Annotated in this window: 71 protein-coding genes, 1 tRNA gene and 1 rRNA gene (1 of these 73 only partly in view); 39 read left to right on the forward strand and 34 right to left on the reverse strand. The window is 33.3% G+C overall.

The window, feature by feature from the left end; genetic code table 11:
* From fusA to H601_RS16585, 4 genes are all read right to left on the reverse strand, one after another.
* Window positions 1-602 carry the 5' end (the start) of an elongation factor G gene (fusA, locus tag H601_RS0104080; RefSeq protein ID WP_026710317.1) on the reverse strand. The gene continues 1,555 nt to the left of window position 1, outside the view, so 602 of the gene's 2,157 nt are visible here — the first part of the coding sequence; the start codon lies at window positions 600-602; the stop codon falls past the left edge of the window.
* 11 nt (window positions 603-613) lie between these two features.
* The gene (gene rpsG, locus H601_RS0104085; protein WP_026710318.1) at window positions 614-1,090 is read right to left on the reverse strand and encodes a 30S ribosomal protein S7; all 477 of its coding nucleotides are present in this window, start codon (window positions 1,088-1,090) and stop codon (window positions 614-616) included.
* A gap of 23 nt (window positions 1,091-1,113) precedes the next feature.
* Window positions 1,114-1,518: a 30S ribosomal protein S12 gene (gene rpsL, locus H601_RS0104090; RefSeq protein ID WP_026710319.1), complete on the reverse strand. Its 405-nt coding sequence runs from the start codon at window positions 1,516-1,518 to the stop codon at window positions 1,114-1,116.
* Between the two features lie 92 nt (window positions 1,519-1,610).
* Entirely contained in the window at window positions 1,611-1,883 is a 273-nt protein-coding gene (locus tag H601_RS16585; protein WP_026710320.1) for a hypothetical protein, read from the reverse strand.
* Here H601_RS16585 and H601_RS0104100 point away from each other — a divergent pair.
* Both H601_RS0104100 and rlmB read left to right on the forward strand, forming a co-directional pair.
* On the forward strand, window positions 1,882-3,516 hold the full coding sequence (locus tag H601_RS0104100; protein ID WP_245571609.1) for a BamA/TamA family outer membrane protein: 1,635 nt from the start codon (window positions 1,882-1,884) through the stop codon (window positions 3,514-3,516). The two genes, H601_RS16585 and H601_RS0104100, sit on opposite strands and share 2 nt — an antisense overlap.
* 27 nt (window positions 3,517-3,543) lie before the next feature.
* A complete protein-coding gene (rlmB, locus tag H601_RS0104105) occupies window positions 3,544-4,278 on the forward strand; it encodes a 23S rRNA (guanosine(2251)-2'-O)-methyltransferase RlmB (protein WP_026710322.1) in 735 nt (244 codons plus the stop codon).
* Window positions 4,279-4,299: 21 nt separating this feature from the next.
* On the opposite strand, the gene H601_RS15200 is transcribed toward rlmB, so the two are convergent.
* On the reverse strand, window positions 4,300-5,055 hold the full coding sequence (locus tag H601_RS15200; RefSeq protein ID WP_035655516.1) for a rhomboid family intramembrane serine protease: 756 nt from the start codon (window positions 5,053-5,055) through the stop codon (window positions 4,300-4,302).
* A 73-nt stretch (window positions 5,056-5,128) separates the two neighbouring features.
* Between H601_RS15200 and H601_RS0104115 the strand changes: the two genes are divergently transcribed.
* The gene (locus H601_RS0104115; protein ID WP_026710323.1) at window positions 5,129-6,406 is read left to right on the forward strand and encodes a replication-associated recombination protein A; all 1,278 of its coding nucleotides are present in this window, start codon (window positions 5,129-5,131) and stop codon (window positions 6,404-6,406) included.
* Here H601_RS0104115 and H601_RS0104120 read toward each other — a convergent pair.
* The 7 genes from H601_RS0104120 to radC form a co-directional block, all read right to left on the reverse strand.
* A complete protein-coding gene (locus H601_RS0104120) occupies window positions 6,403-7,110 on the reverse strand; it encodes a hypothetical protein (RefSeq protein ID WP_026710324.1) in 708 nt (235 codons plus the stop codon). The two genes, H601_RS0104115 and H601_RS0104120, sit on opposite strands and share 4 nt — an antisense overlap.
* A 15-nt stretch (window positions 7,111-7,125) precedes the next feature.
* Window positions 7,126-7,818: a YjjG family noncanonical pyrimidine nucleotidase gene (locus H601_RS0104125; protein WP_026710325.1), complete on the reverse strand. Its 693-nt coding sequence runs from the start codon at window positions 7,816-7,818 to the stop codon at window positions 7,126-7,128.
* A 49-nt stretch (window positions 7,819-7,867) separates the two neighbouring features.
* Entirely contained in the window at window positions 7,868-8,437 is a 570-nt protein-coding gene (locus H601_RS0104130) for a hypothetical protein (protein ID WP_245571610.1), read from the reverse strand.
* The gene (locus tag H601_RS16775) at window positions 8,430-9,815 is read right to left on the reverse strand and encodes an ABC transporter permease (protein WP_026710327.1); all 1,386 of its coding nucleotides are present in this window, start codon (window positions 9,813-9,815) and stop codon (window positions 8,430-8,432) included. Before H601_RS16775 ends, H601_RS0104130 begins: the two co-directional genes overlap by 8 nt.
* Window positions 9,816-10,445: an ABC transporter ATP-binding protein gene (locus H601_RS0104140; RefSeq protein WP_026710328.1), complete on the reverse strand. Its 630-nt coding sequence runs from the start codon at window positions 10,443-10,445 to the stop codon at window positions 9,816-9,818.
* 70 nt (window positions 10,446-10,515) lie between these two features.
* Window positions 10,516-11,097, reverse strand: coding sequence for a PepSY-associated TM helix domain-containing protein (locus H601_RS0104145; protein ID WP_245571611.1), 582 nt, complete (start codon window positions 11,095-11,097; stop codon window positions 10,516-10,518).
* A complete protein-coding gene (gene radC, locus H601_RS0104150; RefSeq protein ID WP_026710330.1) occupies window positions 11,084-11,779 on the reverse strand; it encodes a RadC family protein in 696 nt (231 codons plus the stop codon). The genes H601_RS0104145 and radC overlap by 14 nt, the downstream gene beginning before the upstream one ends.
* A 90-nt stretch (window positions 11,780-11,869) precedes the next feature.
* Here radC and H601_RS0104155 point away from each other — a divergent pair, with 90 nt between their 5' ends.
* From H601_RS0104155 to H601_RS0104165, 3 genes are all read left to right on the forward strand, one after another.
* A complete protein-coding gene (locus H601_RS0104155; RefSeq protein WP_026710331.1) occupies window positions 11,870-12,604 on the forward strand; it encodes a hypothetical protein in 735 nt (244 codons plus the stop codon).
* A 58-nt stretch (window positions 12,605-12,662) separates the two neighbouring features.
* Complete coding sequence (locus H601_RS0104160; RefSeq protein ID WP_026710332.1) at window positions 12,663-15,746, forward strand: WD40/YVTN/BNR-like repeat-containing protein; 3,084 nt, start codon at window positions 12,663-12,665, stop codon at window positions 15,744-15,746.
* 85 nt (window positions 15,747-15,831) lie between these two features.
* Window positions 15,832-16,413, forward strand: a complete 582-nt coding sequence (locus H601_RS0104165) for a DUF1287 domain-containing protein (protein ID WP_026710333.1) — start codon at window positions 15,832-15,834, stop codon at window positions 16,411-16,413.
* Window positions 16,414-16,497: 84 nt separating this feature from the next.
* Here H601_RS0104165 and H601_RS0104170 read toward each other — a convergent pair whose 3' ends face one another.
* Together H601_RS0104170 and H601_RS0104175 are read right to left on the reverse strand one after the other, a co-directional pair.
* Complete coding sequence (locus H601_RS0104170; RefSeq protein ID WP_026710334.1) at window positions 16,498-17,853, reverse strand: UDP-N-acetylmuramate--L-alanine ligase; 1,356 nt, start codon at window positions 17,851-17,853, stop codon at window positions 16,498-16,500.
* Between the two features lie 52 nt (window positions 17,854-17,905).
* Window positions 17,906-18,595, reverse strand: coding sequence for a tetratricopeptide repeat protein (locus H601_RS0104175; RefSeq protein ID WP_026710335.1), 690 nt, complete (start codon window positions 18,593-18,595; stop codon window positions 17,906-17,908).
* Between the two features lie 128 nt (window positions 18,596-18,723).
* Here H601_RS0104175 and H601_RS16035 point away from each other — a divergent pair, with 128 nt between their 5' ends.
* On the forward strand, window positions 18,724-25,221 hold the full coding sequence (locus H601_RS16035) for an alpha-2-macroglobulin family protein (protein ID WP_026710336.1): 6,498 nt from the start codon (window positions 18,724-18,726) through the stop codon (window positions 25,219-25,221).
* A 52-nt stretch (window positions 25,222-25,273) separates the two neighbouring features.
* On the opposite strand, the gene H601_RS0104185 is transcribed toward H601_RS16035, so the two are convergent.
* From H601_RS0104185 to hpt, 5 genes are all read right to left on the reverse strand, one after another.
* Window positions 25,274-27,421: a S46 family peptidase gene (locus H601_RS0104185; protein ID WP_026710337.1), complete on the reverse strand. Its 2,148-nt coding sequence runs from the start codon at window positions 27,419-27,421 to the stop codon at window positions 25,274-25,276.
* A 172-nt stretch (window positions 27,422-27,593) separates the two neighbouring features.
* Window positions 27,594-28,595, reverse strand: a complete 1,002-nt coding sequence (gene obgE, locus H601_RS0104190) for a GTPase ObgE (RefSeq protein ID WP_026710338.1) — start codon at window positions 28,593-28,595, stop codon at window positions 27,594-27,596.
* A gap of 96 nt (window positions 28,596-28,691) precedes the next feature.
* A complete protein-coding gene (locus H601_RS0104195; RefSeq protein ID WP_026710339.1) occupies window positions 28,692-29,915 on the reverse strand; it encodes a hemolysin family protein in 1,224 nt (407 codons plus the stop codon).
* 169 nt (window positions 29,916-30,084) lie between these two features.
* Window positions 30,085-30,660 carry an adenylate kinase gene (locus H601_RS16780; RefSeq protein WP_026710340.1) on the reverse strand — a complete coding sequence of 192 codons (576 nt, stop codon included), beginning with the start codon at window positions 30,658-30,660 and terminating at the stop codon, window positions 30,085-30,087.
* A 54-nt stretch (window positions 30,661-30,714) separates the two neighbouring features.
* Window positions 30,715-31,245 (reverse strand): hypoxanthine phosphoribosyltransferase, encoded by a 531-nt coding sequence (gene hpt, locus H601_RS16785; protein ID WP_026710341.1) that lies wholly within the window; start codon window positions 31,243-31,245, stop codon window positions 30,715-30,717.
* 93 nt (window positions 31,246-31,338) lie between these two features.
* Here hpt and H601_RS0104210 point away from each other — a divergent pair, with 93 nt between their 5' ends.
* From H601_RS0104210 to H601_RS0104240, 7 genes are all read left to right on the forward strand, one after another.
* The gene (locus H601_RS0104210) at window positions 31,339-31,896 is read left to right on the forward strand and encodes a hypothetical protein (RefSeq protein WP_026710342.1); all 558 of its coding nucleotides are present in this window, start codon (window positions 31,339-31,341) and stop codon (window positions 31,894-31,896) included.
* Between the two features lie 31 nt (window positions 31,897-31,927).
* Window positions 31,928-32,173, forward strand: a complete 246-nt coding sequence (locus H601_RS0104215; protein ID WP_026710343.1) for a DUF6364 family protein — start codon at window positions 31,928-31,930, stop codon at window positions 32,171-32,173.
* Window positions 32,163-32,585 carry a type II toxin-antitoxin system VapC family toxin gene (locus tag H601_RS0104220; RefSeq protein ID WP_026710344.1) on the forward strand — a complete coding sequence of 141 codons (423 nt, stop codon included), beginning with the start codon at window positions 32,163-32,165 and terminating at the stop codon, window positions 32,583-32,585. Before H601_RS0104215 ends, H601_RS0104220 begins: the two co-directional genes overlap by 11 nt.
* A 53-nt stretch (window positions 32,586-32,638) precedes the next feature.
* Entirely contained in the window at window positions 32,639-33,796 is a 1,158-nt protein-coding gene (locus tag H601_RS0104225) for a 5-(carboxyamino)imidazole ribonucleotide synthase (RefSeq protein WP_026710345.1), read from the forward strand.
* A 66-nt stretch (window positions 33,797-33,862) separates the two neighbouring features.
* A complete protein-coding gene (purE, locus tag H601_RS0104230; protein WP_026710346.1) occupies window positions 33,863-34,348 on the forward strand; it encodes a 5-(carboxyamino)imidazole ribonucleotide mutase in 486 nt (161 codons plus the stop codon).
* A 95-nt stretch (window positions 34,349-34,443) separates the two neighbouring features.
* A complete protein-coding gene (locus tag H601_RS0104235) occupies window positions 34,444-36,468 on the forward strand; it encodes a M3 family metallopeptidase (protein WP_026710347.1) in 2,025 nt (674 codons plus the stop codon).
* Window positions 36,469-36,560: 92 nt separating this feature from the next.
* Window positions 36,561-37,385 carry a KilA-N domain-containing protein gene (locus H601_RS0104240; protein WP_026710348.1) on the forward strand — a complete coding sequence of 275 codons (825 nt, stop codon included), beginning with the start codon at window positions 36,561-36,563 and terminating at the stop codon, window positions 37,383-37,385.
* A gap of 135 nt (window positions 37,386-37,520) precedes the next feature.
* Here H601_RS0104240 and H601_RS0104245 read toward each other — a convergent pair whose 3' ends face one another.
* The gene (locus H601_RS0104245) at window positions 37,521-38,288 is read right to left on the reverse strand and encodes a hypothetical protein (protein WP_026710349.1); all 768 of its coding nucleotides are present in this window, start codon (window positions 38,286-38,288) and stop codon (window positions 37,521-37,523) included.
* Between the two features lie 250 nt (window positions 38,289-38,538).
* On the opposite strand from H601_RS0104245, the gene H601_RS0104250 reads away from it, so the two are divergent.
* The 4 genes from H601_RS0104250 to H601_RS0104265 are packed head-to-tail and all read left to right on the forward strand — an operon-like array spanning window position 38,539 to window position 40,173.
* Window positions 38,539-39,042 (forward strand): GbsR/MarR family transcriptional regulator, encoded by a 504-nt coding sequence (locus H601_RS0104250; RefSeq protein ID WP_026710350.1) that lies wholly within the window; start codon window positions 38,539-38,541, stop codon window positions 39,040-39,042.
* Window positions 39,043-39,096: 54 nt separating this feature from the next.
* Window positions 39,097-39,432 carry a hypothetical protein gene (locus tag H601_RS0104255; RefSeq protein WP_026710351.1) on the forward strand — a complete coding sequence of 112 codons (336 nt, stop codon included), beginning with the start codon at window positions 39,097-39,099 and terminating at the stop codon, window positions 39,430-39,432.
* Window positions 39,429-39,776: a hypothetical protein gene (locus tag H601_RS0104260; protein ID WP_026710352.1), complete on the forward strand. Its 348-nt coding sequence runs from the start codon at window positions 39,429-39,431 to the stop codon at window positions 39,774-39,776. The genes H601_RS0104255 and H601_RS0104260 overlap by 4 nt, the downstream gene beginning before the upstream one ends.
* A gap of 10 nt (window positions 39,777-39,786) precedes the next feature.
* Window positions 39,787-40,173, forward strand: a complete 387-nt coding sequence (locus tag H601_RS0104265) for a hypothetical protein (protein ID WP_026710353.1) — start codon at window positions 39,787-39,789, stop codon at window positions 40,171-40,173.
* Window positions 40,174-40,204: 31 nt separating this feature from the next.
* Here H601_RS0104265 and H601_RS0104270 read toward each other — a convergent pair whose 3' ends face one another.
* Together H601_RS0104270 and H601_RS16040 are read right to left on the reverse strand one after the other, a co-directional pair.
* Complete coding sequence (locus H601_RS0104270; RefSeq protein ID WP_156900341.1) at window positions 40,205-40,975, reverse strand: hypothetical protein; 771 nt, start codon at window positions 40,973-40,975, stop codon at window positions 40,205-40,207.
* 106 nt (window positions 40,976-41,081) lie between these two features.
* Complete coding sequence (locus tag H601_RS16040; protein ID WP_051220651.1) at window positions 41,082-44,429, reverse strand: CotH kinase family protein; 3,348 nt, start codon at window positions 44,427-44,429, stop codon at window positions 41,082-41,084.
* Between the two features lie 300 nt (window positions 44,430-44,729).
* Between H601_RS16040 and gcvP the strand changes: the two genes are divergently transcribed.
* The 7 genes from gcvP (at window position 44,730) to H601_RS0104315 (ending at window position 52,452) form a co-directional block, all read left to right on the forward strand.
* On the forward strand, window positions 44,730-47,573 hold the full coding sequence (gcvP, locus tag H601_RS0104280) for an aminomethyl-transferring glycine dehydrogenase (RefSeq protein WP_026710355.1): 2,844 nt from the start codon (window positions 44,730-44,732) through the stop codon (window positions 47,571-47,573).
* A gap of 149 nt (window positions 47,574-47,722) precedes the next feature.
* A complete protein-coding gene (locus tag H601_RS0104285; protein WP_026710356.1) occupies window positions 47,723-48,103 on the forward strand; it encodes a group III truncated hemoglobin in 381 nt (126 codons plus the stop codon).
* Between the two features lie 124 nt (window positions 48,104-48,227).
* The gene (locus H601_RS0104290) at window positions 48,228-49,286 is read left to right on the forward strand and encodes a 3-oxoacyl-ACP synthase III family protein (protein WP_026710357.1); all 1,059 of its coding nucleotides are present in this window, start codon (window positions 48,228-48,230) and stop codon (window positions 49,284-49,286) included.
* A gap of 201 nt (window positions 49,287-49,487) precedes the next feature.
* Window positions 49,488-50,009 carry a class I SAM-dependent methyltransferase gene (locus tag H601_RS0104300; RefSeq protein ID WP_026710358.1) on the forward strand — a complete coding sequence of 174 codons (522 nt, stop codon included), beginning with the start codon at window positions 49,488-49,490 and terminating at the stop codon, window positions 50,007-50,009.
* A gap of 31 nt (window positions 50,010-50,040) precedes the next feature.
* Window positions 50,041-50,895, forward strand: coding sequence for a glycosyltransferase family 2 protein (locus H601_RS0104305; RefSeq protein WP_026710359.1), 855 nt, complete (start codon window positions 50,041-50,043; stop codon window positions 50,893-50,895).
* Window positions 50,896-50,947: 52 nt separating this feature from the next.
* Entirely contained in the window at window positions 50,948-51,691 is a 744-nt protein-coding gene (locus H601_RS0104310; protein WP_026710360.1) for an MlaE family ABC transporter permease, read from the forward strand.
* Entirely contained in the window at window positions 51,688-52,452 is a 765-nt protein-coding gene (locus H601_RS0104315) for an ABC transporter ATP-binding protein (protein ID WP_026710361.1), read from the forward strand. Before H601_RS0104310 ends, H601_RS0104315 begins: the two co-directional genes overlap by 4 nt.
* A 2-nt stretch (window positions 52,453-52,454) precedes the next feature.
* Here H601_RS0104315 and H601_RS0104320 read toward each other — a convergent pair whose 3' ends face one another.
* The 7 genes from H601_RS0104320 to H601_RS0104355 all read right to left on the reverse strand — a co-directional run bounded on the left by H601_RS0104320 (window position 52,455) and on the right by H601_RS0104355 (window position 63,620).
* Window positions 52,455-55,691, reverse strand: coding sequence for a T9SS type B sorting domain-containing protein (locus tag H601_RS0104320; protein WP_026710362.1), 3,237 nt, complete (start codon window positions 55,689-55,691; stop codon window positions 52,455-52,457).
* Between the two features lie 39 nt (window positions 55,692-55,730).
* A complete protein-coding gene (locus H601_RS0104325) occupies window positions 55,731-58,100 on the reverse strand; it encodes a cation:proton antiporter (protein ID WP_026710363.1) in 2,370 nt (789 codons plus the stop codon).
* A 1-nt stretch (window position 58,101) separates the two neighbouring features.
* Window positions 58,102-59,379, reverse strand: coding sequence for a DUF389 domain-containing protein (locus tag H601_RS15220; RefSeq protein WP_169628247.1), 1,278 nt, complete (start codon window positions 59,377-59,379; stop codon window positions 58,102-58,104).
* Window positions 59,380-59,498: 119 nt separating this feature from the next.
* Window positions 59,499-60,557, reverse strand: coding sequence for a mannose-1-phosphate guanylyltransferase (locus tag H601_RS0104335; RefSeq protein WP_026710364.1), 1,059 nt, complete (start codon window positions 60,555-60,557; stop codon window positions 59,499-59,501).
* Between the two features lie 543 nt (window positions 60,558-61,100).
* Window positions 61,101-61,703: a SprT-like domain-containing protein gene (locus tag H601_RS0104345; protein WP_026710366.1), complete on the reverse strand. Its 603-nt coding sequence runs from the start codon at window positions 61,701-61,703 to the stop codon at window positions 61,101-61,103.
* 16 nt (window positions 61,704-61,719) lie between these two features.
* Window positions 61,720-62,397: an SDR family NAD(P)-dependent oxidoreductase gene (locus H601_RS0104350; protein ID WP_026710367.1), complete on the reverse strand. Its 678-nt coding sequence runs from the start codon at window positions 62,395-62,397 to the stop codon at window positions 61,720-61,722.
* Window positions 62,398-62,483: 86 nt separating this feature from the next.
* Window positions 62,484-63,620, reverse strand: a complete 1,137-nt coding sequence (locus H601_RS0104355) for an acyl-CoA dehydrogenase family protein (protein ID WP_026710368.1) — start codon at window positions 63,618-63,620, stop codon at window positions 62,484-62,486.
* Between the two features lie 91 nt (window positions 63,621-63,711).
* On the opposite strand from H601_RS0104355, the gene H601_RS0104360 reads away from it, so the two are divergent.
* The 8 genes from H601_RS0104360 (at window position 63,712) to H601_RS0104400 (ending at window position 71,055) form a co-directional block, all read left to right on the forward strand.
* Complete coding sequence (locus tag H601_RS0104360; RefSeq protein WP_026710369.1) at window positions 63,712-64,779, forward strand: anhydro-N-acetylmuramic acid kinase; 1,068 nt, start codon at window positions 63,712-63,714, stop codon at window positions 64,777-64,779.
* 87 nt (window positions 64,780-64,866) lie between these two features.
* Window positions 64,867-66,093, forward strand: a complete 1,227-nt coding sequence (locus H601_RS0104365; RefSeq protein WP_026710370.1) for a Glu/Leu/Phe/Val dehydrogenase dimerization domain-containing protein — start codon at window positions 64,867-64,869, stop codon at window positions 66,091-66,093.
* Between the two features lie 13 nt (window positions 66,094-66,106).
* Complete coding sequence (gene nhaD / locus H601_RS0104370; RefSeq protein WP_026710371.1) at window positions 66,107-67,483, forward strand: sodium:proton antiporter NhaD; 1,377 nt, start codon at window positions 66,107-66,109, stop codon at window positions 67,481-67,483.
* Window positions 67,484-67,543: 60 nt separating this feature from the next.
* Window positions 67,544-68,242 carry a MotA/TolQ/ExbB proton channel family protein gene (locus H601_RS0104375; RefSeq protein ID WP_084139927.1) on the forward strand — a complete coding sequence of 233 codons (699 nt, stop codon included), beginning with the start codon at window positions 67,544-67,546 and terminating at the stop codon, window positions 68,240-68,242.
* Between the two features lies 1 nt (window position 68,243).
* Window positions 68,244-68,636: an ExbD/TolR family protein gene (locus H601_RS0104380; RefSeq protein WP_026710373.1), complete on the forward strand. Its 393-nt coding sequence runs from the start codon at window positions 68,244-68,246 to the stop codon at window positions 68,634-68,636.
* Window positions 68,637-68,795: 159 nt separating this feature from the next.
* On the forward strand, window positions 68,796-69,632 hold the full coding sequence (locus H601_RS0104390; RefSeq protein ID WP_026710374.1) for a hypothetical protein: 837 nt from the start codon (window positions 68,796-68,798) through the stop codon (window positions 69,630-69,632).
* A 57-nt stretch (window positions 69,633-69,689) separates the two neighbouring features.
* On the forward strand, window positions 69,690-70,910 hold the full coding sequence (locus tag H601_RS0104395; protein WP_026710375.1) for a bifunctional folylpolyglutamate synthase/dihydrofolate synthase: 1,221 nt from the start codon (window positions 69,690-69,692) through the stop codon (window positions 70,908-70,910).
* A gap of 70 nt (window positions 70,911-70,980) precedes the next feature.
* A tRNA-Val gene (locus H601_RS0104400) sits at window positions 70,981-71,055 on the forward strand.
* A 46-nt stretch (window positions 71,056-71,101) separates the two neighbouring features.
* Here the strand turns inward: H601_RS0104400 and H601_RS0104405 are convergent.
* Together H601_RS0104405 and gldJ are read right to left on the reverse strand one after the other, a co-directional pair.
* Complete coding sequence (locus tag H601_RS0104405) at window positions 71,102-72,385, reverse strand: UDP-N-acetylmuramoyl-tripeptide--D-alanyl-D-alanine ligase (protein ID WP_026710376.1); 1,284 nt, start codon at window positions 72,383-72,385, stop codon at window positions 71,102-71,104.
* Between the two features lie 56 nt (window positions 72,386-72,441).
* Window positions 72,442-74,157 carry a gliding motility lipoprotein GldJ gene (gene gldJ, locus H601_RS0104410; RefSeq protein WP_026710377.1) on the reverse strand — a complete coding sequence of 572 codons (1,716 nt, stop codon included), beginning with the start codon at window positions 74,155-74,157 and terminating at the stop codon, window positions 72,442-72,444.
* 203 nt (window positions 74,158-74,360) lie between these two features.
* Here gldJ and porU point away from each other — a divergent pair, with 203 nt between their 5' ends.
* The 5 genes from porU (at window position 74,361) to H601_RS0104435 (ending at window position 82,768) form a co-directional block, all read left to right on the forward strand.
* Entirely contained in the window at window positions 74,361-78,221 is a 3,861-nt protein-coding gene (gene porU, locus H601_RS0104415) for a type IX secretion system sortase PorU (protein ID WP_026710378.1), read from the forward strand.
* Window positions 78,222-78,263: 42 nt separating this feature from the next.
* A complete protein-coding gene (gene porV / locus H601_RS0104420; protein ID WP_026710379.1) occupies window positions 78,264-79,418 on the forward strand; it encodes a type IX secretion system outer membrane channel protein PorV in 1,155 nt (384 codons plus the stop codon).
* A gap of 69 nt (window positions 79,419-79,487) precedes the next feature.
* Window positions 79,488-79,970, forward strand: coding sequence for a cytidine deaminase (gene cdd, locus H601_RS0104425; RefSeq protein WP_026710380.1), 483 nt, complete (start codon window positions 79,488-79,490; stop codon window positions 79,968-79,970).
* 174 nt (window positions 79,971-80,144) lie between these two features.
* The gene (pdhA, locus tag H601_RS0104430) at window positions 80,145-81,143 is read left to right on the forward strand and encodes a pyruvate dehydrogenase (acetyl-transferring) E1 component subunit alpha (RefSeq protein WP_026710381.1); all 999 of its coding nucleotides are present in this window, start codon (window positions 80,145-80,147) and stop codon (window positions 81,141-81,143) included.
* Between the two features lie 5 nt (window positions 81,144-81,148).
* Window positions 81,149-82,768, forward strand: coding sequence for a pyruvate dehydrogenase complex dihydrolipoamide acetyltransferase (locus H601_RS0104435; RefSeq protein ID WP_026710382.1), 1,620 nt, complete (start codon window positions 81,149-81,151; stop codon window positions 82,766-82,768).
* 50 nt (window positions 82,769-82,818) lie between these two features.
* On the opposite strand, the gene H601_RS0104440 is transcribed toward H601_RS0104435, so the two are convergent.
* Entirely contained in the window at window positions 82,819-84,039 is a 1,221-nt protein-coding gene (locus H601_RS0104440) for a glycosyltransferase family 4 protein (protein WP_026710383.1), read from the reverse strand.
* 75 nt (window positions 84,040-84,114) lie between these two features.
* Between H601_RS0104440 and H601_RS0104450 the strand changes: the two genes are divergently transcribed.
* A complete protein-coding gene (locus H601_RS0104450) occupies window positions 84,115-84,696 on the forward strand; it encodes a MiaE family protein (RefSeq protein WP_026710384.1) in 582 nt (193 codons plus the stop codon).
* A 120-nt stretch (window positions 84,697-84,816) separates the two neighbouring features.
* Here the strand turns inward: H601_RS0104450 and H601_RS0104455 are convergent, their stop codons facing one another.
* Both H601_RS0104455 and rrf read right to left on the reverse strand, forming a co-directional pair.
* Complete coding sequence (locus H601_RS0104455) at window positions 84,817-86,682, reverse strand: OmpA family protein (protein WP_026710385.1); 1,866 nt, start codon at window positions 86,680-86,682, stop codon at window positions 84,817-84,819.
* A 127-nt stretch (window positions 86,683-86,809) separates the two neighbouring features.
* Window positions 86,810-86,918, reverse strand: a 5S ribosomal RNA gene (gene rrf / locus H601_RS0104460).
* Window positions 86,919-87,152: the final 234 nt, after the last annotated feature.

Raw genomic sequence — 87,152 nt, forward strand, 5'->3', positions numbered from 1 at the left:
GTTTCATCATGCCATACAATAGCTTGATTTTTCACTAAGTCAACTACTCCTTTGAAATCTTGTTCTTCACCAATTGGCAAAGTAATGGCAACTGCATTAGACTTCAACATATCTCTAACTTGTTGACAAACTCCTAAGAAGTTTGACCCCTGACGGTCCATTTTGTTTACGAATCCCATACGAGGAACTCTATATTGGTCAGCAAGTCTCCAGTTTGTTTCTGATTGAGGCTCAACACCATCAACAGCACTAAACAAGAACACTAAACCATCCAATACACGCAATGAACGGTTTACCTCAACGGTAAAGTCAACGTGTCCGGGAGTATCAATAATGTTAAAGTGATACGGTTTAGACTCAGGTAAAACTTTCCCTTGGCTGGTTGGAAAATTCCACTCACAAGTTGTAGCAGCAGAAGTAATGGTAATACCTCTTTCTTGCTCTTGTGCCATCCAGTCCATAGTAGCTGCACCATCGTGTACCTCACCTATTTTATGTGATTTACCAGTATAAAATAGAATACGTTCAGTTGTTGTTGTTTTACCAGCATCAATGTGAGCCGCAATTCCGATATTTCTTGTGTATTTTAAATCTCTAGCCATTTCTTTATGAATTAAAATCTAAAGTGAGAGAACGCTTTGTTAGCCTCAGCCATTTTGTGCGTATCCATTCTTTTCTTAACTGCTGCTCCTTCTTCTTTAGCTGCTGCTAAAATTTCTGAAGCTAATTTACCAGCCATTGATTTTTCGTTTCTTCTTCTTGCATAAAGAATCATCCATTTGATAGCATAAGAAATCTTTCTATCCGGACGAATTTGCATAGGAATTTGGAAAGTAGCTCCACCCACTCTACGTGAACGAACTTCTACGTGAGGCATAACATTTGTTAATGCATCTTTCCATACTTCTAAAGCAGATTTTTCAGCATCTTGCTTTTTTGTTTCCACTATTTCTAAAGCATCATAGAATACTTTGAAAGCGGTAGATTTTTTACCATCCCACATTAAGTTGTTTACAAAACGTGTTACCAATTGATCATTGAATTTTGGATCCGGTAAAAGAGGTCTTTTTTTGGCCTGTCTTTTTCTCATGTCTTTTCTTTAAAAGTTTCTAATTACTTTTTCTTTGCGGGTGCTGCTGGTTGACCTGGTTTTGGACGTTTTGCACCATATTTTGAACGACGTTGCGTACGACCTGCTACTCCAGCAGTATCTAAAGCACCACGTACAATATGGTATCTTACACCTGGTAAATCTTTTACCCTTCCGCCTCTCACTAATACTATCGAGTGCTCTTGTAGATTGTGTCCTTCTCCCGGAATGTATGCATTTACCTCGTTTCCGTTTGTTAAACGAACCCTTGCTACCTTTCTCATTGCTGAGTTTGGTTTTTTAGGCGTCGTTGTGTAAACACGAGTACACACACCTCTTCTTTGAGGACAAGAATCTAAAGCAGCCGATTTACTCTTCTTAGTTACTTGGGCTCTCCCTGTTCTTACTAATTGTTGAATTGTTGGCATAATTAATACTAAAAATTTCTATGTTTTTTAAATTTACCCTATTTTTAGGGGTTGCAAATGTAGTAATATTTTTTATCAAAACAAATCATAATTTATTTATTTTGTTTGAGTTGGATTTTTTTAGGTGCTGAGGGACTGAGGTGCTGAGGGACTGAGTTTTCAAATACAAGTATCAAGAGAAAATTTGAAATAGAAAATTGATTTTGCTTCACCCCTCCTCCTAATTGTCGCGAAGCTTCGAGAGAAAGCACGGCTTGGAATGAAAAGCAGAATAAAGCCCTATACCATATCTCCTTTTTTTGCGTTACTTTTATCGAAATTAAAACTGCGTTGAAAAAGTTTGCTCTACTATTAATATCACTCATGTTTTTCTTGAATGGAAAAGCACAACAAGTATATTTATCTATTGAAGGACAAAACAAATCTGAAACCAAAAAAATTGATTCCATTGGTTACACAAAACAATTTCAAAACGCAAAAGGAGTTGTTGATGAGACCCGTAATTTTTCAACAATCCTTTTTCAGTCCGGTTATTTGGAATCAGAAATTGTGAATAACCAAAAACAAAACGACTCTACTTTTTTATTTCAATTTAAACTCGGAAAAAAAACTTCACACCTACATATATATATAGGTGAGGAAAATCAATTTTATTTAAATGATGAATATAAACTGAAAAATGATACTTTAAAATTACCCATTTATCAGGTTCCGCAATTTATGAATGGAATTTTAAAGCGTATGGAAGCCACCGGTTATTCTCTAGCAAACTTAAAACTCATCAACTTTAAAAAAATAAATCAATCGTTGCATGCTGATTTAAACATTCAAGCAAACAAAAAAAGAATTGTAAATGATATCATTATAGAAGGTTTTCCAAAGTTTCCAGAAAATTACCGCAAGAACTTGAAGAAAATGTTCGCCAAACAAACTTTCAATCAATCCAATTTAGACAAGCTATTCCGAACTGTTGAAAGCTATCGATTTATTTCGCAAACCAAATATCCGGAGATTTTATTCACTCAAGATTCTACTAAAATTTATCTCTATTTAGAAAAAGCTAAAGCCAATCGGTTTGATGGATTCATAGGATTCAACAATGATGAAGGCGGAAAAGTGAATTTTAATGGCTACGTAGATTTACTTTTACACAATTTATTGCATTCCGGCGAGCATTTCTCCATTTTTTGGAAAAGTGACGGAAATGAACAAACTACTTTTAACGTAGGACTTCAACTTCCTTATATTTTTAAAAGTTCTTTCGGATTAAAAACTGAACTACAAATTTTTAAACAAGACAGCACTTTTCAAAACACAAGAACTTCAATTGATTTAGGCTATTTTTTTAACTACAACAAAAGAGTTTATGTGGGCTACCAATCCTCTGAATCGAGTGATATTCAAAATGTAAATTCTAATTTTATAAGTGATTTCAAAAATGCTTTTGTTACCAGTCAATTTGAATATATCGATTTTAAAATTGGTGATTTTCTTTTTCCCGAAAAAACGGTCATTCATTTAAAATCAGGAATTGGAAGCCGAAAATCTAAAATTGATGATCAAAATCAGTTTTTTGTTCAAGTTGAACTCAAACACAATTTTTATCTAAATGCTAAAAATATTTTTCATCTAAAATCGCAAAACTATTATTTAAAGAGTAATTCATATGTTGTGAACGAATTACATCGTTTTGGCGGAATTAATTCGATTCGAGGATTCAACGAGAACAGTTTACAGGGAAGTATTTTTTCATCACTTTTAACCGAATATCGCTATGTTTTATCTTCCGGCATGTATATTCATTCTATTATTGATTATGGTTACTTTCAAGACCAAACCAATGATGTGAAAGATTCACTTTTAGGATTAGGTTTTGGTTTTGGATTGTTGACTAAAAATGGCCTTTTTAATTTGGTTTATGCGAATGGAAGCATCGGCAATCAAGAGATTAAACTTTCCAATTCAATTGTACATATTAGTTTTAAGACGAGTTTTTAAATTCGTAAAAAACCTTACCTTTACCCCATGGAAAAAGACAATCAGATTTTTGGAATTAGAGCTATTATTGAAGCAATTCAAGCCGGAAAAGAAGTAGACAAAGTGTTTATTCAAAAAGATGCTCAAGGTGATTTGATGCGGGATTTGATGAAAACAATGAAAGCTAACAAAATCAATTTTACTTATGTTCCGGTAGAAAAACTAAATCGATTAACTTCAAAAAATCATCAAGGTGCAGTGGCTAGCATAGCACCTATTTCTTTTGTTGGCCTAGAAACATTAGTGACAAATGTTGTTGATAGCGGAAAAACTCCTTTGTTTCTAATTTTAGATCAACTTTCAGATGCTCGTAACTTTGGAGCCATCATTCGAACAGCTGAATGTACGGGTGTGGACGGAATAATCATTGGCAAACAAGGTGCAGCTCCTGTAAATGGCGACACTGTAAAAACTAGTGCCGGTGCCGTTTTTAATGTGCCTATTTGTAAAGTGGAACATATAAAGGATGCCATTTTTTATTTACAAGGTTCTGGAATCAAAACCATTGCTGCAACTGAAAAAACAGACGACTCCATTTATGATCTTTCATTAAGCGAACCTTTAGCCATTATTATGGGCAGTGAAGACAGAGGAGTAAATCCTTCTGTGTTGAAAATTGTAGATGAAAAAGCAAAACTTCCTATGTTTGGCACTATTTCATCTTTGAATGTTTCTGTTGCTTGCGGTGCTTTTTTATATGAAGTAGTTAGACAGAGACAGTAATAAATAAAAAAAAACAAACAATTACTCTTTCTCTTTTTCCGATTTATATTCATAAAACACATTTTTATCTATATTGAAAAATGTGAACTCCTCCTCTATTTCTTCCGGTTTTGGTGGATTTACAAAATTTCCATTTTCATCAAAACGTTTCATAAACGGATCATTTTCCGGATTAAAATCCGGTTTTTCCCATTCGTATCGAATTGGTCTTTTATATTTTTCTGCTTTATACACTAAAGAAAATAGAAACCCTGTGATGAATCCAGCCAAATGCCCTTCCCAAGAAATTTGATTATCAACTTCCGGAAAAATATACCAAACCATCCCGCCGTAAAGCATTACAATCAATAAAGACAAAGCTACCAAGCGGTAATATCCGGTTTGAATTCCTTTAAAGAAGATAAAGCTTACCAAAACATAAATCAATCCACTCGCACCTATATGATAACTTTCTCTGCCAATGATCCAGGTCCCCAAGCCGGAAAAAAGAATACCAAAAACCAGTACATGAAAGGAAACTTCTCTGTAAAAATAACGTATTGAAGCAATGAGAAATAATAATGGAATAGAATTGTTATACAAATGTTTGATATCGCCATGCAAAAAAGGACTTAAAACAACACCTCTCAAACCACTTAATGTTCGGGGCAATATTCCAAAAGTACTTAAATCAATTTTGAATCTGACTTCTACCCAAAATACAATCCACAGGGCCAATACAAAAAATAAAGGCCAAGCGATTACTGAAGTTGAAAAAACGAAGGATTTTTGTTTCATAAAAAGAATCGTATCAAAAATACAACCAAAACGAAAGTAGTGCTTTTTTGTCAGAAAACCGTATTTTTACACCATGGAAGCACCACTTGCCGAACGCATTCGGCCTCAACATTTATCGGAATACATCAGTCAGTTGCACTTGGTTGGCGAACAAGGTTCTTTGACGCATCAAATTGCAAAAGGAATCATTCCCAGTTTAATTCTTTGGGGACCGCCCGGAACAGGAAAAACGACATTAGCTCAAATTATGGCTCAAGAAAGCAAACGACCATTTTTTACGTTAAGTGCTATTAATTCTGGGGTAAAAGATATTCGAGAGGTCATTGACAAAGCCAAAACAAGTGGAGGTTTATTCACCGCCAAAAACCCGATATTATTTATTGATGAAATTCATCGCTTTAGCAAATCACAACAAGATTCTTTGTTGGCTGCAGTTGAAAAAGGTTGGGTTACGCTTATTGGTGCTACTACCGAAAACCCAAGTTTTGAAGTCATTCCAGCATTATTGTCAAGATGTCAGGTATATGTATTAAATGCTTTCTCCAAAGAAGATTTAGAGCAATTGTTATATCGAGCCATTGAGCATGATGAAATTTTAAAAACCAAAAATATAAACCTGAAAGAAACCGAAGCTCTTTTGAGACTTTCGGGTGGTGATGGAAGAAAATTGTTGAATATTTTTGAATTGATTATTAATGCAACCGAAGAAAATGCGATAGAAATTACGAATGAAAAAGTAATGCATTTGGTTCAAAAGAATACGGTCTTGTATGACAAAACGGGCGAACAACATTATGATATTGTTTCGGCTTTCATCAAATCTATTCGCGGAAGTGATCCAAATGGAGCAGTTTATTGGCTTGCAAGAATGATTGAAAGTGGCGAAGATGTAAAGTTTATTGCTCGAAGAATGCTCATTTTAGCCAGTGAAGATATTGGGAATGCCAATCCAACAGCGTTAATTTTGGCTAACAATACTTTTCAAGCCGTAACTACAATTGGCTACCCTGAAAGTCGGATTATTTTAAGTCAATGTGCGATTTACTTGGCTACTTCAGCTAAAAGTAATGCAAGTTATTTAGCCATAGGAAAAGCTCAACAAATCGTAAAACAAACCGGTAATTTACCCGTTCCTTTGCATTTACGAAATGCTCCAACCAAATTGATGAAAGAATTGGGTTATGGCGATGAATACAAATACGCTCATGATTTTGACAACAATTTTACTGAGCAAGAATTTTTACCGGATGAAATTCAAAACACCTATTTTTATGAACCTGGTAATAATGCCCGAGAAAAAGAATTACGCACTTTTTTAAAAAACCGTTGGAAAGACAAATACGGATACTAAAATTTCACTTTAACAATTTCTGTAAATAATTGGTCATTGTTGGTATATTCAAAAATCCAATTTTGGTCTTTCAGGTATAACATTCCGTTATTTTGACCTTTTTGAGCTAAGAATAAATCTGATTTGCCGGTTGAAGTAAGTTTATATACGGTTTGATTTTGATTGTTTTTTAATATAAACCCTGAAGTAGTTTTTTCAGCAATTAAATTATCATTTGTTGATTCTACTTGACTTACAGTAGATTTTACTTCCTCTTTTGTTGTTAAAGACTTATCTTGATTTCCTTGAAATTTATATTTTAAAGCAAACAATGATTCAAAAATTTGGTCTGTACATTCAGTATACGCTACTTTAAAATCCTTGTCTTTACTTTTTCCTTCATCACTTTCAAAAACAACTTTATTTTGACAATCTTTGAATACTAAATTCATTTTTGTCCAAACAAAAGTGCCACCTCTCACTAAATCTACTTTTAAAATTTCACACGCCTTTTGAGCTACTTCTAATGGAATATTATTTTCATAATAAGCAATAAAGCCCATTTTTTCTAACTTATTTTTTACTACAGTATTCAATCTATGTTCATTTTCAACTTTCATGAAATCAAACTTAGTAGGTACAACTACATATTGATATTTATTCAACACCTGAGAAAAACCTTGAATACAAAAACCCAAAACTAAAAATAAAACTATTTTTTTCATCTTATTAAATTTAAACTAAAGATACTGTTTTAAGGATAATAAATCAAATACTTGATGGATTTGTTGATTTACTTCTACCTTAAACTCGTTAAAAAAAATGGCATCCAAGCCAACATTTAATGCTCCTTCTATATCAGCTTCAATGCTGTCGCCAATCATTACACTTTTTTCAACACTAGTTTTAGCACTATTGATGGCGTAATGAAAAATCATCGGATTTGGCTTTTTTACTCCTGCAGATTCAGAGTTCGTAATTGTCTTGAAATATTTTTCAAGATTGGCGTTTTTTATTTTTCCGGCTTGAACGCTCTGAAAACCATTCGTAATGATATGCAAATTATACTTTGGAAATAAATAATTTAAAATTTCCTCTGCACCATGGTAAAGATGGTTAAATTGAGGCAAATAGACAATATATTCTTGTGATAGCAAGTGAATTAATTCATCATTTACTGCTTGATTCATCAAATCAAAAACTTCCTTTAATCTTTTATACCGAAGTTCTTCTTGTGAAATTTTTTCCTCTCTGTAAAGCTTCCAATATTTTAAGTTTGTAGGAATATAAAAATGAAGAAATGCATCCAATTCCAAATTCAGTTGGTGCTTTTTGAAGATTGTTTCAAAAGCCAATGCTGAATTTTTCTCAAAATCCCACAACGTGTGATCTAAATCAAAAAAGATATCGGATTTGTGGTGGAAAGATTTCATTTGGATGGAGGGTGAAAGGTAATTGGAAATGGGTTAAAGAGTTATAAATTTATTTTCCTCCTTTAACAATTACAGCATCTTCAATATGATAAATCCAATCGTTCACATCATTATCATTGTATCTAAAATTACCTTCTAAAGTAACATATTGATCTGTTTTCAATCTTGGTGTTGAACCTCTAAATTTGATTCCCATGATGGTTTCGGGACCTGCTTTTCCACAAAAAAAACAAGAAGCAAATACGTTTTTACTTAACGCATACGAAACATTATCGATGGGAACAATAAATCCGCTCATCACAATTTTCTTTTTGTTTTTGGCTTTCAATTCTGAATTTACAATTGGAAACATTACTCCGTCAGGATAATCTTTATCCGGTTTTTTAACGTATTTAATAATTCCGAGTAGTCGCCAAGTCAACGTATCAGGTGATGAAAGAAATAATTCTTCTTTTTCAAGCTTAACTTCACTAAAAATTGAGGGAACAAATCCTGCTTTTTGAATAGTTGTAACATTTTCGGAATCCATTTTTGAAAAAGGATATTTCACTTCTAATGAAGCGTCCAACAGTATAAAAACACCAAATAGTAGAATGAAAAAAATATAAATTTTACGCATTTGCTAAAGTTTTTGAAATATTTAATCGATACGCTTTTACTGCCGGAATGACAGCGGCTAAAATCCCAACAAAGATAGTAACCAAAAACAGAATTCCTTCTTTTTCCCAGATTATTGTCATTGGATTGAATGCCATTTTGAATTGTTCATCTGTTGTGCTAGAAATCATAACCAAAGCCAATCTGCCAAAAAGCGTACCAAAGATAAAGCCTACAATGCAAAGTAATAAACTTTCAATCAATACCAACCCTAACATTTGAATTCGCGATGCTCCCGAAACCCTCAACAAGGCAAACTCATATTTTCTTTCTTTCAATCGATTATATAAGGCAATGAAAATGCTTATACCTGAAATCAACATAATTCCGTAGGCTAAATATTGTAATGCTTGCAAACCAATTCCGAATAATGAAAATAATCTGTTGATTTCTAATGCAGGCATAGCCGCTTGCATTTTTGTGTTTTGAGCAATCATTCTTGGCCAAGAAATAATGCCCATCTTATTTTTAAATTTAATTAAAACTGCGGTAATCTCCTTTGCTTCTTCATGGTCATGGTTGTGTTCATCGCCATCTTCATGTATATGTCCCTCTTCACCATGTGGAGGATTTTCTGTAACTTCATGGTCATGATCGTGATTACAATTTTCATCGTGAACGTGTTCTTCATGGTCGTGTTCATCACCGTCAACATGAACATGACCTTCTTCACCATGTGGGGGATTTTCATCAGAAGATCGAACTTCTTCACCATGATCATGTCCGTGGTTTGCATGCATCGCCCAAACACTTTCAATTGTGCACAAAACCAAATTATCAATTACTTTGCCTGTTGGCGAAGCAATTCCGACAACCACATACGCATATTCTTCATGGACGTGACCTTCTTCTGCTGAACCGTGTGTTCCAAAAAATTTATCTCCAATTTTAATGTTTAATTTTTTGGCAATTTCACTTCCGATAACCACTTCAAAATTCTTTTCAAACACTTTTCCTTGAGAAATGGTTGCCGCATATTTTTTAATATAGTCTGGAGTGGTTCCGACAATTTTGAATCCGCGATAATTATCACCAAAAGCCAAGGGAATAGCAGTTTCAACAAAAGGATGTTTCATCCAAACTTCCGCTTCTTTGTAATCAATGTTTCCGGTAGGATCATCAACGTGATAAACAGATGAAAGTATCAATTGTAACGGACTACCTTGAGCTCCCAAAACCAAATCTACTCCGTCAATATTACTTGAAAACTGCTTTTCAAATTGCTCTTGCAATAAAATCAATAATGAAATTATCGCAACCGATGCGGTTAATAATACCAAACTCAACACCGTATTCAATGGCTTAAACCAAAGATTTTTCCAAGCTAATTTTGCTATCATTTAGTTTAAGTTTAATTGGTTAGGAAATTTATTTTTTAATCGTTGGTCATGCGTCACAATTATCAACGAAGCTTTATATTCTTTGGACAGCTTAGCCAATAAATCTGCCACTTTAAATGCATTTTCGTCATCTAAACTTGAGGTTGGCTCATCGGCTAAAAGTAGTTTTGGCTCATTTATCAGAGCTCTGGCAATGGAAACACGTTGTTGCTGTCCAACACTTAAATTGGAAGGCAATTTATACATCTGGTTTTCTAAATCCAATTGTTTTAAAAGTGATTTTGCTTTGTCAGTTGCTTTTTTTCCTGTTGCTAACCACGAGGCCAAAACAACATTTTCTAGCACATTTAAAGAAGCCACAAAATGCGATTGTTGCAAAACTAATCCAATGTTTTTTCCGCGAAAGTGATCTAATTCTTTTTCGGATAAAGAGGAAATAGTGGTATCTTGTATGGAAATTGAACCCGATTTAGGTCGTAATAATCCACCCAGAAGGTGTAATAAAGTAGTTTTTCCTTTTCCGGAATTTCCGGTGATTAATAACGCTTCTGAAACATTATTTTTGATATTTGGAAATGAAAAAACCGTATTTGAATTATATGAAAAAGAGAGGCTTTCTGTTTGAATCATTTTTACTTGATTTTTAGAGGTCTAAGGTATGTAATTTAAAAAAAATGAAATGTTAATCAATTCAAAAAAATCAGTTTCCTTTTCGCATTCTTTTAGGTCCATACCACAACCAAAAACCGGTTATAACAAAAAGTAATAATGCCATACTTAAAATTGAAGTGTAAATCAATTTAAAAAAACCCGATTCAAATCCTAAATAATAATCAATGATTGAACCGTCATGAATTTTTTCAATGATATCAGACCTTCGTAAATCAATTTGCAGTAAACTTCCGGTTGCACCATCAAGCTGTACTTCATAAAAATTAGATTTAAAAGTAAATTTAACTATTCCTTTTTCTGGTCGAATATCAATTCTATCAATTTGTGAAGGTTTCGATTCCTTTAAGAAAAGTGCAATTTCTTTTTGAGCAATTTGTTGCAAACTGTCCAACGCTATAAAATCAACTAATTTCGTTGAAGAACCCGTTTGCGTTTTTGGGAGTATTAATCCGCCACTATGTTTCTTGATGCCTAACAAAAAACCTGTTATGGCAATTATAAAATAGAATACAAACAAAAAAATTCCGGTTGTACGATGAATTTTTCTGAATATTCGAATTATTTTGGCTTGTTGAACTCTTTTTGAAGCTGTCATTTTATAATTTTCCATCTTCAGCAAAACTGTAATAACCCAATTCACAAACAATCATATGATCTACTAATAAAATATCCAATTGCTTTGCTGCAATTTTAATTTTATTGGTAATTTCCAAATCTGCATCGCTTGGGTATAATTTTCCAGAAGGATGATTATGGCACAAAATAAAGGAAAGTGCATGATATTCTAATGCGATTTTTAAAATAATTCGAACATCAACTACTGTTCCTGTGATTCCTCCTTTACTAATTTGTGCTTTATGAACTACTTGATTGGAATTATTAAGATAAATAACCCAAAATTCCTCATGAGGTAAATCACCTAATAAAGGATGCATCAATTCAAAGACAGTTTTGGTGGTTATAATTTTTGGCAATTCAACAACTGATTCTTCTTTTTTTCGTTTGGCTAATTCTAAAGCTGCAATAATACTGATGGCTTTTGCTGGACCAATTCCATTGAAACTACACAATTGTTGAAAGGATAATTTACTTAATGAATATAAACTATTGTCAGTAGTTTTTAGGATTCTTTTACTTAATCCAACAGCAGATTCATTTCGTGTTCCGGAACCTAAAATAATGGCTAATAATTCAGCGTCGCTAAGGGAAGATTTTCCTTTAAGTAGTAATTTTTCTCTGGGTTTGTCGTCTTCAGCCCAGTATTTAATGGGGAAAGGTGTTTGATTTTCCATCTGTTTGGCAAATAATAATTAAAAAATGTGCTTATAGTGTAACAAAAATACTATTTTTATAACTAATTTAAAAATCATAAAACAGAAATAATGAAAAAAATCAACCTTTTATTCAGCACAATGCTTTTTGCATTCATAAGTTTATCTGCACAAGCTCAAACAGCAGACCAAATTATTGATAACTATTTCAAAAACACAGGTGGATTTGAAAAATACAGAGCGTTAAACGGCACAAAAATGGAAATGACCGTAAATGCTCAAGGAATGGAAATTCCTGTAGAAATGGTTCAACTGAAAGGTGGAAAAATGTACCTTAAAATCAATTTCCAAGGTCAAGAAATTACTCAAATGGCTTTTGATGGAAATACAGCTTGGTCAACCAATTTTATGACTATGAAAGCTGAAAAAATGGAATCAGAAATGGTTGAAAACATTAAACAAGAGGCTGTTGATTATCCAGACCCATTATTAGACTATAAGTCAAAAGGATATTCAGTTGAATATTTAGGTAAGGAAACCAAAGAAGGTACAGAATGCTATAAACTTAAATTAACCAAAAAACCTCAAATGATTGACGGTCAAAAGGTGGACAATGTAGTTTTCTATTATTTTGATATTGAAAATAATGTTCCTATTATGACAGAAACAGAAATCAAACAAGGACCCGCAAAAGGTCAAATGTCTGTTTCAACCATGAGTGATTATCAAGAAGTGGACGGAATGTATTTCCCTTTTTCTATGAATCAAGGAGGTCAACCTTTGAAAATCAAAAAAATTGTTTTAAATCCTACTGTGGATGAAAAATCATTTATGTTTAAAGAATAATTAAAATCAATCATCATGAAATCCCCATCGTTTTGGGGATTTTTTAAATCATTTTTGTATGAAAAAAATAAATACGTCATTACTCATTTTGGGGTTTTGTTCCCTTTTTACAGCTCAAGCTCAAGATGAAATTGTTTTGAAAGGAAAAGAATTGTATGGTGATTTATCAGCCAGACAAATTGGACCGGCCATCATGAGCGGAAGGATTTCTGATATTGCAAATCATCCAACAAATAATAAAATTCTATACATTGGTGCTGCCGGTGGTGGAGTTTGGAAAAGTGCCGATGGAGGAGCTTCATTTTCTCCAATTTTTGACAAACATATACAATCTATTGGTTGTGTGACAATTGATCCAAATAATCCTGATAATGTAATTTGGGTAGGAACAGGTGAACCTTGGACCAGAAATAGTGTTTCAATAGGAAACGGAATTTATAAATCGGTTGATGGTGGTTTAAACTGGACCAACATGGGTTTACCAAAATCTGACCGAATTACTTCGATTGTGGTTGATCCAAGAAATAGTGATGTAGTTTGGGTTGGTGTTTTAGGAGCACTTTGGGGTGACAGTGAAGAAAGAGGAATTTACAAAACCACTGATGGTGGTAAAACTTGGGCTAAACAATTGTATGTTGATGCAAAATCGGGTTGTGCTGATTTAGTCATAGATCCTAAAAATCCCGATACGATGTATGCCAGTTTTTGGGAATTCAGAAGAACGGCCTGGTCTTTTAATTCAGGTGGAAATAATTCCGCTTTATTCAAGACAACCGATGGAGGTAAAACTTGGAATAAAATTCACAATGGATTTCCAAAGGGTCAGTTAGGTCGAATCGCCATTGCCGCTGCTCCTTCAAAACCGGAAATACTTTATGCTGTTTTAGAAACAGAAGAAGCTAAAGATAAAGGATTATACCGTTCTGAAGATGGTGGTAGTTCATGGAAACATTTAAATAGTGATTTCGAATTGGTAGTAAGGCCTTTCTATTTTTCAAGAATTACGGTTGACCCGAGAAATCATGATATTGTTTATAAAGCCGGTTTACGAGGTTCTATCAGTAGAGATGGTGGAAAATCTTTTAAGTCATTAGGAAGTATGCATGCTGATATACATGATATTACGGTTGATTTATTTGACAGTAACAGAATTTATGTAGCAACTGATGGTGGTTTATACCGCAGCTGGGATTCCGGAAACACTTTAGATATTGTAAAAAATCTTCCGCTTTCTCAATACTACCATTTAAGTTTGGATAATGAAGAACCCTATAATATTTATGGTGGATTGCAAGATAACGGTTCTTGGTATGGCCCAAGTAAAAGTGATGGTGGTATTGAAGCTAGAGATTGGCACAGTGTAGGATACGGAGATGGTTTCCGTGTTTTGAAACATCCAACCAAAAAAATCATTTACAGTGAAATGCAAGGTGCCGAAAACATTTGGCGATACAATTTGGAAACAAAAGAATTAAAAACAATTCAACCTTTAGCTGAAAAAGGTGACCCAAAATTGCGTTTTAATTGGAATACGCCTATTGTAACCGGACATCATAATCCGGATAGAATTTATGCAGGTAGTCAATTTGTGCATGTTTCCGATGACATGGGATTAACTTGGCGAAAAATTTCGGGAGATTTAACTACAAATGATCCTAACAAAACCAATACTGAAAAATCCGGTGGTTTATCAGTGGATAATTCAGGAGCAGAAAATCATTGTACTATTTTTACCATTGCAGAATCAACTTTGAATAAAGATGTAATTTGGGCAGGTACAGATGACGGTAATGTTCAAATCACCAGAGATGGCGGAAAAACGTGGACAAATGTAACGGTGAATGTAAAAGGTTTACCTAAAAACACTTGGTGTTACCATATAGAAGCAAGTGTCTTTAATGAAGGTACTGCATATGCTGTTTTTGATGGTCATTCTAAAAATGATTACGCCGCTTATGTTTATAAAACAAGTGATTTTGGAAAGACTTGGACATCCATTTCTACTGCTGATATTGATAGTTTTGCCAGAAATATTCAAGAAGATTATAAAAATCCAAATTTATTGTTTTTAGGAACAGAAACAGGACTTTTCATTACGGTTGATGGTGGAAAAAACTGGTCAAAATTTGAAAATAATATGCCGGCAGTTGCTGTACATTATATTGATTTACATCCAAAAACAAATGATTTGGTTTTAGCTACTCACGGAAGAGGAATCATTATTTTAGATGATATCAGTCCTTTAAGACAAATTAATCCGGAAGTTCTCAAAAAAGAGGTCCACTTTTTTATCTCAAAACCATTTGTAATGAGTGAAAAATCAAGTTTTGGCGGTACTGCATCCGAACTTGAATTTGTTGGACCAAATCCAAATGAATCTGCTCAATTCATTTATTATTTGAAAAAAAGACACACTTTTGGAAAAATGGAAATGGAAGTACAAGATTTACAAGGAAATAAAATTGTATCCTTAATTCCTGGCAAACAAAAAGGGATTAATATTGTAACTTGGAGTTTCAATACCAAGAATCCTAAAATTGCCGCTGCAAAAACATTAAGTTTCGGCGGATTTACATCTCCAAGAGTACAAGCCGGTAAATATAAAGTAGTTTTAACGAAAGGAAGTGAACGATTCGAACAAGAATTTGAGGTAATTTATGACCCGAAAAGTGTCATTTCATCGGAAGACAGAAAACAACAAGCAAAAATCACCCAAGAACTTTTTGATCGAAATGAAACATTAGCCTTCATGGTATATGAGCTTGATGAATTGATTGCTTTGAATGCTAAAATCATCGAGAAAAATCCTAAAGCTCAAAAAACAAACGGTAAAATCGATTCTGAATTTAATTCGCTAAAAAACACAATGGTGGTAACTACCGGAGATATGTATGTTGGTGCAGCAGAACCGCAGTTAAGAGAAAAATTAAGTACCATTTATGCAACTATTGCTTCACAGTTTGACGCTCCTTCGCCTTCACAAAAAGCAAATATTGAAAACGTGATGGATTTATACAAAACGGCTCAAACCGGTTTTGAAGCGTTAAAAGTGAAATATAAAAACAAATTGATTGAGCAAGCTACTCAACAAGGTATTCCTTTTGCTTTGAAAACAAAAGAAGAATTCTTGAAAGAACAATAATTAAATTGTTCCTTTACTATCAAAGCCCCGAAAGGGGCTTTTTTTATACTATTTAAAAAGCTTTTACGTTTTCAAATTAAAAAAGATGAAAACGACATTCCTATTTATTTGTCTCTTTTTAAGTAGTTCATTTTTGCATGAGACGTTTCAACTAAAACTTTCAAAAGCGGCTATTGAATTAACCAAAGACAAAGTAACCTATGATCCATCTTATGTAAGTATAAAATATCCAAATGGTGATGTACCAAAAGACAAAGGCGTTTGCACGGATGTCGTAATTCGAGCTTATCGAAAATTAGGAATCGATTTGCAAAAAGAAGTACATGAAGATTTGAAAGCCAATTTCTCCAACTATCCAAACTTAAAAAAATGGGGGTTAAAAAAACCGGATACAAATATCGACCATCGTAGAGTTCCAAATCTTGAAGTTTTTTTTGAACGAAAAGGAGAAAAATTAGCGGTCACTCAAAACCCATCAGACTACAAAACAGGCGATTTAGTAACTTGGATGATTAACAATAAATTGCCACATATTGGAATTGTGACACACAAAAAATCTGCCGATGGCAAACGCAATTTGATTGTTCACAATGTGGGTGGCGGACAAGTTTTGGAAGATTGTTTGTTTAGTTGGAAGATTGTGGGGCATTTTCGTTACGGAGGTTAATGTGGCAATGTGCCAATTAGTCAATGTGTCAATTAATTCAGCAAATTAATCCATCATTGACTAATTGACACATTGGCTAATTGTCTAATTGACTAATTGCTTCACCTCTTCAAAATCTAAACCACCATAATTCCCAGAACTCATTAATAATAAAGCAGAATTATCCAAATTAGCTGAAAATAAAAAGTCTTTAAACTCAGTTGGATTGGTATAAATAATCAAATCATTTCGTTTGAAAGATTGTGCGATTTGGTCGTAAGTCACTTCTTCTAACTGCTTTATTTTGACTGCATCGGGTGAATAAAAAACCACCGCAACATCGGCAGCATCCAAAGCTCCTTCATATTCTTTTAGAAATTCAGCATTCAAACTACTATACGTGTGCAACTCTAAACAAGCTACTAATTTTCTATCGGGATATTGATTTTTAACGGCTTTTGTGGTAGCTGAAACTTTACTGGGCGAATGAGCAAAATCTTTATAGGCTACTTTTCCTTTCCCATCTGCAATCTTTTCTAATCGTTTAGAGGCTCCTTTAAAACTGGCAATGGCTTCGTAAAAATCGGCTTCATCGACACCCATATTTTGGCAAATCCATTTGGCCCCAGCAAGATTGTTTAGATTATGAGCCCCAAATACTTCAATGGGCATGGGTCCTTCTGGAGTATCAAGATAGGTTGTACCATTTTCTACAGAATAATTGGGTGTTTGATAAGGCAATCTTCGTATAGTGTTGGTCGTTTCTTCGGCTACTTTTTTTACCGTTTCATCTTCTTCATTATAAACTAATATTCCTCCTTTGGTAATTTGATTGACAAATATTTCAAATTGTTCAACGTAATTTTCAAATGTCGGAAACACGTTTATATGATCCCAAGCGATACCTGAAAGCAAAGCAATATTGGGTTGATACAAATGAAATTTGGGTCGTCTATCAATTGGAGAGGATAAATATTCATCGCCTTCTAAAACGATAAAATCATTTTTCTCGGTAAGATGGACCATCGTATCAAAACCTTCCAACTGTGCTCCTACCATATAATCGACTTCAATATTGTGATAATGCATGACGTGCAAAATCATCGAAGTAATGGTCGTTTTCCCATGTGAACCACCTATTACCACACGGGTTTTATTTTTGGATTGTTCGTATAAAAATTCCGGATAGGAATAAATTTTTAACCCCAATTCTTTCGCTTTTAACAATTCAGGATTATCGGCTTTGGCATGCATCCCGAGAATAATTGATTCAATATCGGATGTGATTTTTTCAGGGAACCATCCCATCTCATCCGGCAACAATCCGAATTTTGATAAACGTGATTTGGAAGGTTCAAAAATAGCATCGTCACTTCCGGTAACGTGGTATCCTTTATGATGCAAGGCAAGTGCTAAATTGTGCATGGCGGCTCCGCCTATGGCGATAAAGTGGGTTCTCATTTTTATGGTAATGGGTTATTGGTAATGGGTAATTGGTCGCTTAACAACAAAATTATTTACTTTCAAACTTCTTTCTTAATTCTTCGGCTTTTTGAGGTTGTTTCATTTTGTTTTTATACAAGTTGAATAACCTTTGAAAGGTTGTTTTAGAGTTGCCAATTTCATGGGCTTTTTTAAAATTTACTTCCGCTTTTGTATATCGTTTAAAGTATTCATCAATATGACCTTTGGCTAAAAAACCATCTACTTTAGACAAATTCATCAATTCATCGGCATACTTTTGGGCTTTCGTTTCGCTACCACCCACAATTCCGGGTAATTCAATATACAACATCACGAGTGCCCAACGAGAATCGATGTGTTTTTCATCTAATTTAGCCGCAGTTAAAAAAGATTGTTCAATTTCGTCAATCATTCCTAGTGCCTTGAATTTATTAGATTCTTTGGCTTTCATTCCTAACGCACCGCCATATTTATAGAGATAATTGGCATTTTTTGGAAATTGTATTTTTATCTTTTTGTAATACAGAATCGCATCATCCCAATTTTTTTCTTTTCCTGAAATATCGCCTAAATATTCTAACGTCTTAGTATGATTTGGATTTGATTTTAAATAATTTTCAAACAACACTTTAGCTTCCAAAAATTTTTCTTTTTGGAATAATTGTTCTGCTTTTTCAAAATCATTGTGCTCTATTAAAAACACAGAAATAAATGAATATAAAATGAATATAATGTTCATGGCAAAATAAATTCAAAAATAAAGATTTGTTTGTGATTTTGAGAAAATTTAAGTTTTATTTAAAAAAATGTAGTATATTGTTGACTAAAAGGTTGTTAAACTGATTTGCTAACTTTACAGAACGTTATATGAAAAACTTCTTTAAAAAGATATTCCTGATTGTAATCATTTTTTTTACTTTAAATTCATATACTCAAAAATATGATGAAAAATGGAAAAAAGTTATTGAATTTGAGTCAGATGATCAAATAAAATCTGCTTTTAAAGAGGTAAATGATATTTATTTAAAGTCAAAAAAAAACAAAAATGAAACGGAATTAATTAAAACTTTTTTTTATCGAGCAAAATATATTCAACGTTTAGAAGAAGATGCTTTTTATAAAATAATTGAAGAAATAGAAAAAGACAGAAAAAATGTATCCAATACAAGTAAAACTATTTTAGATTATATTTATTGTATAGCGTTAACCCGATATGCTGAAAAAATTAGTTACGGAAGAAAACCAAATTTTAATTCCAAAAATAATTTTAACCATCCAATCATAAAATGGAATTCAGAAGAAGTTTTAATAGAAAGAAATAAAATTATTGAGGATTTTATTAAAAATAAAACCTTTCTAAAGAAAACACCACTTGATGTATTTGAAAAAATATTAGATTTTGAAAGAAAAAGTTATTTAGAGAATAAAAATCTACATGAGTTTTTGTCTGAAAAATATATTGAACTATTATCTAAAGACAATGATAACTATTTATATAGCAACACCTTTAAATTATTTGCCAATAAAAACGATTATAACATTAACTTTTTCAACTCTACGAATTTTAATGAAATAGAAAATCCTAATTTGTTACTACTTTTAAAATTGTACCAATTATTAGAAAATGAATATCCTAATCATAAAAGTTACACCGTAAAGCGAATAATATTTATTGAAAAAAAATTAAATTATTTAGACCCAAATTATTTAAGCAAACTTGATTCCATTCAAACATCTTCCAAAGATCCTGAACTTATTCAACAAATTTTGTTAGAAAAAGCCGATTACTATCATGAAAGAGCTTCAAAAAATTCAGAAATAAATTTTAATGAAATAGCACTTGAAAAGCTAGACAGCGTAATAAATTTGAAAAAAAACAACTATTATTATAACAAAGCAATTGAATATAAAAACACTATTACAAATAAACATCTTGCTTTTGAACATAAATCACTCCTTTATAGTAATGAAAACACGCGTGTTAAAGTAAATTACAAGAACATTGACAGTCTTCAAATAAAAATTTACAGAGCCCCTTTAGATTTGAGTTTTAAAAATAGGGATGTTGAATATACTGACGATTTAGTTTTAGATTATTGTAAAGACAAAGAATTAATAGCTCAAAAAAAATATACTTTAAAACAAGGCAAAAAACATTTTTTGTATTCCACTGAAATCGTTCTACCTCAATTAGAAACCGGTCATTATATCATTGTTTTCTCAGCCAATAAAAATGATTCAGAAAACAAAACAGTTATTAATCATAGCTTTATTACAGTTAGTAATCTTGCAATTATAACAGAAAACCATAATTTGTATGATAATTATCAAATTGTAAATAGAAAAACTGGTGAGCCACTAAAATCGATTCAAATCACAATAGATTCAACTCAATATCAATCAGATAAATTTGGTATTGTGAAAATAATTAAAAGCAAATCGAGCAAAAAATCTTACATCAATACCAAAATAATGGCAATTAATGAAAAAGACACCTTAATTCAGTTTGCTAATCGTCATAATAACTTTCAACATACAAGTCAAGATAAAAATAAGAAAACTGTTATTGTTAATTTTTTCTCTGATAGAGAAATTTATAGACCTGGACAAAAGATGTTTGTTAAAGGAATAGCAATAAAAAAAGAAATCAATGGAGATTCAATTGTACCAAACCAAACATTTTTAATTGAAATTGAAGATTCAAATACAACGATTAAAGAATTTGAAATTAAGACAAACGATTATGGTTCATTTGATTTTGAGTTTGAAATACCAAAAAATAGCTTGACCGGAACTTTTTATATTAATGTAGAAGAACCGGAAAAACTAAATGCGGAGGAATCTCTTTTTTTTGAAAATTACGATTTAAAAAATTCGAGTTTATCCTTTCAAGTTGAGGAGTATAAGAAGCCTACTTTTCAAATTAAAATTAACCCCGTAACGGAAAACTATTCATTAGAAGATAACATTACTATCAAAGGAAATGCATCAATGTTTTCCGGAGCTCCACTAACTAATGCAACTGTTTCCTACTCAATTTACCGATTTAGTAGTTATCATAACCAATTTAACAGAAAAAACGAAACTGAATTATTATCTAAAAATATAGAAACTGATGAAGAGGGAAACTTTAACATTTCATTTCATGCAACCATAGATGAAACAATTAAAAAAGAATTTCTTCCAATTTATAATTATGTAATTCAAATCAAGGTAACGGATATTAATGGAGAAACTCAAACAACCAAAACAAGTATTAAACTTGCCCATCATTCTCTAATATTAGATGCATCACTAAATGAAATTGTAAATACAAGTAAAAAAAACAATTTAAAATTAAGTAGCACCAATCTAAATTATGAAGATACTCCATGTAAAGGTAAAATTGATTTTTATTTGATTGAAGAATTCAGCAATAAATTTAAATCAGCTAATTATTTCCCTGAAATACCTTTAATTTCCAATGAAGAATTTGAACAACTTTTTCCTTATGAAAAAATAAATACAAATTCAGAAAACGAAGCTCAACTTCTCTATTCACAGACAGTTGATACTAAAATCAATAAAGAGATTGATTTAGATTTTTTAAAGAATTTAAAACCGGGAAACTATAAACTTCATTTTTATTGTACCGATAAAAATGGGTATCACATCGAAAAAACAAAAAACTTTAAAGTCATTCATGGAGAAAATCAAATTCAAAATAAACTTTTTACCTATAAAATTATAAATGAAGACTCCATGTTAATAGATAATTTTATCGAAGTAGAATTATATAGTGTTGTGGCTGAACTCTATTTTACCTTTCAAGTAGAATCTACAAATTCAATTATTAGTGAACATCATGAAAAAATAAACAATTATCAAAAAAAAATACGTATACCTCTTAATTACACCAAAGAAAAAAAACTTGCATTAAGAATGGACACCTATTTTGAAAGTAGTTTATTTTCTGAAAATTCGATTTTTGATTTTCAATTAAAAAATCAATTTTTGACTGTAGATGTTGGGACAATGAATTATAAATTTGAACCAAGTACGAAGGAAAAATGGAGTTTTACAATTAAAGATTCAAATAATTCTGCGATAGCAGAAGTATTGGCTACAATGTATGACCAATCATTAGACCAATTTATTAATAGTCAATGGAGTTACAGTAATTTTTATGATAGATTTTCCTATTTTAATCCAAATAAAAGAAATGCAATAGATGTAGAAAATCAATATGTAAATTTCGAATCTATTGCAACAAAACTTCCATATTTAAAATTGAAAAATAACTCTATTGATTTATTTTGGTTTGGTCTTACCTTCGAAATGTATAAAAATTATCTTTCTAATAGCTTTTACAACAAGAAAAAAGCAACATCTTCTAGACCAAAAAACACATTTCTTATATCAGGACAAGTTTTTGATATTTCAGGAATGCCACTTCCGGGAGCAACAATAAGAATCAAAAATAGTTCCCGTGAAACATCAACCGATTTTGACGGTTATTTTGAAATTGAGGGTTTAGTAAACGAAATAATTGAGATAAGTTTTGTTGGTTATAAAGATGCTGAATATAAAATTTTCACTTCTAATAATAAAAATGTTATTAAAATTGTATTAGAGGACGACAACAGCCTTTATGAAGTTACCGTAGCAAGTCAAGGAATAAAAAGAGAAAAAAAAGCTTTAGGATATGCTGTTTCAATGGTTACTGATGACGAAATAAATGAGAAATCTTATTCAAAAATAACTCAAGAACTTAAAGGAAAAGCACCAGGAGTAAATATTCAAGAAAAAATTAATTCAACTGAATCTGAAACAAAAAAAATTATAAGAGGATACTCTACTTTTGGCAAAGAAAATATTACTCTTTTTGTTGTAGATGGGGTGCTATATGATTTAAATTCCATTGAAAAAGTAGTAGAAATAATTTCTGAAAATGTTTTAAGTATAGAGGTTAAAAAAGATCCGGAAGTAATAAAAAAATATGGAAATGATGCAAAAAACGGAGTTGTTTTCATTACAACTAAAAAAAGCATAGCGGAATTAACTCAAGTTAAAACAAGGAAAAAATTCAATGAAACTGCCTTTTTTTATCCCAATCTTAGAACTGATAAAAATGGAAACATCTCATTTGAATTCGAAGCCCCAGAATCACTTTCGCAATGGAAATTTAGACTATTAGCTCATACAAAAGAGGCAAAACTTGGATATTTAGAAAAGATGGTGGTTACTCAAAAGGAATTTATGATTTCCACCAATTTACCTCGTTTTTTTAGAGAAAAAGATACTATCACCATTTCAACTAAAATTATTAATCTTACCAATGATCAAAAAGAAGGGTTAACTCAATTACAATTATATGATGCAGAATCAATGCAATTAATTGAAAATAGTACAATACAATCAAAATCGCTAAAAGAATTTTCAGTTAATCCTAAAAGTAGCACTAAAGTCGATTGGACAATTATCATCCCGAAAAATAGTAAAAGCATTCATTATAAAATTGTTGCAAAATCAGGTAATTTTTCAGATGGCGAAGAAAACATATTACCTGTTTTGACCAATAATCTTCTTGTAACAGAATCAATTCCAATTTGGGTAAAAGGTAATTCAAAAAAAGAATTTGTTTTAGAAAATTTAAAAAACAATACGTCAAATACTTTACAAAATCATCAATTAACATTAGAATATTGTACAAATCCAACGTGGTTGGCTATTCAAAGTTTACCGTATTTGATGGAATATCCTTTTGAATGTTCAGAACAAACTTTTTCAAGATTTTTCTCTAATTGTGTAGCAACAGAAATAATGAATCAAAACCCTAACATTAAACAGGTTTTTGATAAATGGAAAAACACAACTCAAAATACATCGAAATTAAATCAAAATGAAGAGTTAAAATCAATTTTAATTCACGAATCACCTTGGCTAAGAGATGCGGAAAATGAAGAAATAAAAAAGAAAAATCTGGCTACGCTTTTTGAATTAGAAAAATTGAGCAGTGAAATTACTGAAACGCTCGATAAAATAATTAAAAAACAAAATAAAGATGGAAGTTTTTCATGGTTTGAAGGAGGTCCCGAAAATTTCTACATTACTCGTTATCTTGTTTCAGGTTTTGGACAGTTAAAAAAGATTATCCCAACTTTAGACAATAAAACAGATAATGTAACAAAAAAAGCCATAATATACATGGATAAAAAAATAATGGAAGAGTATAAACAAAAGATAAAATCAAAAACAGATTGGTTTCCAATAAAAAATGATGAACTACATTATTTATATGCTAGAAGTTTCTATTTAAAAGATATTGAACTTTCGGATAGTTTAAAAATAATAACAGATACTTATTTGAAAGAATTAAAATCAAATTGGATAGAAAAAACATTATTTGAAAAAGGTCTATCTGCATTAGTCTTAAATAGATTTGGCGAAAAAACAACGGCAAAAAAAATAATAAATTCGCTTAAAGAAACTTCATCAACAAATGAGGATTGGGGTATGTATTGGATTGAGAATACATCCAGTTGGGAATGGCATAAATCACCTATTGAAACTCAATCTCTTCTTATTGAAGCTTTTCATGAAATTGAGAATGATGAAAAATCTATCAATGAAATGAAAACATGGCTGATAAAAAACAAACAAATTAATCACTGGTCAACAACCAAATCAACTACTCAAGCTATTTACGCTCTTTTATTACAAGGAAACACAAATTGGATATCAATTCGAAATAACACAAAAATTAAGATAGGTTCTGAAAAAATCTTGACAAAAAAAATTTCAGAATCTGAAATGGAATCTGAAACGGGTTATATAAAATTGAATTTTGGTAAAGATGAAATTAATTCCAATTTCTATGTTATTTCAATTGATAATAAATCCATAACACCCGGAATTGGTGGGATATATTGGCAATATTTTGAAGAATTGGAAAAAATCAAAGATGGACAAAATAATCCATTAAACGTAATAAAAGAAATGTATGTAAAAAAAGGTCAGACTTTAGAGAAAATAACAAATACTACTTCATTAAAAGTCGGTGATATTATTACTATTAAATTATTTATAAATGCTGATGAAAATATGGAGTTTGTGCATTTAAAAGACATGAGAACTTCTGCTTTTGAGCCAATTGATGTGCTCTCTGGCTATAGCTGGGAAAATAGTTTAGAATATTATAAATCAACTAAAGATGCTTCAACAAATTTCTTTTTTGACATTATACCAAAAGGACGTTATGAATTAGAATACGATGTCAAAATAAACAATAAAGGTAACGTTTCTTCAGGAATTACAACAATACAAAGTATGTATGCTCCTGAATTTAGCAATCATACAAAAGGGAATAGAATAAGTGTAGATTAAAAAAAAATCTGCTCCATGACTGAAGCAGATTTTTTATAGAATTAATAACAACTTATTTTACGATAGTTAATTCGTCAATTAAATGTTTCGCACCTGCATATTTTTCAATAATGAATAATACAAAGCGAATATCAACATTAATCGTTCTTTGCAAATCTTTGTCAAAAATAACATCTCCGGCCATTGCTTCAATGTTTCCGTCAAACGCTAATCCGATTAATTCACCTTTTCCGTTTAGTACCGGAGAACCTGAATTACCACCTGTAATGTCATTATCCGAAAGGAAATTCACCGGCATGTAACCTGCTTTGTCTGCATATTGACCAAAATCTTTTTTGTTATACAAATCAATTAAAGGCTGTGATAAATCAAATTCAGGATCACCTGGTTTGTGTTTTTTCACCATTCCTTCTAAGGTTGTATAATTATTGATTTTGGCGTCATTTCTTTTGTCAGCCGGTAAAGCACGAACTTTTCCATACGTTAAACGCAATGTAGAGTTAGCATCCGGATATAAAATAGGACTTAATTTAGATTCTTGTAAACCAGCGACTAATTTTCTAAAACCTGCTTGATATTTTTCCTCAGCAGCTTTCAACTCATCTGACTTTTTGTTGTAATGGTCTAATAAATCGGCAGACAATTTATATATAGGATCATTTTTTACCAATTCTTCACTTGGTAATTCTAAAAAGGCTAACAATCTGTCTTTAGAAGTAAACAAACTTAAATCAATTGCACTTGAAGCATATTTAGCAAAATCTACTTTGTCATTTACCATTGCTTGAACGCTTGGTGCAAGACCGTGAGCTTTCGCTTTTTCAGCATATAAACCAAGTTGTCCAGCTAATACATCTTTTTCAACTGGTAAATAAATAGTTTCAAATGTACCTTCAATCATTTCTACCAAACGAGGTTTCATTTGTGCTCTTTGAGCTGCTTCTGCTTTTGCGTATGTAACTAATTGGTTACCCAACCTTCCCGGCATTGAACCAAAAGCTGAACCACGTAACATTGTCATTAAATAATTGTCGTGTTTCGCTTTTTCATTTGTCAAAGCATAATAGGCGTTAATGTCTTTAATGACAGTACCATATTGTGCTTTATTTTTACTACTGTTTGCCCATGAATCAAATTTCTTTTCAACTTTTCTTTTGGCATCAGCCGTTTTGAATTTAGAAAGAGCATCTATCATACCTTGTCTATTTTTCCAATAATTGGCAATTTGAGCATATTTTGACGCATAATTTAAACGAACTGCATCATCTTTGTCCATGTGCACTTTCATTTTGTCCATCGACATTTTTGAACCTTCTACCCAAGCAGGATAAGCATATTTTACGTTTTGCTCAATTCCTTCTGCTGGCATCCAACGGTTTGTACGTCCTGGATAACCCAAAATCATCGCAAAATCATTTTCTTGAACACCTTTTAAACTGATTGGTAAATGGTGTTTAGGTTTCAAGGGCACATTGTTTTCAGAATATTCAGCCGGATTTCCGTTGGCATCAGCATACACTCTGAATAACGAAAAGTCTCCAGTATGACGAGGCCATTCCCAGTTGTCTGTATCTCCACCAAATTTACCAATGCTTTCAGTTGGAGTTCCTACCAAGCGAACATCTTTATAATCTTCATACACAAAATAGTAGTATTCATTCCCTTGAAAAAACGAACGTACAGAAACCGTATATTTTCCACCACCATCGTTTTCTTTTTGAATTTTAGCAATTTCTTTGTTGATAGCAGCTTCACGTTCCGCTTCTGTCATTTTATCGTTTACCAAACTTAAAATTCTTTTCGAAACATCGTCCATACGAACGAAAAAACGTACATATAAACTCTTTGGTTTTAATTCTGCTTTACGATTTTGAGCCCAAAATCCATCACGTAAATAGTTGCTTTCCGGTGAAGACAATTCGGCAATCGCATCATAACCACAGTGGTGATTGGTTAAAACCAAACCATCTTTGGAAATCATTTCTGCTGTACAACCTCCATTGAATTGAACGATTGCATCTTTTAAACTGGAATTGTTAACACTGTAAATTTCTTCTGCAGTTAATTGCAATCCCATTTTTTGCATATCACGTTGGTTTAGACGTTGAATATGCATTAAAAACCACATTCCTTCGTTAGCAAAAACTGTTGCCGGAGCAAAAGCAATTAATGCCACAAAACTTAAAATAATTTTTTTCATTTTTTGATTCATTTTTAATATTTGCGAATATACTTTAATTTGTATTCAGTAGTTCTTTTTTGTTTCAAAATTCAATTATTTTTTTCTGTTTTTTAACTTATTTTTTAGAATTCCATAAAAAAAGCACCCCGCTTAGGATGCTTTTGTAAGAAATATATAATTTTTGAGTTTTTTACTCATTCAACATTTTCCACAACATATCTTTTAATTCTTGCAAGCCTTGTTGAGCCACAGAAGAGATAAAATGATATTTGGTTCCTTTGAACTCTTTTTTCATTTGTTTTTCAAGTTCTGCTTTGAGTTCTTCATCTAACATATCGCATTTGGAAACCACCAAAATTCGGTCTTTATCCAACATTTCAGGATTATAACGACGAAGTTCGTCTAACAAAATTTCGTATTCTTTTTTGATGTCTGCAGCATCGGCAGGAACTAAAAACAGTAAAATTGAATTTCGTTCGATATGGCGTAGAAAGTAATGACCCAATCCTTTACCTTCAGCAGCACCTTCAATAATTCCGGGAATATCGGCCATTACAAACGATTGAAAATCTCTGTAAGCTACAATTCCTAAATTAGGTTTTAGGGTTGTAAATGGATAATCGGCAATTTTGGGTTTTGCAGATGTCATTACTGAAAGCAACGTTGATTTTCCCGCATTTGGAAAACCAACTAAACCAACATCGGCCAGCACTTTTAATTCTAAAATAATATCCACTTCTTTCACCGGCATACCGGGTTGAGCATAGCGTGGCGTTTGGTTGGTTGCCGAACGAAAATGCCAGTTCCCTAATCCACCTTTTCCACCTTCGGCTACGATTTTTACTTCATCGTGCTCGGTAATTTCAAAAAGAATTTCTCCGGTTTCTTGATCGCGAACTACTGTTCCTAGCGGCACTTCAACAAATTTATCTTCGCCATCGTGACCCGTACTTCTTGAACTACCACCATCACCACCATGTCCGGCACGAATATGTTTGACAAATTTCAAATGAAAAAGTGTCCACAAATTTTTATTTCCTTTTAAATAAACGTGACCACCACGACCTCCATCGCCTCCATCTGGCCCCCCTTTTTCAATGAATTTTTCGCGGTGAAGATGCGAAGAACCCTTTCCACCTTTTCCTGATGAAACATATATTTTTACGTAGTCTACGAAATTTCCCTCTGTCATTTTTTCTGTTTTCTGTTGTCGGTTGTCGGTTGTCGGTTGGCTGAAAATAAGTTAAATCAACTACTTACTAATTACTGCCAACTGATAATTGTTTTTTTATTCTTTTAAATTTTTGATTAGAATTTTATCAATTTTAACACCATCCATATCTATTACTTCAAACTCCAATTTATTCCAAATCAATTTTTGTCCGGTTTTTGGAATATCGCCTAATTCGGTGATGATAAAACCGCTAACCGTAGTCACTTCATAATCATTGATGTGCTCATCCATATCAAAATAAGTCAAGAAATCATGTAACGAATAATGACCATCTACCAACCATGAACCATCCTCTCTGGCTACTAATTGAATTTCCTCATCATAAAAATCAGATGCATTCCCAACCAAAGCTTCCAAGATATCATTTAAAGTAATAATTCCTTGAAAAACGCCGTGTTCATCAACCACCAAGGCATAATGAACTTTTGATTTTTTAAACACTTCCAATGCTTTGTAGGCCGAGGTATGCTCGATAAAATATACCGGGTCTTTTAGCATGGTTTTTAAATCAAAAAGGCCTTTATCAAAATTTATAAACAACTCTTTCAAAGAAACAATTCCAATTATTTCATCTAAATTTTCTTGACAAACCGGATAAAAGGAATGTAAGTCATTCAAAACTTTATTTTTCAATTCATCAGGTGAATCATCCAACGATAAATAATCAACTGATTTTCGGTGCGTCATAAGCGAATTTACTTTTCTATCTCCTATGTGAAAAACTCGCTCAACAATATCCTGCTCAATTTCTTGGACTTCTCCTACTTCAGTTCCTTCTTTGATGATGGCTTTGATTTCCTCTTCTGTTACTTTTCCGTCGGCGGTTGGTTTGATTCGGAAAACATCTAAAATAAATTCTGTAGAAATAGTCAAAAGCCAAATAAACGGAGCCGTAATTTTTGAAATGATTTTCATAGGTACGGCAACAGCTTTGGCAATTGTCTCAGGATAATTTAAACCTATTCGCTTGGGTACCAATTCGCCCAAAACAAGTGAAAAAAAAGTCAAAATCACCACTACAATACCCACAGCAACCGAATTAGCATAGGGTTTTAACATTTCAAAACCAGCAACAAAATTTTGAACATCGGTAGTAATTTTATCTCCGGAATAAATACCGGTTAAAATCCCAATTAAGGTAATTCCAATTTGAACAGTGGAAAGAAACTTATTAGGAGAATTGGCTAAATCTAAAGCAACTTTAGCTGCGGGATTTCCTTTCTTAGCTGCTGTTTCCAAACGATTTTTCCGTGCTGAAATTAATGCGATTTCCGACATCGAAAAAACGCCATTCAATACTATTAAAAATAAAATAATTACAATTTCCATGTATATTTTTTAGCAAAAAAAGAGCAACATTTCCGACAAACCGGATGAAGCTCCTTTTTAATTTTGCAAATATCTAAAAAAAACAGCACTAATTTGCCCTTTTTTAGATAAATAAGATTTATTTCAAATTATCGAAAACCAAATTCAATCGTTCTGTTACCTCAGCAATGGTTCCTATTCCGTTTACCGCATGAAATTTACCTTGTTGCTTGTAATATTCCATTAACGGAGCCGTTTTTTCGTTGTATTCTTGGTATCTATTTCTAATTTTTTCTTCGTCTTGATCGTCTGGTCTTCCGGAAGTTTTTCCTCTTTCTAATAAACGTTGAACTAATATCTCGTCATCCGCTTCTAAAGCAACAGTGGCAGTAATTTCTTGATTTTTGGATGCTAAAAAAGTATCCAAAGCTTTTGCTTGAGCAATTGTTCTTGGAAATCCGTCAAATAAAAATCCGGCAGAATCAGGATTTTTGTCCACTTCGCTTTGCAGCATTTGAATGGTTACTTCATCCGGCACTAAATCGCCTTTGTCCATGAATGTTTTGGCTAATTTACCTAAATCCGTATCATTTTTAATATTAAAACGAAAAATATCACCCGTTGATAAATGCGTTAAATTGTACTTTGCTTTTAAAAATTCTGCTTGTGTGCCTTTTCCCGCACCCGGTTTTCCGAAAAGAACGATGTTAATCATTTTTAATGTAGATTATTAGATTGTTGGATTGTTAGATTTTTGGATTGTTAGATTTTATTCTGCAAGTTGATAAACGTCAGGTAAATTTCTTCCTAAACCATCGTAATCAAGTCCATAGCCTACGATGAATTTATTTGGAATTCGAATGCCTACATAATCAATTTTGATGTCTTTTTTATAAGCATCAGGCTTTAGAAACAAGGTGGCAATTTTGAGATGTTTTACTTTTTTCTCTTTAAAAATTGCTTTTAGTTCTTCGATTGTATTTCCGGTATCAATAATATCTTCTACAATAACAACCGTTTTTCCTTCCAAACTTTCATTCAAACCAATCAATTGTTTCACTTGATTAGTACTTTGGGTTCCTTCATAAGAAGACATTTTTACAAAATTTACTTCGCACATGCCACGGTATTTTTTCATCAAATCAGACAATACCATAAAAGCACCATTCAAAACGCCAATAAAAACAGGCACTTCATCAAAAAAGTCATCATCCATTTGCTTGGCTAAATTAGAGATCGCAAAATCAATTTCTTCTGATGAAATGAAAGGTTCAAACGATTTATCGTGAAGATGTATCATGTTGTGTTTTTTAATAAGTTGCAAATTTAAGGAAGTATTGAGTATTAAGAAGTAAGAATCCTTACTTTTTTGCAAAATTGATATATTTACCAAATGAATTCGAAACTCTATGAAAAAATTGAAACAGGAACGGCTCATGTAAAAAGCAGAGTTGCAATTAGTAATTTAGCCATGAAGAGTAATGAAAATTTACAGGAACTCATTGAAATAGCTTTTGATATTCACCATGAATTGCACGTGAAAGCTTTTTGGAGTTTGGATTTGGTTGGTGAAAAAAAGTTGAAATTATTGATTCCTTACTTAGATGCGTTTTGTGAAGTTTTACCTAAAATTAAAAATGATTCCTCATTACGACCTGCCACTCGCATAGCGATGTTTTTAGCGAAAAGTAACCATCGTAAAAATGGCATAAAATTATCGCAAGAACAAGAACATATTTTGATTGAAGCTTTGATTGACCGATTAATTCAAGATGAAAAAGTGGCTTCTAAGGCTTATGCTATGAAAGCGTTGTTTATTTTTGGAAAAAAATACGACTGGATTCACGAGGAATTGAAGCCCATTTTGAGTCAGGATTATTCGAATCATTCTGCCGGTTATAAAGCGGCGGCGAAGAATATTTTGAAGAAAATTAACAAGATTAAAAAATAATTTTACGTACATTTGTAAAAATTGTACGTATATGAATACCAAGCTCACTTTATCACTCGACAAAGAAATCATTGAGAAAGCTAAAATCTACGCCAAAGGCACCGGCAGAAGCTTATCTGAAATGGTAGAGAATTATTTTAAGAATTTGGTGTCGAAACCGAAAGAGGAAGACATTCATCCAAAAGTTAAAAAATTAATCGGAAGAATTACACTTCCGGAAGATTTTGATGAAGAAAAAATTAAAGCAGAATATCACAAAGAAAAATATGGGTTATAAAAACATATTTTTAGACACCAATATTTTGGTAGATATTGTAACGAATAGGCTTCCTTTCTCAAAAAACGCAATTTCAATTTTCGATTATTGTCAAAAGTCTAATATCAAAATGTATTCTACTTCACATTCTATAGCAACTTTACATTATTTAGTAAAAAAGATAGTTGATGAAAAAGAACTACGGTTAATAATTGAAGACTTATTAGATACAATATCAATTATTGGAGTTACAGAATCCATTTTGAAAAAAAGCCTAAAATCAAATCATAAAGATTTTGAAGATGCCATTCAAATTGTGTCGGCACAATCGATAAATAATATGGATTGTATAGTAACTAGAGATTTAAAAGATTATAAATTTGCAGAAATAACCGTTTTAACACCGGATGATTTTTTGACAACGATTGAATAAAAACAAGTACGGACAAGTCGTGACTTGTCCCTACGAAACAACAACACAACACCATGAATTATTTTTCATCCGATTTTAAATTAGGCATTATAGGTGGCGGTCAATTGGGCAAGATGCTTTTGGCTGAAACCAGAAAATTTGACATTCAAACCTATGCGTTAGATCCAAGCAAAGATGCTCCTTGTCAGTTTGGAGCTCATTATTTTGAAGTTGGAAATTTGCTCGATTTTGACACTGTTTATCAATTTGGAAAAAAAGTAGATGTTCTCACCATTGAAATTGAAAATGTCAATTTAGATGCCTTGGATCAATTGGAAATAGAAGGCAAAAAAGTATTTCCTTCGCCGAAGACATTACGTAATATTCAGAGCAAAATCACACAGAAAAAATTATACCTCGAAAATGAAATTCCGACTGCAAACGCATTGCTTTTCATATCGAAAGGAGATTTAGAAGCTCAAAAAGAAAAATTGACATTTCCTTGTGTATGGAAACAAGATCGATTTGGTTATGATGGCTATGGTGTAAAGATCTTAAAATCGAAAAACGATATTGAAGATTTACCTGAAACACCTTGCCTTATCGAAGAAATGATTCCGTTTAAAAATGAATTGGCAGTTATTGTCGTTCGCTCCGTTTCAGGTGAAGTCAAAACCTATCCGGTAGTGGAAATGGAATTTCATCCCGAAGCCAATCAAGTGGAATACGTAATTTGTCCGGCTCGAATTGACGAAAAAGTAGCCCAAAAAGCCCAAGAAATTGCACTAAAAGTTTCAGAAGTTTTCAATCATGTAGGGTTATTAGCAGTGGAAATGTTTCAAACCGAAAATGATGACATTTTAGTGAATGAAGTCGCTCCACGGCCCCATAATTCAGGACATTACAGTATTGAAGCCAGTTATACTTCACAATTTGAAAATCATTTACGTGCCATTTTAGATTTACCTTTGGGAAATACCGCTAGTAAAGTTGCCGGAATTATGGTAAATTTGGTGGGTGAAGAGGGTTTTTCCGGTCCTGTGGTTTATGAAAACATTGAAAAAATCATGGCAATTGATGGTGTAACACCTCATGTTTATGGTAAAAGAGAAACCCGACCTTTTCGCAAAATGGGACATGTGACGATTGTGAATGAAAATATGACAGAAGCGAGAAAAGTGGCGGAAAAAGTGAAGAATAGCATTCGAGTGATCAGTAATCAGTCACAGTAAACAGAAGCAGTTGGCAATATTGAAACAGAAACTACTTGAAACCTTAAACCTGAAACAAAAAAACAAATGAGCAAAGTAGCTATCATCATGGGAAGTATCTCCGACATGCCGGTCATGCAGGAAGCCATCGACATCTTAAAAGAATTTGACATCGAAACCGAAGTGGATATTGTTTCGGCTCACCGAACACCGGAAAAATTGTTTGATTTTAGTAAAAATGCTCACACACGTGGTATTTCGGTGATTATTGCCGGAGCCGGTGGTGCAGCACATTTACCGGGAATGGTTGCATCGATGTCGCCGTTGCCTGTGATTGGCGTTCCTGTGAAATCAAGTAATTCAATTGATGGTTGGGATTCAGTTTTGTCGATTTTGCAAATGCCTGGTGGTGTTCCGGTAGCGACTGTCGCTTTGAATGGAGCCAAAAATGCAGGAATTTTAGCCGCACAAATTATTGGAAGTCATGATAAATGCGTGTTAGATAAAATTGTTTTTTATAAAGAAAGTTTGAAAGAGGCTGTGAATAAAGCGGCTTCTGAATTGAAAAAATAAATACAACATTAAGAAATTAAGGGTTTTCCATTAAGAGTAGTAAGCCTTAATGAAAAACCCTTAAATTTTCTTAACTCCTTAATGTTAAAAAAGAAATGAAAACACTTACCCAAAATTTCGAAACCAAGCACAACACAGCACCTTTTTCGCAAATACAATTAGCCGATTATAAGCCGGCTTTTGAAGCTACGATTGCTCAGGCAAAAGCTGAAATTGACGAAATCGTAAACAATCCTGAAGCTCCCACTTTTGAAAATACAATTGAAGCACTCGATTTTTCCGGTGAAACGTTAGACCGATTATCTTCTATTTTCTTTAATTTGAATTCAGCCGAAACCTGTGATGAAATGCAAAAAATCGCTCAGGAAGTTTCGCCGATGTTGACGGAATTTAGCAATGATATTGCGTTGAATGAAGATTTATTTAAACGTGTGAAAGCGGTGTATGATCAAAAAGACAAATTGACTTTATCTACTGAACAAGCCACTTTATTGGATAAAAAATTCAAAGGTTTTTCAAGAAATGGAGCTTTACTTTCGGATGAAGATAAATTAAAATTACGTGAAATTGACACCGAATTAGCCAAGTTAAAATTAACGTATGGCGAAAACGTGTTGGCCGAAACCAACAATTATCAATTACACATTACCAACGAAGCTGATTTAAAAGGTTTACCCGATGGTGCCAAAGAAATGGCCGCGAGTTTAGCTAAATCGAAAGGATTGGAAGGTTGGGTTTTTACGTTGGATTTTCCGAGTTATTTGCCGTTCGTAACCTATGTTGACAACCGTGAATTGCGAAAGGAAATCGCGATTGCGGCCGGGAAAAAAGCGTTTCAAAATAATGAATTTGACAACAAAGAAAATGTAAAACGCATTGTAGAATTGCGTCATAAACGAGCGAATTTGTTGGGTTATGAATCACATTCGCATTTTGTTTTGGAAGAACGAATGGCTCAAAATCCGGAAAAAGTGAAAGCCTTTTTAAATGATTTATTAGAAAAAGCCAAACCCGCTGCACAAAAAGAATTTGCTGAATTGACCGCTTTTGCGAAAGAATTAGATGGAATTGATCAGTTAGAAAAATGGGATGGTGCTTTTTATTCGGAAAAATTAAAACAGAAATTATTTAGTTTGGATGATGAATTGTTGAAACCCTTTTTCAAATTAGAAAATGTGTTGAACGGAGCTTTTACGATTGCCGAGAAATTATTTGGAATTAGGTTTAAAGAAGTTTTCGATATTGATACATACCACGAAGATGTGCAAACTTTTGAAGTGTTGGATTTTCAAGATGAATTGGTAGCCATTTTCTACGCTGATTTTTTCCCAAGAAAAGGAAAACGTAACGGTGCTTGGATGACTTCTTTTAAACCACAATACATTAAAAATGGTGTGAATGAACGACCGCATGTTTCGATTGTATGCAATTTTACGCCACCGACGGAAACCAAACCTTCACTCCTCACCTTTAATGAAGTGACAACTTTGTTTCACGAATTTGGTCACGCGTTGCATGGAATGCTAGCGAACACAACCTATCCGAGTTTGTCAGGAACATCGGTGTATTGGGATTTTGTAGAATTACCAAGTCAAGTGATGGAAAACTGGTGCTACGAACCGGAAGCTTTGGCGTTGTTTGCCAAACATTATTTAACCGGCGAAGTGATTCCGCAACACTATGTGGAAAAAATAAAGGAAAGTGCAAGTTTCTTGGAAGGAATGGCAACTTTACGCCAATTGAGTTTTGGACTTTTAGACATGGCTTATCATGGAAAATCGCAAACGATTGACGATGTAAAATCATTTGAAAAAGCCGCATTTGAAGGCACTTCTTTGTATCCGGATGTGGAAGAAAATTGCATGAGCACGTCGTTTTCGCATATTTTTCAGGGTGGTTATTCGTCGGGTTATTACAGTTATAAATGGGCGGAGGTTTTGGATGCCGATGCGTTTGCTTATTTTCAGGAAAAAGGCATTTTTAATCATGAAGTAGCTACGAAATTCAAAGACAACGTTCTATCAAAAGGCGGAACGGAGTTGCCGATGGAATTGTATAAAAAGTTTAGAGGTCAGGAACCGAAAGTGGAGGCGTTGTTGAAGAGAGCGGGGCTCGTTTAGCCTCAATAATCTACATTAACGAAGAACTTTTACCACTTTGTGAAAATCCTTAAAAAATTTCTATTTTTGAAATAATTTTAAAAGTAAAGTATATGCCAAAAAGTAAAAAAATAAATGTGCAAGGTGTTGAAATTGTTTTGTATCAAGAAAACGAAAATGACTATATTTCTTTAACTGATATTGCTCGACACAAAGATTCAGAACACACAGACTCAATCATTCAAAATTGGATGAGAAACAGAAATACAATTGAACTTTTAGGATTTTGGGAGACAATTTACAATACAAATTTTAAACCCCTCGAATTCGAGGGGTTTAGAAAACAAGCTGGACTTAACAGCTTTGTAATGACGCCTAAACGTTGGATTGAAGGAACGAACGCAATCGGAATTGTTTCCAAATCCGGAAGATATGGCGGAACTTTTGCTCATAAAGATATTGCTTTTGAATTCGCTTCTTGGATTTCGATTGAATTTAAGCTTTATGTAATCAAAGAATTTCAACGTTTAAAAGACGATGAAAACGACCGATTAAAATTGGAATGGAATTTTCAACGAACTTTAGCTAAAGTGAATTATCATATTCATACGGATGCTATCAAGGCCAATTTGATTCCGTTGGAGTTAGACAAAAGCAAAATAAATTTTATTTATGCCAACGAAGCCGATTTATTGAATGTGGCACTTTTTGGTAAAACAGCAAAACAATGGCGGGATGAAAATCTTGAAGCAGAAGGCAACATCAGAGACCAAGCAACAATTGAGCAATTGGTTGTTTTATCCAACTTAGAAAGTTTAAACTCGGTTTTTATTCACAAAGGGCAAACACAATCGGAACGATTGGTGCAATTGAATGCGATTGCGATTACACAAATGAAAGCGTTGTTGAATAGGCAGATGAAAAGTTTGAAGAAATAAAAATTTAGAGGTCAGGAAACCGAAAGTGGAGGCGTTGTTGAAGAGCGGGGTTGGGCTCCTAACCCCCGAAAAGGGCATTCCTAAATAGATGAAAAAAATCTTATATTTTTAAATTCTAGTATTTTTTGAAATAATTCAAATTCTTTTCAAAAATGAAAAAAACATATCTTTCCCATAATTATCTTTATGCATAATAACTTTCAATTTTGATTTACAATTTGGAACAAAATCTAATAACTTTTGATTAAATTCTATATTCTTACTCCCTATCATAAAAATTAAATCTATACCATTTATTACGAATCTATAATGTGTCATTTTTTCCATTTTAAATTTTGTAACTGGTAATATAATTTGATGTAAATCATTTTTTGTATTTAAAATTGAAGTAATAAAAGGATAATCACTTTCGTCTAATGGATTTCCTTTAAATAACATTTGACTAATTAATTCCTCATGAGGACCTAATTCGACATTATTAAAAAACGGCAAATCAGAAATAGAAGCTCTCCATAAAATCGATAGAAAACCTAATTTATATAACTTATAGTCAATGTTTTCAATTAGTAAAACACTCAATCCATTAATGTCTTTAATTTTCCCTACAAAACATGGTCTTGATACTGATTTTTTTGTATCGTGAAATGTTAGTTTTAAATAATCTTCATATTTTTTTAATAATACATTATCACATTTTTCACATAGTATATCTGATTGATGAAAAGCATCTCTTTGAAATTTAACGTGTTGTCTTCTTCCTTTTACAAATTTGTTTGTATCAATAAGAACAAAAGAGTTATTAATATCCTTCATATCTTTAAATAAAAATTGAGGTATTATATGTGATTTGGTTAATAATTCAACATTTTCAGTTAAACACAATTTACAAGTTCCTTTTTTCATACGTAATTTATTATTTAATCATGTTTGGTATAAATATAATACTTTGTGATTTTATTCATCTCAAATATTACTATTTCCTCCCCGCGTTAAGGATTGAAGTGGAAAGCCCACAGAGAGGAGGCACGACGAACGAGGACTTGCAACGAAAAGCCTGACCAGTAGCTTGCGGAGGGGAACGCCCAAGTTAAAAATTTTGAACAAACTTTCATTTTTTTTTGAAAGTTTAAAAACTTTTACATATCTTTGTTTCATGGATTTTAAAGAAGCAAAAAATAAATTTGTTCAAACCTGGGGAGCTTTAGGTTCGCAATGGGGAATTAACAAGACCATGGCTCAGATTCATGCGTTGTTGATGGTTTCGCACGAACCGATTTCGATGGAAGATATTATGGAGGAATTGCAGATTTCTCGCGGAAATGCTTCGATGAATTTACGGGCGTTGATGGATTGGGGAATTGTGTATAAAGAATACAAAGCCGGCGAACGCAAGGAGTTTTTTACTGCCGAAAAAGATTTGGATGAATTGGCCGTAAAAATTTCGAGAGAACGCAGCAAACGTGAAATTAAGCCAGCTTTGAAAGTGTTGAAAGAAGTTTCAGCCATTGAATCAGACGGAACAGCAGCCGAAAAACACTTTGTAGATCAAACGTCTAAATTGTATGATTTTGTGTTGAAAGCCGATAATGTTTTGGATAAAATGACTGAATACAAAGACAATTGGTTGGCGAAATTGGTGGTGAAAATAATGAGGTAAATTTTTTTAATAATAACTTTCATTTTTTTCTGAAAGTTTAAAATAATAGATAAGATGAAATATTTAAAAATTTTGAATACGGTAGCGATTGGAATACCAATAGTTTTAGCTTTTTTGGGAATTTTTGATGAAGGAATGTTGATGTATGCTTTTGTCTCAACAATGGCAACCGGATTTATTCAGGTGATTTTAGGGTTGGTTCTTTTGATAAAAAATCCGAAAAATTGGTACTTCATTAGTTATATAACTATTGTTATACTATTCTTTGGACTTTGGTATTACAATGTTACTATTTACTATTCTGATTATTTGACATTCTGTTTATTCCCAATTCCTTTGCTATTAGCAATTTATCTATCCATTTTAATCTATAAAAGGAAAAAACTATGAACCTCAACATCCTCTCCTACTCCATTTATCTAACCATCACCGCTATTATCATTTTTGTGGTAGGTCAAATTTTGTACAAAAACGGAAATGTGTTTGTTTCACAATTGGTTCCTAATCATGAAGAGTTGTGCAAAAAAGTGAATAAAAATTTACTGTTAGGTTATTATTTATTGAACCTTGGCTACTGTGCGATTACGATTTTGAGTTGGGAGAAAATTGAAAGCATAAATCAACTCATCGGAATTATCGCTTATAAAACATCAATCATCCTTTTTATTATTGGAATTCTGCATTACCTCAACATTTTTATGATTACCAACTACCTTAAAAAATTAATCAATTAATCTTTATATTATGGAAACTACAAAAACAATTCTCGCCTATGCAATTTATCTTCCGGTAACGATTGCCTTGACTATTTATGTTTCAAAAACATTATTTAAAAACAGTTTAATTTATATGACCGATATTTTTAAAGGTCGAGAAGAAATTGCCAAAGCTACCAACAAATTATTTGAAACGGGATTCTATTTGCTCAACATCGGATTTGCTTTAAAAATTATGGAAATAAGTTTATATAACAATTCGTATCAAGTGATGATTGAAGAATTGAGCAGCAAAATTGGTGGATTTTCTATTTATTTAGGAATTATGCTCTTCCTCAATTTGTATTTATTTTTTAGAGGAAAAAGAAAAGCGAGTCAGCCACAAGTGGAGGAACGAATTGTATTTAGAGGTTAGACTAATAAACCTGACAGGTTTTTGAAACCTGTCAGGTGTAAACCAAAATCAACCACCACAAAATCGGTACACTTTCTACCCAAAAAGAAGTGTAATACTTATCTCTTTTTAAGGTAGTAAATCCGATAAAAAGTGCCGTTATAATGGCTATTATAAAAGTTGCTATTTCAATTTTTTCTTTTAAAAACTCCAATAAAACAAACGGCAACAAAAGAACAATTCCGAACAGTTTAGTTTTAAAAATTCCAAATCGTTGCGGAAGGGTTTTCATTGAATCATCATCAGTTTGACTATCTAAAATTTCAAACGGAATCATTAAACTGATTACAATTAAAAACCTCTGTAGCAAAATGATTTTTTCATTGTTAGTTGGAAAAACTTGTTGTAAAGTAGGAGCATAAACTGTAATTGCTGTAACACAAAAGCTGACTAAAAACAACTTCCAAAAACCAAATTTTCGCAAAAAGGGATAAAGTGCAACCCATAATCCTATTTTGATTAAAAAGATTTGAGTTTCACTATTCAATTGCAGAAAAAAGAATATTACAGCAATAATAGAAAGAAAAGTCAATCCTATTACATAACGATTTTTTTTGAAATCGTACTTTCCTTTTTGAAAGGCTTCAAAATATTTTAAAAAATTATAGCCTACAATTGTTCCGAAAAAAATAATGCATTCAAGATTTTTATTTCTTGTAAGTTCAAGCGAAACTTCAGTCACATGGAGCAATGCAAAAATAGCAAATGCAACATGCAAAGAGGATTGAATATAGAAATCGAATATGTTTTTAAAAAATTTCAAAAATGAGATACTTATTTTTCTGCAAGAAACAGCTTTTTACTGAAAATGCCATAAAAAAAGGAGCTTGCCTAAACAAACTCCTTTTCTATTTTAAAATTCTAATGACTTAACGTTTCACAATTTTCTTAGTTTCTGATTTTCCATCAGAATTCAATTGTAACAAATAAATGCCGCTTTGCAAATCGCTTATGTTGATTTGTTGATTTTCGATACTTCCTGATTTGATGACTTTTCCATCAATGGTAATCAATTGATAAAACATTTCACCTTGTTGATGCATTACATTTAAGACCTCGTTTGCAGGATTTGGATAAACGATAAATCTTGAATTGTTTTGTTCAACAACTCCTAATGGCATTTCCACACCTTTAGCACTAAAATTATTAAACGTAACTCGATTACCATTATCAACGGTCATATTACTACCATAAAAGCGAATTCTAACTTTGAAATTAGCATTGTTGTTCGCTCCTACAATTCCGGAAAAATCGGTTTCAAACAATTGATAAGCCGTAGTTAACGGAAGATTTGAATTAGTCAAACCCGTAGTTATCCATGAAGTTCCATCGATAGAATAATCAAGTAACATTCCTTCTGCAGCACTTTCATCTTTCGCTGCAAAACCAAATACAATATCTTTATATCCAACGGTTGAAAAACTAAAAATTAATGCATTTTCATTTCCTTCATTTTGAAATGGTTGCTTGATTTGTAAACCTCGCATGTTTGATGATGCAAAAGGAAGATTATTGTTTGCCTCCGGAATATAATTGATATCGGTTGGACTGTTTCTTCTTTCCATTGAAGCTTTTCTCCAATTTGGATTTGAACTATCAAATGGATAGCCCACCAAACAAGATTGATAATTTAAAACACCATCATTTTGAATTTCAAAACTTGAATTTATGAATGTAAGTGGTGTATCATTAGCAATACTGCTATCCATCATCCAAAAATAAATAGGTTCTTCAGTAGCCGGTTGTTGTGAAGGAACAAAATTTGCCGTCACTGAAAAATTTCCTGTTGGAATATAAGTAATTTGTGCCTCAATACTTGATACATCTCCACTCCAATGGCTAAACACATAACCTTCTAATGCAATAGCCGTTAACGTTACCGGAATGTTATGGAAATAAATACCAGTCCATGGATAAGGATTTGCTGAAACTCCGGGAGTCTCTGAGGTAATATTTATAGTGTTTATTTTTACATATCCATTTGTATCATCATTTACGTTTAATGTTGCGTTAACATTTGATGAAATTCCAAACTTGGTACGAATGTGGTCGCGTTGAAAAGGAGCTCTTTGGTTAGCAAAGTTTTCCATTTCACTAACATAAAAATTCCAATCATCCATGTTGTCAATTGACTGCCATCTAGATATATGTCTTTGCATTTCAGGTTCAATAACAGACTTCATTTGATTAGACATTGCCACAATTCTTTGTGGTAAAAATGTCGTATTCATCATATCAGCAAAACGATTGATAAAATCAGTTTTGAAAGTTGAATTTTCCAATAACTTTCTTAACAAAAGGGTTGACCAAGCCGGATTCGGAAATTCTGGACCGTCTTCTTCCGTTGCAAATGCCAACATATCAAAACCAATATTTTCATAATAATAACCAAAAGCACCGTCAACGTCAAACAATAACCATCTCCATCGTCCATCTTGACCATAAGGAGCATTGGGTTCATAGGTTGCTGTTTTTTTTCTAAAATAGCTGACATTATTTCCAGGCCAATCTTGATTAGCCAAATACATTTCAGCTACATTATAATCGATAAAGTTATCGGTATCCATTTGCGTTTTGATATAATTGTAATTAGCTTCGTTTGCAAGTGAATTATTTGACACAAATGAAATCATATTATTGTAATGATCACTATCACCTTCTTGAATCTCTGCTTCATCTTCCAAAATATCAATTTCCAATTCTCCAATTCCATAAACTCTTTCAAAATAATGTTTATCAAAACGTTCTCTTATGTTTAAAATTCCCCAATACTCACCATTTAAAAAAGTAACAGTCGGTTGATAATCTTGAATATTAAATCGCATGTGCTTTACAATTTGTTGAGCTAAAGCATCTCTATACATTGTTCGATAAAAATCATTCCCTGAATTTCTTAGTATCAAACGTTTAAAGCTAGTATAACTATTACCTGCAAAAAACGGATAATTGAAAGTACTTACTCCATATTCAGATCGAGCATACAAGCGAATTGATTTTGATTCAAAAGTTCTGGTGAAATTTCCATGAAGTCTGAAACCAACATTTTGGTTTATAACTTGATTTCCATTCACAAAATAACTTAAATTACCTATTTGTTCTGTGTCATCACCTCTTCTACTATAATTGGCTGTATATAAAAAATCTTCTTCAATTGGCATAGTTGGATTTTCCGCTCTCCAATCATCAAAATCTTTTCCGGCAACATAAATTCCATTATTGTATTCAAAAAACTTATTTTCTGACAAACTAATTGAAACTACAGGAGTTGAAAAAGTATTTACTCCATTTGGAAAAACAAAATACGTTTGACTAACAATCGGACTCATTAAAGCTCCGGCTTTATAGGCTCTAGCTCTAACAACAGTTCCTTTCAAAACAGGAAAACTAGGGATATAAGTTGGATTATTGCTGTTAGTTGTAGAAATCTTAGCCAAGTCATTCGGTTGATTCGTTCTATCTGCAATAACTATTGGAGCAGTATAACTATTCGATTGGAAATTATTTTGTAAAAATGGTCCATCCGTTTGTCCGGGAATTTGAACATATTGATTTTTATAATTGTATGTTGTTCCGCTTACATTTATATTATCCGGATCTGAACCATCGAGTGTATAAACAATAGTTACAAGTGGATCTGGATGGCTAATTGATAAATTAAAACTTTGTGTAAAAAAACCACCATTAACTGAAAAAGTAGGTTGAGATAATATTTCATTATATCCTGTTTCAGTATTATTGGTAGCTCCCGGTGTAGGAATAGGAAAGTAAACCAAGGTTGAAGATCCATCTGTTTGTCTTCCATACGTGTAATTCTGAGGGATAATTATAGCAGGATAACTATCTTGTACCTCTCCATTTGGTTTGGTCAATGTTATCACTTCGCCACCGGAACTAATTTTGAAATTAGTATGTAAATCAAAATTAATATCTGTTCTATTCTTATCAGAACACCAAATTAGCAAATGTTGACCCGGTTCAATCCAATATTCAGGAAAAACCCACTTAAAAGGAACATTTACATCATCGCTTAATCCGTAACCTTCAAGATTGAAAGCTTCTGAACCGGTGTAATATAGTTCTACCCAATCTTCATAACTACCATCATCATCTGTGATAACACTAGAATTAGAAGTAATAATTTCATTTATGTAAAGACTTTGTGCTAGTGACCCTTCAAAATAAAGTAAAAATAAAAGGACAAAAATTATTTTTTTCATTATTAAAATTTTATTTACGGAACGAAATTATATAAGAATTCAAACCAAATTAACATTTATATAGTAAAATCGTTATAAAGCATTTTTTAAACGTCAAAAAATAATAAATAAAAGATTTTTCTTACTAATTAAGACAAACTCTTTTGTCAATTTGTTGATAAATTAAACTTTTAGTTGAAAAATTCTAAAAATATTAGTCCTTGTTTAACGAAAAATTACAATACTAATAATTACATTTGTTAGCTAAAATTGAACTTGTTTCAGTTTCAATAACAACACCTATTTACCTCAAGAAATTACATGAAAACAGATGCATTTGCTTTACGCCATTTAGGTCCACGTGAGAGCGACTTAAATTACATGTTTAAAACCATTGGCGTTGAAAATTTTGAACAACTCATCTATGAAACTATTCCGGATGATATTCGTTTAAAAAAAGACTTGGATTTAGAACCGGCTCTAACTGAATATGAATATTTGAATCACATTCAGGAATTAGGCAAAAAAAATAAAGTATTCAAAACTTACATCGGACTAGGTTACCACCCTACCATTGTTCCTGCAGTTATTCAACGAAATATTTTTGAAAATCCAGGATGGTACACGGCTTACACTCCTTATCAGGCTGAAATTGCCCAAGGACGTTTGGAAGCTATTTTAAATTTCCAAACCACTGTTATTGAGTTAACTGGAATGGAAATTGCCAATGCGTCTTTGCTTGACGAAGGAACGGCTGCCGCAGAGGCGATGGCTCTTCTTTTAGATGTTAGAACCCGTGACCAAAAGAAAAACAACGTAAATAAATTCTTCGTTTCAGAAGAAATTTTACCTCAAACACTCTCGGTTCTTCAAACAAGAGCCACTCCGTTAAAAATTGAATTAGTAGTTGGAAACCACGAAACATTCGATTTTTCAACCGAATTTTTTGGTGCTATTCTTCAATATCCAGGAAAATTTGGTCAAGTAAATGACTATTCGGCTTATATCGCAAAAGCAGCTGAAAAAGAAATTAAAGTTGCCGTTGCTGCCGATATTTTATCGTTAGCCAAATTAACTCCACCAGGAGAAATGGGAGCTTCTGTTGTAGTGGGAACCACGCAACGTTTCGGAATTCCGATGGGTTATGGAGGGCCACATGCTGCTTTCTTTGCCACTAAAGAAGAATACAAACGCTCAATGCCGGGAAGAATTATCGGGGTTTCCATTGATGTTAATGGAAACAGAGCTTTACGTATGGCTTTGGGTACACGTGAACAACACATCAAACGTGAAAAAGCGACATCCAATATTTGTACAGCTCAAGTATTATTAGCCGTTATGGCCGGAATGTATGCGGTATATCACGGTCCAAAAGGCTTAAAATATATTGCTAATAAAGTGCACGCCTCAGCTGTAACTTTAGCAGATGCCTTAAACAAATTAGGCGTTTATCAAATTAATACTTCATTCTTTGATACCATTTTGGTAAAAGCAAATGCTCAAAAAGTAAAAGCCATTGCCGAAAAAAATGAAGTAAATTTCTTCTATGTAGATGCCGAAACCATTTCAATTTCGTTAAACGAGACCACTTCAATCAAAGATATCAACCAAATCATCTCCATTTTTGCGGAAGCAGTTGGTAAAGAAAATGTGCCAATTAGTCAATTAGCCAATGAATCAATGGTACCTGAAAACTTAGTAAGAAAATCTACATTCTTGCAGCACGACGTTTTCAACAACCATCATTCAGAATCGCAATTAATGCGGTATATAAAAAAATTAGAACGCAAAGATTTATCGTTAAATCACTCCATGATTTCATTAGGTTCTTGTACCATGAAATTAAACGCTGCTGCCGAAATGTTGCCTTTATCTATGGCCAATTGGAACAGCATTCACCCTTTTGCTCCTATAGAACAAGCCGAAGGTTATCAAATTATGCTTAAAAAATTAGAGCAGCAATTGAATGTGGTAACCGGTTTTCAAGGTACAACTTTACAACCCAATTCAGGTGCTCAAGGAGAATATGCCGGTTTGATGGCCATTAGAGCTTATCATCTTTCCAGAGGCGATAATCACAGAAATGTATGTTTGATTCCGGCTTCGGCACACGGAACCAATCCGGCCTCGGCTGCCATGGCTGGTATGGAAATTATCGTAACCAAAACGATGGATAATGGAAATATTGATGTAGAAGATTTAAGAGCGAAAGCCATTCAACACGCAGCAAATTTATCTTGTTTGATGGTAACTTATCCTTCCACACATGGTGTTTTTGAAAGTGCGATTTGCGAAATCACCAAAATTATTCACGATAATGGCGGTTTGGTATATATGGATGGAGCCAACATGAATGCACAGGTAGGTTTAACCAATCCCGCCACAATTGGTGCGGATGTTTGCCACTTGAATCTACATAAAACCTTTGCTATTCCTCACGGTGGTGGTGGACCTGGAGTTGGTCCTATTTGTGTAAACGAAAAACTCGTACCCTTTTTACCTACCAATCCTATCATTCCAACCGGAGGAAGTCAAGCGATAACGGCTATTTCATCAGCTCCGTTTGGTTCTGCTTTAGTTTGTTTGATTTCGTATGGCTACATCACGATGTTGGGTGCCGAAGGCTTAAAAAATGCTACGCAATATGCCATATTGAATGCCAACTATATGAAAGCTCGTTTGGAAGCCCACTATCCGATTTTATATTCTGGAGAAATGGGAAGAGCAGCTCACGAAATGATTTTAGATTGCAGAGCATTTGAAGAAAAAGGTATCAAAGTAACCGATATTGCCAAACGTTTGATGGATTATGGTTTCCATGCTCCAACGGTTTCCTTCCCTGTTGCCGGAACGTTGATGGTAGAACCCACAGAATCAGAAGATTTAGCTGAGTTAGATCGTTTTTGTGATGCCTTGATTTCAATTCGTAAAGAAATTGAAACTTCTACAAAAGACGACGCCAACAATATTTTGAGAAATGCTCCACACACGTTGGCAATGGTTACAAACAACGATTGGGTTTTTCCATACACTAGAGAACAAGCTGCTTATCCATTAGAATATATTGCTGAAAATAAATTCTGGCCTAGTGTTCGTCGTGTTGATGAAGCATATGGCGATAGAAATTTAGTATGTAGCTGTGCTCCGATTGAAGCATATATGTAAAAAAAGTGATTAGTCCTAAGTGATTAGTCCTAAGTAAATAGTTTAAGGTTTCAAATTAATTTTGAAACCTTTTTCTTTTCATAAATTTGATATAAATCTAATTATTAGAATTTCATTCATGTAACTTTGTATTCCAATCATAGTCAGAAATGAAAGACATCCTAACCCAAGATGATTTATATCTTCTCGTAGATGAATTCTACAAAAAACTCTTATCCGACCCAAAAATCAGTTACATTTTTACCGATGTGGTCAAAATTAAGTTAGAGGAACATTTGCCCATTTTAGTTACGTTTTGGTCGCAAGCCATTTTAGGTACAGGTGGTTACACCAACAACCTGACACAGATTCATTTGGATGTAAATGAAAGAGAATTTTTATCACCGGAATTATTTCAAATTTGGTTGACCCATTTTAACAATTCGGTTGATGAAAATTTTAAAGGCGAAAAGGCTGAGAAAATTAAAACCCAAGCACTCAGTATAGCTACGATTATGCAAATAAAGATTTCTCAGAAAAAGAATGAATAATTACGACTTGTTAAATTTTATACCTAAAACATCAACTTATTCGCAATTCTTCTACCTAACTTAATATACTTATACTTATTACCGTTTATTATTGATAATTTAGTCGATTATATTTTAAATGATTATGAATATCAAAATAACCGGTTCCGGAAGTTACATTCCAACCGAAATAGTAACCAACATTGATTTTGCTAAACACGTTTTTCTAAACGATGATGGAACTCCCTTTCCGCAACCCAACGAGGTAATTGCCGAAAAATTTCGTGACATTACCGGTATTGAAGAAAGACGTTATGTGACGGATGATTTAAACACTTCTGACATTGCCACCATTGCTGCCAAAAAAGCTATTGAAGACGCTAAAATCGATCCTGAAACATTGGATTATATCATTTTTGCTCACAATTTTGGCAATGTGAAAAAAGGAGCTATTCAAACTGATATTTTACCGAGTTTAGCCACTCGAGTTAAATTTGATTTACGTATCAAAAACCCGAAATGTGTGGCCTATGATATGCTTTTTGGATGCCCTGGTTGGGTGGAAGGAGTCATTCAAGCTCAAGCATTCATTAAAGCCGGAATGGCTAAAAAATGTTTGGTGATTGGTGCCGAAACCTTATCTCGCGTAGTAGATATGCACGACCGAGACTCTATGATTTACTCGGATGGTGCCGGTGCAACAATTATAGAAGCAACCGAAGACGAAGGCGGTATTTTAGCCCACGAAACAGCCTCATTTACCTATGATGAAGCGTATTATTTATTTTTTGGTGATTCCTTTAATAAAACACACGATCCAGATGTTCGATACATCAAAATGCATGGCCGAAAAATCTATGAATTTGCGTTGAGCCAAGTTCCAAAAGCCATGGTTTCTTGCCTTGAAAAAAGTGGAATTCCCATTCGAGAAGTTAAAAAAGTTTTGATTCATCAAGCTAATGAAAAAATGGACGAGGCTATCATTCAACGCTTTTATAAACATTATAAGCAAACCCCACCCGAAGGTATTATGCCCATGAGTATTCACAAACTGGGCAATTCGAGTGTAGCAACTGTTCCAACTTTATATGATTCCATTCTTAAAGGAAAGGTTGAAAACCAAGAATTGCATAAAGGTGATGTTATAATTTTTGCTTCGGTTGGTGCGGGAATGAATATAAATGCAATTGTGTATAGAATGTAATTTTTAGGAGCTAATCCTGCTTTCCGTTTCAAGTCCTCACTCAAAAAATGGTTTTTTTAATGTGGTTTTCAAGAGCTCTCAAGGTCGCTTTGCCTCCCACAAAAAAACTCATTTTTTGAGTTCCGGGCTTTCCACTCCAATCAGGGCTACCACGTGCCAACATCAAATTATTTAGTACATTTGTGTCACGAAAACCAAACCATGTACGAAAAAACATTTCCCAATAAACGATTTAAAATCTCACTAGAGTTTTTAGAAAAACACCTTTCTAAATCGGAAACCATTCTAGATTTAGGGGTTGAAAATCCGTTTTCCAAAATCATGATTAAAAATGGATATACTGTTAAAAATACGAATGGAGAAGATTTAGACATCGACCAATCCGCCTTGCAAAATGAAAATTATACTACAGTAACGGCTTTTGAAATATTCGAACATTTACTAAATCCATTCACCGTTTTACAAAACGTAAAATCAGATAAAATTTTCATTTCCATTCCATTACGACTCTGGTTTTCCCCAGCTTACAGAAGTAAAACCGATATGTGGGACCGGCATTACCACGAATTTGAAGACTGGCAGTTGGATTGGTTATTAGAAAAAAACGGCTTTACCATTATAGATCGCGTAAAATTTACGCATCCTACAAAAAAATTAGGTTTCAGACCTTTATTGCGGTATTTTATCAATCGGTATTATTTGGTTTACGCAGAAAGAAAATAGAGAAAAGAGAAAAGAATATAGACTTTGTCTAATGAAATATTACATCATCATTCCAACTTTTAACGAAGAAAAATTTATTTCACTAACCTTACAATCGCTAGTAGAACAAACAGTTCTGCCTTCTAAAGTGGTGGTGGTAAATGATGGCTCAACCGATAAAACAAGAGAAATTGTACAATCATTCGTTGAAAAATATACATTTATTTCTTTGGTTAACAAAACGTCTGAAGCCATTCATCTTCCCGGAAGCAAAGTGATTCAAGCATTCAACAAAGGATTAGAAACAATTGATGACCACTTTGATTTTATCGTAAAAGCCGATGCCGATTTGATTTTTCCTCCAAATTATTTTGAAAAGATCAGCAACCATTTTCAATCGGATAACCGAGTTGGAATGGCGGGTGGATTTTGTTACATCGAAAAAAACGGCGAATGGGTTCTTGAAAACTTAACCGATAAAGATCATATTCGTGGAGCAATAAAAGCCTATCGAAAAGAGACTTTCAAACAAATTGGTGGATTAAAACCCGAAATGGGCTGGGATACCGTGGACGAATTACTTTGTAAATTTTACCAATGGAAAGTGGTAACCAATGAAACATTACAGGTAAAACACCTCAAACCTACCGGAGCCAATTACAATCAAGCTGCTCGATTCAAACAAGGTGAAGCATTTTACCGTTTGGGTTATGGTTTTTGGATTACGGCAATTGCCTCTTTGAAATTGGCACTACTCAAGAAAAAACCTTTCTTGTTTTTTGATTATTTAAAAGGGTTTTGGAAAGCCAAAAGATCCAAAAAACCACTTTTGGTGACAGCTGAACAAGCAAAATTCATTCGAAATTATCGTTGGGAGAAAATGAAAGGAAAATTGTTTTCCTCTTAAAACCAAGTATATTTAATCAAACAAAACCGAATCTTTTTCCTATTTTTGCTACATGTTAAAAATGCTTACTCACATTGGAAAATATTTCCTGATGCTCAAAGAAGTCTTCAACAAACCCCTAAAATGGAGTGCGATGAAGAATTTAATTTTTAAAGAAATTGATGATTTAATCATTGGTTCTTTGGGAATTGTAGCGTTTATTTCCTTCTTTGTTGGCGGTGTGGTTTCCATTCAAACAGCTTTAAACCTTACGAATCCTTTAATCCCAAAATACCTTATTGGTTTTGCTACACGACAATCGGTGATTTTAGAATTTGCCCCTACTTTTATTTCGATTATTATGGCTGGTAAAATGGGTTCATTCATTACCTCCAGCATTGGCACCATGCGAGTCACGGAACAAATTGACGCATTGGAAGTGATGGGAGTAAATTCATTGAATTATTTAGTTTTTCCAAAAATAATTGCACTTCTCCTCTATCCTTTTGTTATCGGAATCAGTATGTTTCTTGGTGTTTTAGGAGGATGGATGGCCGGAGTTTATGGTGGATTTACTTCAAGTGATGAATTTATCATGGGATTGCAGACAGAGTTTATTCCATTTCATATTACGTATGCTTTTATAAAAACATTTGTGTTTGCCATCATTTTAGCAACTATTCCGTCCTATCATGGTTATTATATGAAAGGTGGTGCTTTAGAAGTTGGTAAAGCCAGTACCGTTTCATTTGTGTGGTGTTCTGTTGCCATCATTTTAGCTAATTATATTCTAACCCAATTATTATTGAGCAAATGATAGAAATCAAAAACATAGAAAAGTCATTTGGCGACTCGAAAGTTTTAAAAGGTATTTCTACCATTTTTGAGACCGGTAAAACCAATTTAATTATAGGTCAATCCGGTTCTGGTAAAACGGTTTTATTGAAATCACTTTTAGGAATTCACACCCCAGAGATAGGCACTATTTCTTTTGACGGAAGAATATATTCCGAATTAAATGCAGACGAAAAGAGAGCTTTACGTACTGAAATTGGAATGGTTTTTCAAGGAAGTGCATTGTTTGACAGTATGACGGTTGAGGAAAATGTGGGCTTCCCATTAAAAATGTTTACCAATCAATCTCCTAAAGAAATTCAAGAACGAGTTGATTTTGTGTTGAACAGAGTAAATTTGGTGAATGCTCATACCAAAAAACCTTCAGAAATTTCAGGAGGTATGCAAAAAAGGGTTGCTATTGCCAGAGCAATCGTGAACAATCCAAAATATTTATTTTGTGATGAGCCCAACTCGGGTTTAGATCCAAAAACAGCCATCGTAATTGACAACCTAATTCATGAAATTACCGTAGAATACAATATTACAACTGTAATTAATACACATGATATGAATTCTGTTATGGAAATTGGCGAAAAAATCATTTTTCTAAAGGAAGGAATTTTAGCTTGGGAAGGTTCTAAAAAAGACATTTTCAAAACCGACAACGAAGCAATTGTTGACTTTGTCTATTCTTCCAATCTTTTCAAAAAAATCAGAAAAGCACAGAATAAAGAAATATAAGTTTATCTTTCATGTGTGAGATACACCCATCCTGTTTTGGCATTACCATCCGGAAATTCAATGTAGTAGTAATAGGTTGCACTAGGAAGTATATTCCCATTAAAGTCTTGTCCTTTCCATTGATCAACATAATCTGCTAGCTCATAAACTGTTCTTCCGTATCGATTATAAATTTTAACTTTTCTAATCTCGCCAAAACCGGATAAATCAAATGCGTCATTTGAACCATCATTATTAGAAGATACTCCTCTTGGAATTATACAAATGGTTTGCGGAACAAAAATAGATTGTGTTACAGAACACCCTTCTTCTGTAGTTACTGTTAAGTAATATAGTCCTCTTTCGCCATTGGTTATATCAATTGAACTTTCTGAACTTGAAAAACCATTGGGTCCACTCCATTCAAAATTTACATCTGATGAAACAAATGAATTTTGAACTATTGACATTGATACAATCATCCGCTCATTTAAACATTCTCTATTTAAACTAAATTGAGGTAGACTACTAATATTGATATCGACACTTACCATTGGAGATGAACATTCTTGAGTTGTAATTGTTAATGAATAAGTACCTCCATTACTAGGTTGCAAATTTTGAATAATTGGATTTTGCTCGTTTGAACTAAATCCATTAGGACCAACCCAATTGTATGTTCCGTTTGTAATTGTTGAAGCAAAAAGTTGCAGTTCACCGGTTTCACAAACGATTGGACTTGCTTGAATAATTGGAGCCTGAGGAACTTCAAACAATTGAATTTCTACTTGTGTTTCTGAAAATGTATCACAACCTCCCTCTACCCTATAATTAAATTGATAAATACCGGATGGCAGGTTCGTAGTATTCCATAAATTTTCACTTAAAGTACCGCTAGTTGTGATTTCAGACCAATCCCCGTTTACAGAAAAATCGCCCGTTAAAAAGGAAAATAAATCTAGAACATTTTGACTTCCACAAAACGATTGATTAACTCCAATTCCCGCTTGAGGATTCAAAATATCTTGACTTAATTCATAGGTTAATTCAAAATTTATACAACTAGAAGGATTTGAAGGATTGGTAATTTCAACATGATAAATTCCATTATCAACAGCCGGGTTAAATCCGGACAATTCTAAAGTATTATTTGTACTGAGGATTGCCGAAGGATTATCACTTCTCCACCATCTGTAATTTAAAAATGGAAAATTAGGTGTTGACAAAATTGCGGTTTGATTGAAACATAAATTAAACGCTGTAATGGTAAAAGTAAATGGATTAAAAATCTCAAATTCAGCATTTCTTATGTTACCGCACGTATCTTGAACTTGAAAAAGATAAGTTCCGGTTTGCAATCCAACAAATAAATTGGAGAACTGATTATCAACAAAAAAGGGTTGACCGTTTCTTTGTATAATTCTATATTGAAGAGGTGCTACACCAGAAGCATCAACAATTACATCACTCAATCCGTTTTGACAAGAAAAACTAAACACTTGATTAATTCTAGGCAGACCATCTATTTCGAACTCAAAAAGATTATCAACACAATATTGAGCCGTACTGCCATTACTCACAATTTGATACCTTTTCATAACCCTGAATAAACCAGAATATGCTAAATTAAGATTGTTTGTATTGTTAGATAAAACAACAGCATTTGTGTTATTGAATGGTGTACCTTCAACATAGGGTAAACCCGTTCCCGGATGACCCCAACTATTCAAAGCGGGATAATATTTTTGTAGCCAATAATTAGGTGCTCCAAAATTATTACTGGTGTGCATCAATTCTAAATTAAAAGAACCACAGTTTTCATCTAAATTAAATTCTGTATTAGAAAAATATCCTTGAATTGTTACGACCGTTACATTGAGATTTCCACAAGTATCAATGGATTGAATAGAATAATTTCCCGTAGGAAGACCTGTTAAAATTAAATCTCCGTTGTTATTGATATTAGAAGAAACATCATAAGGTATTGGAAAAGGAAAACCCGGTGGTGCTGCAATAATGAATACATTTTCAAAGCCATTTGCTCCATTCAAATTGAGAGAACCGTTTCCAATTCCACAACCTTCCATCACAAAAATAATTGGAGATTGAGCATTTGATGGATTAACAATTATTGTTAATTCGTATGGCTCATTACATTCATTCACTCCAACTACAACATAACTACCTGCTGATAGCGGACCGGTAATGGGATAACCTCCCGAACCAATTGGCAAATCATAAGGTATTGGATTTGTTGTATAAGTATCAGGTGCACTTATTATTGTGGCATTTAAAGCAAATGTAATTTGATAGTTGGCTAAATTACATGTTTCATCAATTAATTCTGAATAAGCATCAAATTCTGGAACAGCGATAATTCCATTTCCTGAAATTGAAAATCCACAACTATCAGTAATTGAGTAGGTGTAATTATACACCTCATCATTAACTAAAGTATAGGTTTGCGTTACAATTGAACTATTTGTAAATCCCGTGGTAAAAACCTGATCAAAAACAACCGGACTAGCATTGGGAGGAAAAATGGTGAATTGAATCGTTAAAGGATATACAATTGTACCTGATTCATATTGAATATTTTGATAAAAAACAACAGTATCACAACTGGATAATACTTGGTTTGTCTTCACTTGCATGTCTAAATCATTGGGTAAGTTGACAGCAATTAAGGTGTAAGTTTGCACAACTGCATCACCACATATATCATAAACTCTAAACACATATTCTCCTGATACTAATCCTGAAAAAACATTTGAAGATTGAGGAGGAAAAATAATTGGTCCTGAAATAATTTCATAGGAAACAGCGGTTCCGGTTAAAATATTTACAGTTATGCTGCTACCTGAATTACATGAACCATTCTGATTTGTCAGCTGAAAACTAAGCGGTTGTATTTGATTTAAAATAGTAACATTGGCTTGTTGTGTATTGGTTTGATCATTTAAAACCTGAGTAGCAATTACTAGATAGTCTCCTGCATTTAAACCCGAAACTATCGAAGTGGTTACAGTAACTAGCGGTACCGTTGTATTTGGTAATAAATAAACACTATATATAAAATTAGCACCATTTGTTGCACCGTTCACTTCAAAAGTTAAAGTCCCATTTCCGGTACAAGTTTGGTTAGTTGGCGTAACGACTAATGTAAAATCAGATAGTTGAGCTTGTATTGTAGTGCACCAAAACAACACGAACAAAAGAATCGATTTTGATTGGTAAAATGAAATACAAATTCTCTTCATTTATCTTATTTTTTCATAAATATAAGAAAAATTGCTGAATTATTTCTTTTTAAACAATTTTCCAATCAATTTTCTAACGTCATCTAATCGTTCTAAATTTTCAGTAAATGTGTCTAAAGCACCCGGATTTTTTAAATCTAATTTTGAATTCCCATCGATTCCAAATTGAAGAGGATATATTAAAATCACATTGTTTTTATCGAAATACTTGTTCATGTATGTTGGGATGTGCTGCATTACTGAATTGAAAGACAAATTTGATTTTCTACTCATTACTACGACAAAAGCATCATCTTTATTAACATTTCTGGAGAGAATCAAAAAATCTTCCCAATCAGAAAAAAGATTAAAATCTGCATCAACAGGATGTTTTGCATGAATATCTTTGATTAAATTCAAGGTGGTTTCACCAGCGTAAAATATAATTTTAGAACTCGTATTTTTACCTAAATTCCAAATTTTTAACAACCAAAACGGAAAACCAATTTCACGTTCAGCACGTTCCGGAATCACAACAATATATCTTTTAATGGTTGATATAGGCTGAACAGATTTATAAATATATGTGGTTGTATTACATTTATTTAGCACTCCATCCGTCAAAGGACCATATAAACTCTCAGCAGAGCCGAGTGTTTCTGTTTGTCCTAAAATTATATCCGTAATTTTTTGCTCTTTTACTACACCGTTGATGCCGTTTAACGTATTTAAATCATACCGCATCAACATATTTAATTTATTATCCGTTGCAGAAGCTACAACTGCCGCTTTATCCACAATTTTCTTTGCTTTTGATTCTATTGATAACGATGAGGAATTATGATTAATAACATTTAATGCAAATAGTCCGGTTTTATTTTTTTTTGATTTAATTGTAACGGCTAATTGAATTAATTCTTCTACCGTTTCAATATTTTTCATCGGAATTAAAATCCGCTCATCACTTTCAACAGGTTCTTCACCTTCATTTTCATCATTGTCTTCTTCCATTAATGCAATGTTATAAGCTCCTTTTTGAGCAACAAATGAGGCGATTGTACAGGTTATCAGAATCATTAAAATTGTACCATTCAAGACACTTTCGTTCAATAATCTATTTGGAAGTTTAATTTCTGATAATTTCCCTTGATTGAATGTTAATTCAGACTTATCAGCTAATTTATATTTACCATTAGCCGGAATTCCTGCCACAAAACCTTGATTACCAACTTTTGGAAAATCTCCTTTTTCCAATCCATCAAATAGAATTTCTGAATTATTCTCAGTAATTAATGTATTTCTTTTCAAATGAATTTCATTGTATTCGTTTACACTTTTATAGTCAACAATAATATTAAAACCAACCAAAACAGCTGCTAATGTTGCTGCTGCTTGTGCATTACTCAACCCAAAAATTAATCTTCTTTCATCTGAAGAAAAACCATATATTTTTTGAGTAATATATGCCGGTAAATACTTTCCTATAATTGCACAAATCGTCATTATACCTGCTACTTCAATTGTATTCGAATCCTTAATAAAGGCTTTATAATCAATTAGCATTCCCACTCCTATCAGAAAAAAAGGAATAAAAAGTGCATTTCCTACAAATTCTATCCTATTCATTAACGGAGAAGTATGCGGAATGAGTCGATTCAAAGCTAATCCGGCTAAGAAGGCACCAATAATTGCTTCAATTCCGGCTAATTCAGCGAGCGTACAACCCAAAAAAACCATCGCTAATACAAAAATGTATTGCGAAATATTATCATCAAAACGTTTAAAAAACCAACGCCCAATGATAGGAAAAATAAGCATGACTACTAATCCAAAAACCAACACCGAAACTCCTAAACGAATCCAAAACTCTTGGTTAATCTCTCCTGTTTGCATTCCGGCTATTACGGCCAAAACCAAAAGAGCAAGTGTGTCGGTTATCATTGTTCCACCAACTGTAATGTTTACAGCTCTATTTTTTGCCACACCTAATTTACTCACAAGTGGATAAGCTAATAGCGTATGTGAAGCAAACATACTGGCTAGTAAAACAGAAGTAGGCATTGAAAATTTTAGCACATAGTATCCAACAACAGTTCCTAAAATCATGGGAATTGAAAAAGTAAGCATTCCAAAAACCAAACTTTTTCGGCTATTTTTTTTGAATTCTGCTAAGTCAATTTCTAAACCCGCCAAGAACATAATATATTGTAAACCAACCGTTCCAAACAAAATAATACTCATATCGCGTGCAATCAAATTGAAGCCATTTGGTCCAATTAGTGCCCCGGCAATGATTAGTCCGATAAGATGAGGAATTCTTAATTTGTTTAAAAGAATCGGGGCAAATAGAATTATAAAGAGTAGTAATGAAAACAATAATACCGGATTTTTGAGCGGTAACGTAAAATCTATGCCTAAAAGTGGTATCATTTTAATTCAATTTACTGATGATTAACTTATCATTATTTAATTTCAGCCTAAGCCATTTCTGAATTTTTTGCTCTTGAGAAAAAATTTGATTTTGATTTACATTTGGCTTCCATTTTAAATATATCAATGGTATAGTATCTATTTCTGTAAAATTAGTTTTTAATAACTTCGAGTAAGCGACTTCAGAAACATCATTGTAATTTATTTTAATTTCTTTCGCTATTTGATCAAATGGTATTTTACTTTTTTCAGACAAATAAAGCTGTTTTTGCAATTCGATGATCTCTTTTTCTTGCTTAATTAACAATTCTTCCTTTTTGTTTAATATTTGTTGCGTAGTGAAATAAGTTGATTCTAATTTTTCCAGCATGTTTTGCGTTTCAAGATTCTCAACACTTTGTGTAATTTCAAATATAACATCAGGATAACCTTGCTTTTCAAGTTTAGCACGCCATTCTTCAACATTCTCTTTTGAAACCGACTTTCCTACAGTTGCAAAGGAAATAGTTTTTGTTTGAAAATTAATTTTCTGATTCAAAACTACAACATCTTTATCTAAATTGAAATTTGTAATAATTGAGTTCACTTTCTGTTCAAAATCGGATTTTTTATAAAGTCCGTAGAACATGTATATACTAGGTAATAAAATCAAAAAAGCTACTAAGTAAACTAATTGAGAAATTCTTTTTCTGTGAGAGGAATTTAAATATTCCTTCATTGGAAACTGAAGTGACTTTACAATAATAAAGGTTGATAAAGCAATAAATATGGTATTAATGGTAAACAAATACATTGCACCACCAAAAAAATTCCACTTATGTGTAGCAAGACCATAACCCGCTGTACAAAGTGGAGGCATTAAAGCAGTTGCAATAGCTACACCGGCAATTGTATTTATTTGTTTATTTTTTCTGCTCAATGCCACAAATAAAGCAGAACCGCCTGCAAAAGCGATAATTACATCTCTAACATCAGGAAAAGTTCTAGCAATCAATTCTTTTGTTTCTTCCTGAAACATTGGAATACTAAAAAACAAAAAGGACGTGAATAAGGCTAAAACAACCATTATCCCAAAATTCTTTACCGCTTTTCTCATCAAATCAACATCGTTGATACCTAGTGAAAGACCAATCCCTACAATCGGCCCCATTAAAGGTGAAATTAACATTGCACCAATAACCACGGCAGTAGAGCTTGTATTTAATCCTGCTGATGCTATTAAAATAGAAAAAATCAAGACCCATGCACCTTGTCCTTTAATAGAAATTCCGGAAGTCACCTCTTCAATCGTTGCTTCATGATTGGTGTCTTCGCGGATATCTAAAATATCTTTTAGAAATAATTTAAAACTATTCCAATTGTATTTTAGAGGACGATTAGAGGATGTATTATCCATACTTAATTTTTAATTTTTTGAACAATCGCTTTAATATCTTGTTCTTTATTTTTAGGATAAATCAACAAAGTATTCCCTTGATCTACAACAATGTAATCGTTCAAACCATCAATCACAACTACCTTTTTACCTTCCGTTCGAATGATATTATTTGAAGCATTTTCCAAAACAACAGAAGCATTGACAACAGCGTTATTTTGTTCGTCTTTATCTAGTTTTTCATGTAAAGAACCCCACGTTCCCAAGTCATTCCAGTCAAAAGTTGCGGGTAGGACAAATACATTTTGAGCTTTTTCTAAGATGGCATAATCGATAGAAATATTTTCTGCTGAAGCATAATTTTGATGAATGAAATCAATTTCTGCTTCTGTGTTATACTTTTCAAAACCCTCTAAAAACAATTGATTCATTTGAGGTTGAAAAGCAGCAAAAGCTTCCGTAATTGATTGGACTGACCAAATAAAAATACCACCATTCCAAAGGAAATTTCCACTTTCTAGAAACGATTTTGCAGTAGCATAATCGGGTTTTTCACGAAACTGATTTACTTTTTTAATTGGATTTGAATCAGATTTGTCAAATTCGATATATCCAAAACCGGTATTGGGAAAAGTGGGTTGAATACCTAACGTCATCAATGCATTTTCGTTCTGACAATACTCAAAACATTGCTGCAAATTTGAAACAAAAGCGGTTTCATCTTCAATCCAATGATCACTTGGAGCCACAACCATCACGGCATCAGGATTCATTTTTTTAATTTTTAAAGAAGCATATAAAATACAAGGAGCTGTATTCCGCATAGTAGGCTCCAACAAAACCTGCTCTGGTTTTACCAAAGGCAATTGCTTCAAAACCAAATCATTGTACCTTTCATTAGTTAAAATTAGAATGTTTTCGGTTGGAATTAATTTGGATAACCGACTAAACGTTTTTTGAATCAAGGTTTCACCCGAACCCAACATATCGTGAAATTGTTTCGGAAATTCGGTTGTGCTTACTGGCCAAAAACGGGAACCTACTCCACCGGCCATTAGTATTGCGTAATAATTTTTGTTCATTGTATGAGATGCTGAGTTACTGAGACTCTGAGTTACTAAGTTTTTACAAATATAGTAAAGTTGCTGAGTTACTGAGTGGCTGAGATGCTGAGTTTTTTAATGATTGAAATTAAAAGATTAAATACAATCAAGAATTGCAACCCAACAAAAATTAATAATGAAAATATAGTTCTTAAATTATAATCAATAGAATCAAAAATGGAAGATGAATTTATTTTACCTAAATAATAGAAAAACACTCCTAAAAAAATCAACGAACCATAAACATGAATTAAGGAGAGTATTGAAATGAATTGAATTTCAAAAAAATTAAAAATGAAGTATATCAATCCTGTAATGAAAAATATCAAACAAAATAAAATATAAGCATGCTGAAAAGTAATTACATAATAAGTATCGTGAACATTTATAACGAATGTTTCCTTTTTATCTACTATAAAAGACAAAATCAAAAATGAAATTGCAGCTAAAAGCAATAAAAAATAAGGTTTGTTTTTAAGTAATTCTAAAATCACAAATCGTTATTCATCTATCGTTAATAAATCACCCCGGAATAATCTCCACCTCAGCATTGGCATTAAACAAATACAACTTTCCGGTTTTTACTTCCAAACATTCATAACGTTTAACCCGAAGTCCTTTTTTTTGAAAAACTCTTCCATTTTTAATTCTAAAAAAACTACCAGAAGGTACTTCGTGAATAAAATGAATATCCGGTTTTCGTTCGTCAAATTGCTTTAAAGCAAAAGCCAATCGTGCATCGGTATCGCTACTAGCCGTTGGATTTCTAAAATGATTGGCTATCAAAGGCAAAACCGAATTCGGAAAAATCTCCGGCCGAATAAACGGAATCATCAACCGTTGAAACGTAATTTTCCACTCATTTCCGTGTGGCTTGATGTTTCTGCCATATTTTTCAAAAGCAGCCAAATGAGCAATTTCATGAACCAGTGTAATCAAAAAACGGTATTTATTCAAATTGGCATTCACCGTAATTTGATGTTTCCCCGAAGGATGTCTTCTATAATCACCATGCCGAGTTACCCGTTCATTCACAATTTTTAAATGAACCGAATTGGTTTTGATTAACTCAAAAACCGGTTCAACCGCGTGTTCAGGGAGATATTTTAAGAGGACTTCGCTCATTTAATTGTTGAAATAATTACGGCGTAGATGAACTTACTTGCAACACTTTTCCATTAAAATATTTATTTCCGTTTAACGAAAAATCATAAATATAATCGGCCATTTCTTTAGCTGAAAGTGGAGCTTGATAGCCTGGAAATGCTTCTTGTAACATTTCAGTTTGAACGGCTCCTAATGCCAAAACATTAAAGGAGATGCCTTGTTCTTTGTATTCTTCTGCCAATAATTCCGATAACGTAATCACCGCTCCTTTACTGGAAGAATAGGCTGCCAAACCGGAAAATTTCATGCTTCCTTGAATGCCTCCCATAGAACTAATCGTAACCACATGACCGCCTTTTTGCATAAAAGGTAAACAAACCCGAGTTAAATTTGCCACAGCAAATACATTCACCTGATATACTTTTTCAAAATCGGATTGGGTGAGTTGCGAAAAAGGTTTGAGTACCAAACTTCCGGCATTGTGAATAACTATATCCACTTTTTTCCAAGCTTGCGACAAAAAATCGGTTACTTGATGCAATCCTTTTTCATCTGATAAATCAACGGAAAGACAAGTTATATTGGAATGTTCAATTAATTCTTTTGGCGTTTTTCGGGAAATGGCCAAAACCTGATGGCCTTCATTCGCAAATTGTAAAGCCAGTTCAAATCCAATGCCACGAGATGTTCCGGTAATAATGATGTTTTTCATACCTTTTTTTATAAGTGCTAAAAATACAAAAACCCTTTAAGATAGCACTCAAAGGGTTTTAAAATATGTTGATTTGTGAAAAATTTCTAAACCAAACCTCTCGAAATCACTATGCGTTGAATTTCAGAAGTTCCTTCATAAATCTGTGTAATTTTAGAATCACGCATCATACGTTCTACATGGTATTCGGCTACATAACCATTTCCACCGTGAATTTGAACGGCTTCATTAGCTACTTCCAACGCAATTTCAGATGCGTATAATTTGGCCATCGCACCGGAATGAGCAATGTCTTTTCCTTCATCTTTTTCACAAGCGGCTTTCATTACTAATAATTTTGCAGCTGTAATTTTTACATACATATCCGCTAATTTAAAAGCAATAGCCTGGTGTTTGAAAATTTCTTTCCCGAATGCTTTTCGCTCTTGCGAATATTTCAAAGCTAATTCATAAGCACCTGTAGCAATTCCTAATGCTTGTGACGCAATTCCGATTCTACCGCCGTTCAAAACATTCATGGCAAAAGCAAACCCAAAACCATCGGCACCAATTCTATTCTCTTTTGGTACTTTCACATCCGTAAACATCAAGGAATGGGTATCACTTCCGCGGATTCCCATTTTCTTTTCTTTGGGACCAATTTCAAAACCTGCCCAACCTTTTTCTACTATAAACGCATTGATTCCTTTGTGGCCTTTTTCAATATCGGTTTGAGCGATAACTAAATAAGTAGAAGCCGTTCCGCCGTTGGTAATCCAGTTTTTAGTTCCGTTTAGTAAATAATAATCACCTTTGTCGATAGCGGTTGTTTTCTGCGAAGTCGCATCACTTCCGGCTTCCGGTTCAGACAAACAAAAAGCACCAATTACTTCCCCTTTGGCTAAAGGCACTAAATATTTCATTTTTTGCTCTTCAGAACAATATTTTTCCATTCCGGCACAAACCAATGAATTGTTTACCGACATGATTACAGCTGCTGAAGCATCTACTTTGGCAATTTCGGTCATGGCTAAAACATACGAAACACTATCTAATCCGGCACCACCGTATTTTGGATCAACCATCATTCCCATAAATCCTAATTCGCCCATCATTTTCACTTGTTCGGTAGGAAATTTAGAATGTTCGTCGCGTTCAATTACGCCGGGTAATAATTCTTGTTGAGCAAAATCTCTGGCTGCTTGTTGAATCATCAATTGTTCTTCGGTAAGATTGAAATCCATATCTGTTAATTTGAAGGTTTGTTTTTATAAATTTGAGGGCAAAAATAGTACAATTACCACTAATTCTCAAACGTTTTCGTATTTTTAAGCCATGTTTAAAGAATCCTATCAAGTTGTTGGTGTCATGAGCGGTACTTCGCTCGACGGAATTGATTTAGCTCACCTTTATTTTTCGCTTGAAAACGGCGTTTGGAACTATCAAATTGGGAATTGTCAAATGGTTTCATACCCTAATGATTGGTTAAACAAATTGAAGCAGGCCTTACATTATTCGAATGAAGAATTGCAAAATCTCAATAATGATTATACCCAATATTTAGGCAAAATTATATGCGATTTCGTTCAAGAAAATTCACTTAAAAACCTAGACGCAGTGTGTAGTCATGGTCACACGATTTTGCATCAACCTCAAAACGGATTGACGTTACAAATTGGGAATTTACCCGAAATCGCGACTATTACGAACCAAACTGTAATATGCGATTTCAGAGTTCAAGATGTGGAATTGGGTGGTCAAGGAGCTCCGCTAGTTCCGATTGGTGATAGGATGTTATTTTCTGAATACGATTATTGTTTGAATTTAGGTGGATTTTCGAATGTTTCTTTTGAAGAAAACGGAAAACGAATTGCTTTTGACATTTCACCTGTAAATACGGTTCTAAATTTTTATGCCAATCAAATGGGTTTTGATTATGATGACAAAGGCGAAATAGCTCATTCGGGAAAGATCAATACTGTTTTATTAGAAAAATTAAATCGAATTGATTTTTATCATACAAAATATCCGAAATCGCTTGGAATGGAATTTGTAAATGGCACAGTTCTGCCATTAATGGAAGAATTTTCAATTGAAATTGAAGATAAATTAGCCACATTTATTGAACATATTGCCCTTCAAATTGCTTTGGCTTTGCTAAAAAAATCAGGAAAATTGTTGGTTACAGGCGGTGGTGCCTATCATCTTTTTTTGCTGGAACGAATGAAATATTATTTACATGAAATGGAAATCGTTGTTCCTGATACTAAAACCTTAGAATTTAAAGAAGCGTTGATTTTTGGATTATTAGGTGTTTTGCGATTGCGAAATGAAGTCAATGTTTTGAGTAGTGTTACAGGTGCAAAAAATGACCATTGTTCCGGTTTTGTATATAAACCTTAACTTGTAAATAAAACTCTTGAAAACTTTAGTAAAAAAACAAAATAAATTGATTTTGTTGAATTAAATTTGCATCACAAATAAACTAAAATGAAAGAATTACTCAAAAAATTTGAGAATAAAGAACCTGAAATAATTTTTAATTGGAAAGACCCTGAAACGGATGCAGAAGGATGGACAGTGATCAACTCACTTCGTGGGGGTGCAGCGGGAGGCGGAACCAGAATGCGAAAAGGCCTGGATATGAACGAAGTGTTATCGCTAGCCAAAACAATGGAAGTAAAATTTTCGGTATCAGGACCCGCCATTGGTGGTGCTAAATCCGGAATAAATTTTGATCCAAACGATCCTCGCAAAAAAGAAGTTTTGCAACGCTGGTACAAAGCTGTTTCTCCTTTATTAAAAAGTTATTACGGTACTGGAGGCGACTTGAATGTAGATGAAATCCATGAAGTAATTCCAATCACAGAAGAATGTGGGGTTTGGCATCCACAAGAAGGAGTTTTTAATGGTCATTTTAAACCCACAGAAGCAGACAAAATCAACCGAATTGGTCAACTTCGTCAAGGAGTAATCAAAGTAATTGAAAATCCTAAATTTTCGCCAGATGTAAACCGAAAATATACTGTTGCCGATATGATTACCGGTTTTGGTGTTGCCGAAGCCGTTCGCCATTATTATGATATTTATGGCGGAAGTGTAGTTGGCAAAAAAGCTGTTGTACAAGGTTTTGGAAATGTTGGCTCAGCTGCTGCATTTTACTTAGCTGATATGGGTGCAAAAATTGTTGGAATCATCGACCGTGAAGGTGGAATTATCAATAAAGATGGTTTTACTTTTGATGAAATTAAACGATTATTTCTTAACAAAGACGGCAATAAACTGGTTGCCCCAAACATGATTCCATTTGAAAAAATCAATCAACAAATCTGGAACATTAATGCTGAAATTTTTGCTCCTTGTGCTGCTTCTCGATTGGTTCAAAAAAGCCAAATTGATCAAATGATTGCTTCCGGATTAGAAGTGATTTCAAGCGGTGCCAATGTGCCTTTTGCTGATAAAGAAATATTCTTTGGCCCAATTATGGAAGAAACCGACTCTAAAGTAAGTTTAATTCCTGACTTTATTGCCAATTGCGGTATGGCACGTGTTTTTGCCTATTTTATGGAAAAGAAAGTTCAAATGACGGATGAAGCGATTTTTTTTGACACTTCAGAAACCATCAAAAAAGCAATTGAAAAAACGCATGCTTTACATTCATCCAAAACAAATATTAGTGCAACTGCATTTGAAATAGCCCTAAAACAATTAACTTAAAAAATAGCTCAAAATGGCTTTATTAATTATACTTTTATTTGTTATCGGATATATGTCGATAACACTTGAACATCCTTTAAAATTGGATAAAACAGTCCCTGCTCTGTTAATGGCAGCTGTTATGTGGGCTTTTTTATCATTTGGTTTCAACAACGGATGGTTATCTGTAATAGATGCTCACGGACATGTTTTCAATATGAACGAGGGAAGCATTGAACACAATCATGAAGGCTTTCTAGAAAATTTGATGCATCATTTTGGTAAAACGGCTGAAATTTTGATTTTCTTAATTGGTGCAATGACAATAGTTGAAATTATTGATTTACACAGAGGTTTTGACGTCATTAAAAACAGAATAAAAACAACCAATAAAGTTCGTTTATTATGGACAATGGGAATTGTTGCTTTTATCCTTTCTGCTATTATTGACAACTTAACCGCAACTATTGTTCTTATCACTTTACTCAGAAAATTAATTCCAAAGAGAGAATACAGAATTTGGTATGCTTCTCTAATTGTTATTGCCGCCAATGCCGGTGGAGCATGGTCTCCTATTGGTGACGTAACAACTACCATGTTATGGATTGCCAATAAAGTGACCGCCGTTGGATTGTCAGAATATGTAATTGTTCCTTCAATTGTATGTTTTGTTGTACCGTTTTTAATCGCTTCAAGATTAAAACCTTTTCAAGGATCAACTGAGCGTAAAGCGTTTGGCGTAAATGAAGAATCAGAGCGACTATTGAGTAGCAAAAAAATGCTTTACATTGGTTTAGGAGCGATTGTTTTTGTTCCGGTCTTTAAAATGATTACCGGACTTCCACCTTATGTTGGAATGATGTTTAGTTTAGGTTTTGTATGGTTAGCGTCAGAATATGTTACCCCATTCGACAATTTTAATAAAAATGACAAACATCTTTATTCAGGTCATAAAGCATTGACTAAAATTGAGTTTTCAAGTATTTTATTCTTCTTAGGAATTTTAATGGGGGTTGCAGCTCTAGAAAGTATGGTATTTGGCCAAATCAACGGAAATGATACAGGAACACTTCGCTATGCCGCAGAATCCTTGTCGAATGCTGTACCAAACATGGATATTGTTGTAATTTTACTTGGAATTTTATCTTCTGTAATTGACAACGTACCACTTGTTGCCGCCTCAATGGGAATGTTCACGTTTGAAGTTGATAATCCTATTTGGCATTTTATTGCTTATTCAGCAGGAACAGGTGGTAGCATGCTTATCATTGGCTCTGCAGCAGGTGTGGCGGCTATGGGAATGGAAAAAATAGATTTCATTTGGTACTTAAAAAGAATTACTTGGATTGCATTTGTTGGATTCTTAGCCGGTGCTCTTACTTTTATGTTCATAGAACATTATGTTAGATAAACAATTAATTTTAATACTTTAGCGTTATATACTTAAATCAATTAAAAAACGAAATCAATTATGCAAATAGATAGTTTAGCTGGACAAGAAAACAATCCGTTTATTGAATCTAACCAACCCGTAGAAAAAACATTATCCATTTGGGAGTTAATCACTAGTGGTGGAATTGGCGGACAACTCATCATGATTACATTGGCTTTATTGTTGTTTTTTGCTTTATATCTTTATTTTGAAAGACTTATGGCTATAAATGCCGCTTCCAAAATTGATATTAATTTTATGAATAACATTAAAATGAATATCCTTAACGGAAAACTAGATGCCGCCAAAATGCTATGTGCCCAAACCAATTCGCCTGTTGCTCGTTTAACCGAAAAAGGAATTTCACGAATTGGAAAACCTTTAGAAGATATTAATACAGCTATTGAAAATGCAGGGAAACTTGAAATTTATAAATTAGAAAAAAACGTAAGTATGCTTGCTACTATTTCCGGAGCCGGACCAATGATTGGTTTCCTTGGAACCGTAATTGGTATGATTCTTGCCTTTCATAAAATGGCTAGCGGTGGCGGACAAATTGAAGTAGGTGCTTTAGCCGAAGGAATTTACACTGCCATGACCACAACAGTAGCAGGTTTAATAGTTGGTATTGTAGCATTTATCGGTTACAATCACTTGGTGGTAAAAACAGACAAAGTAGTACACCAAATGGAAGCCAATGCAACTGATTTCCTTGACCTTTTAAACGAACCGTCTTAATATGAATATCAGAGGAAGAAACAAAGTATCACCCGAATTCAATATGTCGTCTATGACGGATATTGTGTTTTTGTTGTTAATTTTCTTCATGCTAACATCCACCATGGTAACCACTAACGCATTGGATTTAGTATTGCCAAAAGCAAAAGGAAAAACAGATAGTAATAAAAACATTTCGGTAAGCATTAATAAAGATTTAGAATTTTTTATTGACAAAGACAAAGTACAAGAAGCCGATTTAGAAGCCAAATTACTAGCTTTGTTTTCGAATAAAGAAGATAAAGCTCTAATCTTAAGAGCCGAAGAAGGTGTGCCAATTGAAAAAGCAGTCAATGTGTTAGACATCGCCAACCGCAACCAGATTAAAGTGGTATTGGCAGTTCGACCAAAATAATAAGAAGCTAATCCTGCTTTTCGCTACAAGCTTTGGCTCAAAAACCTTTTTTTCTAAGGTCCGGCAGGAGCTTCCTTTGGTCGCTCTGCCAAACCAAGAAAAAATAGGTTTTTTTTCACCAAAGGCTTTCCGCTACAATCAGGGCTAAAACGAGAAACTATGAAATATTTAGAAACCGAATACGAAAAAAAATCATTTGCCATTACTACAACAATTATGGCAGTGTTGCTTTTATTAGTTATTTTTCTCGGATTAACCTACATGGATCCGCCGCCGGAAAATGGAATCGCTATTAACTTTGGTAATACCGACGCCGGTTCAGGAAACACCAACACAACAGAACCGGTAAAAACAGAACCTAGAGAGGTAACCGAACAACCGGTAGAAGAAGCAACTTCTGAACCTACCACTCCTAGTAAAGCCTCAGAAAATGTAATTACTGCCGATAATGAAGCAACCATTGCCTTAAAAAAACAGAAAGAAGAAGCAAAAGCTAAAGCTAATGCCGAAGCAATAGCAAAAGCAGCCGAACAGAAAAAAAAGAAAGAAGAAGCAGATAAAAAAGCAAAATTAGATGCTCTAATTGGTGGCGTAAAAAAATCTGATGGTAAAACTAGCGAAGGAGACGGAACATCAAATAATCCGGGTAATCAAGGAAAAATTGATGGAAGCATCTATTCCAACAGTTACTACGGTAGTGGTAAAGGAACTGGAACAGGCAACGGAGCATGGGGCTTAAACGGAAGACGACTTTCCAGTCCGGGTGCCGTAAAAGCCGAATGTAACGACGAAGGAACTGTTGTGGTTGAAGTAAAAGTAAGCAAAAGCGGTACCGTTACCAATGCCAAATTTAGCCCAAGCGGTTCTAATACAACAAGTCGTTGCTTGCAAGATGCTGCTATAAAATCAGCATATAAATACCGTTGGAATGATGACGACAAAGCACCAGACGGACAAATTGGGTTTATTGTGTTTAATTTTAGAAACGGAGAATAACAAATTAAAAATTTATATATTTTAACCTCACTTTTTGTGGGGTTTATTTTTTTACTCATGAATTATCAAGAAACTGTCAATTGGCTATTTAATCAGCTCCCAATGTATCAAACGCAAGGAGCATCGGCATATAAACCAAACCTTGACAACACAATTTTGTTGGCCAACTATCTCAACAATCCGGAGAAAAAATTGAAAACCATTCACGTTGCCGGAACAAACGGAAAAGGTTCAACCTCTTCCCTATTAGCATCGGTTTTACAAGAAGCAGGATATAAAGTGGGATTATATACTTCCCCACATCTAAAAGATTATAGAGAACGTATAAAAATCAATGGAAAAGAAATTACAGAAGAATTTGTAATCAACTTTGTTTCGCAACACAAAACCTTTTTTGAAAGCCATCAACTTAGTTTCTTTGAAATGACAGTTGGTTTAGCATTTGAATATTTTGTGCAAGAAAAAGTAGATATTGCAATCATCGAAGTTGGTATGGGCGGCCGATTAGATTCAACCAATATCATTACACCTTTAATTTCGGTCATTACAAATATCGGTCTAGATCATACACAATTTCTCGGAAATACATTAGAAGCAATTGCATATGAAAAAGCGGGAATTATCAAACCTAATATTCCGGTGGTATTAGGTGAATTTACAAGTGAAACAAAACCAGTTTTTATCAAAAAAGCAATTGAAACCAATTCAGAAAAGTATTTTGCTTCCGATTTGATTGAAGAAATATATCCCTCCGCCTTATTGGGAGATTATCAAATTCAAAATAGAAAAACAGTGATGCAAACGATTCGTATTTTGCAACAACAAAATGAATATATCATTACAGAAGAAAACATTAAAAACGGATTTTTGAATGTCATCCAAAACACCGGTTTAGCTGGTAGATGGCAACAATTAGGAGAAAATCCAACAATAATTTGTGATACCGCTCATAACAAACATGGTTTATCAATAGTCCTCAAACAACTCAAAAAACAAAAATTTAAAAATCTTCATATCGTTTTAGGCGTCGTAAACGATAAAGATTTGGATGAAATTTTACCTTTATTTCCAAAAAATGCAGTGTATTATTTTTGCAGTCCAAAAAATTTACGAGGATTACATCCTGAAATTCTTAAAGAAAATGCTGTTAAATTTGGACTTAAAGGGAAAGTATACAATTCTGTTTCAGAAGCTTATAAGAAGGCTAAAGAAAAATCTACCGCAAATGACTTTATTTACGTTGGAGGAAGCACTTTTGTTATAGCAGAAATTTTATAATTTTTTTTTGTTTTTTATTTGCAGTTACCAAAAACTGTGCTATATTTGCACTCGCAATCAAGCACTAATCGGGCGATTAGCTCAGCTGGTTCAGAGCACCTCGTTTACACCGAGGGGGTCGGGGGTTCGAACCCCTCATCGCCCACAAAAAACTCCTTAAGCAATTAAGGAGTTTTTTTATATCATTTTCTTTAGAAAAATTCCAAAGTGCGTTCAAGTGCCATTCCACGAGAGCCTTTTATTAAAATCAAACTATTATTAATCTTTTCCATTTTTATATAGATTGAGAAGGCTTCAAATGACTCAAAAAAATGTAAATAATTATGACTAACTCTCGTTTTATAAAATTCTTTGCCTATTAAAAAACAATTAAAATTTACTTCGCTTTGAAGTTTTTCAACGATATGTTGATGTTCTAAAAAACTTTCTTCCCCTAACTCAAACATATCGCCTAAAATGGCTACTTTATTAACATCATTAAGCTGGATAAAGTTCAGAAGTGCTACCTCCATACTACTTGGGTTAGCATTATATGCATCTAAAATAATTTTATTTGAACCTTTGTGTAAAATTTGTGAGCGATTGTTGTCAGGATGATACATTTCGATAGCAGACTTTATATCTGTAACATCGACATTAAAATATTTACCAGCTGTAATCGCAGCAATTATATTTGTTGCATTATATAGGCCAATCAAATTGGATTGTATGACTGTATTTTCAAAAACTACTTTAACAAAAGGATTAGCCTCAATACATTCAACTTTAACAAAACTATTTGAATCGGTTGTGCCAAAAGTAATTTGATTCATCGATGAAGTTTTACTTACTTGGATAGCATCATCAAAATTCACAAAAACCTTTTTATTAAATGAAGATAAATAATCATACATTTCAGATTTTCCTTTTATCACACCTTCTACTCCGCCAAAACCTTCTAAATGTGCTTTTCCAAAATTGGTGATATAACCAAAGTCAGGTTGTGCTATTTCACACAAAAAAGCAATTTCTTTTTGATGATTAGCACCCATTTCTACAATCCCAATTTCAGTATCTTTAGTAAAAGAAAGTAATGTTAACGGAACACCGATATGGTTATTCAAATTACCTAAAGTCGCTTTTGTTCTATATTTTTTTGAAAGCACAATTTGAAAGAGTTCTTTTGTAGTAGTTTTTCCATTACTCCCTGTCAGAGCTATGATTGGCAACCCAAGATAATTTCTATGGAATTTTGCAAGCTCTTGCAAGGTTGACAAAGTATTTTCAACCAATATTGTTCTTTTGTCAATATAATAATCTTTATTGTCTATTAAAACATAAGAAGCTCCCTTTTCTAAGGCTTCACTTGCAAAAGAATTTGCATCGAAATTTGACCCTTTAAAAGCAACAAACATGGAATTAGTTCCAATCTTTCTGGTATCTATTGAAACGCTTGAACACGTTAAAAAACAAGCATGAATTTGTGATATATCCATAACAATAAAAAAATAAAGCCCTAAAATAGGGCTTTATCATGTATTACAAAAATTTATTATCTAGAAGCTTTAGGTTTTCCTTTAGCTGTCTTTTTATTTGATTTTGGTCCAACTTTAGACATTGCACATCTGAATCCGATATCATCAGTAGCCATATCTTGTGGGAAGAATCTTCTTTGAGCTGGATCTAACCAATAAGCTCTGTCTCTCCATGAACCTCCTTTGTAAACTCTAACATCATCATTGATTAAAGTAGTTCTTTTAGAAGACTTATCATACTTTCTATTTAAACCGCCAGTAGTGGTATCTGCTGAAACTTCATGCTTTGGAGAATCATACATACGTTTCTTTTCGTTAGTTGAAGGATCTCCTTCTTCTTCAGACCCAAATTTGTAATAACGAATAGATTGTTTATCACCATCTCTATAGTTTCTATTATCACTCTTATCAAAGTTTTGACGTAAATACGTTTCTTTCTCATCTACAGGTACTTGAGCAATTTGTCCAGGAAAATTTCTTGCTATGATTTTACCGTTTGCAAGCGTGTCATATTTAATATTTTCACTAGTTACAATTTCTACTTTACCATCCTCACCAATTTTGTTTTTCATATAAACGTTACCACGATAATAGTTGAAATCGTTCGCTTCATCATCAACAATTGGTCTATAAACGTCTGCTACCCACTCACTAACATTACCTGCCATATCATACAAACCAAAATCGTTTGGAGGATAAGATTTAACCACTTGAGTAATATCAGCACCATCATCTGACCAACCTGGTACTCCACCGTAATCTCCTTTACCTTGTTTAAAGTTAGCCAATTGATCACCTCTAACAGATCTTTTTCCTGAACGAGTATGATTTCCAGACCAAGGATATTTTTTCTTTCCTTTATAAAGATTGTACTCTCTGTTTCCAACATTCGCTACAGCAGCATATTCCCACTCCGCTTCGGTTGGTAAACGATACTCCGGTTGAATTAAACCAGAACTTCTTTGAGCATAAACATTCTTAGGCTCAACGGTTTCGCCACCTCTATTTGTTGAAGCTTTAGCTCTTCCGCCTTTTCCTTTTAGAACAATTTCTTCATCGCCACCAAAAGCTTGAGATGGGGTATTAATGTATGTTTCTGTACTAAAAGATTTTTCAGCTGTAGCATCCATTAATTTAGAATCTTTTTTTAGATATTTATTTTTCTCTAAAATATCTTCATTAACACGGTCGGTTCTCCATTTACAAAATTCTACCGCTTGAATCCAGTTTACTCCTACTACAGGATAATCTTTATAAGCCGGATGTCTTAAATAGTTATTTGTCATGGTTTCATTGTATCCTAATCTATTTCTCCATACTAAAGTATCCGGTAAAGCACCATTGTATATGTTAGTATAGTTTTCTTGATTTGGATCAAAAATTCTTTTTAACCAATCTAAGTATTCAAGATACATTAGATTCGTTACTTCACTTTCATCCATAAAGAAAGATTGAACATGTTGTTGATTTGGAGAATTGTTCCAATCATGCATAACATCGTCTTGAACTTTACCCATAGTAAAGGTTCCACCTTCGATTTCAATCAATCCGGGTGCCGCTGCTTGCTTCTTAAAATTGGAAGCATATTGGAAACCACCTTTTTTGTCGTTGATTTTCCAACCGGTTGCAGTTGAGGAGTTTTTGGAGCTTGACTTTTTACTACAACTAGCAAAACCAAACATAACTACTATCATTAGTAGCAGTTTTAAAGTCATAATTTTGTTTACTTTCATACGTTAAGTAGGTAATAAATTTAGTGCCGCAATATAGCAATAAACCTTTATATAACAAGATTTTTTAAAAAAAAATGTTAATAACCTCAATTTATTGTCTATCAGCATCTCAATAACGCAAAAAAAAATAGTTTAGTATATATATTTTTCTGTTTTTTAGTTTACATTGTAATAAATTTGCAATCCCAACGTTTTTGGTTCATATGAAAAAGAAATTATTACTGTTATCATACTTCTGTTTTACGCTTATTTCCTTTAGTCAAAATACCATTTCGTTTTCACTAGATTGGAAAGAAGATAAAAAATTGCTTTTTGATGGTTATACCTTAAGTATTCCGCAATTTCAACACGAAAATTTCTATTTTGATGATGTAAAGAAATCAATTCATTTTAATCAAAAGACAACTGTATCAAATTTTGCAGATCCAAAGTCTTTACGAATAGTTACTGTAAATTATCAAACTATCAACCCTAACGAATTAGGTGATTTAGACCAAAAAAATATTCCAAACAATGTAAATGCAACAATAAACAACGGAATTGCTCGAAATATTTACCAAACCTTTATTTCTTTTTCACCAATTATTAAAACCAGTGAAGGATTCAAAAAAGTTACTGCTATCACATTTAGTTACGCTAACTTACCTATTTCAAATACCATAGAAAGCAATTCTAATTTTAACACACTACAAAACTCTGTTCTCAGTACCGGTAATTGGTATCGGTTTTATATTGAAAAATCAGGAGTATATAAAATTTCTCGCTCTTTTCTCAATCAACTTGGTATGAATACTAATGTTGACCCCAGAAAAATTAAGATTTACGGCAATGGTGGGAGGATGATTCCTTTATTAAATAGCGTTGAATATCCATCTGATTTAGCAGAAAACGCGATCCAATTTATTGGTGAAGAAGATGGCATTTTCAACAATGATGATTATATTTTATTTTATGGCGAAGGTTTAGACAACTGGAATAATGATAGCGAAACACATCTTAATTTGTATGACACTAAAGCATATTATTATGTTACGGCTCAAGGTGAAAATGGAAAAAGAATTCAACCTATGGTTCAACCGGAAGGAAATTCTAATGTAATTTTCACCAATTACGATGAATATAAATTCTATGAAAAAGATTTAATAAATATCGGAAGAGTAGGAAGAAGATGGTTTGGGGAACAATTAAATACTCAAACTCCATTTAGTGTTGAGCTAAACTTCCCAAATATTGATATAAGTGCTCCATTTGCATTTACATTGAATGCAGCAGCTGCTTCATTTGTTCAAACGAGCTTAAATATAAAAGTCAATAGCACTGAACAAACTATTAATTTAGCAGCAACACCAGCTACAGGAGGAATTTTATTTTCTTCTGCACAAGCAAATCTTTCAGTACCCGCTTCAGAATTAGCTGTTATTGATCTTACCTATAATAATAATGGTGTGCCAAGTTCAAGAGGTTATTTGGACTATTTATTTATTAAAGCAAAATGTTTATTGAAAGGTTTTGGAAAACAATACCGTTTTCAAAATAATAATGCTGCAACCAATATAGGTATAGGCGAATATCAATTTAGCAATGCTAGCGGAATAAGTCAAATTTGGGACATTACCTCCATTTATGACGTAACAAGTATAGCTAATAGCGGCTCTTCAAACTTTTCATTTAAATCAACATTGGGTGAAGTTCGAAAATACATCGCTATTGATGCAACTGATTTTTACAGTCCAAAAAAAGAGAGTCAAACTAAAGTTACCAATCAAAATTTAAAAGGAACACTTTTTTTAAATACTCAGGGGCAATTTCAAGATATTGACTATTTGATTATAACGCCACAAAATCTAGCTACCGAAGCTGAAAGATTAGCCAATTTTCATCGCAATAACAGTCAATTAAATGTAAAGGTAGTTACACTTGATAAAATTTACCATGAATTCTCTTCAGGCAAACAAGACATTGGTGCCATTAGAAACTTAGTTAAATATATTTATTTCAATGCATCATCATCAGAAAAAAGAATTAAATACTTGAATCTTTTTGGCGATACCTCTTTTGATTATCAAAATAGAATTCCAAACAACACTAACATAGTTCCTGTTTTTCATAGTTTAGTAAGTAATTCACTTTTGAGCTCAACAATGTCTGATGATTTTTTTGGAATGATGGATCCTGATGAAGGTAAAATGCTGGTTAATTTTAATTCCCCAACCATTGAAGCACTTGATGTTGCTGTTGGTAGAATGTTAGTCTCGTCTATTCAACAAGCAAGGGAAATGGTAGATAAAGTACTAGATTATCACGACATTAAATCCTACGGAAGATGGAGAAATAATTTCACCCTTGTTTCAGATGATGTAGATGAAAGTTGGGAAAACCAAATTCAACAAGAATTGGATAATCTTGGCAATACGATTAGTTTCCAAAAACCTTTTGTAAACGTAATGAAATACCATGCAGATTCGTATGTGCAAGAAGCCTCTGCCGGCGGACAAAGGTATCCTAAACTTAAACAAGAATTAAAAAATGCATTTCAACAAGGTTCTTTAGTTTTTAACTATTTTGGCCATGGAGGCGAAGACCAATTGGCTTCAGAACGCATCTTTGAAAAATCAGATGCTCAAACCTTAAATAACAGATATAGATACCCCCTAATCGTTACTGTAACTTGTGAATTTACGCGTTTTGATAATCCTTACAGACAAACTGCCGGTGAATTCACTTACTGGAACCCTATTGGTGGTGCCATTTCTCTTGTAACTACTACTAGACAAATTGGTGTAACCACTGGTCAAAGCATTAATAATTCATTCTCTTCCTTTTTATATAATTTCAACAATAATAATTCAAACATTAGTATTGCAGAAGCTTTAAGAAGAGCAAAAAATGCTAACAACTCTCAAACCTTGATGGTATTTTATATTGGTGATCCCGCTTTAAAATTAGCCATTCCAAAACCAACAATTGTACTTACTAAAATAAATGACGAACCAATAGAAACTTCTACAACCGTTTTAAATGCTTTAAGTAAAATAAAATTATCCGGAGAGATTAGAAATATTGATGGCAACATATTACTTTCAAATTACAATGGAGATGTAGCAGTACAAATTTTTGATAAATCCATCAATAGAAATACACTTGGTAATGACGGAACAAGAAATGGTTCAAACAATCTCATTATCATGAACTTTCAAACGCTTGGAGAAACAATATTCAGAGGAAATGCATCTGTAACAAACGGATTATTCGATATTGAATTTATTGTTCCTAGAGACATTTCTATCCCTCTAGGAAATGGTAGAGTGAGTTTTTATGCAAAGTCTGCTCTACCCACTTTACAAGATCAAACCGGTTACAATATTGCAATCCCAATTGGTGGTATCAATGAAAATGCTGCAGAAGATAATATCGGCCCGAGAGTTCGTCTTTATATGAATGACCAAACCTTTATTTCAGGCGGTATAACCAATGAAAGCCCTTTCTTTCTTGCTTTTTTAGAAGATGAGAACGGTATAAACACCGCCAGCGGAATTGGTCATGATATTGTTGCAATTTTAGATGGCGATGAAAACAATCCGTATATTCTAAATGATTATTATGAAACTGAATTAAACGATTACACTAAAGGAAAAGTTCGCTTCCCTTTTCGTGATTTAGCACCAGGATTACATACTATAACATTTAGAGCTTGGGATGTATATAACAATCCCGTTACTGCAGAAATTCAATTTATTGTGATTGGTGATGATGTAGTTAAATTAACCAACGTTTTAAATTATCCCAATCCATTTGTGAGTTATACGCAATTTTGGTTTTCTCATAATCGCCCATTTGAACCACTAGATGTACAAGTACAAATTTTTACCATAACCGGAAAAATTGTGAAAACCATTAATCAAGTAATCAATACTGAAGGGTTCCTTTCACGAGAAATCACTTGGGATGGTAAAGATGACTTTGGAGACAAAATTGGTAAAGGCGTCTATATCTACAAATTGACTGTAAAATCCACTTTATCGAATAAAAAAGCAGAAAAAACAGAAAAACTTGTAATACTTTAATAAAACACTATATTTGTTAATTCAATTATCCCGATTTGTATAATGAAAAAAATAACCGCATTCCTCATTTGCCTTTTTCTATTTCAAAATTCCTTTTCTCAAGATAGAGTAATTACTACCGGAGTTCCATTTTTATTAATCGCATCCGATGCCCGTTCTGCCGGTATGGCTGATATTGGTGTTGCCACTTCTGCAGACGCTTATTCTCAACAATGGAATCCGGCAAAATATGCATTTGCCATCGATAAAATCGGAATTGGTGTAAGTTACACTCCTTATTTAACTGATTTAGTGAATGATATTTCATTAGGTCAACTTAATTACTACAATCGAATCAGTGAAAAAAGTGCTTTTGGAGGTAGTTTACGCTATTTCAGTTTAGGAGATATTGAATTGAGAGAAAATTTTGATGATGTTGCAAGAGTAGTTAGTCCAAACGAATTAGCAGTTGATGTATCGTATGCTCTAAAGTTAAGCGAACGTTTTTCAACCGCTGTAGCTTTTAGATATATTCGTTCACAATTGAGAATTCCTGATGGAAACACTGATGGAAAACCTGCAAGTTCATTCGCCTTTGACGTTGCTGCTTTCTATCAATCTGAAGAAGAAGCGTATGAAAGTTTCAACGGAAGATGGAGAGCAGGAATCAATTTACAAAATATGGGGCCGAAAATTAATTATGATGATGATATTACTGAACTCAACTCTAATTTCCTTCCTGCAAATTTACGTTTGGGTGGTGGTTTTGACTTTATTTTTGATGAATACAATAAAATTACTTTAAATGGTGAAGTAACAAAATTAATGGTGCCAACTCCTCAATTTACTGAGGATATGACACAGGAAGAAAGACAACTGGCCAGAGAAGATTATCAACGCATTGGTTGGGTTTCAGGTATTTTTAAATCATTTGGTGACGCACCGGATGGTTTTAGTGAAGAATTAAGAGAATTTACATGGGCATTAGGTGCAGAGTATAATTATCAGGAATCATTCGCATTTCGCTTGGGCTATTTTAATGAACATGAAACAAAAGGTGCAAGAAAATATTTTTCCTTTGGTGCCGGATTTAAATATAATGTTGTAAAATTAGATGTTTCCTATTTGATGTCAGCTTCAAGAGTTAAAAACCCTCTTGAAAACACATTGCGTTTTTCTCTGACATTTAACTTTGGTGATAAATATGATGAATATTAATTTATAAATTAAATCAAAAAAAATCCAAATTTCTTCCGTTGAAATTTGGATTTTTTTTCCCCTTATACTATGAAAAAAATTACCATCTCAACAGAATTTAATGTATTTGAAAGCCTAGATCAACTTCCGGAAGAAATTAAAATCTTAATGGAAGAAGCTATTGCCATCCGAAAAAAAGCCTACGCCCCTTATTCAAAATTTAGAGTAGGTGCCGCCATCTTATTAGACAACGGAAAAACGGTATTGGGATCCAACCAAGAAAACGCCGCCTACCCTTCCGGTCTTTGTGCAGAGCGTGTAGCCATTTTTCAAGCTGGAGCCATCTATCCGGAGGCCAAAATTTTAAAATTGGCTATTTCTGCTACCTCTGATGCAAAACCGGTTACGTCTCCTATACCGCCATGCGGCTCATGTCGTCAATCGATTGCCGAATATGAATTCAAACAAAACACCCCTATTGAAATTTATTTTATGGGAGAATCTGGTGAAATTTATAAATCAGATTCGTTGACCAACTTACTTCCTTTAGTTTTTGATAAAAATTTCTTGTAAATTTTATTCGTTTACTAAAACGTTATCGTAAATAACTTTTCATAAAGTTTGTCATTTTAAGTCGATTAAATTTTTACATCTACTTAGGATATCTTATTTTTGCTACTCGCAAATTTGTGTACAACCTATTTGTGAAACTGACAAAACAAACATAAAAGATTCAAAATAGAACAAATGAAAAAAATCACCAAAGAAGTTTATCTGCAATGGTATGAAGACATGCAGTTTTGGAGAAAATTTGAAGACAAATTAGCTGCCGTTTACATCCAACAAAAAGTGAGAGGGTTTTTACATTTATATAACGGTCAAGAAGCTGTTTTAGCCGGAGCATTGCATGCAATGGACTTGTCTAAAGACAAAATGATTACAGCTTACAGAAACCACGTTCAACCTATCGGAATGGGCGTTGACCCCAGAAAAGTAATGGCTGAACTTTACGGAAAAGCTACCGGAACATCCAAAGGTATGGGTGGATCCATGCACATTTTCTCAAAAGAACACGGTTTTTATGGTGGTCACGGAATCGTAGGAGCTCAAATCCCGGTTGGTGCCGGAATGGCTTTTGCCGATCAATATTTTAATACAGGCGGAGTTACCTTAACCTATTTTGGTGATGGTGCCGCTCGTCAAGGTTCACTTCACGAAGCTTTCAACATGGCTATGTTGTGGAAACTTCCTGTAGTATTCATTTGTGAAAATAATGGATATGCCATGGGAACTTCTGTCGAAAGAACTGCTAACCATACAGATGTTTGGAAACTTGGTTTAGGGTATGAAATGCCATGCGGACCGGTTGATGGAATGAATCCGGTAAAAGTGGCCGAAGCAATGCATGAAGCAATCGAAAGAGCTCGTCGAGGAGACGGACCAACTTTCTTGGAAATGAAAACATATCGTTATAGAGGTCACTCCATGTCTGATGCTCAATTATACAGAAGCAAAGACGAAGTAGAAGAATACAAAAAAATTGACCCTATCACACAAGTTTTAGATATTATCAAAGAAAACAATTATGCAACCGATGCAGAAATTGATGTAATTGATCAACGTGTGAAAGACTTAGTAGATGAATGTGAAAAATTCGCAGAAGAATCTCCGTTCCCTGAAGTACAACAATTGTATGACGTGGTGTACGAACAAGAAAACTATCCTTTCATCCCACATAAACTATAAGCACTATGGCAAAAATTATAACAATGCCACGTTTGAGTGATACAATGACTGAAGGAGTTGTAGCAACATGGCTTAAAAAAGTAGGCGATACCGTAAAAGAAGGTGATATTTTAGCTGAAATTGAAACCGACAAAGCAACAATGGAATTTGAATCTTTCGATTCGGGAACTTTGTTACACATCGGAATTCAAGAAGGCGAATCAGCTCCTGTTGATTCATTATTAGCCATTATCGGTAAAGAAGGTGAAGATATTTCCGGTTTATTAGCCGGAGGAAGTGCTGTTGTATCAAGTAATTCGAGTGCTTCAGAAGCTCCCAAAACAGAAGAAGCTCAACCGAAAGCTGCTGCCGAAATTCCTGCCGGAGTAAAAGTTGTAACCATGCCTCGCTTGAGTGATACCATGACAGATGGCACCGTAGCTACTTGGTTGAAAAAAATTGGCGATACGGTAAAAGAAGGCGATATTCTTGCCGAAATTGAAACGGATAAAGCTACAATGGAATTTGAATCATTCAATTCCGGAACATTACTTTACATTGGTGTACAAGAAGGTCAGTCTGCTCCGGTAGATAGTATTTTAGCCATCATCGGCCCTGCTGGAACGGATGTTTCCGGTATAGCTGAAAATTTCACTAAAGGAGTTGAAACTACTCCAAAAACAGAATCAAAAGCGGAAGAGACAAAACCTGCAACCGAAACTGTAACTGAAGTAACTGCAACCGAATCAAACGGAAGAATTTTTGCTTCACCATTAGCCCGACAAATTGCAAAAGACAAAGGAATCAACCTTGCTCAAGTAAAAGGATCAGGCGAAAATGGAAGAATTGTAAAAAGTGATGTTGAAAATTTCACACCATCGGCTGTTACTCCTCAAAAAGCAGTGCAACAAGAAAGCGTTGCTCAACCTGTTGCTGCTGTTCAACCATTTGTTCCTGCCGGAGAATCGTATTCAGAGGAAGTGAAAAACTCGCAAATGCGTAAAACCATTGCACGTCGTCTTTCTGAATCTAAATTTACTGCTCCTCATTATTACTTAACAATAGAAGTTGCAATGGATGAAGCAATGAAATCCAGAGCTATTATCAATACTGTTCCCGATACTAAAGTGTCATTTAACGATATGGTGGTGAAAGCTTGTGCGATGGCATTGAAAAAACACCCACAAGTAAATACACAATGGAAAGAGGATGTAACGGTTATCAATCACCACGTAAACATTGGTGTAGCCGTAGCTGTAGAAGATGGACTTGTAGTTCCTGTATTGAAATTTACTGACCAAATGAGTTTAACACAAATTGGTACCGCGGTTAAAGATTTGGCCGGAAGAGCTAAAAACAAAAAACTACAACCAGCCGAAATGGAAGGAAGTACATTTACGGTTTCTAACTTGGGTATGTTTGGAATTACTGAATTTACTTCAATCATAAACCAACCAAATTCTGCTATACTCTCTGTTGGTGCTATAATCGAAAAACCGGTAGTAAGAAATGGTCAAATTGTAGTTGGTAACACCATGAAAATAACCTTAGCATGCGACCACAGAACGGTTGACGGTGCAACGGGTGCTCAATTTCTTCAAACGTTACGAACGTATTTAGAAAATCCGGTGACTATGTTGGCTTAGATTTATCTGAAACTATATATGAAAGCGAGTTCAATTTGGACTCGCTTTTTTTATGCTTTATTCTTCTCCTCAATCCACTTCGCCATATACTTGGTACTTTGCAAAAAATGATGCATCAACATAGATCCAATAAAATTATCATTACGATACTTTTCTAAATTTTCAAATTTATCTAGTGCAATTTCAAGGAAAGTATTTTGAAACAGATCCTTCGAAAATCGATTTTTTAAAATTTCGAAACCATTTTGTTGTGCATTTAACCAAGTTGTTTTATTTTGATATAATTCAATTGCTTTATCAGTAAAATCTTCCGGTGAGTCAGTAATAAAGCCATTCCATAAAAAATCACCATTCATGGCTTCTGCACCAATCGTAGTAGTAACACTTGGCGTTCCAAACTGCATGGCTTCCAACAATTTTCCTTTAATTCCGGCACCAAAACGAATGGGTGCCAAAAGAACTCTTCCTTTAGAAATCACTTCGAACGAACTTTCGGCTCGACCATGAACAAAAAAATTCAGCTTCGGCTCATGTAATGATTTTATTTTTGGTGTAGGATAAGCACCAAAAACTTGCATTTTTGCTTCTGGAAATTTTACAAGTAGTAAAGGCCAAATCACTTCTTTTAAAAAAACTACTGTATCATGATTGGGAGCATGTAAAAAATTTCCAATAAATACAAAATCGTCTCTTTCTTCAAAATTCGGTAAATCAAGTTTTTTATTCTCCACCCAAATCGGCAAATAAAACAATAAAAAAGAGGGCACTTTAAAATACGTTTGCAACAACTCCATTTCAAATTCTGAAACCATAAACGTCACATCACAACGAAAAATACTCGCAATTTCACGCTTTGCCAAATCATTATTCAAATCAAACGGTTTATCCTTTAAAACTTCCAAACGCCTTGCTTCTCGCAAACAATGTAAATCTTCTGTATCCAAAACCCGAAGTGCATTAGGGCAATGTTGTGCTACTCGCCAACCAAATTGTTCCTCTGTCATAAACCGATCAAACAAAACCAAATCCGGTTTCAATTCTGCTACAAAATCATCAAACGAACTACAATTAAGTGCAATTAACTTTCGGTCAACATCTTCCAAATGTTCTGAAAATTCAGATTCGGAAGCAGTGCTGGCAAATGTTATTTTTGCTCCTTTGTCTTTAAAAAACGAAATCAATTGCATCATCCTACTTCCGGCAGCCGATGATTTCGGTTCCGGCCACACAAAACCAATGATTAAAAGTCGTTTGTTTTCTAAACAATTCATTCGACTAAAATAGCAATAAAAGAGGCAATTCTATTCAAATAAAAAGCATTATTTTTGCAGTAAATCTCACGAATCATGTTAGGATTAAAACTTAAAACCGACCCGCGTTGGGCCAATATCGCCGAATCTAACCTCGAAGAAATTTTATCCGACCACTGCTGGTGTGAACAAAAAGCGGCAGCCAATGCACTTTACATCATTACCAACAATTCCGAAAATGTAGAGTTGGTTACCGAAATGGCCAAGATTGCCATCGAAGAAATGGAACATTTTCAAATGGTGCACAACATCATTCAAGAACGTGGTTTTGAATTTGGACGTGAGATAAAAGACGATTATGTCAACCAACTCGTAAAATTCAGTAAAAAAGGCGGCTCTAGAAACGATGCCTTGATTGAACGATTACTTTTTGCTGCGATGATTGAAGCACGCAGTTGCGAACGCTTCAAGGTACTTTCCGAAAATATAAAAGACCAAGAACTGGCCAAATTTTATCGAGAACTCATGATTAGCGAAGCCAACCATTATACCACTTTTTTAAAATTTGCCCGAAAATATTCCGAAAATGTGGATGTCGATAAACGTTGGCAAGAATGGCTCGAATTTGAAGGTGAACTTATTTCCAATTACGGTAAAAAAGAAACCATTCACGGTTAAAAGTTTAATTTGGGCGTGACCACAAGGGTCGGGCTATCCGCTGCAAGTCCTCGTTCGTCGTGCCTCCTCTCTGTGGGCTTTCCGCTACTATCCCTCACGCAAAAAGTGCTAGAAAAGAGTTTACTTTTTCACAATTAAAAACTCCGAACGACGGTTTTGTGCATCTTGCTCTTCAGAACAATTCGGCTGACATTTGATTTTTGGCTCAGTAAATCCTAATCCTTTAGCAGAGAGACGCTCTTTCGATACTCCTTTAGATATCAAATATTGTACTGTTGATTGAGCTCTTTGATTGGAAAGATTTAGGTTGTAAACAGCACTACCATTTGAATCAGTATGCGACTTAACCAAAATTTCCATGTCTGGATTATTTTTCATTACATTCACTAATTTATCCAATTCAGTAGCTCCTTGAACAGTAATGTTGCTTTTATTATATTCAAAATAAATATTTTTTAAAATAACTTCTGTTTCAGTAATGATAACTTCAATTGGCTCTAATTCCAATGTAATAGTGTTTATTCCTTTAATGGTACTATTTAATTCAAGGCTGTTTTGTTCATAATCTTGTTTTTTACTTTGTAAAATATATGGAGTTTTACAATTCACTTCGTATTCAACTTCACCTTTTGAATTAGTTTGTTTGGTAGAAATCAAGTTTAGCTTATCATCTAAAATAGAAACTGTAGCGTCTGTCAAAATTTTTCCAGACTTCTTATCCTTTACTAATACTATAATTTCAGCATTACAAACCGGAACTACTTTATATATGTCATCTACACCTTTTCTGTTTGATGAAAAAAATCCAACATTGTTTAATACATTAAAACTAAATGAAAAATCATCCTTTTCAGTGTTTACAGGATGACCAACGTTGATAATTAACGAATCTTTAAAATCAAATTTAAAAATATCCAATCCACCAAAACCCTGTCTACCGGAAGAAGAAAAATATAAAATATCATCATCTGTTATAAATGGAAATCCTTCTTTTCCGGCTGTATTAATTTTCGCTCCTAAATTTTCAGGTTGACCATAACTATTTCCATTAATAGAAATTTTCCAAATATCAGTATCTCCAAAACCACCTGGCATATTTGAAGCAAAATATAACGTTTTCCCATCCTTACTTAAACTTGGATGACTTACAGAATAACTTTTATTATTGATAGGTAAAGCTTTAACATCAGTCCATTTACCGTTCACTTTTGATGCTTTATATAATCCTTGTTCACCAACTCTTATATTATGTTTTTTATCTTTTTCATAAACCCCTTCACTATGACCGTCTCTAGCAAAAAACATTGTTTTCCCATCAGAAGAAATAGTAATTGGACCATCATGGTAGGGAGTATTTAATTCATTCAACTTTTGAGGTTCGGTAAAAATATCATTTTTAAAACTTGAAAAATAAATATCTAGATAGGGCTGATTAACCCATTTGTCAGTTTTATTACCAGTATTTCTTGTACTAGTAAAATAAAAAACATCATCATTTGATAAGATTGCACCAAAGTCACTTTGCTCCTTACTATTTATTTTTGTTTCAAAAACATCAAATAATTTTGCCTTATCTGCTAATGATGGAATATAATTTGGATTTTGTAAATGCTCTATTGCACGTTGATCATTTGGCTTTAAAACAGAAAATTTATCCATTTGTTTATTAGCTTCTTGATATTTTCCAAGAGATTTTAGTGATTGAGCAAAACGGTAATACAACTCAGCATCTTGACTTCCTTCAACAGCTTTTGTATACCATTTTACAGCCTCAAAAGTATTGTAAACATTATAATAACTATCTGCAAGTTGTTTACATACATACTTATCAACTTTCTTTGATTCTGTTAATTTTAAATATTCTTCAATCGCAGAAATATATTGATACGTTTCAAAATATTTATCCGCTTTTTCTGTCTGTTTATTTTGAGAAAACCCAAAATTTATAAGTAGTAAAAATTGAAGTAATATTAAATAATTTTTCATATTGAAATGTTAAATTCATTTTATGCAATCAATTATTCAAATGTAATAAACTTAAATGAAAATAAATTAAAATTTGGGTTCAACTTAAAACAAAAAACCCTTCATCGATTGATGAAGGGTTTCTAAAAGAAGGCGGCGACATACTCTCCCACAAAATGCAGTACCATCTGCGCAGGCGGGCTTAACTTCTCTGTTCGGAATGGGAAGAGGTGAGCCCCGCCGCAATAACCACCTTAAATTTTAGTGATTAGTTCTTAGTGATTGGTGATTAGTCAGATGACTAATTACTAATTACTTGTCACTAATTACTCTCGTTAATGCAACGAGAAAATATTTTAACATACTGAGATAAAAATTAATTTCGTAGAAAAGTTTTTCTCCCCCGATCGTAATCGGGGGAACTTTATTCACATAAGCTTACGGGTTATTAGTACTACTCGACTATGACATTACTGCCTTTACATCTATAG

Source organism: Flavobacterium filum DSM 17961 (assembly GCF_000425465.1).
GTDB classification, from domain to species: Bacteria; Bacteroidota; Bacteroidia; order Flavobacteriales; family Flavobacteriaceae; genus Flavobacterium; species Flavobacterium filum.

Coding starts and splice junctions, on each gene's coding strand:
- rpsG (WP_026710318.1), bottom strand. CDS start 1,090: ATGAGAAAAAGACAGGCCAAAAAAAGACCTCTTTTACCGGATCCAAAA.
- rpsL (WP_026710319.1), bottom strand. CDS start 1,518: ATGCCAACAATTCAACAATTAGTAAGAACAGGGAGAGCCCAAGTAACT.
- H601_RS0104100 (WP_245571609.1), top strand. CDS start 1,882: ATGTTTTTCTTGAATGGAAAAGCACAACAAGTATATTTATCTATTGAA.
- H601_RS16585 (WP_026710320.1), bottom strand. CDS start 1,883: ATGAGTGATATTAATAGTAGAGCAAACTTTTTCAACGCAGTTTTAATT.
- rlmB (WP_026710322.1), top strand. CDS start 3,544: ATGGAAAAAGACAATCAGATTTTTGGAATTAGAGCTATTATTGAAGCA.
- H601_RS15200 (WP_035655516.1), bottom strand. CDS start 5,055: ATGAAACAAAAATCCTTCGTTTTTTCAACTTCAGTAATCGCTTGGCCT.
- H601_RS0104115 (WP_026710323.1), top strand. CDS start 5,129: ATGGAAGCACCACTTGCCGAACGCATTCGGCCTCAACATTTATCGGAA.
- H601_RS0104120 (WP_026710324.1), bottom strand. CDS start 7,110: ATGAAAAAAATAGTTTTATTTTTAGTTTTGGGTTTTTGTATTCAAGGT.
- H601_RS0104125 (WP_026710325.1), bottom strand. CDS start 7,818: ATGAAATCTTTCCACCACAAATCCGATATCTTTTTTGATTTAGATCAC.
- H601_RS0104130 (WP_245571610.1), bottom strand. CDS start 8,437: ATGCGTAAAATTTATATTTTTTTCATTCTACTATTTGGTGTTTTTATA.
- H601_RS16775 (WP_026710327.1), bottom strand. CDS start 9,815: ATGATAGCAAAATTAGCTTGGAAAAATCTTTGGTTTAAGCCATTGAAT.
- H601_RS0104140 (WP_026710328.1), bottom strand. CDS start 10,445: ATGATTCAAACAGAAAGCCTCTCTTTTTCATATAATTCAAATACGGTT.
- H601_RS0104145 (WP_245571611.1), bottom strand. CDS start 11,097: ATGGAAAATTATAAAATGACAGCTTCAAAAAGAGTTCAACAAGCCAAA.
- radC (WP_026710330.1), bottom strand. CDS start 11,779: ATGGAAAATCAAACACCTTTCCCCATTAAATACTGGGCTGAAGACGAC.
- H601_RS0104155 (WP_026710331.1), top strand. CDS start 11,870: ATGAAAAAAATCAACCTTTTATTCAGCACAATGCTTTTTGCATTCATA.
- H601_RS0104160 (WP_026710332.1), top strand. CDS start 12,663: ATGAAAAAAATAAATACGTCATTACTCATTTTGGGGTTTTGTTCCCTT.
- H601_RS0104165 (WP_026710333.1), top strand. CDS start 15,832: ATGAAAACGACATTCCTATTTATTTGTCTCTTTTTAAGTAGTTCATTT.
- H601_RS0104170 (WP_026710334.1), bottom strand. CDS start 17,853: ATGAGAACCCACTTTATCGCCATAGGCGGAGCCGCCATGCACAATTTA.
- H601_RS0104175 (WP_026710335.1), bottom strand. CDS start 18,595: ATGAACATTATATTCATTTTATATTCATTTATTTCTGTGTTTTTAATA.
- H601_RS16035 (WP_026710336.1), top strand. CDS start 18,724: ATGAAAAACTTCTTTAAAAAGATATTCCTGATTGTAATCATTTTTTTT.
- H601_RS0104185 (WP_026710337.1), bottom strand. CDS start 27,421: ATGAAAAAAATTATTTTAAGTTTTGTGGCATTAATTGCTTTTGCTCCG.
- obgE (WP_026710338.1), bottom strand. CDS start 28,595: ATGACAGAGGGAAATTTCGTAGACTACGTAAAAATATATGTTTCATCA.
- H601_RS0104195 (WP_026710339.1), bottom strand. CDS start 29,915: ATGTCGGAAATCGCATTAATTTCAGCACGGAAAAATCGTTTGGAAACA.
- H601_RS16780 (WP_026710340.1), bottom strand. CDS start 30,660: ATGATTAACATCGTTCTTTTCGGAAAACCGGGTGCGGGAAAAGGCACA.
- hpt (WP_026710341.1), bottom strand. CDS start 31,245: ATGATACATCTTCACGATAAATCGTTTGAACCTTTCATTTCATCAGAA.
- H601_RS0104210 (WP_026710342.1), top strand. CDS start 31,339: ATGAATTCGAAACTCTATGAAAAAATTGAAACAGGAACGGCTCATGTA.
- H601_RS0104215 (WP_026710343.1), top strand. CDS start 31,928: ATGAATACCAAGCTCACTTTATCACTCGACAAAGAAATCATTGAGAAA.
- H601_RS0104220 (WP_026710344.1), top strand. CDS start 32,163: ATGGGTTATAAAAACATATTTTTAGACACCAATATTTTGGTAGATATT.
- H601_RS0104225 (WP_026710345.1), top strand. CDS start 32,639: ATGAATTATTTTTCATCCGATTTTAAATTAGGCATTATAGGTGGCGGT.
- purE (WP_026710346.1), top strand. CDS start 33,863: ATGAGCAAAGTAGCTATCATCATGGGAAGTATCTCCGACATGCCGGTC.
- H601_RS0104235 (WP_026710347.1), top strand. CDS start 34,444: ATGAAAACACTTACCCAAAATTTCGAAACCAAGCACAACACAGCACCT.
- H601_RS0104240 (WP_026710348.1), top strand. CDS start 36,561: ATGCCAAAAAGTAAAAAAATAAATGTGCAAGGTGTTGAAATTGTTTTG.
- H601_RS0104245 (WP_026710349.1), bottom strand. CDS start 38,288: ATGAAAAAAGGAACTTGTAAATTGTGTTTAACTGAAAATGTTGAATTA.
- H601_RS0104250 (WP_026710350.1), top strand. CDS start 38,539: ATGGATTTTAAAGAAGCAAAAAATAAATTTGTTCAAACCTGGGGAGCT.
- H601_RS0104255 (WP_026710351.1), top strand. CDS start 39,097: ATGAAATATTTAAAAATTTTGAATACGGTAGCGATTGGAATACCAATA.
- H601_RS0104260 (WP_026710352.1), top strand. CDS start 39,429: ATGAACCTCAACATCCTCTCCTACTCCATTTATCTAACCATCACCGCT.
- H601_RS0104265 (WP_026710353.1), top strand. CDS start 39,787: ATGGAAACTACAAAAACAATTCTCGCCTATGCAATTTATCTTCCGGTA.
- H601_RS16040 (WP_051220651.1), bottom strand. CDS start 44,429: ATGAAAAAAATAATTTTTGTCCTTTTATTTTTACTTTATTTTGAAGGG.
- gcvP (WP_026710355.1), top strand. CDS start 44,730: ATGAAAACAGATGCATTTGCTTTACGCCATTTAGGTCCACGTGAGAGC.
- H601_RS0104285 (WP_026710356.1), top strand. CDS start 47,723: ATGAAAGACATCCTAACCCAAGATGATTTATATCTTCTCGTAGATGAA.
- H601_RS0104290 (WP_026710357.1), top strand. CDS start 48,228: ATGAATATCAAAATAACCGGTTCCGGAAGTTACATTCCAACCGAAATA.
- H601_RS0104300 (WP_026710358.1), top strand. CDS start 49,488: ATGTACGAAAAAACATTTCCCAATAAACGATTTAAAATCTCACTAGAG.
- H601_RS0104305 (WP_026710359.1), top strand. CDS start 50,041: ATGAAATATTACATCATCATTCCAACTTTTAACGAAGAAAAATTTATT.
- H601_RS0104310 (WP_026710360.1), top strand. CDS start 50,948: ATGTTAAAAATGCTTACTCACATTGGAAAATATTTCCTGATGCTCAAA.
- H601_RS0104315 (WP_026710361.1), top strand. CDS start 51,688: ATGATAGAAATCAAAAACATAGAAAAGTCATTTGGCGACTCGAAAGTT.
- H601_RS0104320 (WP_026710362.1), bottom strand. CDS start 55,691: ATGAAGAGAATTTGTATTTCATTTTACCAATCAAAATCGATTCTTTTG.
- H601_RS0104325 (WP_026710363.1), bottom strand. CDS start 58,100: ATGATACCACTTTTAGGCATAGATTTTACGTTACCGCTCAAAAATCCG.
- H601_RS0104335 (WP_026710364.1), bottom strand. CDS start 60,557: ATGAACAAAAATTATTACGCAATACTAATGGCCGGTGGAGTAGGTTCC.
- H601_RS0104345 (WP_026710366.1), bottom strand. CDS start 61,703: ATGAGCGAAGTCCTCTTAAAATATCTCCCTGAACACGCGGTTGAACCG.
- H601_RS0104350 (WP_026710367.1), bottom strand. CDS start 62,397: ATGAAAAACATCATTATTACCGGAACATCTCGTGGCATTGGATTTGAA.
- H601_RS0104355 (WP_026710368.1), bottom strand. CDS start 63,620: ATGGATTTCAATCTTACCGAAGAACAATTGATGATTCAACAAGCAGCC.
- H601_RS0104360 (WP_026710369.1), top strand. CDS start 63,712: ATGTTTAAAGAATCCTATCAAGTTGTTGGTGTCATGAGCGGTACTTCG.
- H601_RS0104365 (WP_026710370.1), top strand. CDS start 64,867: ATGAAAGAATTACTCAAAAAATTTGAGAATAAAGAACCTGAAATAATT.
- nhaD (WP_026710371.1), top strand. CDS start 66,107: ATGGCTTTATTAATTATACTTTTATTTGTTATCGGATATATGTCGATA.
- H601_RS0104375 (WP_084139927.1), top strand. CDS start 67,544: ATGCAAATAGATAGTTTAGCTGGACAAGAAAACAATCCGTTTATTGAA.
- H601_RS0104380 (WP_026710373.1), top strand. CDS start 68,244: ATGAATATCAGAGGAAGAAACAAAGTATCACCCGAATTCAATATGTCG.
- H601_RS0104390 (WP_026710374.1), top strand. CDS start 68,796: ATGAAATATTTAGAAACCGAATACGAAAAAAAATCATTTGCCATTACT.
- H601_RS0104395 (WP_026710375.1), top strand. CDS start 69,690: ATGAATTATCAAGAAACTGTCAATTGGCTATTTAATCAGCTCCCAATG.
- H601_RS0104405 (WP_026710376.1), bottom strand. CDS start 72,385: ATGGATATATCACAAATTCATGCTTGTTTTTTAACGTGTTCAAGCGTT.
- gldJ (WP_026710377.1), bottom strand. CDS start 74,157: ATGAAAGTAAACAAAATTATGACTTTAAAACTGCTACTAATGATAGTA.
- porU (WP_026710378.1), top strand. CDS start 74,361: ATGAAAAAGAAATTATTACTGTTATCATACTTCTGTTTTACGCTTATT.
- porV (WP_026710379.1), top strand. CDS start 78,264: ATGAAAAAAATAACCGCATTCCTCATTTGCCTTTTTCTATTTCAAAAT.
- cdd (WP_026710380.1), top strand. CDS start 79,488: ATGAAAAAAATTACCATCTCAACAGAATTTAATGTATTTGAAAGCCTA.
- pdhA (WP_026710381.1), top strand. CDS start 80,145: ATGAAAAAAATCACCAAAGAAGTTTATCTGCAATGGTATGAAGACATG.
- H601_RS0104435 (WP_026710382.1), top strand. CDS start 81,149: ATGGCAAAAATTATAACAATGCCACGTTTGAGTGATACAATGACTGAA.
- H601_RS0104440 (WP_026710383.1), bottom strand. CDS start 84,039: ATGAATTGTTTAGAAAACAAACGACTTTTAATCATTGGTTTTGTGTGG.
- H601_RS0104450 (WP_026710384.1), top strand. CDS start 84,115: ATGTTAGGATTAAAACTTAAAACCGACCCGCGTTGGGCCAATATCGCC.
- H601_RS0104455 (WP_026710385.1), bottom strand. CDS start 86,682: ATGAAAAATTATTTAATATTACTTCAATTTTTACTACTTATAAATTTT.